Raw genomic sequence first — 112,502 nt, 5'->3', positions numbered from 1 at the left:
GCGGCGCACCCTGCTCCCGTCTTTCTCGCGGGTTGCCACGAGGTGAACGAGCGCGCGGCGCAACGCAAAAGCCCCCGCCGAAGCGGGGGCTTTTCATCTTGCTGGGGTACCTGGACTCGAACCAAGAACAACTGAACCAGAATCAGCCGTGTTGCCAATTACACCATACCCCACCGGCTTCTACCGAAGTAGCGCCAAGAGAAGAGCTTAGCCCACGCCCGCGGCAATCCCAAACCGGCGCACGCTCACGGCGACGCCATCGGTGGCTCATCTGTCATCCTTCACTATCCCCTCTACCGTCCTGCCATGACCGCTGTGTCCGCTCCGCCCCCCGGTTCATGGTGGACCCGTGCCGCGTGGCCTGTGGGACTCGTGCTGATCGTGATCACCGCCGCCGTCCTGACCGGATGGCAGGTGTCCGCATCGATGAGCAACTACTACGGCGCCGTCGCCATGTCGATGAGCAAAAGCTGGTCGAACCTCTTCTTCGGCGCCTTCGACCCCGCCGGCACGGTGTCGCTCGACAAGATCCCGGGCTCCTTCTGGATTCCCGCTCTCGCCGTGCGCCTGTTCGGCTTCTCACCGGCGGCCGTCATCCTTCCGAACGCCATCGCCGCCACCGCGGCGGCCGCCGTGAGCGCGTTCACGGCCGGTCGACTGGTCGGGACGACGGGTGGTCTGCTCGCGGGAGCCGTGGTGGCCACCACACCGATCCTCGTCGCGGTTGCTCGGTCCAATCAGCCGCAGGCGTTCTTCGTCCTCGCGCTCGCGCTGGTGGCGTGGGCCGCGGTTCGGGCGATCCAGCAGCGGAGCCTCGGCTGGTACCTGCTCGCCGGAGCGCTGGTCGGCGTGGCCTTCCAGACCTACATGCTCGAGGCGTGGGCGGTCTGGCCGGCGCTCGCGGCGGCCTACCTGTGCACGCGGCAGCCGTGGCGGCGCCGCATCCGGACAGATCGCGTGGCTGCTTCCCGCGACCGTCGCGGCCGTCGTGATCCTGTTCATCCTGCGGTGGCGCCCCGCGACCGTCGTGTTCCTCGGCGGGTGGTTCGCGACCGAGGTCGCGATGTTCTCGCTGGTCGCGGGAATGCACCAGTTCTACACGTCCGCGCTCGCGATCCCCGTCGCCCTCCTCGTGGCAGCGGCCTTCGCCGTCGCGCGTTCACGACGCCTCCTGTGGCCCCAAATTCTGCTCGTGGCCGTAACAGCACTCACCGCCGTCCTGATCGCGACGATGTACTCCGAGCCGAGCCCGGTCATCGCCTGGGTGCGGGCCGCGATCGCCGCGATCGCGACCCTGCTCCTCGCCCTCGAACGCAAGGCGCAGGCGCTGCGCTGGGTGACCGCCGCGGTCGCGGCGATCGCCCTCCTCCTGACACCGGCGGCCTGGTCGGTGCTGACCATCAGTGCGCCGAGCTCGATCAACCCCACAGCCGCGGGCGTCTCCCAGATGCCCAGTGGCGGCGGTGGCTTCGGTGGCGCCCGGCCCGGCGGCGGTACGACGACCGGCGGATCGGCGAGCGGCGCGAGAGCGCAACCCCCCGTCGGCGGCACGCAGAACGGCGACGCCCAGACCGGTACCCGCGGCGGCATGCGCCCCACGGGCGTGCCGGGCGGCACCACCTCTGACACGGCACTGCTGCTCTATCTCACAGAGCGTCAGGGCGATGCGAAGTACCTCGTCGCCACGTTCGGCGCGCAGTCGGCGGCGCAGCTCATCCTCGCCTCGGACGGCGGCTCCGTGCTGCCCATCGGCGGGTTCGACGGCAGCGACGACGTCCCCACCCTCGCCGCATTCCAGCAGATGGTCGCGGACGGCGAGATCACGTACCTGCTCGGCTCCGGCGCCTCGGGATCTGGAGCAGAGGGCGCCCGCTCGGCGTCGACCTCCACGACGGACATCAGCGCGTGGGTGACATCCACCTGCACCCTCGTCAGCAATGCCCCCGCGGGCGCGACGCTCTACTCCTGCGCCGCAGGATGAGCGACCGCGTCAGCCGATCTTCTGCACGAGGGCGTCGAGCCGGCGGATACTCTCGCTCTTGCCGAGCAGCTCCATCGACTCGAACAACGGCGGCGACACCCGGCGACCGCTGACGGCGACTCGGAGCGGTCCGTACGCGACGCGCGGCTTCAGGCCGAGCTCCTCGATCAGCGCCTTCTGCAGCGCCTCCTGCACGGATGCGGCGGCGAACTCCACGTGCGGCACGAGCTCGAGCGCGTTGACCGAGGCGACGAGCACCTCGCCCGCGTTGGCCGGCAGCGACGCGAGGGCGTCGTCGGCGTACTCCACGTCGTCACGGAAGAGGAAGCCAAGCAGGCCCGGCACATCGCCCAGCAGCTGCACACGCTCCTGCACGAGCGGTGCCGCGGCGGCGATGAGCGCCCGCTCGCGATCGTCGAGCGTCTCGCCGATGATCCCGGCATCGCGCAGGTACGGCAGGATGCGCGTCGCGAAGTCCTCGGGCGCCAGCATCCGGATGTGATCGCCGTTGATGGACTCGGCCTTCTTCTGGTCGAAGCGGGCCGGGTTGGGGTTCACGTCGGCGATGTCGAAGGCCTCGACGAGCTCGTCGAGCGAGAACACATCGCGATCGGGCGCGAGCGACCAGCCGAGCAGCGAGAGGTAGTTGAGCAGACCCTCGTGGATGAAGCCCTTCTCGCGCTGCAAGAAGAGGTCGGCCTTCGGGTCGCGCTTGGAGAGCTTCTTGTTGCCCTCCTCCCCCAGCACCAGCGGCATGTGCCCGAAACGCGGCACGAAGTCCGTCACGCCCGCCTCGATCAGCGCGCGGTAGAGCGAGAGCTGGCGCGCGGTCGAGGGCATGAGGTCCTCGCCGCGGATGACGTGCGTGATACCCATGAGCGCGTCATCGACCGGGTTCACGAAGGTGTACAGCGGCACACCGCCCGCGCGCACGATGACGAAGTCGGGGAAGGAACCCGCAGGGAAGGTCACCTCGCCGCGGATGAGGTCGACGTAGGTGAGGTCCTCGTCCGGCACGCGCAGGCGGTAGGCGGGTTCGCGTCCCTCGGCGCGGAACGCGGCCTTCTGCTCCTCGGTGAGCGTGCGGTCGTAGTTGTCGTAGCCGAGCTGCTTGGCGCGGCCGTTGGCCTCGTTGCGCGCATCGATCTCCTCGGCCGTCGAGTAGCTCTCGTAGGCGACACCCGCAGCGACCAGCTTGTCGAGCACCTCGCGGTAGAGCTCGTGCCGCTGCGACTGCCGGTACGGCGCGTGGGGACCTCCGACCTCGACGCCCTCGTCCCAGTCGATCTCGAGCCAGCGCAGCGCCTCGAGCAGCTGCTGATAGCTCTCCTCGCTGTCGCGGGCCGCATCCGTGTCTTCGATGCGGAAGACGAGCTTGCCGCCGTTGTGCCGGGCGTAGGCCCAGTTGAACAGCGCGGTGCGAATGAGGCCGACGTGCGGCAGGCCCGTGGGCGAGGGGCAGAACCGCACCCGGATGTCGGAGCCGGTTGCGGTCGTGGTGCGGGGATCGGGTGCGGAAACCATAGGCTCCCAGCCTACCCGCGTCGTCCCGCCGTCCCGCGGCCCACTCCCGCAGCCTGCGCGGCCTCGCCGACTGCCGCGAGCGCCAACCGGAGCGCCGGCACGCGGTGCGCGTCCGCCGCCGTCACGACGTGCAGCGTGCGCTGCTCCCCCGGCGGCAGCGGCACCGCCTGCACGCCCGGCAGCAGCGGGAACGAATCGAGAGCTAATCCCGGCAGGGTCGCCACGCCGGTACCGCGGGCCACGAGGTTCTCCACCGCGACGATGTTGTCGGTCTCGAACGCGATCCGCGGCGTGAACCCGGCACGAGCGCAGAGCTCCAGCAGGTGACCACGGCACCGAGGACAGCCCGCGATCCAGGATGCGTCGGCGAGCTCGCCGAGCTGAGCGACGGATGCGCCCACGAGCTCATGACCCTCGGGGAGCACGACGAACATGCGGTCCGCACCGAGCGTGCGTACCACGAGCCCGCGCGCGCTCTCGCCGTGCGGGTCGTTCTCGTCGCCGGGATAGCTGAACGTGAGCGCGATGTCGGCGCGATCCTCGCGCACCGCGACCATCGCCTCCGGCGGTTCCGCCTCGACGTAGGTCACCGCGAGCCCGGGGGCCGTCTCCGAGAGCGCTGCGAGCACCCGCGGCACGAGCGTGGGCGACGCCGAGGGGAATCCTGTGAGCCGCACACGACCCGAGGCCAGCCCGCGCAGCTGCGCCAGCTCGTCGGCGGCGGCGTCGATGGAGCGCGCGACCGCATCCGCGTGGCGGGCGAGCACGGCGCCGGCCTCGGTGAGGCGCACCCGGCGCCCGACGCGCTCGACCACCGGCATCCCGACACGACTCTCGATCCGGCGCACCTGCTGGCTGACGGCGGGCTGGCTGTAGCCGAGCGATGCGGCAGCCGCGGTGATGGAGCCCGTGTCGGCGATGGCACGCATTACGCGGAACGCCTGCACGGCGAGTTCGCCCTCGTCCGGATCGGCCATGCGCCGAATATATAACGTGAGCTTATGAACGCGATGCCCCTTCTGCCGTAGACCCCGACCTCGCGCATCCCGATGCTGGAGGCATGACCGCACCGCTGGATCTCACCGCCGTCCGCGCGGCCTTCGACGGCGGTCGCGGCTATCTCGCCGCCTGCACCGGCGGTCTGCCGCCGCGCGCGAGTCGCGACGCCCTCATCGCCGACATCATGCGCTCGGTCACGCACGGAGCGGATGCGGCGGCCTACTCCGTGGTCGTCGAGCAGACCCGCCAGCACGCCGCACGACTTCTGCAGGTCGCCCCGGCACGCGTGGCGATCGGGTCGCAGACCTCGGTTCTGGTGAGCCTCATCGCCGCCTCCCTGCCCGAAGGCAGCGAGGTGCTCGTGCCGGACGGCGACTTCTCCTCGCTCGTGCTCCCGTTCGTGCACCGTGGTGGCCTCCGGGTGCGCTGCGCACCGCTGGCAGAGCTCGCCGACGCGGTGCGTCCCGACACGGTGCTTGTCGCCTTCTCGCTCGTGCAGTCCGCATCCGGCGAGGTCGCCGATCACGTCGCGATCACCGCCGCCGCCCGTGCGGTCGGCGCCCGCACGCTGTGCGACGGCACGCAGGCGGTCGGTTGGCTCCCTGTCGACGCCACCGCCTTCGACGCGTTCGTCGTGCACGCGTACAAGTGGCTGTGCGCGCCGCGCGGCGTCGCCTTTCTCGCCCTGACCGAGGAGTTCGCAGCCACCCTCACGCCGCTCCACGCCGGCTGGTACGCGGGGGCCGACCCGTGGCAGTCCTGCTACGGCGACGCCGCGACGCTGGCCTCGGACGCCCGCCGGTTCGACGTCTCCCCCGCATGGCAGGCCTTCGTGGGCGCGGAGCCCGCACTCGGAATCTTCGCCAACGCCGACACGGCCGCGATCCACCGATACACGACGGGGCTCGCGGGCCGGTTCCTCACCGAGATGGGCCTGCCCGCCCCCACCAGCCCGAGTGCGATCGTGACGTGGACTGACGCGGACGCCGCCGACCTCGCGCGACTGCAAGCCGCCGGCATCACCGCATCCGGCCGCGCCGGACGCGCGCGCCTCGCCTTCCACGTCTTCAACGACGAGGACGACGTCGACCGCGCGGTGCGAGCGCTGCGTTAGGCCGCGTCTCGCCGCCTGCGCGCGAGCGGCGATGCCGCAACCACGAGCACGACCAGCGCAAGGGTGACGAACGCGAGCCCGCCGAATCCGATCCAGCCGAGGATGACTCCGGCGAGGATCGCGCCGGCGGCCCCTACGAGGTTCATCGCGAGGTCGCTGCGGCCCTGCCGGCGGGTGCGCATCGCCTCGCTGCTGGTCTCCACGAGCAGCGCCGCGCCCGCCACAGTCGAGGCGCTCCACCCGAGCCCCAGCAGCACGAGGCCGACGGTCACCGCGGCGTTCGAGTTCTGCCCCACCCCCGACACGAGGAGCGATGCGGCGAGCAGTCCCTGCCCGACCAACACGGTCGCCACCCGGCCGATCCGGTCGGCGAGGATGCCGAACACCGGCGACAGGGCATACATCCCGGCGATGTGCAGGCTGATGGTGAGCCCCACGATCGTGAGGCTCGCACCGTGATGCACGAGGTGCACAGGTGTCATGGCCATGACGGCGACCATCGTGCCGTGCGAGGCGGCGATCGCGAGGATCGCGTAGCGCGCCGGCACGGGCCGGTCGGCGCGGGCGATCCGAGGGCCCGCGCCCGCCGCATCCCGTGCGACGAGACGTTGCGCCAACAGCAGGGGGTCGGGTCGGAGCGCTGCGACGTACAGGACGACGGCGAGTACCTGGGCGACGATGGTGAACAGGTAGGGCCCCGTCAGCGGGGGCATGCCGACGAGATCGCCGAGCGCTTGCCCCGGGCCTACCAGGTTCGGGCCGAGGACGGCACCGACCGTCGTCGCCCAGACGACGACCGAGATGTCGCGACCGCGCGACGCGTCGGTGGCGAGGTCGGCCGCGGCGAACCGCGACTGCAGGTTCGCCGCCTGCCCCGCACCGATCAGCACGACCGCAACCAGGAGCAGCGGGAAGGATGCGGCCGCGACCGCGCCGATCACGAGCAGCACCCCGATCAGCGCCACCGAGAGCCCGGCCGCGAGCGCGGGACGACGCCCACGGCGCCGCGCGAGGGCCGCGAGCGGGATGGCGAACGCGGCCGCGCCGAGCGTCACGGCCGCCGTCGCCCAGCCCGAGAACGCCTCGTCACCCGACAGCTCGGTAGCGAGGATCGCGCCCAGCGAGATCGTCGCGCCGAACGCGATCCCGCCGAGGATCTGTCCGGACGAGAGCAGCCACAGCGTGCGGCGTCGGATGCGGGTCAGCTCGGCCGCATCCGGCAGCAGGTCAGCGCCCTCAGGCATCGCGCACGGTGTTGCTCAGAACGCCGATCCCCTCGACCTCGACCTCGACCTCGTCACCGGCCACGAGCGGGCCGACGCCGGCGGGGGTTCCCGTCATGATGACATCGCCCGGCAGCAGCGTGAACACCGACGACGCGTACGCGATCAGCTCGGCGATCGGGAACATCAGATCGGTCAGCGGAGCGGACTGTCGCTCGTCGCCGTTGACGCGCGTCACGACGCGCGCGGCGGATGCGGGATCGAACTCCGTCTCGATGACGGGTCCGAGCGGGCAGAAGGTGTCGAAGCCCTTGGCGCGCGACCACTGGCCGTCGCTGCGCTGAAGGTCGCGCGCGGTCACGTCGTTGCCGACCGTGTACCCGAACACGACATCGAGCGCCTTCTCCACCGGCACGTTCTTCGCGATGCGACCGATCACCACGACCAGCTCGCCCTCGAAGTCGACCCGCTCGGACTGCGTGGGACGCACGATGACGTCACCCGGGCCGATCACCGCGGTGTTGGGCTTGAGGAACATCAGAGGCTCGGCGGGGACATCGTTGCCGAGCTCCTCCGCGTGCGCGCGGTAGTTGCGTCCGATCGCCACGACCTTGGATCGCGGGATCACCGGCGCCAGCAGCGCCACATCCGCGATCGGGATGCGCTTGCCCGTGGGCTCGAAGCCGGCGAACATCGGGTCCCCGGCGAGCTGCACCAGCTCGTCGTCGTCGACGATTCCGTAAGCGATGGCGTCCTGGTGGCTGAACCGAGCGATCTTCACCCGTTCAGCCTATCCAGGACGCCCCGCTGCGGGATCAGGCGTCGAGCCGGACGAGCCAGTTGTGCGTGTCTTCGCGGCGCCCGTACTGGATGTCGGTCAGCTCCTCGCGCAGCGACAGCGCGAGCGAGCCGGTCGGCTGCTCGTCGAAGAAGTTCTTGCCCTTGAGCTGACCGATCGGCGTTACCACCGCGGCCGTGCCGCAGGCGAACACCTCGACGATGTCTCCCGAGGCGACGCCGTCGCGCCACTCGGCGAGCGACACGGCGCGGCCCTCGACCTTGTGGCCGCGGTCGATCGCGAGCTGCAGGATCGAGTCGCGGGTGATGCCCTCGAGGATCGAGTCGGACTGCGGGGTCACGAGCGTGCCGTCCTTCTTGACGAACACGATGTTCATGCCGCCGAGCTCTTCGACATTGCCGTCCTGGTCGAGGAACACGACCTGGTCGCACTCGTTCTCGTACGCCTCGGACTGCGGCAGGAGGCTGGCCGCGTAGTTGCCGCCGGTCTTCGCCGCGCCCGTGCCGCCCTTTCCGGCGCGGGAGTAGTCCTCGCTCAGCCAGATCGAGACCGGCTGCACGCCGCCCTTGAAGTAGGCGCCCGCGGGGCTCGCGATGAGGTAGTAGGCGACCTTCTGCGCCGGACGCACGCCCAGGAACGCCTCCTTGGCGAACATGAACGGCCGCAGGTACAGGCTCTGGTCGGCGCCCGCCGGCACCCAGGCCGCATCCATCTTGATCAACTCGCGCAGCGACTGCACGAAGTACGACACCGGCAGCTCCGGAAGCGCGAGCCGCCGCGCTGAGCGCTGCAGACGCCGGCCGTTCTGGTCGGGACGGAAGGTGTGAATCGAGCCGTCGGCGTGACGGTAGGCCTTGATGCCCTCGAAGATCTCCTGGCCGTAGTGCAGGACGGCGGCGGCGGGATCCAGCGAAATGGGGCCGTAGGGCTGCACGCGCGGACGGTGCCAGCCGCCGCGCATCGACCAGCAGATGTCGACCATGTGGTCGGTGAAGGCGGTGCCGAAGCCGGGGTTCTCGAGGATCTGCTCGCGCTCCGCGGCGCCGCGGGCGGCGAGGTTGCGGGTGACGGCGAACTCGAGCGGTGCGAGGCCCTGGTCGGAATCGGTGTCGAGGAGTGTCATGAGGATCTCGCTTCATCTGCGCCTGGCGGCGCGGTCACGGGCGACGGCTGCGGGCTCCAGATTACGCCTGGAGTCGCGCGATGATCGCGTCGCCGATCTGTGCTGTGGTGCGGACCGAATCGGGCCTCTCGGCGATGTCGGCCTCGACCGCGCGGGTGAGGCGGTCGGCGTCATCGCGCAGTCCCAGATGGTTCAGCAGGAGAGCGACCGAGAGGATCGCGGCCGTGGGGTCGGCCTTCTGCTGGCCCGCGATGTCGGGAGCCGAACCGTGAACGGGCTCGAACATCGAGGGGAAGTCGCCGTCGGGATTGATGTTCCCGGATGCGGCGAGGCCGATGCCACCGGTGACGGCACCTGCCAGGTCGGTCAGGATGTCACCGAAGAGGTTGTCGGTGACGATCACGTCGAAGCGGCTGGGGTTCGTGACCAGGAAGATCGTGGCCGCATCGACGTGCAGATAGTCTACGGCGACGTCGGGGTGCGCGGTCGCCACTTCGTCGACGATCCGCTTCCAGATTCCCCCGGCGTGCACGAGCACGTTCGTCTTGTGCACGAGAGTGAGCTTCTTGCGGCGACGCTCCGCCTCGGCGAACGCGAAACGCACGACGCGCTCGACGCCGAACGCCGTGTTCACGGACGTCTCGTTGGCCACCTCGTGCGGGGTTCCCACACGGATCGCGCCTCCGTTGCCGACGTACGGCCCTTCGGTCCCCTCGCGCACCACGACGAAGTCGATCTCGCCCGGGTCGGCGAGTGGCCCGCTCGCACCGGGGTAGAGCTTCGACGGGCGCAGGTTCACGTAGTGATCGAGGGCGAAGCGCAGCTTGAGCAGCAGGCCGCGCTCGATGTTCGCGTTCTTCAGGCGCGGGTCGCCGGGCACTCCCCCGACGGCGCCGAGCAGGATCGCGTCGTGCGAGGCGATAGCCGCCAGGTCATCGTCGGTGAGGGTGTCGCCCGTCTCGAGATAGCGCGCGGCGCCGAGCGAGAACCACGTGCGCTCGAAGGTCACGTCGGTACCCGCGGTGACCGCGTCGAGCACCTTGTCGGCCTCGGCGACGACTTCGGGACCGATTCCGTCACCGGGGATGACGGCGAGCTTCACGACGCGCGACATGGCACTCCTGTCTCAGGATGCCGCGGGCATCACCGCCGCGGCGAGTTACGGGATGATCCCAGCGTAGTGGCGGCGATGACCGCTGCCACGACGACCAACCCCGCGCCGATGAGCGACGTGATGCCGACACCCGCGTCGAAGGCGTGCGCAGCCGCATCCCGGAGCGCGGCACCCGTCTCGGGTGCGAGTCCGTTCGCTGCGCTCACCGCGCCTGCCAGTGTCTCGCGCGCCGCATCCGCCGCATCCGCGGGCACACCCTGCGGCACGACGAGGTTCGCGCGGTACAGCGCCGTGAGCAGTCCACCGAGCAGTGATGTTCCCAGCACTGCACCGACCTCGTACGCGGTCTCGGAGACGGCGCTGGCCGCTCCCGCCTTCGCCGGTGGGGCGCTGGCGAGCACGAGTTCGTTCGAGACCGTCTCGGCCGCGCCGATCCCGATGCCGAGCACCATGAAGGCCACCACGAGCAGTGCCACCGAGCCCGGGTCCGTCGACAGCGCGACCATGACGTAGCCGACGAACGAGAACACCAGTGCGACGGGGATGACGACGCGCGGCGAGACGCGCTTCGCGACGGGCACGACGGCGAGTCCCGAGACGATCATGAGCACCAGACCGGGCACGAGTGCAAGGCCCGCGTTCATGGGCGAGAGACCGACGATGAGCTGCAGATGCTGCGAGACGAAGTAGATGAACCCGACCAGCGCGAGCACGCTCAACAGGTTGATCAGCAGCGCGCCCGTGAACGCGCCGCGGGCGAAGAGGCGGACATCGAGCATCGGCGTCTCGGCGCGACGCTGGCGGCGCACGAACAGCACACCGAACCCGATGCCCGCCACCAACAGGGCGGCGACGAGCGAGCTCGGGCCGTGAGCCGCCGCCTCCTTGATCGCATAGACGATCGGCACCATGGTCGCCATGGAGAGCACGATGCTCACCGGGTCCACACGGCCGGGGTGCGGGTCGCGACTCTCCGGCACGAGGATCGGCGCGAGCACGAGCAGTGGGATGAGCACGGGCACCGCCATCAGGAACACCGATCCCCAGGCGAAGTGCTCGAGAAGGAACCCGCCCACGACCGGGCCGAGAGCCGCGCCGGCCGAGAACATGGCAGCCCACACGGCGATCGCGAGCCGGCGCTGATTGCGGTCGGTGAAGATGCTGCGAAGCAGCGACAGCGTCGAGGGCATGAGCATCGCACCGAAGACACCCATGACGGCGCGGGCGGCGATGAGCAGTTCGGCGTTGGGGGCGAACGCCCCGAGCGCTGAGACGGCGGCGAACCCCGTGGCGCCGATCAGCAGCATCCGACGGCGTCCGAAACGGTCGCCGAGCGTGCCCATCGTCACGAGGGATCCCGCCAGCACGAGCGGATACACGTCGATGATCCAGAGCTGCTGCGTGCTGGTGGGCTGCAGTTGCAGGGCGATCTCCGGCAGCGCGAAGCTCAGCACCGTGTTGTCGACCGCGACCAGCAGCACGGGAAGCATGAGGACGACGAGGGCCGCCCAGCCGCGCCACCCGACGCGGCGCCCCTCGGCTTCGGCGATGGCGATGTCTTGAGTCAGTGTGTTCATGTGTTTCTATACCGTCCGGCTGGTATAGTAACAGAGATGGAGCACCCGTCGTCAGTACCATCGAGACCATGAGCCGACCCCCGCGCGCCCGCGAGCTGGTGCTCGACGCCTTCGAGAGGCTTCTCGTCGCCGAGGGCGAACGCGCGGCGACGATGGATGCGACGGCCCGGGCTGCCGGCGTCTCCAAGGGCGGCCTGCTGTACCACTTCGGCTCGAAGGACGCCTTGGAGGTGGGTCTACTCGAACGTCTCCACGTCCTCGTCGAGGAGGACCTGGATCGAATGTCGGCGTCCGAGGAAGGCCCCGTCGCCTACTTCGTGCGCACATCCGCGATGAGTGACGACGCGCTCGATCGAGCCTTCGTCGCCGTCTCCCGGCTCGCCCAGGGCGGGCACACCGCCGCGGGCGCCGCACTGCGCGCCATCCGCGGCCGCTGGGCCGACGCGTTGCGGGCGCACGTGGCGAGCGAGGCCGCGCTGGATCTCGTGATGCTCGTGAGCGACGGCCTGTACTTCAACAACGCCCTCGGGGGCGATGGTGTGGCCGGCCCCACACCGACGGGTGCCGCCATGGACGCCCTGGTCGAGATCGTCACGCGCGCCGCGCGCGGCTGACGCCGCCGGCCAGACGTTTCGACTCGGCGCTGCGTGCCTCGCTCAACGACCGGCGTCGTCAACGCCGAGTGAGCACCCAATCACCGAGTGAGCACCCCATTGGATGCTCCCTCGATGAACGGATGCTCGCTCGGCGTGAGGGATGCGGGTCGCGGCCGACGCGCCTCAGGACTCGGTGATCTCGATCTGGCGGAACAGGTCGGCCTGGATGGCGGAGCCGACCTCGGCGAGCAGCTCGTCGGGCACGGGCGAGTCGACCGTGAGCACCGAGAGGGCCTGTCCCCCGGCCGCACGGCGCGCGATCTGCATGCCGGCGATGTTGATGCCGGCCTCGCCGAATCGCTGGCCGTAAACGGCCACGATTCCGGGACGGTCGGTGTACTGCATCACGATGTGGTGCTTCTCGATCGGCAGTTCGAGGGCGTGGCCGTTGATGGCGACCAGCTTCTCGATCTGCTTCGTGCCGGTCAGCGTGCCCGACACCGAGAGCTGCGAGCCGTCGGACAGCGCGCCCGCCACGGTGATGACGTTGCGATACTCCTCGCTCACGCCGTCGACGATGAGCCGCACCTCGATGCCGCGCTGGTCTGCCAGCAGCGGGGCATTCACGTAGGACACCGACTCGCTGACGATGTTCGTGAACACGCCCTTGAGGGCTGCGAGCTTCAGCACGCTGACGTCGTAGTCCTTGAGCTCGCCGTGCACCTCGACGTCGATGCTCGTGACGGGCGAGACAGCCAGGGCGGAGAAGATCTGGCCGAGCTTCTCGACGAGCGCGATGCCCGGGCGCACATACGGGTCGATGACGCCGCCGGCGACGTTGACCGCATCCGGGACGAGCTCGCCCGACAGCGCCAGGCGCACGGACTTCGCGACCGAGACACCGGCCTTCTCCTGCGCCTCGTCGGTCGATGCGCCGAGGTGCGGGGTGACGACCACGTTCGGCAGCGACAGCAGGCGGGCAGCATCGCTGTCGGCGGCGGGCGGCTCGCTCGAGAACACGTCGAGACCCGCGCCGGCGATCTCACCCGAAATCAGGGCGTCGGCCAGAGCCGCCTCGTCGATCAGCCCGCCGCGGGCGACGTTCACCACGAACGCGGTCGGCTTCATACGCCGCAGCTGCTCGGTGCTGATCATGCCCGTCGTCTCGGGCGTCTTGGGCATGTGGATGCTGATGAAATCGCTCTGCTCGAGCAGCTCGTCGAGCGTCAGCAGCTCGACGCCCAGCTGCTGGGCTCGCGCGCTCGTGACGTAGGGGTCGTAGGCGACGACACGCATGTCGAAGGCCTGCAGGCGCGCGGCGATCAGCGCGCCGATACGGCCGAGACCGATGATGCCGACCGTCTTCTCGAACAGCTCGGTGCCGGTGAACGAGCTGCGCTTCCATGCGCCGGACGCGAGGGATGCGTGCGCGGCCGGGATGCGACGCGCGAGGCTCAGGATGTGGCCGACGGTGAGCTCTGCGGCGGAGATGATGTTCGAGGTGGGCGCGTTGACGACCATGACGCCGGCGGTCGTCGCGGCCTTGATGTCGACGTTGTCGAGCCCGACACCGGCGCGGGCGATCACCTTCAGCGCGGGTGCGGCGGCGATGGCCTCCGCATCCATCCGCGTCGCCGAGCGCACGAGCACGGCGTGCGCGTCCGCAAGGGCGGGGAGCAGCGCCGCGCGGTCCGCTCCGTCGACGTGGCGCACGTCGAAGTCGGGCCCGAGGGCGTCGATCGTGGCGGGAGAGAGCTCTTCAGCGATGAGGACGACGGGCTTGGTCACAGCGGATGTCCTTTGACACATGCGGGACCGCGTGCAGAGCACGACGGCGCGAGGCGGTTGGAAGCGCGTCGCGGGCGGGCCGGCCGCGCACTTGTCAGCCTACTGCCCCGACCCCGGTGCCCCCGACCGTGTGACGGGACGTTGGGCCTTCGGATGTCAGGCGTTGTAGAGCGAGGGTGTGACCGACGCGTAGGCGAAGATGTCGAGCCAGAAGACGGCGACCAGACACAGGCCGAGCAGGAGCAGGAGCGCGAACGGCCCCGCCTTGCGCCGCCAGCCGAGAGCGAAGCAGCCCGCGAACACGAGGATGGGGAACAGTACGGGAAGCAGCAGCACGAACCAGCCGTACCCGGTGAGCCCTGCGTCTCCCCCGGCCTGCTGCAGCAGGAATCCGAGCGCCGTCCACAGCGCGAACGCGAAGAAGAGGGCGGCGAAGCCGGCGATCGTGACGATGAGCCAGACCGGCATCGCGACCCGTCGCGCAGCTGTCGTGGCGCTCATGCTCCCACTCCCGTCGTGAGGAACGGCCAGGGCAGCAGCACCACGGCGCCGACGACCAGGGCGATGATCCGCAGCCAGATCGGCCGAGAGCGTGTCAGCACGAGCGCGGTGGCGAACCAGACGGCGGGAGCGGCGATCGCCAGGATCCAGGCCGCGATGTGCGCCGCGGGGTTGATGAACAGCTGCGCGACGAACTGCAGGCGCGATCCGCCGAGGAACCACCCGACGGCGAGCAGCAGGTAGATCCCGCCGAAGACACCGAGCGTCACGAGCGCGACGTTGCTCATCGGCGCCGGATCGACGTCGTCGGCGACGGATGCGGGTGCCGCATCCGTCTCGGCGCTCGGCCGGCTCGCGGGAGCGGTCTTCAGATCCGATTCCGAGGGGGATGCGGCCCGTCGAGGCGCCACCTGCGGGGCGAGCGTCGGGTCGTCGTCACCGTCCCAGCTGAGTGCGTCGTCGTCGCGCGAAACCATGCCTCGACCCTACCTCCTGGCACGGCGAAGGCCCCGGGATCACGAGGATCCCGGGGCCCGGACGCCCGGAAGGGGATTCAGGCGTCCTGCGTCGGACGGGCGGGCTCAGTCGCCGCATCCGCCGCAGCTTCGGCGTGCGCACGAGCCGCGCGCACTTCGTCGAACGAGGTGCCGTAGTAGGCGGCCTCCATGAGGGTGCGCATGTCCGCGAGCAGCGGCAGACGCGGGTTGGCCGGAGCGCACTGGTCGCCGTAGGCGGCCATGGCGAGCTCGTCGAGGCGCCCGATGAAGTCGCCCTCGGCGACGCCCTGCGCCTGGAACGAGCGCTCGATGCCGACGGCGTCGCGCAGCTTCTCGACCGCGCGGGCGTAGCTCTCGACGCCCTGCTCCGGGGTGTCCGCCTTCAGCCCCAGGTGCTTGGCGATCTCCTGGTAGCGCTCCGGTGCGATGTAACGCTCGTACTTGGGCCAGCTCGTGACCTTGCTGGGCACGCGTCCGTTGTAGCGGATCGCGTGCGGCAGATAGATCGCGTTGGTGCGGCCGTGCACGAGGTGGAACTTCGAGCCGGTCACGTGCGCCATGGCGTGCACGATTCCGAGGAACGCGTTGCCGAACGCCATGCCGGCGATGGATGCGGCGTTGTGCATCTTCTCGCGAGCCTGCAGGTCGGCGGCGTCCTTCGATCCCGCGGGCGCCTGGGTGGAGCGCACGATGTTCTCGAAGATCAGCTTGATCGCGTGAAGCGCCAGGCCGTCGGTGTAGTCGTTCGCGTAGACCGACACGTACGCCTCGGTCGCGTGGGTGAGGGCGTCGAAGCCCGCATCCGCTACGAGGAAGGCAGGCAGCGCCGCGGTCAGCGTCGGGTCGATGATGGCGACCGACGGGGTGAGCGCGTAGTCCGCGAGCGGGTACTTCATGCCCGTGGTCTCATCGGTGATCACCGCGAAGGGGGTCATCTCGCTGCCGGTTCCCGACGTGGTCGGCACGCAGACGAGCTTCGCCTTGGCGCCGAGCTCGGGGAACTTGAAGGCGCGCTTGCGCACGTCGAAGAACTTCTCGCGCATGTCGGAGAACTGCACGTCGGGGTTCTCGTACAGCAGCCACATGACCTTCGCCGCGTCCATCGGCGACCCGCCGCCGAGGGCGATGATCGTGTCGGGCTGGAACTCGCGCATCTGCGCGGCCCCGGCCTGCACGCTCGCCACGGTGGGCTCGGGCAGCACCCGGTCGATGATCTGCAGGTGCACGGGCGTTGCCCGACGGTGCAGGATGTCGACGACCCGGTCGACGAAACCCATCTTGGTCATCGTGGCGTCGGTGACGATCGTGACGCGGTCGATGTGCTTCATGTCGATCAGGTAGCGCAGGGCGTTCGGCTCGAAGTAGGTCTTCGCGGGGATCTTGAACCACTGCAGGTTGTTGTTGCGCCGACCGACGCGCTTGATGTTCAACAGATTCACCGCCGAGACGTTGTTCGAGACCGAGTTGTGACCGTAGGAGCCGCAGCCGAGGGTCAGCGACGGCATGAACGCGTTGTAGATGTCGCCGATGCCGCCGAGCGCCGAGGGGGCGTTCTCGATGATGCGCACGGCCTTGACGCGATCGGCGAAGTCGGCGATCACCGCAGGGTCGTTGCTGTGGATCGCGCCGGAGTGGCCGAGGCCGTCGAAGGCGACCATCTGTTCGGCGAGGTCGATGCCCTCCTGCGGGTTGCGGGCGTGCAGCACGGCCAGCACGGGGGCGAGCTTCTCGCGCGTCAGCGGCTCGTGCGGTCCGACGCCGGAGACCTCGGCGAGGATGATCGACGTGTCCGCGGGCACCTCGAAGCCGGCCTGCTGAGCGATCCATGCGGGCGACTGTCCGACGACGGATGCGTTGAGCTTTGCGTCGGCGCAGTTGGCACTGTCGGCGGCCACACCGAAGATGAACTCCTCGAGCAGGCGCTTCTCGGCCGGCGTCGCCATGTAGGCGTGCAGGCGGGCGAACTCCGCGAGGGCTTCCTTCGCGATCGGAGCGTCGAGGATCACGGCCTGCTCCGAGGCGCAGACCATGCCGTTGTCGAACGACTTCGAGATCACGATGTCGTTGACCGCGCGACCGACCTTCGCGGTGCGCTCGATGAAGGCGGGCACGTTGCCGGCGCCGACGCCGAGGGCCGGCTTGCCGCAGGAGTACGCCGCGCGGACCATGGCGTTGCCACCGGTGGCGAGGATGAGGGCGACACCGGGGTGGTTCATGAGCTCACCCGACGCCTCCATCGACGGCTCCTCGATCCACTGGATGCAGTCGGCGGGCGCGCCGGCGGCGATGGCTGCATCGCGCACGACCGTCGCAGCAGCCACGGACGAGCGCTGAGCCGACGGGTGGAACCCGAAGACGATGGGGTTGCGCGTCTTCAGCGCGATCAGCGACTTGAAGATCGTGGTGGACGTCGGGTTGGTGACCGGCGTCAGGGCGCACACGACGCCGACCGGATCGGCGATCTCGGTGATGCCGGTGAGCTCGTCGGTGGAGATCACACCGACCGTGCGCTGGTTGATGATCGAGTTCGTGACGTGTTCGCACGCGAACATGTTCTTCACGGCCTTGTCCTCGAACGTGCCGCGCCGCGTCTCTTCGACGGCGAGCACCGCGAGGTCGGCGTGGTGGCTGAGCGCTGCGACCGACGCCTTGCGGACGATCTGGTCGATCTGCTCCTGGGTGAAGGATGCGTACGCGGCCAGAGCTTCTTGGGCCCGGTCGACGAGGGCATCGATGACGACAGACATCGGAACACTCCCACTCTGCGCGGTCATTCGCCGCGCGTCATGGGACCAGATTATGAATTGGTCAGACCACTACCCAGGGTCGAAGGTCCCACGGAAAAGACCCGGCCACCGCATCCTGTGTTCGGGATGCGATGGCCGGGCCAGGTCCGCCGCGTGGTGCACGGCGAGGTGTTCAGGCGCGGATCAACGAGCGGCAGAGCCCTCGGTGTAGTCCGAGTCCTGCTGCTGCCACGAGAAGAGCGAGCGCAGCTTCTTGCCGGTCGCCTCGATCGGGTGACCCTGCTCCTTCTCGCGCAGCGCGAGGAACTCGGGCGCGCCCGCATCCTGGTCGTCGATGAAGCGCTTGGCGAACGCGCCGGACTGGATGTCGGCGAGAACAGCCTGCATGTGCTCCTTGACCGACGGGTCGATGACGCGCGGGCCGGAGACGTAGTCGCCGTACTCGGCCGTGTCGGAGATCGACCAGCGCTGCTTGGCGATGCCGCCCTCCCACATGAGGTCGACGATGAGCTTCAGCTCGTGCAGCACCTCGAAGTAGGCGATCTCGGGCTGGTAGCCGGCCTCGGTCAGCGTCTCGAAGCCGTACTGCACGAGGTGGCTCATGCCACCGCAGAGGACGGCCTGCTCGCCGAACAGGTCGGTCTCGGTCTCCTCGGTGAAGGTCGTCTTGATGACGCCGGCACGGGTGCCGCCGATGGCCTTGGCGTACGAGAGCGCCGTGGCCCACGCGGTGCCGGTCTCGTCGCGCTCGACGGCGATGATGTCCGGGATGCCGCGACCGGCGACGAACTCGCGACGCACGGTGTGGCCCGGCGCCTTGGGGGCGACGAGGATCACGTCGACGCCCTCGGGCGTTTCGATGTAGCCGAAGCGGATGTTGAAGCCGTGCGCGAAGGCGAGGGTCTTACCCGCGGTCAGCTTGTCCTTGATGCTCTCGGCGTAGATGGAGCGCTGGTGCTGGTCGGGCGCGAGGATCATGATCAGATCCGCCCACTCGGCGGCGTCGGCGACCGACTTGACCTCGAAGCCGTCCTCCTGGGCCTTGGCGGCGGACTTGGAGCCGTCCTTGAGCGCGATGACGACCTCGACGCCGGAGTCGCGCAGGTTCTGCGCGTGGGCGTGACCCTGCGAGCCGTAGCCCACGATCGCGACCTTCTTGCTCTGGATGATCGAGAGGTCGGCGTCGGCGTCGTAGAAGATCTCAGCCATGGTGTGTGTTTTCTCCTTCGTGTGTCGGTCGTTGCGTTTCGACTCGCTGCGCTCGCTCAACGACCGGTGAACGGCTTGCGAAAGGGGTTATCCGCGCAGGACGCGCTCGGTGATGCTCTTGCCGCCGCGACCGATCGCGAGCAGCCCGGACTGCGCCATCTCCTTGACGCCGAAGGGCTCGAGGGCGCGCAGGAACGCGTCCACCTTGCCCTTGTCGCCGGTGATCTCGACCACGAGCGCATCGGGCGCGTAGTCGACGACGGAACCGCGGAACAGGTTCACGACCTCGAGCACGTTGGAGCGGCTCGCGTTGTCTGCGCGCACCTTCACCAGCACGTGCTGGCGTTGCACGGAGGCGGCCGGATCCAGTTCGACGATCTTGATGACGTTGATGAGCTTGTTCAGCTGCTTGGTCACCTGCTCGAGCGGGAGCTGGTCGACGTCGACGACGACCGTGATGCGGGACAGCCCCGGCACCTCGGTCACACCCACGGCCAACGACTCGATGTTGAAGCCGCGACGGGCGAACAGACCCGCCACGCGGGTCAGCAGACCCGGCTTGTCCTCGACGAGGAGGCTCAGCACGTGTGAAGTCATGTCAGTCCTCCTTGTCGAACTCGGGCGCGTGGTCGCGGGCGTACTGCACGAAGCTGTTGCTCACGCCCTGCGGGACCATGGGCCACACCATCGCGTCGGCCGACACGACGAAGTCGATCACGACGGGGCGATCGTTCGTCTCGAGGGCGAGCGTGATGGCGGCGTCGATCTCGTCCTCGCGCTCCACGCGGATCGCCAGGCAGCCGTACGCCTCGGCGAGCTTCACGAAGTCCGGGATGCGGGCGGTGCCGTGTCCGGTGTTCAGGTCGGTGTTCGAGTGGCGGCCGTCGAAGAACAGCGTCTGCCACTGGCGCACCATGCCCAGCGACGAGTTGTTGATGATCGCGACCTTGATCGGGATCTCGTTGATCACGCAGGTCGCGAGCTCCTGATTGGTCATCTGGAAGCAGCCGTCGCCGTCGATCGCCCAGACGACCCGGTCGGGTTCGGCGACCTTCGCGCCCATGGCGGCAGGGACGCCGTATCCCATGGTTCCGGCGCCGCCGGAGTTGAGCCACGAGTTGGGGCGCTCGTACTTGATGAACTGGGCGGCCCACATCTGGTGCTGGCCGACGCCCGCGGCGTAGATCGCCTCGGGGCCGCTCAGCTCGCCGATGCGCGAGATGACCTGCTGCGGCGAGAGCAGACCGTCGGTCGTGGGCGCGTAGCCCAGCGGGAACTCGTCGCGGAGGCCGTCGAGGTAGCTCCACCACTCGGTGATGTCGGGCTTCTGATCGCCGACCGTCTGGCGGAAGGCGCCGTCCAGATCGACGAGCACCTCTTTCAGATCGCCCACGATCGGCACATCGGCGAAACGGATCTTGGAGATCTCCGCCGGGTCGATGTCGACGTGCACGACCTTCGCGCCCGGGGCGAACAACGACGCCTTGCCCGTGACACGGTCGTCGAAGCGGGCGCCGAGCGCGACGATGAGGTCCGCCTCCTGCAGCGCGAGCACCGCGGGGACCGTGCCGTGCATGCCGGGCATGCCGAGGTTCTGCGGGTGCGAGTCCGGGAACGCGCCTCGCGCCATGAGCGTCGTCACGACCGGTGCGCCCGTCGCCTCGGCCAGCACACGCAGCTCCTCCGAGGAGTGCGAGCGGATCACGCCGCCGCCGACGTACAGCACGGGCTTGCGGGCCTCGGACAGCAGCTGCGCCGCGGCCTGGATCTGCTTGCCGTGGGCCTTCGTCACCGGGCGGTAGCCGGGCAGCTCGACCTTCGGGGGCCAGATGAAGGGCGCCGTGGCCTGCTGGGCGTCCTTCGTGATGTCCACGAGCACGGGACCGGGGCGTCCGGTGCTGGCGATCTCGAAGGCAGCCGCGATCGCGCCGGGGATCTCCTCGGCCGTCTTCACCAGGAAGGAGTGCTTGGTGATCGGCATCGTGATGCCGACGATGTCGGCCTCCTGGAACGCGTCCGTGCCCATGAGCGTCGAGAAGACCTGACCGGTGATGCACACGAGCGGCACGGAGTCCATGTAGGCGTCGGCGATCGCGGTGACGAGGTTCGTCGCGCCCGGGCCCGACGTCGCGATGGCGACGCCGGTGCGACCGGATGCGGCGGCGTAGCCCTCGGCCGCGTGGCCGGCGCCCTGCTCGTGGCGCACGAGGATGTGACGCACGGCCTCATCGTCCATGAGCGGGTCGTAGACGGGCATGATCGCGCCGCCCGGGAGCCCGAACACGTCGGTGACGCCGACGAGTTCGAGCGAGCGGACGACGGCCTCCGCTCCCGTGATCACGGGTGCGGACTGCGCACGGGCGGGCGGCCGGGGAATGGCCGCAGAGATGTCTGAGGACATGGGAACTACCTCGGGTGGGGATGACGGGATGTCGGAGGCGAAGTTACCCGGTGACGGCGCCTTCGGCAGCCGAACGCACGAGCTTCGAGTACTTGGCCAGGACGCCACGGGTATAGCGCGGGGGAAGCGGCTCCCAGCCAGAGCGGCGGGAGCTCAGCTCGGCCTCATCGACGAGTAGGTCGAGAGAGCGAGCCGCGATATCGACCCGTATCAGATCACCATCGCGCACGAAAGCGATAGGACCTGCGTCCACCGCTTCCGGTGCTACGTGGCCGATGCACAGGCCGGTTGTGCCGCCCGAGAATCGTCCGTCCGTCAAGAGTAGTACATCTTTTCCGAGGCCGGCGCCCTTGATGGCGGCCGTCACCGCGAGCATCTCGCGCATGCCCGGGCCGCCCTTGGGTCCCTCGTAACGGATGACGACGACATCGCCGGCGCGGATCTCCCCCGCCTCCAGCGCGTCCATCGCTGCGCGCTCGCGCTCGAACACGCGGGCGGGTCCTTCGAACACCGCCGCGTCGAAGCCGGCCGTCTTCACGACGGCACCTTCGGGAGCCAGCGAACCGTGCAGGATCGTGATGCCGCCGGTCGCGTGGATCGGGTTGTCGAAGGTGTGGATCACGGTGCCGTCGATGGGATCCGGGTCGAGCTCGCGCAGGTTTTCGGCCAGCGTCTTGCCGGTGACGGTGAGGGCGTCGCCGTGCAGCAGTCCCTCATCGAGCATCGCCTTCATGATGACCGGGATGCCGCCGTGGCGGTCGACGTCGTTCATGACGTACTGACCGAACGGCTTCATGTCGGCGACGTGCGGAACCTTGTCGCCGATGCGGTTGAAGTCGTGGAGCGAGAGCTCGACGTCGGCTTCGCGCGCGATGGCGAGCAGGTGAAGCACGACATTGGTCGAGCCGCCGAGCGCCATGGCCAGGGCGATCGCGTTCTCGAACGCCTCCTTGGTGAGGATGTCGCGCGTCGTGATGCCGAGCTTGAGCAGGTTGACGACGGCCTCGCCCGAGCGGTGCGCGAAGTAGTCGCGGCGGCGGTCGGCGGAGGGCGGCGCGGCGCTGCCCGGGAGGCTGAGACCGAGCGCCTCAGCGACGGAGGCCATGGTGTTGGCGGTGTACATGCCGCCACACGCCCCCTCGCCGGGCGCGATCGCGCACTCGATGCGCTTGAGGTCGGCCTCGCTCATCTTGCCCGCGAGACACGCTCCCACGGCCTCGAACGAATCGATGATGGTGACATCCTTCTCGGTGCCGTCGCTGAGCTTGACCCAGCCGGGCGCGATCGAACCCGCGTAGAGGAAGACGCTCGACAGGTCGAGGCGGGCCGAGGCCATGAGCATGCCGGGGATGGACTTGTCGCAGCCGGCCAGCAGCACGCTGCCGTCCAGGCGCTCGGCCATCATGACCGTCTCGACGGAGTCGGCGATGACCTCGCGGCTGACGAGCGAGAAGTGCATGCCCTCGTGCCCCATCGAGATGCCGTCGGAGACCGAGATCGTGCCGAACTGCAGCGGGTAACCGCCGCCGGCGTGCACGCCCTCCTTCGCGCCCTGCGCGAGGCGATCGAGGCTGAGGTTGCAGGGGGTGATCTCGTTCCAGCTGGAGGCGATGCCGATCTGGGGCTTGTCCCAGTCCTCGTCTCCCATGCCGACGGCACGCAGCATGCCTCGGGAGGTGGTGGCTTCAATGCCGTCCGTCACAGCTCGGCTGCGCGGCTTGATGTCGATCGCTTCGTCGGGGTGGCTCACCTGTGCAGTCTATTGCGGCCCGGCGCCTGTCACGGTCGTGGAACGGTCACCGTTCGGCACGCAGCCCGGCCAGCCGGTCCAGGAGCGCTGCCAGCGCCTCGGGGTCTTCGACCGACACGGATGCGGCGCTGTCGCCCGCGCCGACGTGCACGCCCAGGTCGTCGTCGCCGAGCGCACGCAACGCGTCCTCGTCGGTCACGTCATCGCCCGCGAACAGCACCCCCGTCGCGCCGAGACGCTCGCGCAGCGCCGCGACCGCCTGATCCTTGCCCTCGTGCCGGAACGCGAACTCGAGGATGTCGCGCCCGGTGCGCCGTCGCCAGTCCGGCGCTCGTTCAGCCATGAGGGCGTCGATGTCGTGCTGGGCGGTCTGCGCCGCATCCGCTTGGGCGAGGCGGGTGTGCAGGCCGAGCCCGAAGGCCTTCGGCTCGACCCACGCGCCCTCAATGTCCGCGACGATCCGCTCGGCCTCAGGCACGAGTTCGTCCAGAAGCGCGCGATCCGCGCGATCGGCGGCGTCGTCCGGCATCTCGCGAGCACCCGGATGCCAGGTCTCGGCGCCGTGGGAGCCGGCGAGATGGAACAGCGAGTCGTCGGTGTGCTCGCTGATCACGCGGAGATCCGCCAGCGACCGCCCCGACACCAGTGCCACGTCGGTGGCCGGCAGCGCGGCCAGCGCATCCAGCGCACGGCGTGCCGCGGGAATCATCCGCGCCGACATCGGCTCGTCCACGAGCGGCGAGAGCGTGCCGTCGAAGTCGAGCGCGACGAGAAGCCGCGGGGTGCGCGCGAGGCTCTCCAGATCGCTCACGCCGTGCCGCTCCCCCGGATTCCTGCGAGGGCCGCCAGGAACTCCCGTGACCAGTCCTCGACGTCGTGCTCGCGTACGCGGCGGCGCAGCGCCCGCATCCGTCGCCCCTGCTCGGCCGGCGTCATCTCGATCGCGCGGACGATCGTGTCTTTGAGCCCCTGGATGTCGTGGGGGTTCACCAGCAGAGAACTGCCGAGTTCGTCCGCCGCCCCGGCGAACTCGCTGAGCACGAGCGCGCCGCGGTTGTCGATGCGACTCGCGACGTACTCCTTGGCGACCAGGTTCATGCCGTCTCGGAGCGCCGTGACGAGCATGACGTCGGCGGCCAGGTAGAGCGCGACCATCTCTTCCTTGGGGAAGGCCTGATGCAGGTAGCGGATGGCGGTGTGACCCATCGTGTCGTAGTCGCCGTTGATGCGCCCCACGGTGAGCTCGATCTCGTCCCGCAGCTGTTGATACGTCTCGACCCGTTCGCGGCTCGGGCTCGCGACCTGGACGAGGGTCACGTCCTCGACCGAGAGCCGCTCATCCTGCAGCAGCTCGCCGAACGCCTTCATGCGGTGGCGGATGCCCTTGGTGTAGTCGAGGCGGTCGACGCCGAGCAGGATGTGGCGCGGATTGCCGAGCTCCTCGCGGATCTCGCGGGCGCGCGCCCGGATCTCGGGTCGCCCGGCCAGCTCGACGTAGGAGGCCACGTCGATCGAGATCGGGAACGCCTTGGCGAGAGCCACGCGCACCGAGCCGTCGGCCTGCGGAACCTTGATCCCCGTCGACTTCGTCTCATAGCGCAGCTGGCGGCGCACCGCGCGGGCGAAGTTGCCCGCATCCGCCACGCGCTGGAAACCGATCACGTCGGCGCCGAGGAGTCCTTCGAGCACCTGACGACGCCACGGCAGCTGCGAGAACAGACCGTATGCGGGGAACGGAATGTGATGGAAGTAGCCGATCGTGAGATCGGGGCGCTGCTCGCGCAGGAACTGCGGCACGAGCTGCAGCTGGTAGTCCTGCACCCACACCGTGCCGCCTTCGGCCGCGACCTCTGCGGCGGCCTCCGCGAAACGGCGGTTGACGGCCACGTACGCGTTCCACCACTCGCGACGGTACCGGGGAGCTGCGATCACGTCGTGGTAAAGCGGCCAGATCGTGTCGTTCGAGAAGCCCTCGTAGTACAGCTCGACCTCTTCGGCGCTGAGCGTGATCGGGACGAGGTGCGTGCCATCGGCGTCGAACGGCTCGAGCTCGAGGTCGGGCTTGCCAGCCCAGCCGACCCAGGCGCCGTCGCTCTTTCGCATCACCGGCTCGAGCGCCGTCACCAGCCCGCCGGGGCTGCGGCGCCACCCGCCGTCGGCGTCTCGGTCGACGGGAAGGCGATTGGCGACGACGACGAACTCTGCTTGGGGCACGCGAGCACTCCTGGTCTCTCGGGATGCCACTCAGGCTAACAGCGGCGTGCAGGTCCTCCAGGGGTTCGCGCAAGCCCCGAGCGAGGGGGTATCCTCCCGCGATAGCGTGGGCTCATGCGCTCCTACCTCTTCGGCTCCGGTCTGTTCAGCGCCCTTCTCGGGGGCGCGACGCTCTTTCGAGGGCTGCGCAACAACGAGGAGCCCTTCACGTGGCGGACGGCGCTGGCGTGGGTCAGCTGGGGCATCACACTCGCCCTCGCGATCGGTGCGATCGTCGACACCTTCCGAGCCAAGCGCGGTCACGTGGCCGCCGGCGACTCCCCCGTTTCGGGGGACGAGACGAAGCTGCTCCGCCAGCGCCTGCGTAGCTGAGAGTCGGCGCCGCGCGGTCGTCAGCGCACGAGGATGAGCGCGTCGCCCTGACCACCGCCGCCGCACAGCGCGACCGCAGCAGTGCCGGATCCGCGTCGCACAAGTTCGTGCACGGCGTGGACGACGAGACGGTTGCCCGAGGCGCCGATCGGATGCCCGAGGGCGATGCCGCCGCCCTGCGGGTTCACGACATCATCGGAGAGACCGAGCTCGCGCTGCGAGCGGACGACGACCGCGGCGAAGGCCTCGTTGATCTCCACGAGATCGAGATCGGATGCGGCGAGCCCCTGCCGCTCCAGGGCCCGGGCGATCGCGCGCGCCGGCTGCGCATGCAGCGAGTTGTCGGGGCCGGCGACCTGACCGCTCGCACCGAGCGCGGCCAGCACCTTCCACCCCTGCGCGTCGGCGTGGCTGCGCGTTGTGAGCACCACCGCTGATGCGCCGTCGGAGATCTGCGACGAGTTGCCGGCCGTGATGGTCCCGCCCTCGACGAACGCGGGACGCAGCTTCGCGAGCACCTCTTCGGAGGTCTCGGCGCGGATTCCCTCGTCGCGCGTGACGACGACGGGCTCACCCCGGCGCTGCGGGACCTCGACGGGGACGATCTCGGCGTCGAACAGGCCTGCCTCCACCGCGGCGGCCGCGCGGCGGTGCGAGCGTGCGGCGACCGCATCCTGTTCGGCGCGCGTGACGTCGTAGTCGGCGTTACGACGCTCGGTCGACTCGCCCATGCTCACGCGGTCGAACGCGTCGGTGAGACCGTCGTAGGCCATGTGGTCGAGCACCTCGACACTGCCGTACGCATACCCGTCGCGCGAGCCGGTCAGCAGATGCGGCGCGCGGCTCATCGACTCCATGCCCGCCGCGACGACGACGGATGCATCGCCAAAACGGATCATCCGGGCGGCGTCGATGACGGCGGTGAGTCCGGACAGACAGACCTTGTTGACGCCGGCGGCGTGGACGTCCCATCCGAGGCCCGCGGCGATCGCCGCCTGCCTGGCCGGGTTCTGACCGGTACCGGCCGGAAGCACCTGCCCCACGAGAACGGCGTCGACGGCGGATGCGGGAATCTGTCCCTGCGCCAGAGCGCCGCGGATGGCGATCCCACCCAGCTGGGGAGCGGGAATCGACGCGAGCTGTCCCTTCAGCCTCCCCTGCGGCGTGCGGGCGGCGGCAACGATCACGATGTCGTCGACAGTCATCCCCCCAGCCTACGGCGGTGCCGCGCCGGCCGTCCGCTGCTCCCGCCTGTATTACATACCGCAGGTATATACTTTGATTATGCGAAAAGCCGAAGCCATCGAGAGGATCGTCGTCGCCGCGCACGCATTGACCCGCGTCGCCGCCGTCACGACGCAGAATGATGCCCCCGCCGCCCAGTGGCGCGCGCTCAGCATCCTGCAGAAGGAGGGGCCACAGCGCGTGGGCGACCTGGCGAGGCTGAGCCGCACCACCCAGCCGGGCATGACTCGGCTGGTCGGCCAGCTCGCCGACCTCCACCTGGTCGAACGCGAGCGCGACGCGGAGGATTCGCGCGTGACGATCGTTTCGATCACGCGGGCCGGTTCGGAGGCGATGGATGCGTGGCGCACGCAGCTCGGCGAGGCGCTCGAGCCGCTGTTCACCGATCTCGACGATGCGGAGTGGTCCGCGCTCGAGCACGCATCCCGCATCCTGATGTCGCGCACCGACGCCTTCGCAGGAGCGGCACGATGAGCGGCGCGACAGGATCCGTCTGGCGCCAGCCCGCCCAGGTATGGGCGGTCGCCTTCGCGTGCGTCGTGGCGTTCATGGGCATCGGCCTCGTGGACCCGATCCTTCCCGCGATCGCGCAGTCGCTCGAAGCAACCCCGGTCGAGACCGAGCTGCTGTTCACGAGCTACCTGCTCGTGACGGGCCTCGCGATGCTGGTCACGAGCTGGATCTCGAGCCGCATCGGAGCGAAGGCGACCCTCCTGGCAGGTCTCGCGCTCATCGTCGTCTTCTCGCTCTTCAGCGCACTGTCCGGCAGCGTCGACGCCATCATCGGCTTCCGGGCCGGATGGGGTCTGGGCAACGCCCTGTTCATCTCCACGGCGCTCGCGACGATCGTCGGAGCCGCCAGCGGGGGCAGTTCCGCGGCGATCGTGCTGTACGAGGCCGCACTGGGCGTCGGCATCGCGGTGGGTCCGCTGCTCGGCGGCCTGCTCGGCGAGGTGAGCTGGCGCGGACCGTTCTTCGGCGTCGTCGCGCTCATGGCCATCGCGTTCATCGCGGTCGCCGTGCTGCTGCGCGGACCGAAGGAGAAGCGCTCCCCCGTGCCGCTGTCGGCGCCGTTCCGCGCGCTCGGACAGCCGGCCCTCGCCGTGCTCGCGGTAGCGGCCCTGTTCTACAACATCGGCTTCTTCACCCTCCTCGCCTTCTCGCCGTTCCCGCTCGGGTTCGGGGCGATGGGCATCGGCTTCACGTTCTTCGGATGGGGCGTCGCCCTGGCGATCACGAGCGTGTGGGTCGCGCCGATGCTGCTGCGTCGGTTCACCCGCTCGGGCGTCATGCTCGTCGTTCTGCCACTGCTCGCGATCGATCTCGTCGTGGGCGGCATCCTCGTCGCAAGCTCCGCCGCGCTGGTGACGTGCATCGTCGTGGGCGGCCTTCTTCTGGGCGTGATGAACACGGTGCTGACGGAGGCGGTCATGGAGGCCACGGATCTCCCCCGCGCGGTCGCATCCTCGGCCTACTCGGCCGTCCGCTTCCTCGGCGGGGCCGCCGCCCCGCCGCTGGCCGCATGGCTGTGGCACGCGTCGAACGCGACGGTGCCGTACCTGGTGGCCGCAGCGTCGATCGTGATCGCTGCGCTGACCATCGCCCTCGGGCGCCGCGCTCTGCGTCGCATCGACGAGCGCCCGGCGGATGCGGCCGAAGAGGGAGTCGCCGTCCTCGTCGGCGATGCAGCCTGACACGCGCATACGAGAGAAGGAGGCGGCCCACCATCCGGTGGACACCCCCTTCTCTCGTGTCGGCAGAGTCAGTGCTGCACGGGGTGGGCGCGTTCGAGCGCCGCGCCCTCGACGTCCACATCGGGCAGGATGCGGTCGAGCCAGCGCGGCAGCCACCACGCCGCGCGCCCGAACAGGTGCATGAGCGCCGGAACGATCACCATGCGCACGATGAACGCGTCGAAGAGCACACCGATCGCCATCCCGAAGCCGATCGGACGCACCATCGCGAGGTGGCTGAAGACGAAGCCGCCGAAGACGGAGATCATGATGATCGCCGCGGCCGTGACCACCGCACGCCCGCCCCGCAAGCCCGCAACGACCGCCGCGCGTGCCGGAGCGCCGTGAACGTACGCCTCGCGCATGCCCGAGACGAGGAACAGCTGGTAGTCCATCGCGAGTCCGAAGAGCACACCCATCAGGATGATCGGTCCGAAACTCAGCACCGGTCCGGGATCGTGCACGCCGAACACGTCGCTCAGCCAGCCCCACTGGTAGATCGCGGTGACGGCGCCGAGCGCGGCGAACAGGGACAGCACGTAACCCGCGGTCGCGATGATGGGCACCAGGATCGACCGGAACACCAGCACCATGATGACGAGCGAGAGGCCCACGACCACGGCGAGATAGACGGGCAGCGCGTCGGCGAGCTTCTGCGAGACGTCGATGTTGGCCGACGCCTGGCCCGCCACGCCGAGCTCGATGTCGCCGTCGAGCGGCGAGAGGGCGCGCAGGTCGTGCACGAGCGTCTCAGTCGACTCGCTGGCGGGCCCGTCCTGCGGGACCACCTGGAACGCGAAGGTCTTGCCGTCATCCGATACCGCGATCGGGGCGACCGCATCCACGTCGTCCTGCGCCATGAGCGTGCGGACGATGTCGGCCTGCGTCGCGACGCGATCGCTCTCCTCCACCGTCTGCGGCGTCTCGGCAACGACCAGCAGCGGGCCGTTGACGCCGGCACCGAATGCCTCGGTCGCCGCCGTATAGGCGCGGTACTGGGTCGTGTCGGTGGCCTCCGAGGAGCCATCGGGCAGTCCGAGACGCATCGACAGGGCGGGGATGGCGATGACGAGCAGAGCGATGATCGCGACCGCGCCCGCGGCGACCACGCGTCCGGTGCGCATGGGCCGCAGCTCGGCCGGCGCGTGATCAGGATGCCCGACCTTCGCGCGCAGCCCGCGGCGCAGCACCCGCAGCTTCATGAGCCCGAGCAGGGCGGGCGTGACTGTGATGGCGACGAGGACGGCGACGAACACGCACGCCGCGCCCACGACACCCATCACGCCGAGAAACGGCACACCGGTGACGAGGAGCGCGACCAGGGCGATGATCACGGTAGTGCCGGCGAAGACGACGGCGTTGCCCGCCGTCCCGTTGGCCAGGCCGATCGACTCGCCGATGTCCATGCCGGCGAGCACCTGCTTGCGGTGGCGGTTCACGATGAACAGCGAGTAGTCGATGCCGACGGCGAGACCGAGCATGACACCGAGGATCGGGGTCACGGACGCCATGTCCACCACGTCGGAGAACGCCAGGGATCCGGCGACACCGACGCCGACGCCGATGAGCGAGCCGATCAGGGGCGTGATGGCGGGAAGTAGAGCCCGCATCATGATCGCCAGCACGAGCGCCGCGATGAGCACACCGACGAGCTCGCCGACCCCGATGAGGCCGTCGGTCGACTGGGCGATCGTCGAGGAGTAGTCGACACTGACGCCGGGGATGTCAGCGCTCTTGAGGCGGTCGGCGACCGCTGTCTTCGTCTCCTGCGGCAACGAGAACATGTCTTCGGTGAATGCCACGTTGCCGAGCGCCGTGGCGCCGTCGGTGGAGACGGTGCGGATCCCGGATGCGGCGTCGAGCAGGTCCTGACCCGCTTCGAGCTGCGGCTTCTGCGCCTCCAGCTGAGCGCGCGACGCGTCGATCTGCTCCTGACCCGCGGTGATCTGTGCCTGCTGGGCCGCGAACTGCGCCTCGGCCTGTGCATAGACACCCGCGGCCTGCGCCTGTGCGATGGCGGCGTCCAGCTGCTCCTTGCCCGCATCGAGCTGCTGCTGCGCCGCATCCAACTGGCTCTCGCCCTGGGCGAGCTGGTCGGCGCCGGACGCGAGCTGCGCGGCCTGGTCGGCGCGCTGCGCCTCGGTCTGGAACGGGTCGACCGTGCCCGCGACGCCGTCGATATCGGCGACGTCCTTCAACAGCGAGGAGATGTCCTCCTTCTGCGCGTCGGTGAACGGTTGACCGTCCGTCTGGAACACGACGGGCGCGCTGGCCCCCGTGAGGTCGGGAAGGGCGTCGGCGAGGCGGTCGTTGACGCGCTCCGTCTCGGTGCCGGGAATGCTGAAGGAGGTGGCGAGCGTGCCGCCGAAGGCGACGAACGATCCCGCCGCGACGCCGAGGGCGATCACCCAGGCGACGAGGACGATCCAGGCGCGGCGCGCCGAGAAGCGCCCCAGCCGGTAGAGGAGTTGGGCCACGACGTGCCTTTCCGAGGGGTGGGTGGGAGGCGGCGCACCATCGAGCCTCGTCGAGGATATCCGACACGTGTTGCAAACCCATCACGTGTCGGAGAACTCCCAGCAGCGCTCCGTCACTCTGACAAGATGGCGGGATGGATCCCCGCGTGGCGCGCACGAGAGCGAGTCTGCAGAACGCGCTGCTCGATCTCGCCCGTGAGCGTCCGCTCGACGCGATCACCGTGGCCGACATCGCGGCCGAGGCGGGGGTGAACCGCAGCAGCTTCTACCAGCACTACGCGGACAAGGATCAGCTTCTCGCCGATGCGCTGGAGGCGGCCGTCGATGACGTGTCGAGCCGCATCATCCGTTCGGCCGACCCGCGCGACATCAGCCAGCCGCCCGCCGAGCTCACGACGTACCTGCGACACATCGCCGACAACGCCGACCTCTACCGGCTCGTGCTCGGCGAGCACGGTTCACTCGCCGTCGCGGCGCAGTTGCGCGCGCGCGTGCAGGGCATCGTGGGCGACGCGGTGCGCGAGGGGGCGCCGTCGGTGTTCGACGGGCTCCCGGTCGACGTCGTCGCAGCGAGCGTGACGGGCAGCGCGCTGGGCGTCATCACCGCGTGGCTCGCTCGCGAGCCACTGCCGCCGCTCGAGACGGCGACGCAGTGGCTTTGGCAGGCTCTGTTCGGCCCCCTCGACCGTCCCTCGGCGTAATGCGGCGGCGGTCAGCGGCACCCGCGCGACGCCGTCACGCAGCAGCTACCCGGGGAGGAACGCGCGTCATCGGGCCGACGCGCTCCGATCGCGCGCGACCGTCTCGCCGATCAACTGACTGCCGCTGGTCTGCAGCGCTCCTCGCCACGGAAGCACGCCGTCGATCTCGATCTGGATCGACATCGAGAGCACCGTTCGGATGAGAACGAAAGGCCGAGGATGAGGGCGGGACGGCGGCAGTCCCGAACGAGCGTTGACCCTGCTCACTTCGCGACGATAGGTCAGCAGCCAGTCCTCAGACATGCCGTGCTCAATACAGAGATAGCCGAACAAGTCCCACTGCTCGTTCGACGCCAGGCGCGCGAAGCTCGCGGGAGCAGAGAACCACGCAGCACGTAGCTCCTTCTGTGTCTGGAGGCAGGTGTAGTCCGTCAACCTTGGCCTGGGGAGGCGCTTGACCCCTGGTCAGGGGCGGGGGCGCACGGAGTCTCCGGGCACGAGCCGCCCACGGATCCAGACCTGCTCGATCGCCCGCCCTGGCTCGTCCATCGTCGCCAGCAGCACGCGGGCCGTGCTCTTCGCGATCTCGGCCACGGGCTGGACGATCGTCGTCAGCCGCGGCACGAAGTAGTTCGCGATATCGAGTCCATCAAATCCCACGAGCGAGACGTCACCGGGCACCGAGAGTCCGGCCTCGCTGAGCGCCCGGCTCGCGCCGATCGCCGCCGCGTCGCACACGGCCACGAGCGCCGTGACATCCGTCGGCGCGGTGGTGAGCCATCGCGAGACCGATTCGTAGCCGTTGCGCATCGTGTAGGCCTGCTCCTCGATCGCAGATGCCGCGACGAGGGCCTCGTCCGGCGCGATCCCGGCATCCTTCAGCCCCGCACGATACCCGGCCAGCCGTAGCGCCCAGGCGTGCTCCCGGTCGGGTTCGGCCCCCGCGCCGAGGAACGCGATGCGCCGGTGGCCAAGGGCGATGAGGTGGGCGGTCAGCTCACGCGCCCCGGCATGGTCGTCGACCGAGATCGACGAGTGCAGCGCCGCGGTCCCCGAGTAGTCGGGCGTCGTGCAGAACACCATCGGCACGTCGATCCCGGCCAGGCGCCGACTGAGCTGAGCGGATGCCTCACGGTCGGCGCTGCCGTAGCGGCCGAGGAACACCACGCCGCCGAACTTCCCCTCGCGCACGATGCGTTCGACGGTGCCGGCATTCGCATGCTCAGGATCGGCGACATGCGAGATCGTCGTGTCGTACCCGGCCTGTGCGAATGCGAGCTCGAGCTGCTGCAGAACCTCGACCAGCAGCTGGCCGAACTCGCCCTGGATGAACACCGAGATGGTCTTGGTGGTGCCGATCTTCAGGCGCCTCGCGCTCGAGTTAGGCACATAGCCGTACTGCTCGGCCGCCGCCCGGATCCGCGCGCGAGTCTCGGGATTGACATCGGAGCGGTCGTTCATCGCCCGCGACACCGTCGATACGGCCACTCCGCAGATGCGCGCCAGCTCCTTGATGGTCATCTCGGGCATGGCGCAGCCTCCTCGGTGCGGGCGTTCACCCCTTGACGGCGCCTGCGGCGACACCTCGGATGATGTGCTTCTGGCTGGCGAGGTAGAAGACGATGACCGGAATCAGCGCCAGGACCAGCACACCCATCATCGCACCCATGTCGACCGAACCGTAGCCGCCCTTGAGATACTGCACGGCGATCGGGATCGTCTTGTAGTGCTTGAGGTCGAGAGTGAGGTACGGCAGCAGATAGTCGTTCCACAGCCACATCACCTCGAGGATCGCGACCGTGATCATGGCGGGCTTCAAGATGGGCACGACGATGAGGAAGAAGGTGCGTACGGGGCCGCACCCGTCGATCGTGGCGGCCTCTTCGATCTCGTACGGGATGCCCTTGACGAAGCCCGTGAAGATGAACACCGCGAGTCCGGCTCCAAAGCCCAGGTAGATGATCCACAGGCCGAATGGGTTGTTCAAGCCGAGGTAGTCGGCGAGCCACGACAGGGTGAACATCACCATCTGGAAGGGGACGACGAGATTGAACAGGAAGCTCGTGTAGAGCGTCTTCGCGTATCGGTTGTCCATCCGAACGATCCACCAGGCCGTCATCGACGTGCCCGTGAGGATGAGGGCGGCGGCACCCAGCGTGATCACGAGCGACCAACCGAACGACGAGATGAAGTCGGTCAGTTCGATGCCGCGCAGGTAGTTTTCCCAGCCCACGAACGAGTCAGCAGTGGGCAACGCGAAGGGCTCGGAGGCGATGTAGACCTTGCCCTTGAACGAGTTGATGACGACGAGGGCGATCGGGTACAGGTAGGCCAGTGCGATGACGGCGAAGACCGTCGTCCACAGCCAGGGGCGGCGCGGCTTGTCGTTCATACTGCCGCCTCCTTCGAACGGGCGAAGCGGTTCTGAGCGAGAGCGATGACCGCGACGATGATGAGGAAGACGACCGCCTTGGCCTGGCCGACGCCCTCGAAGCCCGTGCGTCCGTAGAACGTGTTGAAGATGTTGAGCGCGAGCAGCTCGGACAGCCGCGAGGGGGCGCCGTTGGTCAGCGCGAGGTTCTGGTCGAACATCTTGAAGCCGTTGGTGATCGTGAGGAATGTGCACACCGTGATGGAGGGCATCACGAGCGGGATGATTACGCTGCGCAGACGACGGCCGGCCGATGCGCCATCCATCTCCGCCGCCTCGAGCATCTCGGTGGGGATCGACTGGAGCCCGGCGATGTAGATGACCATCATGTAGCCGATCTGCTGCCAGCACATGAGGATGACCATTCCCCAGAAGCCGTAGGTCTCGTTGTAGGTGATCGAGCGGGCCCACATCCCCAGCACGCCGTTGAGCAACAGCAGCCAGATGTAGCCGAGCACGATGCCGCCGATGAGGTTCGGCATGAAGAATACGGAGCGGAAGGTGTTCTTGCCGCGGAACTGCTTGACCAGCAGATAGGCGATCGCGAACGCGAACACGTTGATGAGGATCGTCGTCACGATCGCGAAGGCGGCCGTATACCACAGCGAGTGCGCGAACGTGTCGTCGCCGAACAGCTTGAGGTAATTGTCGAACCCGACCCACGTGCTGCGGGTCACTGTGCGGAACTCGGTGAACGAGAGGTACAGGCCGAGGACGAACGGGACGACGAATCCGATGATGAACGCTGCGACGGTCGGGCCGGTGAACAGCCACCCCCAGCGTGCGAGGGATTTCTTCATGATGAGTGCTCCTTGAATGTGGCGCGCGGCTCGCGCCACCGTGCCGCGGGGCTCGGGACCCCGCGGCACGGTGAGGGGATCAACCGTTGGTGAGGTCGTACTCGGTCGCCCAGCCGTCGACGAACGCGGTCACGACCCCGTCCCAGTCGCCCGTCTCCTGCGCGTACTGCAGCAGGGCCTGGCCGACGCCGTTCTTCCACTCCTCGGAGGGCATGACGGTGAAGTTCCAGGTGACGGCGGTCTTCCCGGCCGCGGTGTACGCAGCATCCGCCTGGATGAAGGGGTTAGCGGGCAGGTAGTCGGCGAATGTATCGAACGGTGTGACGAAGCCCATCGTGTTCGCGAGCGACTCACGACCGGTGTCGGAGGTGATGACCCACTCGAGGAAGTCCTTCGTCGCCTGCTGGTCGGCTTCGGATGCCTCGTTGTTGATGACCCAGTAGTTCTCCGAGCCGGTCGTCAGACCCTGGTTCTCTTCACCGTCGGCGCCGATGTAGATCGGGAGCATGCCGAGGTCCTCGTCGGCGACGGCCTGGCCCTTGATGTCGTTGTACGCCCACGTGCCGTTCTGGTAGAACACGGCCTTGCCCAGTGCGAACTCGGCGTTCGCGTCCTCACCGGTCTTGCTGGAGAGGAGCGTGCGCTCGGTCGTCGAGTTGTCGATGTACAGGTCGAAGATCCGCTGGTAGCCGTCGAGGTACTCATCGGTGATCGTGGCGGGCTGGCCCTTAACGTCGTCGGCCTTGAACTGGTAATAGAGCGGGATGTTCGCGAGGTGCGTCTTGAAGCGCCAGTCGGACGAAGAGTCGAAGCCGGCCGACGTGAAGGCGCCTTCGATCCCGAGCGCGTCCTTATTCGCCTGGATACCCTCGACGACCGCCTTCAGCGTGTCGAAGTTGTCGATCTCGTCGACGTTCGTGATCGCCGCACCCGGCAGCGCGATGTAGTCGTTGACGAGCTTCTTGTTGTAAATGATGCCGTAGGTCTCCTGCACGTACGGGATCGCGACAGGAGCGCCATCGTCGTTCGTCAGCGCCACCGACTGGTCATTGAGGTGCTCGTAGATCGCAGTGTCTGTGAGGTCGGACGCGTAGTCCTTCCAGCTGGCCAGGCCGACCGGACCGTTCACCTGGAACAACGTCGGCGCGTTGCTCTTGGCCATCTCGGACTTCAGCGTCGTCTCGTACGTGCCCGACGCTGCGGTCTGCACGTCGACCTGGACGCCGGTCTCCTTCGTGTACTCGGCCGCGAGGGCGCTCCAGTCCTCCGCCTGCTCGGGCTTGAAGTTGAGGTAGTACACCTTGCCGTCGGCCGAGCTGTCGCCGTCACTGCCTGCGCTGCAACCGGCCAAGGCGCCGGCCAGTGCGGTCACCGCCAGACCTGCGGCAAGCAGCTTCCCCGTTCTGCGCGTGATCATCATTGTGGGCCTTTCCTTCGTTGGATTGATGCCGTTGACGCGGCGTCGCATCGCTGCTCCACCGCTGGGGCCGAATTCCGGAAACGATTTCGCTAGCGAGCAACACAGTACGCGCGGCCGCCGCGGCGCGCAAGCGCGCCAGGGACGACCCGATGGTCACGATCCGATCTCGGTTGGAACGGAGCCCTCAGTCCGCGCGCTCCGGCTCGGGTGCCGGCAGCAACGGAGCCAGCGCACGTTCGATGAGCGGCGCCGATGCCCAGACGGCGAGGGGGTACCCGAGGAGCAGCAGGAGCACGACGGCCTGCGGCACGAAGACCCACGTCGCGATCGTCACCGCAAGCACGACCGCCTGGATCACGAGCACTCCCCCGGCCCACGGCAGCCGCGCGATCGCGAGCGCCGCCGCATTGCGCAGTGTGCGACCGATGGTGTTCTCGAACCGCGCCTGCAGTGCCCACACGAACGGGAAGATCAGCAGATAAACAGCAGTGAACAGGGTTTTCATCACCGCGAGCTCGGGGATCGGCAGAAGGATCCAGCTCGCCAGAAGCGCCGCTCCGATCGATCCGACGACCGCCCAGATCGCAGTGGACTGAGCGAGATTCGCGCGGAACGATCGCCAGAACGTCCTGGCCGCTCCGTCGTCGAGGTCTGCCTGCAGGCGCCGCGCGGCATCGTATGCAGCAGTGAGCCCCGCGCCTAGCGTGACGATCGGGAGGGCTGTGAGCATCAGCAGCACGTTGACGACGATGATGTCGCCGAGCGTCGATGCCGCACGCCACAGCGGTGCGGCGCGATCGAAGAGCCGGCCGAACACGACACCCTCCTCACCCCGCGATCCCGGTCGAGACCCCGTGATCCCGGTCGAGATCGACACCAGCCTATCGCGAGCCGTGCACTTGGCGACGAAGAGGAGTAGCCTCGCTGACCGGATACGTTTCCGGCGTGAACGGCTGCACCCAGACATGCCTGCCGGAGCAGAAGGGTGAGTTCATGGGCGAGCGGATGTTCGACGTCGAGCCGTACGCGATCACGACGACGCGGCTGGACGATGCGGCGATGCGCGTCATCGAATCGATGACGTCGATCGGCAACGGGCACATGGGTATGCGCGGCAACTTCGAAGAGGGCTACGGCGGCGACACGCACCCCGGGACCTACATCGCGGGGATCTGGTTTCCGGACAAGACACGGGTCGGCTGGTGGAAGAACGGCTACCCCGAGTACTTCGGCAAGGTCATCAATGCGGTCGGCATCATCGCCGTCGGCATCACGGTCGATGGCGAGCGCGTCGACCTGCACGACGGAGATCACCACGATGCGTCGATTCGGCTCGATCTGCGCAATGGTCTGCTGACACGCTCCTTCGACTACCGCGTGGGCACCTCCGTCGTGCGACTGCACTTCGAGCGGTTCCTCTCACTCGTCACCCCCGAGCTGTGTCTGCAGCGCATCCGTATCACCGCGCGCGAGGGCACCCCCAAGGTCACCCTCACTCCACGACTGGACGGGAACGTCCACAATCTCGACTCCAACTACGGCGAGAGCTTCTGGGAGGAGGTCGTGCGCATTCCGGCCGGCGATCCGCAGCTGTCGATGCGCACCGTGCCCAACTCGTTCGGCACTCCCCAGTACACGGTCACCGCCGCGATGCGAAACGCAGCAGTGGGCCTCGAGCACGCGGGCATCATCGATCGGCACCTCGAGGTCGGTGAGCGCTACACCGGTACCCTCGCCGTCGGCACCACGGTGGAGCTCGTCAAGACGACCGCCGTCGTCACAACCCGCGACGTCGACGAGAACGCGCACCGCGACACGGTCACGAGCCTTCTGGAGACCGCCGCGGCATCCACTTTCGACCAGCACCTGGCTGCGCACACGGCGGCGTGGGAACAGCGCTGGGCCCGTGCCGAGGTCCGCATCGAGGGCGACGACGAGGCGCAGCAGGGGATCCAGTTCAATCTCTTCCAGCTTTTCTCGACCTACTACGGCGAGGATTCCCGCCTCAACATCGGACCGAAGGGTTTCACCGGCGAGAAGTACGGCGGGGCGACGTACTGGGACACCGAGGCGTACCTGCTGCCGCTGTACCTCGCCGTGTCGGAGCCCGCAGTGTCGCGCGCCCTGCTCACGTATCGTCACGATCAGCTCCCCGAGGCGCAGCACAACGCGCGGCAGCAGGGGCTGGCGGGCGCTCTGTTCCCGATGGTGACCTTCAACGGCGTCGAATGCCACAACGAGTGGGAGATCACGTTCGAGGAGATCCACCGCAACGGCGCGATCGCCTTCGCGATCCGCACCTACACGGAGTACACGGGCGACAGGACATATCTCGAGGGACCGGGGATAGACGTGCTCGTGGAGATCAGCCGCTTCTGGGCCGACCGCGTGCACTTCGCGCAGGCGCGCGGGCAGTACATGCTGCACGGCGTCACCGGTCCCAACGAGTACGAGAACAACGTCAACAACAACTGGTACACCAACTACCTCGCCGCCTGGGTGCTGCGCTACACCGCGCAGACCCTCGGAGAGTTGCCCGTCGAACGGTCCTCGGCCCTCGGTGTGGCACCCGCCGAGCAGCAGCGGTGGCAGACGATCGCCGAGCACATGTATCTGCCGGTTGATGCCGAGCTCGGCATCAACGTCCAGCACGATACGTTTCTGGACAAGGACCTGCGCAGCGTCGAGACGATCCCCGTCACCGAGCGTCCCATCAACCAGAACTGGTCCTGGGACCGGATTCTGCGCTCGTGCTTCATCAAGCAAGCGGATGTTCTGCAGGGCATGTATCTGTTCGAGGACGATTTCACACCCGACGCTCTGCGTCGCAACTTCGACTTCTACGAGCCGATGACCGTTCATGAGTCGTCGCTGTCGGCGTCGATCCACTCGATCGTCGCGTCGTCGATCGGTCGCCCGGACAAGGCGATGGAGCTGTACCGTCGCACGGCGCGTCTCGACCTCGACAACTACAACAACGACACCGAGGACGGCCTGCACATCACGTCGATGAGCGGCGCGTGGCTGTCGATCGTGCAGGGCTTCGCCGGCATGCGCGTGCGCAACGGGGTGCTCTCCTTCCGCCCGTTCTGCCCCGACGACTGGGACGGTTTCTCGTTCACGATCGGATTCCGGGGCCGTGTGCTGGGTGTGCGTGTGACGGCGACGACTCTTACGCTCACATTGCGGTCAGGCGATCAGCTCGATGTCGAGGTCGCGGGTCGGCCGCACCAGGTTCACGGCGAAGTTGAGATCGCGCTCGCACGAGGCTGACCGGGCCGATCCAGATGAACTTGAGTGCGTTCCAGATGAGTAGGAGCACGAGGAGGTTGAGCCAGCCGGGGCCGCCGTCTTCGATGATGCTGGTGCAGATGCTCGCGGCGAGCAGGTAGGGCGCCGCGAGGAGCATGGCGGGGATGCCCCACTTCAGCCCGCGCCGGGTGCGGATCAGGTCGAGCAGGATGTTGGTGGGCATGTAGCGCCGCAGGAAGTAGCGGATGCGGACGCTCGCCGCCCAGAGCAGTCGAAGCATTGTTCTGGCCTCTCATCACACGTAGTTCTCCGTCGAGGAGGCAGTACGTGGATGATCGCCCCGAAGGGCCTTGTCCCGAGGGACCCGCAGAGAGAGGAAACCTGCCTCGCCCTCTACTGTACGACTCAACGGCGACATCCGTCAGAGCTGCACCGACGACAGCCGCGCTGAGGAGGCGGGGTAACCGGCAGCCGCGCGGGCGTCGAGGATGGCAGGGACGTGGGTCTCGGCCCATTCCCGCACGGCCTGCAATGGCCCCCACAGGGAGTGCCCGAGGTCGGTGAGGGCGTATTCGACATGGGGCGGGTTGCCGCCGATGTCGGTGCGGGTCACGAAACCATCGACTTCCAGGGCACGCAGGGTCTCGGTGAGGACCTTCGGGGTGATGCCCTGGATGCGGGTCTTCAGCTCCGTGAAGCGCATCGGTGTCTCGCGCTCGGCCAGTGCGGTGACGACGAAGATCGTCCACCTGGCGCCGATGCGGTGCAGCACGGTCCGGCTGGGGCAGCTCGCCGCCATCACGTCGTATGCCTTGCCCATGTGACGTCACCTTTCGCAGGTTTCGTTGAAGTAACCAGTATCAAAATCATACCGTTGTGCTTGCGGGGCCGAACGGCTGCCGCGCAAGGCTGACCGGGCGGATGGGAGCACAGGATGAGTACAAGACTGGATGGGCAGCGGGTGCTGGTGATCGGCGGGTCGAAGTATCTGGGTGAGGCGATCGCCCGCGCCGCGAACCAGGCTGGTGCGCACATCGTCATCGGAGCGCGTGACCTCGATCGTGCGCAGGCGGTTGCGGCCGAGCTGGGCGGGATCGCGATCCGGGTGGATGTGAGCGATGAGGCGAGCATCGCCGCCGCAGCCGGTGAGCTGGACGCGGTGGATCATGTGGTCATCACTGCCTCGGCCCATCACAACGTGCCGGTGGTGGAGTTGGAGAAGGACAAGCTGACTGCCGCGTTCGACGCGAAGGTGTTCGGGCCGCTGCTGGTGGCCAAGCACTTCGCCCCAATCCTGTCCGCGTCCGGGTCGATCCTGCTGTTCTCTGGGGTCGCGGCGTGGAGCCCAGGTGCGCCGTACACGGTCATGGGCGTCGCCAACGGCGCGGTCGCCTTCCTCGCGGCGCATCTGGCGAAGGAACTCGCCCCGATCCGGGTGAACGCCATCTCGCCGGGCATCATCGACTCCGGCACCTACGACGGCCTCGGCGCCGACGCCAAGCATGGCCTCCTCGACGGCATCGCAGCCGCCAACCCGGTCGGCCGCGCCGGCACCCGGGAGGACATCACGGACGCCGCCCTATGGCTGCTGGGCGCGGGCTTCGTGACCGGCGAGACCATCCACGTCGAGGGCGGAGCGCGCCTCTGATGACCGCGAACGCGTATCCCTTCACCGGCAAGACCGTCCTGATCACCGGCGGCGGCACCGGCATCGGCCGCGCCATCGCGCGGGCCTTCCTCGACAACGGCGCCAACGTCGCCGTCGCCGGGCGCCGGCCCGAGCCCTTGGGCGAGACGGTCGCGGGCTATCCTGCGGAGCGCGCCCTGACGGTCGTCTCCGACATCGCCGAGCCCACGGCTGCGGCAACGCTCGTCGCGGCCGTCATCGAGCGGTTCGGGATGCTGGACGTGGTGGTCAGCAATGCGGCCGGCTATGTCGGCGGTGACCTGACCGCGCTGGCGACGTCGGAGTGGGAGACGCTGCGGGCGACGAACGTCGACGGCCTGTTCCATCTCGCCCAGGCCGCACTCCCGGCACTGGTGGCCTCCCGCGGGAACATGGTGGCCATCGCCTCCGTCTCGGGGCTGGCCGGCGACTGGGGACAGGCGGCGTACAACGCCACCAAGCATGCCGTCCTCGGCTTCGTGCGCTCCCTCGCCCTGGACTACGGAGACCGCGGCGTGCGCGTGAACGCGGTCGCCCCGGCCTTCACCCTCACCGATATGACCGCCGGTTTCGCCGACAGCCCGCAGGCGCTGGCCCCGTTCGTGAACCGCATCGCCCTCGGGCGGCCCGGTATGCCCGAGGACATGGCGCCGGCGGTGCTGTTCCTCGCCTCGCCCGATGCCGCTTACATCACCGGCGCCGTACTGTCCGTCGACGGCGGCACCAGCGCCTCGACCGGGCAGCCCCACATCGTCACGCCGTGAGACGGAAATGACACACAACGACCCGGACGCACCGTGCGGGCTTAGCGTCGATGGCATGACGTCTCTCGCCCCGACAAAGCCGACCCCTCCTCGCTGGAGTTCCTGACTCGCGCCGTGCACGCCGGCAACCACATCGACCAGGGTTCCGGGGCGATCCGCACACCCATCGTGATGGCGAACTCGTACGCGCTGCCCGAAGACCCCTCCGGGCTGGACTGGTCCGGCACTGACGTGCCCCTCTACACCCGTAACTCCGGGGAGAACCAGAAAGCGCTGCAAGCCAAGCTCGCCGCACTGGAGGGCAGCGAGGATGCGGTCGCGTTGGCCTCCGGGGCCGCCGCGCTGCATGCGGTGTTCTTCACCTTCCTGGACAGCGGGGACCACATCGTCGTCGCGGACGTGACCTACGAGGCGACCTGGCGGCTGTTCGCCGAATTGCTGCCGCGGAACTACGGCGTCCAGGCGACCTTCGTGGATGCCGCGGACCTGGATGCCGTGGCCGCAGCGATCCGGCCGAACACGCGCTTGGTGCATGTGGAGACGATCGGCAACCCCACCACGAAGGTGACCGACATCGCCGCCGTCGCCCGACTCGCGCACGCGGTCGGAGCGCTGCTGTCAGTGGATTCCACCTTCACCCCGCCGCCTCTGTACCGACCCTTGGCCGATGGAGCCGACCTGGTGGTCTACTCGCTGACCAAGTACATCAACGGCCACGGCGATGCGATGGGCGGTGCCGTCATCGGACGCCGCGAGCTGATCCAGCAGATCAAGGCCGACGCGATGGTCGATGTCGGCGGGGTCATCTCCCCGTTCAACGCCTGGCTCGTCACCCGCGGGTCCGTGACCCGTCCGCTGCGCATGACCCGGCATCTGGAGTCCGCGCAGATCGTCGCAGAGTTCCTTGACGCCGACCCGCGTGTCGTCTTCGTCGCCTACCCCGGGCTGCCCTCGCATCCCCAGCATGAACTCGCGACCCGGCAGTTCGGCGGACGCGGGTACGGGGCCGTACTCGCTTTCGCTCTGTGAAGCGCCCCGGGTTTCGTGGAGGCTCGGTTAGTTGGTTCCGGCCCCAGCGGTGACGTGTTCTCGAGCGTATTCGATTGGGGGCTGGGATGCCCAGTAGGCGGTCTCGGCTTCGGCGGGTGGGACGAGCCCGATCTCGCCGTGGAGGCGCCGGTGGTTGAACCAGTCGATGTATTCGGCGACGGCGATCTCGACGTCACGGATAGACGCCCAGCCGCCCTTGGGCCGCATGACGGGGTTGCGGATGCACTCGGCCTTGAACAGCGAGTTGAACGCCTCAGCCATCGCGTTGTCATACGAATCGCCCTTCGAACCGACCGAGGCGATGGCATCGGCTTCGGCGAGGCGTTCGGTGTAGCGGATCGCTCGATACTGGACTCCGCGGTCCGAGTGGTGGATCAGTCCGGTGACGTCTTGCCCGGTGCGTTGCCGCTGCCACAGGCCCATGTCGAGGGCGTCCAGGGCAAGGTCGGTGCGCATGTTCGTGGAGGTCTGCCAGCCCACCACGCGACGGGAGAACACGTCGATCACGAACGCGGCGTAGACCCAGCCGGCGTGGGTGCGGATGTAGGTCAGGTCCGCGACCCAGAGCTGGTTCGGCGCCGTGGCCTCGAACCGCCGCTCAACGAGGTCCTCGGGCCGTTCGGTCTCCGCGCCCTCGCCGAACGTGGTGCGGCGGGTCTTGTCGCGGCGAATGCCCTGGATGCCTTCCTCCCGCATCAGCCGCTCGACCGTGCAATGCGCCACGGGCACCCCGCTGCGGTTCAGATCGGCGTGGATCTTCCGCGCCCCGTAGACGCCGAGATTCGCCTTGTATGCGATGCGGATGTCCTCGATCAATGCAGTGTCCCTGATAGTCCTGGCCGACGGTGGACGCGTCTTGGCGGCGTAGTAGGTGCTCGGGGCGATCTGCAGCCCTGCTCCGCGCAGCACCTGGCAGATCGGCTCGACCCCGAACCGGCCGCGGTGCTCGTCGATGTACTCGACGAGCACCGCGGTGGGCACCTCGGCTACTTCAGCTTGCGGTCGAGCTCCGCCGCCGCGAAAAAAGCCGAAGCGGTCTTCAAGATCTCATTCGCCCGACGCAACTCCCGGTTCTCACACTCCAGGTCCGCGATCCGCTGCGCGTCCGCGGTCCTCACCCCCGGCACGATGCCGCCATCGACCTCCGCCTGCCGCACCCACGTGCGCAGAGCCTCAGGGTGGATACCGAGCTGATCCGCGATCCGCTTGATCGCCCCGACCTTGCTCGCCGGGTCGCGACGCGCGTCCAACACCAGCCGCGTCGCCCGCTCCTTCAATTCCTCGCTGTACTTCCTCGGTGCTGCCACGACTCTCATCCTTCACAGGTTCGAGAGCCTCCATCACACCCGGGGCGCTTCACTCACCGCGAACCGCGACCGGCTGGAGCACGAGCAGGACCGGCTCATGCAGGCCCACTACGCCGACGCGATCCGCTCGCCGTCCTCAAACGGGAGCAGGACCGGATCAGCGGCGAGCTCGACCTGGCGAACCGCCGCCTCGACGCCCACCACGGCGAATACACCGACGCCCGCACCCATCTGGACGACGCTCTCAGCCTTCTGTCGAACTGCGCGGACATCTACGCCCGCTGCGACGACGCCAACCGACGCTTGTGCAACCAGGCGTTCTTCACCAAGGTCTACGTCGATGAGGACGACGAGCTGCGCGTCGAGAACGCTCGCCCGTTCGAGATGCTGCTCGACCCCGCCGTCAACGCCGATGCCCTCACCTGGGCCGCAGACGCGAACAAGGCCCGAACCCCGGCCCTTGATTCTTCGGGCCAAGGTTCGAGCCTTGTGCGTTTGGTGCACCCCCAGGGACTTGAACCCTGAACCCACTGATTAAGAGTCAGTTGCTCTGCCGATTGAGCTAGAGGTGCGTGATTCGGGGCGAGAAACTCACTTTCCGAACCGAGGGACAACGCTATCACCCGACGAGGCCGAGCGCCAATCGAGGCGGGACCGGCCCGGTAGGCTGACGATCATGTCCCCCACTTCGTCCTCCGGTGCGCTCGCGGGCAGCTTCTCCGACGACCTTGCGCTCGCCCTCAGAATGGCGGATGCGGCGGATGCCGTCGCGATGTCGCGCTTCGACGCCGCCGACCTCAGCGTCGAGGTCAAGCCCGACGCGTCCTATGTGACCGAGGCCGACCTCGCGACCGAGAAGGCGATTCGCGCCATCCTCTCCAGCGAACGGCCGGATGACGCGGTGCTGGGCGAGGAGTTCGGATCGGTCGGCGACAGCGCACGCCAGTGGATCATCGACCCGATCGACGGCACCCACAACTACCTGAAGGGCATTCCGATCTGGGCGACGCTCATCGCTCTCGCCGTCGACGGCGTACCCCGCGTGGGCGTGGTCAGCCAGCCCTCGATCGGACGCCGGTGGTGGGCCGCCGAGGGTGAGGGCGCGTGGACGAACGGTGCCGCCCAGCCGCGCCGACTCGTCGTGTCCGACGTGAACAGCCTCGACCGCTCCAGCGTCAGCTTCCAGAGCATTGCGCAGTGGGATGATGCGGGTCACCTCGACGGCCTGATCCGGCTCTCGCGCGCCGTCTGGCGCGACCGCGGATACGGTGACGCCTGGCCCTACATGCTCCTCGCCGAAGGCCGGCTCGAGATGGTGGCCGAGTTCGATGTCAAGGAATACGACATCGCCGCCCTCGGACCGATCATCACCGAAGCGGGTGGGCGCATGACGGCTTTCGACGGCACCGACTCACTCTCGACCCGGTCCGTGCTCGCCACCAACGGCACGCTCCACCAGTCCTTCCTCGACTTCTTCTCCCCCGCTACCGACTCGGAGGCCTCGGCATGACACGCCGCATCCGCACCTCACTCGGCTCCGCACTCCTCGTCGTCGGCGCGCTGTCGCTGGCCGCATGCTCGAGCCCGGCTGCTCCCGAACCCATTGCCTCCACTCCCGCGCCTGCGCCCGACGCCGCCACGCCCACGCCCGTCGCCACCAGCGAGCCCACGCCCGGAACGATCGACAAGCCGACGTGCGAGTCGCTCCTGCCCGACGACGTCATAGCCGAGTTCGCGGAGGCGAAGTGGACGGCGAAAGAGGACGTGTTCCGCGTCGGCAGCCTCACCTTCCCCGATGGCATCCAGTGCGTGTGGGGCGACTACTCGGTCGCGAGCGATCACGTGCAGGTGTTCGGCTGGGCGCCGGCGAGCGACACCGAAGCCCAGACGGCCCGGAGCGAACTGCTCGCGAGCGGCTGGACGAGCGTCGGCGACGAATACATCACCGAGAACAAGGCCAACGTTCTCAACCCGGATTCGGACGGTTACGGCATGACGTACCAGTTCGGCGACGGCTGGATCACGCTCGCCGACACCAAGCAGGGGCTGCTGCTCGTCGAACGTCCCGGCTCCTGACGCACGTTCGACAACTCCCCCGCCAGACGGAGGCACTCAGGCGGGAGCATACCTAGCGTAGAAGGGATCCCCACGAAAGGACCCCGCCATGCCCCGCCGGCTGAGCCCGCTCTCGTCCCTCGCCCTCGCCGCCGCCGCGGCGCTCGCCCTGACGGCGTGCGCGCCGGCCGCGCAGACCCCTGACTCCGAGACGACGCCCCCGTCACCGTCCGCCGAGATCGCCGACACTCCCGTCGGCGCGAAGACCGCCTGGATCATCGACGTCCTCGGCGCAGAGGAGGACACCACCGCAGCCGAGTGGGAGACCCACCTCGACACGACCTTCACCACCCAGGTGTCCGCGGCCGAGGTCGCGGACCTGCTCAACACGCAGATCCGGCCCGCCGCGCCGTTCACCGTCACCGCGTACCAGGGAGACGAACGCTCGGCGGTGACGACACTCAAGGGCACGATCGGCGAACCGTTCGACATGACCGTCGCCATCAACGGCGACGACAAGATCGTCACCTTCCTCCTCGGGCCCGCGTCCGAGCCATGAAGAGCATCCTCCTCGCTCGACGAGGTCGCTGATCGCCTCGATCAACTGCCCGGAGAGCTCGGAGTCCTCATCAGCCGCGGCGACGACGAGCTCATCGAACGCCGGGCGGACGACGCTGCCCCGCTCGGCTCGGTGTTCAAGCTCTTCGTGCTTCTCGCCACCGCCGAGGCCGTCCGTTCGTCGGAGCTCACGTGGGACGAGACGCTCGTGCTCACCGACGCGGACCGGAGCCTGCCCTCCGGGCGCCTCCAGGATCAGCCCACCGGCACCGATGTCTCCGTGCGCGATGCGGCCCAGGAGATGATCGCGATCAGCGACAACACCGCGACCGATCTGCTCATCCGGAGACTCGGACGGGAGCGTGTCGAGACCGCATTCGCGAGCGTCGGCGGCGAAGGCAATGCACCCTGGCTGACGACCAAGGACTTCTTCACTCTCGGCTGGGGCGACTCGGCGCTGTCCACTCAGTGGCATGACGCCGATGAGGTGGAGCGTCGACGCCTTCTGGACGGCATCGACGCCGCGCCGTTGTCGGTGGATGCGGCGACGGTCACTCACCCGGCCTGGAACAACGGCGTCGACTGGTTCGCCACCCCCGCGACCGTGGCGGCGGTGCACCGGGCGCTGCTCGACACGGGCGATGAGACCGTGCGCGCCATCCTCTCGAAGAACCGGGGAATCGGCGCAGACCTCGACCGGACACTCCTGCCCTACCTAGGTTTCAAGGGTGGCTCCGCGCCGGGAGTACTCGCCGCATCCTGGTCGGGAGAGACGGCGGAGGGCGAACGCGTCACCGTCGTCATCCAGCTGCGAGGCGACGACCCTGCGGTGATCACCGCTGCCCAACGCGAGGTGTTCGGCCTGGGCGCGGATGCGTTGCGTCTGGCGGCGCGGGATCCTGGTCAGCGATAGGGATTCGCGGTGTCGTCGCTGTGTGCAACATGACCGGCGGCGAACCCCTCGTCCCAGGCGTCGCCGCGCCCCTCGCGCTCGCGCGACAGTGCGTCGACCTCGAGTATCCGCTGCGCGAGGCGTACCCAGTGGCCCCAGTTCGCTTCGGGGGCGCCCTCCTCTGTCCCCGCGAGCCGCCAACGCTCCGGAGCCTCGGCGGGCTCCAGCGTCAGCGCTCCGGTACCGAGAGGGCGGCGGCGCGGATCGGGCATGGTGGCTCCTTCGGGTCTGCGACCTCGACATGCTCTCACGGCACCCATGCCCGGGCCCCTACGAGGGGGTGTGTCCCGTCATCAGCTCTTGCACGTCGAGCCCATCGGGGCTGTTGGCCGCATCCATCAGGGCTTCGATCAGCTCTTTCCTGATCGGCACGGGCCCCCTCCGCGAGTACGTGAACGACATCGGCACCGCGGGAGACATCCACAGACTCCGCCGCCCGCCCGTTCCATCGGCGGTGGGCACCGTCAGCATGAAGGCCTCTCCGCGGCGGAGCTTGTTCATCGTGACGACGCGCAGATGCGCGATCAGATCATCCTCGACCACGAAGTACTCCTCGCGCCCGTACCAGAGTCGTCCCATACTGCTTCCGCACTCCTGCCCGTAGCCGCTCGGTCGCGGCCCTGTGTCGATGATCGGTCGCCCGCGCACGCCGATGCCGGTCGTCGTCCGCGATGCGCATGCAAGGCTCCGCAGACGAACGACCGGCACGGGTCGTGAAGGATCAGAGCGGTTTGCCGCCCGTGACCGGCAGCACCGCGGCGCTCACATAGCGCGCCGCATCCGAGGCGAGGTACACGTAAGCTCCGGCGAGCTCGGCAGGCTGGCCGGCGCGCCCCAACGGCGTGTCTGTGCCGAAGGTCTCGATGCGCTCCTCATCCCAGCCGGTGCCGGGGATCAACGGCGTCCACACCGGTCCCGGAGCGACGGCGTTGACGCGGATACCGCGCGGTCCAAGCTCCTCGGCGAGGGCCTTGACGAACGCGACCTGCGCCGCCTTCGTCATGGCGTAGTCGATGAGCGACGGCGACGGCGAGAAGGCCTGCACCGAGCTCGTGACGATGATCGAGGAGCCCTCCTGCAGATGGGGTACCGCGGCACGCGCACCGGCGACCAGGCCGAGGAGGTTGGTGTCGAAGACGCGCTTCACGTCGTCGAGCGGGATGGTGTCGATGCTTTCGCGATCGCGCTGGTAGCCGGCGTTGAGCACCAACAGGTCGAGACCGCCCAACTGCTCACGCGCCTGCTCCACCATCTGCGTGGCGGCGTCGGTGTCGCGGATGTCGGCGGCGAGAGCGACGCCGCGTCGTCCGGCCTCCTCGATCCAGTGCACCGATTCGGCCGCGTCCTCGGCCTCCTCCGGCAGATGGCCGATCGCAACGTCGGCACCTTCACGTGCGAAGGCGATCGCCACTGCACGCCCGATGCCGGAGTCGCCTCCGGTGATGAGCGCGCGACGGCCGGTCAGCTGGCCGGTTCCGCGGTAGCTCTGCTCGCCGTGGTCCGGTTCCGGCTCCATCGCTGCGGTCTTGCCGGGCTGCGACTGCTCCTGTCCGGGGAATCCCTCGGCTCCTTCACCCTCGCGCGGGTCGGCGGTCGTGTTCATGATCGTCCTCTCGTCGTGGTCGGGTACCTGCGGGACATGCTGCGCGACACACGCCGGGGCACCGAGGGCCTTGACATCCGGCGGGTGAGCGTCAAGGGATGCACCCGCGGACGACACACGAACGACGAAGCCCCGAGCCGCAGCGACGACGGTTCGGGGCTTCGTGACAGGTCGGTTCAGGCGACCGATGCGAGCTTGCGTTCGGTGGTGTTCTTCTGGATACCGAAGTCTTCCTTGGTCAAGTCCACGTGCATGCCCGCGCTCGAGGCGGCCTGGTCCGCGAGCGTCCGCAGCATCGACGGGTCGAGCTGCTCGGGCTCGACGGAGTCGAAGACGAAACGCATCGGGATCGAGGGCTGCAGCCAGAGCGTGGAGCGGCCCACAGGCTCACCCGGCGCATGCACCCAGGAGAGCGTGAACGACTCGTTGCGGCGCAGCTTCGTGGCGGCCACGACCTTGATGTGGCTCAACAGACGGTCGGGGATGACGACGGCATCCGTGTCAGCCCCGTAGTACAGCTTTCCCATGGTGTCCCTTCCCCTGAGTCGGTATGTCAGACGAGCGCGAGCGCGCCCAGCGCGACGGACGCCGACGCGGCGACCACGCACGACGCGATGAACGCGACCTGCGATGCCGAACGCAAGCCTCCGCGCTGAAGCGGCACGAATGTCGAGCGTCGGCGCGAGGCTTCGGAAGCCCACGCGGATGATGTAACAGTCATGTCTCCCCCAAGCCGAAATCTGCGACGATCCGGACTTTCGTCCGGACCCCGGCGTCCATGTCTCTCTGAAGAAAAAGCTATCAGGTAGTTCGCAATTTTAGCTAGCGAGATGAGATATCCCTCATATTAGCTATAGAACTGAAGAATCCGAGGAGGCTATAAGTGCCTTGGATATGCTGTCGATCGGCACTACCCGAACCACGGAGGACTATGCGGATGTCCAGCGAAGCCGCGCCGACCTCGAAACTCTCGCGAGCTCTGACTGAGTACTCGGCAGCCCGGAACGACGCGCTCGTCGCCGCGCGCAAAGAGCTGCGTATCAGCGAGGTCGACGCTCGCGCCCTCCTGTTCGTCGTCGACAACCCCGGCGTCCGTCCCACAGCCCTTCGCGATCATCTGGGAATCACCTCGGCCGGTGTGACGTCGCTCGTCGACCGGCTCGTCGAGCGAGGGCTCGTGCGTCGGGATTCGGATGCGGAAGACCGCCGAGGCAACCACATCACGGCGATCGTCGACCTCGCAGAGGAGCCGTGGTCCGCATTGACGGCGTTCGACCGTCGGTTCGAGAGCGTGGTGGAGGCTCAGCTCGGCTCGCGCTCGGACGAGCTCGCCGCGCTGCTGACCCGCCTCACCGAGGAGAGCGTCGCGCAGAGCGCGTGAGTCAGCGCGCGAGCTCAGCCATGTACGCCTTCGACTTCGTCTGAAGGAAGGTGCAGAGCGCCGAGACCATGGCGAGCTCCATCGACAGTCGGAAGGCACCGGCCGCATCCAGCTGGAGATCCGTATCGCGCGCCTCGAATGTCACGACCCATGTCGTCGACCCGGCCTCGACGGGCTGAATGTAGGTCACCGTCTGCGCGTTCATCAGGCGCACGCCCACGAGGCCCGTGTCGCTGCCGAACTCGCTGTCCTGCGGAATGACCTTGACCGTTCCGGCGATCGGGTACCCGAGTTCGCGGAACTCGACCAGCCAGGACTCAAGCATCTCGAGGCTTCGAAACGGCATGGCACCTTCCTCCCGCGCATCCTCATGCACCTTGTGCGTCATCGGGCATGGCCCGGTGCCCATGCTCTCACGATTCCCGAACGCCGGCCGCAAACGGAAGGGCCCCCGCAGCGTGTGCTGCGAAGGCCCTTCTGAGACGACGAATCGTCAGAGTGCGCGGATGTTCGCGGCCTGCATGCCCTTGGGGCCCTGCTCGGCGTCGAACTCGACCTTCTGGTCTTCGCGGAGCTCCTTGAAGCCGTTGCCAGCGATCGCGCTGAAGTGTGCGAAGAGATCGGCGGAGCCGTCATCGGGAGCGATGAAGCCGTAGCCCTTCTCGGAGTTGAACCATTTCACGGTGCCAGTGGCCATCGTGTCTTTCCTTCTGTTGTTTTGGCCGCCGGGGCGACCGGGTGTGCCGTTCCTATGTCTACGGAACGGACGATGTGGGACGCGGAACTTGTCCGCGTGTTCGCGAGCGTATGCGGAAAACGTCCGTGCCGCTACCACGGCGACGAATGCATCCTGCTGTTCGGCGAAGACGCCGAGCGGCTCGCCGAGCGCGCTGTGGGCGATATGGATGTCGTCGATCGACTCCACGAAACCGGCGTACTCGCCGGCGATGGTCGCCACGAAGACACCGTGGTCGGCTTGTCGCCACACGGGCGCCGACGCGGTCTCAGGACCGGTGGGAATGGGGATAAACACAAGAACTTTCAGGACTCGCGGATGCTACACGCGAGAAGGATCAGAGGCACCTGGGGTGCGATTGCTTCGGCGGAGAAGAACATCGCTCTTCCATGAGCTGATTTCTGTGACTCACCTGCTGCCCCGGTTGCGGGGTGTCTTCATCCTAGCATCCGCCTCGGTTGTGCGCATCGGCGGGCGATGCACCGGCTACATACAGCTGGCGGCATGTGGGCGCGTTTAGCGTGGGCAACAGGCTTCGGCATTCGTCGGAGACTCGCACCGACGGCCGAGGACGGCCGCCACACAGGACGGGCATCTCTCATCTCCGCCACGCTTGCATCCCCCCACGCAACACTCGGACCGATCCGCCAGACCTACGCTCGAAAAGAAGACTTCCCCCCGGTCACCCGCGCGTACAGCCAGGTCTCGGAGGTGGTGCGCGAAACGGGACTCCTGCGACGCGCGCCCTGGTTCTATGCCCTCGCCGGCGCCGCCCTCGCCCTCGCGTTCGGCGGTGCCGTCGCCGGATTCATCCTCCTCGGCGACAGCTGGTTGCAGCTGCTCATCGCAGCGGCACTCGGGGTGATCTTCACCCAGGTGGCTTTCCTCGGCCACGAGGCAGCGCACCGTCAGATCCTCGCGACCGGTCCCGCGAACGACAGGCTCGCCCGTGTCCTCATCGGGCTCGTCGGCACCAGCTATTCGTGGTGGGATTCCAAGCACAGCCGCCACCACGCGAACCCGAACCGGGTCGGCAAGGACCCCGACATCGAGGTCGACACGATCTCGTTCCTCGACGAGGATGCGGCCTCCGCGCGCGGTCTTCGACGACTCCTCACACGCAAGCAGGGGTGGTTGTTCTTCCCGCTTCTGACGCTCGAGGGCCTGAACCTGCACTTCCTGAGCGTGAAGCACCTGCTCTCGGGTGGCCCCGTAAAGGGCCGTGGCACCGAGCTCGCCCTGATCGGCGCGCGCTTCGCCGTCATCTTCACGGCCGTCTTCCTGATGCTCCCCCTGGGTATGGCGTTCGCCTTCTTGGGCGTGATGTTCGCCGTGTTCGGCGTGTACATGGGCGCCTCCTTCGCTCCCAACCACAAGGGCATGCCCGTGATCGCTCCGGACGCGAAGCTCGACTTCTTCTCGAAGCAGGTGCGCACCTCGCGCAACATCCGCGGCGGATGGTGGGCGACCGCCCTCATGGGCGGGCTCAACTACCAGGTCGAGCACCACCTGTTCCCGAGCATGGCGCGCCCGCACCTGGCGAAGACGCGCGAGATCGTGCGGGACTTCTGCAGCGCAAACGGCGTCCCCTACACCGAGACCTCGCTCGTGCGCTCGTACGCGATCGTGATTGAGTACCTCAATCGGGTTGGCCTCGCAGCCAGTGACCCCTTCGATTGCCCCGTGACGGCGCAGTACCGGCGGGTCTGACCTCCGCCGACCGGGAGCCCCGCCCCGTCAGAGACGATCCGGAAGAGCTTCAGCGAGGGCCTGCATCGCCGCGCTCGGGTTCTCCCCCACGGGAATGAACACGACCGTGGTTGCGCCGGCGTCGTGACGCCGCTGGACGCCGGCGCGCACCTCATCGACCGTGCCCGCCAGCGTCAGCTCCGCCACCCATTCCCTGGGCAATGTGTGGGTGAAGGTGTCGACGGGCAGCTCCGCGGCGTGCTGCAAGAGTTCTTCCGCGTACGGTAGGGGCAGAAGGTGCGGTCGCCAGTCGGTCTCGGCCAGGACGGACAGGGCCGGCCGCACGATCGCCTGTGCCTCATCCGTCGAATCCGCAACGACCGCCAGATCGTACGTGATGACCCGGGTGTCGACATCGCCGATCTGTTCCAGAGCGTGAGCGATGTACTCGGGCGCGGCCGGTTCGGCGAGCACCACACCGTCCGCGATCTCACCGACCGCCGCGAGCGACTTCGGCCCGCGAACGCCCAGCACGATGGGCGGGATGACAGCGGGGATCTCCTTCAGCTGCACTCCCTCGGCGTTGACATAGACCCCGCGGCCAGGCCCGGGCTCGCCTTCGAGGAGCGCTCGAAGCGCGGCCACGTACTCGCGGAGGAACGTCAGAGGCTTTTGGGGCCAGGCTCCGACCGACGCCAGCCAGTCCGGCATGCCGTGACCGATGCCGACGACGAGGCGGCCCGGGTACAGCTGTGCGAGCGTCGCGATCTCCATCGCTGCGAAGGCGACGTTTCGCACGGCGGCGGGCAGGATCCCCACGCCGACAGTGACGTGAGAGGTCACCGCGAGCACCGATGCCGCCTGCGCGATCCCGCCGCGATAGCCGAGGTCTTCGACGACCCACACCTCGTCGAAGCCCGCCTCCTCCGCGCGTCGCGCGAAGTCCAGGACTTCCGCGACCGGGAGGTCGCGAGGCAGCATGATCCCGACGTTCTTCGTCGCTGACGGCATGAATCTCTCCAGTCAGACCGCCATTACCCCAGCGGCGCGGTCTCCTCCACCATAGGCCTCCTCAGCCGAGCTCCCGGAGGCTCCGTGCGGCTTCGGGTGCCGACGTCAATGGCAGGAAGGCAACGCTCAGGCTGCGAGATCGGCGGCGGAGGTAATTCTCTAGGCCCCTGCGATCTCGTTCGCCTCCGTAATCGCCACCCCACGGGAGGTTCGCGAGGAGCGACGTCGCGTAGAGGATGAGAAAGGATGCCGCGACCCCGACGATCGCACCGGTGTCCACTTTCCCGGCATGGAACTTCGGCCCGCGAGAGGACGTCTGCGTCGCGGTCATAGAACACGCTCCCTTGAGTGCCGGGATCAGCCAGTCGGCGTCACACTCGCGCTCAGGAGCAGTGCTGCGAAAGAAAGAGGCCGCCCCGAAGGACGGCCTCTCGCACTCGCATGAGCGACAACGGTTGGTGGAGATGGGGGGAATCGAACCCCCGTCCATCGCTGTGATACGGCGGCTTCTCCGGGCGCAGTCTGTGGAGACGTTCTGCTCGGCTCCGACTTTTAGCACAGACACATAAGTCGACGAGCCCAGTCTGGGAAGAGTCCCACGCACCGTCCAGACGCCGGTACGTAGCAAGATCCCTAGATGACGCCAGGGTCCGTGGCGGGATCACACACGGTCTGACGGACTATCGGGCTCGCTTAGGCAGCGAGGGCGAAGTCAGTGCGCTTGGATTCGGCACTTGTTGGTTTACAGGGAGCGTTAACGAGATAACCCTGCATCCTCGGCCCGCTTCTCGGCGATTCGCAGGCGATGTCGAAACCGATCATCCCCGTGAACCCTTCGGTGAAGGAACCATTGTCGCTCTGTGGAGTTGTCACCTCGCGAGGCGAACCCGCGAGCATTACAGATTACAACGGATGCGGCGGCGCCGCCATTCCCGCCAGCCTTCGCCACAGCGTCCGCGGATACGATCGAAGGATGACCGCTCCCCGCCGCCCTCCCCGCCCTCAGGTCACGCTCGAGGTCGTCCGGACGACGGCTCTCAGCCCCGGGATGGTGCGCGTCACCCTCGGCGGGGACGGGTTCGCGGCATTCACCGACCGCGAGGAGACCGACAAGTACGTCAAGCTCCACATCCCGCCGGACGGGAGCACGCTCGCCCCGCCGTACGACCTGGCCGAGCTGCGTGAGCGTCTTCCGTTCGACGAGTTGCCGAGCGTGCGCACGTACACCGTGCGCCGGGTGGACCACACCGCGCACACGCTCGACATCGACATCGTGACCCACGGCGACACGGGCGTCGCGGGACGATGGGCGACAACGGCGCGCCCCGGCGACCTGCTGACCCTCGCCGGGCCCGGGGGCGGATACCGGCCCGATGTCACCGCAGACCACCGGCTGCTCGTCGGCGACGAGTCCGCGCTCCCCGCGATCGCTGCGGCACTCGAGACGCTGCCCGAAGGGGTGCGCGCCACCGTCGTCGCCGAGGCGCGTTCCGCGGCCCACCGCATCCCCCTGCCCGCATCCGCAGACGTCACCTGGGTCGACGAAGACCACGGCGCGCCGGGCTCGCGCCTCGTGGATGCCGTCGCAGGTGCTTCTTGGCCGTCCGGCCGTGTGCAGGTCTTCGCGCACGGAGAACGGGAGGCGATGAAGAGACTGCGCGCGGTCTTCGCAGAACGCGGCGTCGCGCGCCAGGACCTCTCGCTGTCCGCCTACTGGGCGTACGGGCGCGGCGAAGACACCTTCCAGGCCGAGAAACGACTCCCCGTCGGCCAGATCTTCCCCGACTGATCGTCCGTAGGCTGTCGGGCATGAGCGAGGACGTCACGATCACGGTCCGCGGCTCCCACGAGGAGCGCATCTCCGCCGAGGAGGGCGTCGCGCGGATCGGCGTGCGCGTCGAGCATCCCGACCGCGACGAGGCGATGGCCCGACTCGCGGCATCCGGCCAGCGCGTGCGCGACGACCTCGAAAGGCGTGCGGCCTCCGACGGGCTCGTGTCGTGGACCAGCTCCCGCGCTCAGATCTTCACCGATCGCCCGTGGGGACCCGACGGCGCCCGCTTGGACCCCGTACACCACGCCTCGCTCGAACTCCGAGCCGTGTTCGACGATGCGGATGCGTTGTCCGCGTGGATCGACGCTGTCACGGCCGACCCCGCCGTCCAGTTGGACGGCATCGACTGGCGACTGCGAGAAGCCACGGCGCTGGATGCACGCGACCGGGTCGCCCGCGCAGCCGTGCAGGATGCGGTCAGTCGCGCTCGTTCCTACGCGGCGTCGCTCGGCCTGCACCATGTCACGGCCGTCGAGGTCGCGGATGCGGGTCTCCTGTCGTCCGAGGTCGGACCCGCCGGAGCGATGATGATGAAGTCCGCCGCTGCCGACGCTGCCGTGGTCGTCCGTCCGGACGCGGTCGTCGTCGCGGTGGGGGTCGAGGCGCGCTTCAGCGCTCGCTGAGAGGCTCTTCCGACAGCGGCAGCCGCAAGGTGGCCAGGGTTCCACCCGCTTCCCCCTCCGACAGGAGGATCGCGCCGCCCATGGCCCCCGCCAGCGCCTGGGCGACCGACAGACCGATGCCCGAGCCGGGCACCCCGTCGCTCACCGCCTGCGCACTGCGGTAGAACCGCTCGAAGACGCGCGCCCTGTCCTGTTCGCTGATACCGGGGCCGTGGTCTTCGATCTCCACGAGCGCGGCATGACCGATCGGACCCGCCGTCACGCGGATCACCCCCTGCTCGGGCGAGAACTTGATCGCGTTGGTGAGCAGGTTCGTGACGATCTGTCCGAGCTCGGCCTCGTTGGCCCGCACGGGCACCGGCCCCTGAACATCGCTCTCCACCCGAAGGCAGCGCTCGTCGAGCCGGTAACGCAGGTCATCGAGGGAGTCCGTGACGATCCGCGCCAGATCCACGATGCGCGTGCCGTGCACGCCCACCGACGGCTGGGTGATGGTCGCGGCCCGCAGCGAGTTGGACACCAGGGTCGCCAGCCGATCGGCGTTGCGACTGATGACCTCGACGTACGCCTTCTGATCCGGATCCGTGACGCTGTCTTCGAGCTCCTCCGCGTACCCCACGATCGCCGTGATGGGTGTGCGCAGCTCGTGGGAGACGCTGGCGACGAAGGCGTCCTGCTTGTGGTTGAGCTCTCTGAGCGCCTCACTGACGTGCCGCTCGCGGTCCAGCTGCGTCGTCATGGCCCGTTCCACCGCGCGCACGGGACGGAGATCCTCGATCGTCACGAGCAGGATGCGGCCCAGCTCGGGACGGGTGATCGGATCGACCCAGAAGCGCGCAGGCACCGCATCCTCACCGAGCTCGTCACTCTCGTGCGAGCGTTCCTCGTCGCCGGTTTCGCTCAGGATGCGACGAAGCGGGGTGTCGTCGAGCACCCGCCAGGCGCCGTCGGCATGCGCCAGCTGCCCGTTGAACAGCTCCGCCGCCACATCGTTCGCCTCCAGCACGCGGAGCCTGCGCGACTCCCGCACCTGCGCGACGAGGAAGCCGGTGCGCGAGCGCGCGAACGCATCGCGCAGCAGACGCAACAGGGCGTCCTGCCTGTCGTCCAGCTCCCGCCGTTCCGCGCGCTGCGTCGCGATCACCAGACACGTGATCGCGATGGCCACGGCGTAGACCTGCAGCAGCGTGCTGGTCGGCAGCAGTCCCTCCGTGTTGGCGAACGGCCCGAATCCGGCGAGCGTTAGGCCGCTCGCCAGCGACACCGCCACCAGCACCTGCCCCATGGCTACGAACATCGTCTGCGAGAACGCCGCCCATGCCAGCAGCGGCACCGGCAGGAATGACAGCGGTGCCGAGGCGAAAGGACCGAAGGCGACGGCGACCAGAAGCGCGATGGCCGCGGTGAGAGTGACGGAGTGCCACCACGGCGCCACGCGCTGACTCGAACGGTCGATGAGCACGAGCGGCACGATGAGCAGCAGGGCAGAGAGGTGGGAGGCACCGGTGCCGACGAACCGTGCGATGAAGTCGCCGCCGGCCGCTGCCGCCGCGCCCGCGACGATCAGTGCCAGCGCGGCCGCGGCAGCGAGGGAGGTCAGCACGAACCGACCCACATCCCGCGTGGTCGACAACCGCGGCGGCGCACCCTTCGGCGTAAGCCCCGCCACCATGACGGCGATCTCGGCGGCGGTTCCCACCAAGCTCGCCGTGACCACGAGGGGCGGACGCCCCGCGAGAGCGGATGCGGTCGCCGTCAGCAGCGACGCGACGAGGATGACCAGGGGCACGTAGCGCGGTGCGGCGCTCAGCGCTGCGGCGGCACCGGCGCCGGCGGCCGGCCACCACCAGGAGGTCGGCTGCTCCCCCGCCTGCACGAGGGCGAACGCTGATGCGAGCACGAACCCCAGCAGCAGAAGCGCTGCCACCACGGTGCTGCGGCGCCAGGGAGGCAGCGTCGTGATCTGGAAGAGGAGGTTCGGACGGGTCATCGAGCGACGCCGCCTACCTGCGTACGGCGCGGACCCATGGTGCGATCACTCCCCGACGCGGTTGCGCAGGCGCATCGCGCGCTCGGCCTCGCGGGTGTCCTGTCGTTCTCGCAGGGTCTGACGCTTGTCATACTCTCGCTTGCCCTTGGCGACGCCGAGTTCGATCTTCGCGCGCCCGTCGGAGAAGTACAGACGCAGGGGCACGAGCGTGTAGCCGCCGGCGGAGACGGCGTGCGACAGTTTCACGATCTCGTCCTTGTGCAGCAGGAGCTTGCGCGTGCGCTTGGCCGCATGATTGGTCCAGTGCCCCTGCGAGTACTCGGGGATGTGCACGGCGTCGAGGAACGCCTCGCCGCCCTGGATGTAGGCGTAGCCGTCGGTCAGGTTGGCCCGCCCCTGGCGCAGCGACTTCACCTCGGTTCCGGTCAGCACGAGGCCGGCCTCGTACGTCTTCTCGACGGTGTAGTCGTGGCGCGCGCGGCGGTTGGTCGCGACGACCTTCTCTCCGCGTTCCCTGGGCATGCTCTCTCCTTCGTGCGACCGCACGGCGCGCGGCAGCCCGTCAGTCTAGCAAGCCCAGCGCCCTTCGTATCAGGCGCGCAACCACCGACGTATCGCGAATCCCGCCGACAGCGCGGCGAGCAGGACACCGATGACCACGATGACCGGAATCACCAGCGCGAGGTCGGAGTAGCCCACCCACGTCGTGACGAAGCCGATGCGCTCACGCAGATACCCGTTGATGCCGAACTCGACGGTCGCCCAGACTCCGACGCTCGCCAACGCCGAACCGATCAGCGCGGCGAACACGCCCTCCAGGATGAAGGGTGTTTGGATGAATCGGTTCGAAGCGCCCACGAGACGCATGATCCCGAGTTCCTTCCGCCGGGCGAACGCGGACAGCCGGATGGTGGTCGCGATCAGCAGCACGGCGGCGACGAGCATGAGACCGGCGATCCCGACCGCGATGTACGTCGCGATCGTGAGGGCGGAGAACAGCGGCTCGAGGTACTGCATCTGGTCCTTGACCTCCTCGACACCCTTCCTTCCGCCGAACGCCTCCGCGATCACATCCGATTGGCTCTGATCGTTGAGCTGGATGGAGAACGTCGCGGGCAGCTGGTCAGGCGTGACGATGTTCTTGTAGTCGTCGCCCAACTGCTGGATGGCCTTGTCGTAGACCTCGTCGTTCGTCTCGAACGTGTACTTCTTGATGAGCGGCGACAGCGCGGGACCTTCGAGCTCCGCCTTCACCTGATCGATCTCGTCCTGGGTGGCGACGCCGTCCGAGCAGGTGCTCGCGGTCGACACGCTGGCACACATGTAGACCGCGACTTGGGCGCGATCCACCCAGAAGTCCTTCATCTTGCCGATCTGCATCTGCATGAGAACGGCTGCGCCCACGAAGGTGAGCGACACGAAGGTCACGAGCACGACGGAGATCACCATCGATGCGTTCCGGCGGAGGCCGCTGAGGGCCTCCCCCATGATCAGTCCGAATCTCATCGTGTGGGTCCCACCTCGTCGTCGGACGCGCCGAGGCCCAGGCGGTCGGCGAGTCCCAGTTCTGCGGGCAGGTCGGCGCCGGCGCGCTTCGCGCGCTCCTCCTCGGCCAGACGTGCCGCCAGTGCTTCCGCGGCCTTCGCCTCGGCCACCGCCGCCGCGTGCGCCGGTTCGGTGCGGGCTGCCTGCTCGGTGGCTGCGACAGCCGCATCCAGCGTCAAGGGAGCGATCTGACCGGTCTCGGCGATCTCGCGATGCACGTCGAGGACGGCCGTGAGAGCGGCGACGGCCGCCGCGCCCTTCTCGACCTCCGGCGCAAGACGCGGGATGGCGGACGTGTCGCCGTAGCCGCCGTGTCGCTCATCGCGCACGATCTCGCCGCCGCGCAGCTCGATGACGCGGCGCTGCATCTGGTCGACAAATCCCGCCTCGTGCGTCGCCATGACGACCGTGGTGCCGCCGGCATTGATGCGCGCGAGCAGCTGCATGATGTCGACGGATGTGGCCGGGTCCAGGTTTCCGGTGGGCTCGTCGGCCAGGAGGATCTGCGGACGGTTGACCAGTGCGCGGGCGATCGCGACGCGCTGCTGCTCGCCACCGGACAGCTCGTGCGGCAGTCGCTTCTCCTTGCCGTCGAGACCGACGAGCGCGAGCGCCTCGGGGACGGCCTGCTGGATGAATCCGCGGGACGACCCGATCACCTGCAGTGTGAACGCGACATTCTGGAACACCGTCTTGGTCGGCAGGAGCCGGAAGTCCTGGAAGACGGCACCGATCTGACGGCGGAAGTACGGCACCTTGCGGTTGGGCACCGAACGCAGGTCTCGACCGAGCACGACCACACGCCCCTCGCTGGGCGAGTCCTCGCGCAGGATGAGGCGTAGACAGGACGACTTGCCGGAGCCGGACGCCCCCACAAGAAAGACGAACTCTCCGCGTTGCACCTCGAAGTCCACGCTCTGCAGCGCAGGTCGGGAGGTGCCGCGATACCGCTTGGTGACGTTCTCGAACCGGATCATGGCTGTGACAGCCTAAGCGCGCTCGCTATGGATGCCGGGCGCGACACCCGGCGCGCCGGATCAGTCCTCGTCTTTGCGCTTGCGCCAGCGGATGCCGGCCGCGATGAAGCCGTCGAGGTCGCCGTCGAACACCGTGGCGGGGTTGCCCACCTCGTGTCCGGTCCGCAGGTCCTTCACGAGCTGCTGCCCGTAGAGGAAATAGGAGCGCATCTGGTCGCCCCAGCTCGCGGTGATGGTGCCGGCGAGCTCCTTCTTCTTCGCGGCCTCCTCTTCGCGCTGCAGCAGCATGAGGCGCGTCTGCAGCACGCGCATGGCGGCGGCGCGGTTCTGGATCTGGGACTTCTCGTTCTGCATCGAGACCACGATGCCGGTGGGGATGTGCGTGATGCGCACCGCGGAGTCGGTCGTGTTGACCGACTGACCGCCGGGGCCCGAGGAGCGGAAGACGTCCACGCGGATGTCGTTCTCGGGAACCTCGACCTCCTGCGCCTCCTCCATGACCGGGATGACCTCGACGGCGGCGAAGCTCGTCTGCCGCTTGTCGGCCGAGCCGAACGGGCTGATGCGGGCGAGGCGGTGGGTGCCGGCCTCGACCGAGAGGGTGCCGTAGGCGTACGGGGCGTCGACCTCGAAGGTCGCGGACTTGATGCCCGCACCCTCGGCGTAGGAGGTGTCCATGACCTTCACGGGGTACTTGTGACGCTCGGCCCAGCGCAGGTACATGCGCATGAGCATCTCGGCGAAGTCGGTGGCGTCGTCGCCGCCGGCACCGGAGCGGATCGTGACGACGGCCGACCGCGAGTCGTACTCGCCGTCGAGGAGGGTCTGCACCTCGAGCTGGCCGACGACGTCCTCGAGCTCGGCGATCTCGCGCCGAGCCTCTTCGGCGGAGTCCTCGTCGTCCATCTCGTTGGCGAGCTCGACGAGCACATCGAGATCGTCGAGACGCTGCTCGACCTCGGTGACGCGCTTGAGCTCGGCCTGGCGGTGGCTGAGGGCGCTGGTGACCTTCTGCGCCTTCTCGACGTCGTCCCAGAGGTCGGGGGCGCCGGCCTCTTCGGAGAGCCGATCGATCTCTGCCCGGAGGGCGTCGACGTCGACGACGGCTTTGATGTCGCTGAAGGTGGAGCGGAGGGCCTGGATGTCGGCAGACGGATCGAATTCGAGCATGGCACTCCAGAGTATCGTGGATGCACGTGTCCGACCGCGTCAGCTCTGTGCTCTGGCGGTTCGCGCCGATGATCTACGGCCCCACGATCCTCTTCGCCCTCGGCGAGGGGGCTGTGATCCCCCTCATCCCGATCCTCGCGGCAGAGCGCGGAGCGGATGTGGCGCAGGCCGCGTTCATCGCCTCCTTCCTCGTCGTGGGTCAGCTCTGCGGCAACATCCCGGCGGGCTGGTCGGTGGCGCGGCTCGGCGAGCGCCTCACGATGGCGATCGGCGGCGTGCTCGCGATCGCCGGTTCCGTGACCATGCTGCTCTCTCCCAATGCGGCCGTCCTGGCCGTCGCGGTGTTCGTGATCGGGTTCTGCGCGGCGGCGTTCGGTCTCGCCCGACATTCGTTCATGACGACGCGCGTTCCGCTCGCGTTCCGGGCACGCTCCCTCTCGCTGCTCGGCGGCTCGTTCCGCTTCGGCACGTTCGTCGGTCCCTTCATCGCGGCGGGCCTCTTGGTCGCGGTCGGCGACGAGTTGTCGGCGGTCTGGTTCTTCATCGTCTGCCTCGTGGCGACCGTGCTGCTGGTGCTTCTCGGGCCCGCCCCGAGAAGACCCCCGAGGCGCCCGACCGGACATCCGCATCCGAGGACGACAGCGGAGAACCGGTCACGGGATCGATCCCGGTCGACGAGCGCGCGGGCGTGTTCCGCACGATGTGGCAGCACCGGCGGGTGCTCTCGCGTCTCGGAGTCGCCGCGGCATCCCTGTCGGCCGTCCGATCGGCGCGCCAGGTCGTGCTGCCGCTGTGGGGTCTCTCCCTGGGCCTCGACGCCCCCACCATCGCCCTCGTCGTCGGGGTCTCGGGGGCGATCGACTTCGCGCTGTTCTACGCGAGCGGACAGGTCATGGATCGCTTCGGCAGGTTGTGGGCTGCCCTTCCGGCCATGATTCTCATGGGCACCGGCTTCCTGGCCCTGTCGCTCACGCACGATCTCAGCTCGGCGAACATGTGGTTCGCCATGTTCGCCGCGGTGCTCGGCGTCGGAAACGGTCTCTCCAGCGGCATTCTGCTCACCCTCGGCGCGGACGTCGCGCCGAAGAGCGAGCCCGCGGCGTTCCTCGGCTCGTGGCGCACCCTGACCGATGCCGGCGGCGCCCTCGCTCCGCTTCTGCTCACCGCCCTCACGGCTGTCGCGTCGCTGTCGGTGGCGACCGGCGCGATGGGCGTGGTGGGATTGCTGGGCGCGGCGGCCTTCATCAGGTGGGTGCCGCGCTTCGTTCCGCGACGACGCGAGGAGAGCTGATGGCGCTGCAGAACTGGGCGGGCAACCTGACGTACACCGGCGAGCTCGTGTCGCCGACCACCCGCGAAGAGGCCGCGCGCGTCGTGCAGGATGCGGATGCGGTGCGCGCACTCGGCACCCGTCACTCGTTCTCGGCGATCGCCGACACCCCCGGCATCCTGCTGTCTACCGCGGCGCTGCCGGCAACGGTCGAGATCGATCCGGCTGCCCGCATCGCGCGGGTCTCCGGCGGTCTGCGCTACGGCGACGTCGCCGAGCGTCTGCAGGCCGAGGGCTGGGCGCTCGCAAACCTCGCGTCGCTGCCGCACATCTCGATCGCCGGCGCCATCGCGACGGGAACGCACGGGTCCGGCGACCGCAACCGGTCGCTCGCGGGCTCGGTCGCGGGCGTCGAGCTGCTGATGGCCGACGGCACGATCCGGTGGTTCCGCCGCGGGGAGCCGGACTTCGTCGGTGTCGTGGTGTCACTGGGAGCGCTCGGCGTGGTGCTGGAGGTCGAACTCGACATCGAGCCGACCTACGACATCGCGCAGACCGTCTACGAGCGCGTGCCCTGGGACGCTGCCCTGGAGGACCTCTCGGCGGTGACCTCGCTCGGTCACAGCGTGAGCCTGTTCAGCACCTGGACGGACCCCGATGTCGCGGACCAGCTCTGGCTCAAGGCACGCGTGGACGAGGCTCCGGCACCCGCGAACGTGCTCGGCTCCCTGCCCGCATCCGAGCCCCGTCATCCGCTGCCGGGTGTCTCCGCCGAGAACTGCACCGTGCAGGGAGGGGTCGCGGGCCCGTGGCTCGAGCGCCTGCCCCACTTCCGCCTCGGCTTCACCCCGTCGCAGGGCGACGAGCTGCAGAGCGAGTACTTCGTCGACCGCCGGGACGCCCCCGCGGCCATTCGGGCCCTGCGCGAGCTGTCGCCGCGGTTCGCCCCGCTGCTGCTCGTGAACGAAGTGCGCACCATCGCGGCCGACGACCTATGGCTGAGCGGCGCCTACGCTCGCGAATCGGTCGGGCTGCACTTCACCTGGCGTCGGGATGAGGAGGGGGTGCGCGCCGTGCTCCCGCACATCGAAGACGCTCTGGGCCCGTACGCCGCCCGGCCGCACTGGGGCAAGGTGTTCACGATGACGGCCGCCGACATCCGCGCGCGCTACCCGCGCTTCGACGACGCGGTCACGCTGCGCGAGAGGCTGGATCCGACCGGAACCTTCCGGAACGCGTTTCTGGCCGCACTGGGACTCTGATCCCGTTTATGCACGGCTGACCGAGCGCGGCACGCCCCCGCATCCGGAGGACGATCGACGCAGGAGGCGGACGCGCCCACCACTCGCGCCCGATCGGACATGCTGACTATCGAACGCGCGCTCATCGACGTGCAGGCACCGGCCGCGCAGCACAAGGTGCACGGCCTGCGGCATCCCGGACGCTTTCTCGCGTCGGGAATGATGGCGGGCGCGTACATCGGCGTCGGCGTGGTGCTGATGGTCAGCGCGGCGGGGCCGCTGACCGCCGCCGGAAGCGGATGGGGCAAGTTCGTCAGCGGGCTCGTGTTCGGTGTGGCACTGACGCTCGTCGTGTTCGCGGGCGGGGAGCTCGTGACGTCGTCGATGATGACGCTCGCGCAGGGCACCTACCTGCGTGCCATAAAGCCGGGTCCGGCGGTCGGAGCGCTGTTCGCCACGTTCGGCGCCAACCTCGCGGGCTCGATCGTGTTCGGCGTGCTGGTCGCGACGTCGGGGGTGCTGCACAGCAACGCGGCGGCGGGCACGATGCTCGCCGACATGCTCGCCGCGAAGGCGCACGAGGGGCCGGTCGAGCTCTTCGTCCGTGGCGCACTGTGCAATCTGCTCGTCTGCCTCGCGATCTGGATGTGCGCGCGACTCAGCTCCGACGGAGCGAAGCTCGCCGTCATCTTCTGCGCGATCCTCGCCTTCATCACGTCCGGCTTCGAGCACGTCGTCGCGAACATGACCACGTACACGATCGGCCTTGCCACCGGCGTTCCGGATGCCACCTGGGGGCACTTCGGCACGAATCTGCTGTGGGTCGGACTCGGCAACCTCTTCGGCGGCGCCGTGCTCGTAGGTCTTGTGTACTGGTTCGTCGGCGGATCCCCCCGGCTCACCGAGGCCGCCGTCGCTCCGGAGCCCGCGCTCACCGAGCACTGAGCGCGCGGCCGGGTCACACGGGCTCGGAGTGGGTGTGGATGCGGTCGCCGTCGCCGTGGAAGATGCTGATGAGCTGCACGGGCTTGCCGCCCGCGGCCGACATCGCGTGGGGCGTGCGCGTATCGAACTCGGCCGCTTCCCCGCGCACGAGCACCAGGTCCTGCTCTCCGAGCCGCAGTCGCAGCCGCCCGGAGAGCACGTAGAACCAGGCGAAGCCGTCGTGCACCCGCTGCTCGGGTTCCGGACCCGGGAGGTAGGTGATCTTGAACGCGTTCGTCGGTGATCCTTCCGGCGCGAGCGGCAGCACGAGGTGCCCCTCCCGATGGATGAGGGTACGCCGCACCCGGGGATCCTGGTCGCGCGGCTGCAGGAGGTCGTCGATGCGAATGCCGAGCTCGCGCACCAGCGGCAGCAGCAGCTCGAGGCTCGCCTGACGCTTGCCCGACTCCAGCCGCGACAGGGTGCTCGAGGAGAGGCCCGCGCGCGCGGCGAGGTCATCGAGCGTCCATCCCTTCGCGCGTCGCACGGTACGCAGCCGCATCCCGAGGTCTTCGAGCTCCGCGCGGATGGAAGGGTTTGCTGTTTCCGCAAGATCGCTTGCCATAGTTGCAGAGTAGCCGTGTGATGGGCTCGTGCAGAACTCCACGGACGTCCTCGTCGTCGGCGCCGGCCCAGCCGGTCTCTCCGCAGCCCTCATGCTCGTGCGCGCCCGCCGCGCCGTCACGATCGTCGACGCGGGGGCGGGCCGCAACCGCTTCGCCGAGCACATGCACGGCGTGCTCGGCCACGAAGGGCTGGCGCCGGGAGAGCTGCGCTCCCGCGGTCGTGCCGAGGTGGAGGCGTACGGCGGCCGCTTCGTCGATGGATCCGTCTCGCGTGTCGAGGCGGACGACGAGAGCGTCACGGTGACCCTCGACGATGGTTCCGTCGTGCACGCTCGCGCACTCGTCGTCGCGACAGGACTGAGCGACGAGCTTCCCGACATCCCCGGTCTCGCCGAGCGGTGGGGGCGGACGGTGCTCCACTGCCCCTACTGCCACGGCTGGGAGGTGCGCGGGCAGACCATCGGCGTGCTGACGACGTCGCCGCTCGGTGCGCACCAAGCGCAGCTGCTGACGAAGTGGAGCGACGACGTGGTGGTCTTCACCGCGGGCCTCGGCGAGCTCGATCCCGCGCCTCGCCACCGCCTCCTCGCCCGCGGAGTCCGACTGGTGAGTTCGCCGGTGATCGAGGTGCGCGGAGACGGCGATCGGATCGACGCGGTGCGCACCGCCGACGGGCGCGAGGTCGCCGTGTCGGCGATCTTCACCGCGGGGCGCCCTGTGCCGCACGACGGGTTCCTCGACGGGCTCGACCTCGTGCGCACCGAAGGCCCCATGGGTGCGATGATCCAGGTCGACCGGCTTGGACGCACGAGCCACCCGCGCGTCTGGGCAGCCGGCAACGTCGTCGACCCGAGCGCCAACGTCCCCCTGTCGATGGGGACCGCATCCTTCGTTGGGGCGGGCGTGAATGCCGCGCTCGTCGAGGAGGATCTCGACCGCATGGCCGCGCCGGCCGCCTACTGGGAAGGCCGGTACGCCGGAGGCGAGCGGATGTGGTCGGGACGCGTGAACCGCACGGTGGCCGACGTGGCTGCGTCCTTGGCGTCTGGCACGGCGCTCGATCTCGGCTGCGGCGAGGGAGGCGACGCCCTGTGGCTCGCAGAGCAGGGCTGGGAGGTCACGGGCGTGGACATCAGCGCCACGGCGATCGCTCGGGCCACCACGGCGGCGGCGAGCGCCGACCTCGCGGGGCGCGCGCGTTTCGTGCAGGCGGAGCTTCCCGACGGGATGCCGGAGGGCTCCTTCGATCTCGCGACGGCATCGTTCCTGCACTCCCCCGTGACGCTGAACCGCCTCGACATCCTGCGTGCCGCCGCATCCCGCGTCGCCGTGGGCGGGCACCTGCTCGTGGTGTCGCACGCCTCGATGCCGCCGTGGTCGCACGCCGACGCTCAGCACGCCGACTTTCCCGACATCCACGAAGAGCTGGCCGCCCTCGCGCTGGATCCGTCCGCGTGGGAGACCGTCGTCGCCGAGACCCGCCCGCGCGCCGTGACCGCCCCCGACGGCACCGAGTCCACGATCGACGACGCCGTGCTCCTCCTCCGCCGGCGGTGAGCCCGGGCGTGCCCGCTCGGGGGCCCTCCCCTTCCCCTCCCCCTTCCCCGCGAGACTGCAATTTCGTCACGAGATCACGGGTGAACACAGTGATCTCGTGCTCGAAATGCAGTCTCGCGGGAGGGGAAGTGCGATCCTCGGAGGATGACGCCCGAGCCCTCCTCCCGCGCCGAGTACTGGCGACGCACCCTGCGCCTCGAACCGCTGCCCGTGGAGTCCGGCTGGTGGGCGCCGCGCTCGCGTTCCGAGCTGCCGGTCACCGAGGGTGAGGACACGCTGGCCGCGCACAACTCGATCTACTACCTGCTCGACGCCGAGCGTCCCGTCAACTACTGGCACAGGCTCGCATCCGACGACATCCACGTGCTCATCGAGGGCGGCCCGGTCGAGTACCTGCTCGCCACCGACGCGGGAACCGTCGAACGGCACGTGCTCGGCACGGATGTGGATGCGGGTGAGCAGCCGATGGTGGTGTGCCCTGCCGGCACCACGAAGGCACTCCGGCTCGTCGATCCGCAGGGCTATGCGCTGATCGGCAGCGTCGTCACACCGGGGTGGGCCCCGGATCGCGTGAGTTTCGCCGCACCCGTCATCCCGGATGAGAAGCACCCGACCTGGCTTGAGCCCGGCACCATCGCCGCACTCACCTCCCCCGACGCCGGCTGACCCACTAACGCAGCGCCGTACGACTGGTCGCGGTCGCCTCGAGCGCGACACCCTCAGGGACGAACATCGACACGAGTGGCGGATGCCACACCCCCGCCACCGTCACCTGCGCGGAGACACCGTCGGGCGTCGTCGCCGAGACCAGCATCGCGTCACCGGAGAACGCCACCAGCGCCTCGGCCTGCTCGCGCACGCCGTCCGCGCTCAGCTCCGCGCGCGGCGCACCATCGACCACCGTCAGCGTGAAGCCGTCCGCGCCGGCGAGGGCCGCCGCATCCGCCACCCCGTCCAGGCGCTTCTGCGCGAGGTACAGACTCGTCGCCGACACGCACACGAAGATCGCGGCGAGCGCGAGCACGGCGTAGCCGATCACGAGGGGCAGGATGCTGCCCTCGTCGTCGAGCACGGTGCGCCTCACGGCGTCGTCCCCCACAGCCGTGACACCTTCTGCGCGGCACTCGCCTCGACCGGAACGGACGCGATCTCGTCCAGGCCCAGCACCGGCGGCACCAAGGGCAGCGGGACATCCGTACCCACGCTGAGGAGCAGGGTCGCCCCGGCGGACGGGCACTCGACACCCGCGGGCGCGCATTTCCATCGCAGCGCGACCGCATCGGGATCGATGCCGTACTCCTCCGCCACGGCCGCCAGAACCAGGTCGGCGCGGGCGGCCGCATCCTCCGCGTTCGCCGCGGTGGAGACAGCGCGGGCGACGTGACGGGCCGCCGCCTCCACGCCGAGCGCCTGCGACTGGATCGCTCCGAGCGCGACGATCAGGTAGACGAGCGGTGCGAGCAGGATGAGGCCTGCCACGATGAACTCGAGCGATGCGTTGCCGTCGTCGTCCTCCAGCAGTGCCGCGCGCTCAGTCGAGGGTCTCGTTCGGCGCATGAGCGGTCACCTCCAACGCCTCGGGCACGCCCCACAGGCCGGCGACCGGCAACGTCGCCCGCACTGTGATCTCGGTCGCGGGATAGCCGAAGCGGTCGGTCTCGGCGGCCTGCACCTCCACCGGGTAGGCATCCCCCACGACGCGGGCGACGACATCCGCTGTGCGCGCAGCGCCATCCGCCAGGCTCGTGTCCGCGAGGGCAGCGTGATACGCCCCCTCGACTGCCGCGTCGTGCACGACGTTTCGGATGTAGACGGCGAATCCCAACTGCAGCACGGCGAGGGTGAGGAAGGTCAACACAGCGCCGACCAGCACGAACTCAACGGGGGCTGCCCCTTCGTCGTCGAGCAGCGGATGCCGGTCGGCCATCGCTCAGAACCCGCTGACGCGGTCGATCGCCTGGGTGAACAGATCCGCGAGCGCGGGACCGGCGAGCGCCCAGATCACCACGACGAGACCCGCGGTCATCAGGGTGATCAAGACCCAGCCGGGAACGTCGCCGCGTTCGTCGGCGAGGAGATTGCCCCACGCTGTGCGCAGGCGGCGTATGGGGGAACGGTCGAACATGGTGCTTTCCTTCACGAGCACGAGGGGCCGGACAGGGGTCATGACAACCCCAGCCGCAGCAGGACGATGCCGGGAAACACAGCGATGAGCACGCTGAGCGGCAGGATGAGAAAAACGAGCGGCAGCAGCGTTCCGCTTCGGATGGCTTGCGTTCTGCCGCATCCGCCGGGAGGAACATCGACGGGTCGAGCACCCCGTGAATGGTGATCGCCTGGGGCCGTCCCTGCACGATGTCCGACACGATCACGCGCACGTCGAGCAGGTCCACCACCTCACGGCGCATCGCCGCCGAGGCGTTCTCCAGACGGCCACGAGCCCGCTCCGCGAGTGCCGCCACGTCGGTGATCCGCTGGGCCTGTTCGGCGCGGAGCGACTGCATCGACGCCATAGCCTCGATCCGGTCGCGCACCTCCACCAGCTCCCCGCGCAGGCGCGCCATCGTGGCCCGGTGCTCCTCGGGGTCGTCGGCCATCAGGTACAGGTCCTTCGCCCGAGTCAGCGCGCGCTCCAGGGTGGCCTCCTGCTTGCGGAGCGCCGCGACCATCGGGGCCTCGTCGTTCAGGTCGGCGTCGTCGTCCAGTTCGAGCCATTGACGCGCGAGCCGCTCCAACCGCTCCGGGTCGGCCAGCATCGCGGCCAGTTCGGTCCACACGGCTTCGTCGATGCCGGGGCCCTTGATCTGCGGGCACGAGCACCGGGGCTGTTCCTTCGAGCGGTAGCGCTTGCCCGCGCACAGGTAGTGGTGGTTGGGGCGGCTCTTCGTGGCCACCCCGTCGTAGTGCTTTCCGAAGTCGCACGGGCCGAAGAGCCGCCCGCTCAGCATCTGCCGCTGAGGCGCTGAGGGGGTCCACCCGGCGCGGCGGTTCACCGCCCGCTGTAGTGCCTGCCACTCCTGCCGAGTGAACACCGGGTCCCCGAGCGAGACCGTCACAGTGTCCCCGTACTTCGGGGAGCCGTCGCGGTTCATCTTCGTGACCTTGCGGTGCGGGCGGTAGTTGCCCGTGGTCGCCGCGCCCCAGGTGGTCTCGCCTGTCCACAGGGTCGGGTTAGTCGCCGTCTGCCGGACGGTCTGGTACTGCCACGTTGCGGCCTGGCGCGGGCGGAGCCCCATCAGGTTGAGCCGCTCGGCCACTTCGGCGGTGCTCAGGCGTTCCTTCACGAACAGCTGGTGCATCGCGCGGAGCACCTCGCGTTCGCGCTCGTCGGGCACGGGGCGGGCGTCCTTCTTGAGCCCTTCGAGCCGCCAGCCGAACGGCGGCTTGGACCCGGCCCATCCCCCGGCGCGGCCTTTGGCCCGCTGACCGGCGGCGGTGCGGGCGACGATGGTGTCGCGTTCGAACTCCGCGAACCCGGCGAGCATGGTTCGCATGGCGCGGCCAGCCGGGGTGCTCATGTCGATCTGCTCCTTGACGACCACGAGGTCCACGCCCATGTCCGAGAGTCGGTCGGTCTCGCGGATGGCGTCACCGGCTTTGCGGGCGAAGCGGTCGAGCTTGGCGACGACCACGGCATCCACCTTGCCGTCGCGGGCGTCCTGGAGCATCTGCCGCCAGGCGGGGCGGTTCGAGTCGGTACCCGACAGGCCCTCGTCCACGTACGCGCCGACGAGCTCCCAGCCGCGCGCCTTGATCGTGGCTTCGCAGATCTCGCGCTGCTCGGGTAGTGAGGTGTTGTCCACCTGCATGTCGGTCGAGACTCGGGCGTAGTAGGCGGCGCGGGTCTTGTTGATGCTCATGCGGTCCTCCCGTGGGCTCGGGCGTACGCCTCGCGGCGGGTCTGGTTGATACAGTCGCGGCACCACGCCTGGCGGGTCTCGGCTCCTCGCCTGCGGCGGGCGAACGCCGACAGCGGCAGGTCTCGGGTGCAGTGGGAACACGTCTTGGTGTGCTCGGCGGTCATGGTCATCACTTGACCTCCTCCATCGGGGTCGGGAGCCAGCGCGGGTGGATGCGTCGCCAGTGGTCCACTCCGGGGATGAGCCCGAGCGTCGAGCCGTCGTCCCAGGCGACGTGAACGGTCCCGGCGTCATCGACGGACTCGACCACGCCGGTCGCGTCGGGCTCCAGCCGGGTGTACGGGTCCGCCACGGACACGAGCGCGATGTGCGCGCCCGCATCCGTGGGGTTCAGGTTCTCGGGGAGGTTGGCCCAGTCCTCGTACTGCGCGGCCTGCCTGGCCAGGATGCGCTGGCCGATCTCGCCCGCGATCTCGGCGGATCGGGCCTGGTCGTCGTGGACGTTCACGCGGCCTTCGCCTCCTTCGCGGCGTCGGCCTTCGCCTTCGCGGCCTCGGTCTCCTTCGCGACCAGGCGGTCGGCGGCACGGAGGAACTTGGCGCGGAGCGGCTCGCTCGGAAGCTCCTTTGCCATGCCGTTGATGAGCGCCTTGGTGACGGGCTGGCCGTCCGCGTAGCTGTTGACGAGCCCCTGGAGCAGGTAGCTGACGTGGCGGGCGTCGTGGCCCGGGCGGTACATCGCCTTGGCGCGGACGGCCTCGTGGCAGGTGCCGCACGCGCAGGCGCGGGCTTCGGCGGTCTTGGTGGTGGCGGTGGCCTTGGTGTTCATGGGGTATCTCCTGGATTTGGCTTCTGACCGGGGCTTTCTTGCCCCACTTTCAATGAAAACATGCCCGTGTTTTCGGCACAATTGGCTGCTGATCGGGGCTATTTCCCGAGCCAGGCGCGGAGCTTGCTGCCCAGCCGCTCGGAGTGCGCCACCTCGCCCAGCGCGTCATCCAGCGACCGCCCGCCGCGAACCTCCTTGGTGAGCCGCGCGAGGTGCTGGCTGTCGTGGCCCGGGAGATAGTTGCCGCCCTTAGTCACCCCTGCGCACCCGCACCGGCATGCACGCGTCCCCGGATTCCAGCGACGTCCCGTGCGCGGCGGGCGCTGCCGCTCCGCGCGGCTGGTCCCCCGCTGCTGACGAGCGTTGCGGCACTCCAGACATTCCTTGCGGCCACGCGGCGAGGTGTAGATCGCATCAGGGCGTGTCACGTCGTGCAGGCCACGGATGCAGATGCCGGGTTTACGCTGCCTCAGCCTGCCGAGCTGATCCTTCACGGGGTCGCGCGTCACGCCTGCCCACGTCCCCGCTTCGGGCTGGGCCTCGTCGGCGTAGCGCTGGCAATGCGCAAACACCGGACACAGCAGGCAAAGGTCGGCGGCGAGCTCCTGGTCGGTCTCGTCGTCCGAAGTCCACGCCTCCGCGCCTGGGCCGAGGCAGGGCACCTCCTGACGCTTCTCGCGAGCGAGCAGCAGGTCGTGGCTCAGGTCCTCGAAGGCGTCGAGTGCTTCGAAGCTCTGAGTGTGCCGCGCGAGCACGTCCTCGATCAGCTTGTCGGTCTGCGCCGTGGTGAGCGTGGGCCGGGAGCAGGTCTCCCCCGCCTCCGGAGGTATCTCCGGCGAACTCGCGGTGTCAGTGAGGCCCGGGAGGAGGGTCACGGGTTGCGAGTTCGCCGGAGAAGCGTGGAGAGCGGAAGCCACCGCCGGGACGGACGTACCTGCTGTAAGCCTGTGAACACGTCTGCCCATCGCGTTACTCCGATCTTGCGCACCCGCGCCCGGCGAGAAAGTCCACCAGGCGCGGGGCAGCCAGAGAATCAGCCACGTCGACTCGATCCGAGGCTCATTCGTCGTCGTCAGCCGGGATGAACCGCCCGAGCTTGGCGATGGCGTACGACACCTGCTCGTCGTAGAGCCACTCCATGACGGCCAGCTTGTGGTCGTCGTTGAAGTAGAACAGGCCCTGGTCGTACTCGACGGGCCCGCCGAGACCGGCGATCCGTCCGAGGTCGTACATCACGCTCATCTGCGCGTAGTCGAGGGTGCAGTCGAGGCGGCTGCGCCGGAGTTCGACGAGCTGCCCGAGGCTGACGGGTCCGAGCACCAGGATCCAGACGGCCAGTTCGGGGGCCCGCTTGGCGTCGGCGGCCTCGCTATAGAGCGCATCGAGCCGCTTCGCGTCGGCTTCGGTCATGATGCGGACGGGGGCGTCGGTGGTGGTGGTGTGCATGTTGGTTGCCTCCTAAGGCGTTGGATTGGTGCCGGGGGCCGGGTCGCGCCGACCCCCGGCGGGATTGAGTCAGAGCGCGTACGAGATGGCGTCGAGCATCTCGGAGCCGACCCGTTCGAGCGCCGCGCGGTAGCCCTTGCGGAACTGCTTGGACTCCGAGCCGTCCAGCGGCCACGCATCGACGTTGATCGACTCCAAGATGTCTGCCGTGTAGGCGAGGACACCCGCGACGAGGTACGCGGCCTGGTCGGCGTGCTGGGCGGCGTCGAAGTCCGCGTCGTGGAACACGTACGACAGCGCGTCGGTGGTGTCTCGATGCGCGTAGAACCGGCGCGACACGTCGCGTGCGAGTTCGCGAAGGCGTTGCAGTTGCTCATCCTGCGAGGTGCCCATGATGCTAGGCGGGGTCACAGGCTGAACGATCTGCGTCGGGTTGAGAATGGTCATGATGTTGCCCTCCTTGGGCGATTGCGATTGGTGTCGTGTGGTCGGAAGCAGGGCCGCACGGTGGCGATCGCGCCCTACTGCGCACGGCGCTCATGACCCGGCTTCCAGCGAGGACGTGCGCCCCGGCTTGGGCTGGCCCTGTTCGAGAGCGGCCAGCAACTTCTCCTTGGCGGCGAGTTCACGCAGGCGCTTCTTCGCCGTCCGAAGCCGACGCACGGCCTCAGTGGCCGACGCCCCGGCGGACAGGAGCCCCGGCAAGCCAGCCGCCACGTCCGCCTCCCAGCGGCGGCGGTTCGCCGCCTGCACACCCCCGCTGATCCGGCCACGGACACCAGGCGCGGTCCCTCGCGCGGGCGCGCGCAAAGGGTCGATTACAACCAGGTCGTCGTGGTTCTGGTGTTGCTCCTCGCGCGCGTGCGGGCGCGAGGGCTCGATGACCTCCTCGGGCTCGGTCATGACTCGCCGCCCTTCCACGTGGGTCGGTCAGAGGGGGCCGGGTTCCACTGCCGCCTGGCGCGCATGAAGTGCGGCTTGCAGAGGCCGTGCAGGTGGGCGTCCCGTTCGCAGTCGGCCACCCAGCACTCATGTGCCGTGGTCGTGGTTCCCCACTCGGCCACCTCTTCGACATGCGGGGTGAGCCACTCCGGCAGTGTGCCGGGGATCTCCTTGCGATCGTTCATCGGTGCGCCTCCTTCGCGCGCGTGAGCCTCGGAAGGCAGGGAAGGTTGTTGTGTTTCTGGGCGGACCCGCCGCACCTCGCCGGACTCCTCACCCCTTTCAGGGGTGAGAGGAGGTTCCGGCGAATTGCGTCGGAGGGGGTCGTGAAGTTCGCCGGGCGAATTCGCCGGGCGAGGTATCCGGCGACGTCTTCTGCCGCGTCACGACGGGCCAGAAGTTCGCCGGGCGACTGGTGCCGGCTGACTTCGTGACAAGTTCGCCGAAGGTTCGCCGGACAGCACCCCCTCCGGCGAGGTGTCCGGCGAACTTCTGAGCGCTCATTCGTCGGCCTCCCCGAGGTTGAGAGCGGCACCCGCTCTGTACTTCGCGCCGTCGTGGTGGATGAGCCCATCGACCACGGCCTGCTCTGCCAGCGCGCGGGCCTTCTCGCGACCGAGTGCACGCTTGCCGTCGCGGGCGATGGGAGTCCTCCCGTCCTTGCGGATGCTCTTGAAGGCTTCTTCAAGCGCGTTCTTGGTCATCCCTCCGCTGTCCTCGACGAACGCGAGCACCCGCTTGGTGTCCATACCTTCGGTGAATCGTGCGCGGTCGGCCGCGACCTTCTCGTGGAGCGCCTCGGCCTCCTCGGCAGTCACATTGGACGGGGTGGACGGCTTGACCAGTTCGGTGAGCACCGAGCCCAGGAGGTTCCCGTGGCCGTGGCCCGTCATCGGAGTGACCTGGAGGTGTGCGACCACCTGCCCCTTGTAGTAGGTGCCGGGGCGGTCCTTCGCACATTTCAGCTCTGCGCGGCCTGACTTCGCCTCCGAGAACCCGTCACCATTCGGAACCTTCTGGATGTACTGGGCTCCGCTGATCGCGGCGCGCTTGCGCTGTGACCCGGCAGGCCAGAGCCCTCCATCCGGCGACTTGACGAGGTGGTCGAGCAGGACGACCGCCGGTCCGAGCTTCGCCACCGCACGGGCAACCCGCTGGAACCACTTGGCCACTTCCTCGTCGGCGTTCGGGTTGACGCCCTCGGCGGCGAGCGCCTCGCCGGTCGAGTCCACGACCACCACCACGGGTCCGACCTGTTCGACGTGGGCTAGTAGCTCCTCCAGCGCCGCGTTGCCGAGTCCCACGTCCGGGTTGCGGTACACGAACCGGTCGATGATCGACTGGGGCTCCACGCCGAGCTGGAGCAGTCGGGTGACGATACCGTCCTCGGAGTCCTCGTAGTCGATATAGAACGCGGCGTCGCCTGCGGCGAGCACCTGAGCGCATGTGTGGAGCGCGGTCCACGACTTGCCGTCGCCGGACGCTCCGGCCACGCCGTTGACCCGGCCTGCATAGAACAGCGCCTCGCCCGTGGTGGTCTGCCCGACCGTGGGGCGGAGCCGAACTCGCGTGCCACTGACGAGCCCGGACACCACGTCTGTGAGGTCGCGCGGTTCCCATGAGCTTGGGTCGCCGTTGAACTCATCGGGCTTCGACTGCTCCGCGTCCCAGACCGAGTTGAGCACTTTGTTCGTGTCTTCGTAATCCGGATCCACCCTCGCTGCGGCGGCACGCACGTGAAACTCGTACATCGCCCGGTCGCCTCGGTACTGGAGGGCGTAGTGTCCGGCGACCTTGGTCAGCCAGTCGTTGGTGCCACCCGCCCCACGCTCAGGAGGGCTCTGGAGCCGTTCTAGCGTTCGAGACCCACCGAACCACGCTCCACCATCCGGGAGGTCACGAGAGATGCCATCGAGACCCGCGCCGGGTGCCTTCCGCTCCCCCGGCACGGCCACGCCATACGCGGCGAAGATGGCGCGCACGTCGTCATCGGTGAGGACGTGCTCGGGCACCTCGGGGTTGGCGACCGTGTACGCGCCGCCCTCGGGGTGAATCGACGGCGGCAGGACGACATAAGAGCCTTCCCCGGCGCGAATGTCGATCCCGGGGCCGAGGACGTTCGCGCCGGGCTTGATCTGCCGTGCGAGGTCGCCACCAGGGCGGTAGACCAGGTGGACGTTGCCGTTCCCGCGTCCGGAGAGATGTGCGCGCGTCGCCGGGAACACGTCGAGGCGTTCGGCACCGTGCTGGATGTCGAAGTCGAAGATGACTCGATCCGTCGCCGCACCGCCGATGTTCGCGTTCGCGTGTCCGGCGAACAGGCGGGCGAGCTTGGCCGGGTCCCGGTCGGCGTCGTGGACTCCGTGGCCAAGCTTGCCGCATCGCCCGTCGCACTTCGGTCCGCTCTCGCGCTTGTGGGCGCTTGGGATCGCGGGCGTCTTGTCGTGGTGGCGGAGCGGGAACGTCGGCCATCCCTGCGTTGCCCAGTGGGTCGCCATTGCGAGCGCCGGGTTCGTGACTAGCTGTTCTGCATCGCTGATCGCGTAGTCGGGTGCCTTCACCATCAGGCCACCTCACGAATGCGAGCGTCAGCGTCGAACCATGCCAGGTGCCGGTCGATCCGCTCGAACGCGGCATCGAGCCCACACGTCGGCGGCTCAGGCTGACGCGGCTCCTGCGGAAGGTCAGACTCTGGGGCGAACAGCCAGGCCAGCAATCTGCGGGTGTCCTCTGGCGGGAGCGGTCGAGGATCCCAGTGTGTGGTGGTCGGGTGCGACATCCGTAACCTCCTGGGTTACGGGGCGATTGCATGACAAACGCCCGTGGTTCCGTTACTCACCGCATCTGTTGACACGCGGTAAGCAACCCGATCCACGGGCGTGGGTATCGGCTATCGGTGTTACCACCGACTCACTAGAGCATGGTGTCTTCTTGCCAGCCCAGCGAAACGAGCCCTGGAGCCCGTCAGCCTCTGTTCAGTTGATCTAGAAAAATCTCATCATGGCGAGTACTCAGCCCGCAATTCTCTTAGCTGTGAAGCCGCCCAATGACTCTGAGTCAAGGTGTCCCGCACATTCCGAGGGCGAGTTCAGCACGGTAAAATTGGTCCTGATCGGGTGGTTCCGTTCAGGTTGTTGTTGATCTCGGCTTGGGCCTCGCTTCGGCGGGGCCCTTGTCGTATCTACCGGCTGACTCGGCGGTCTACAGCAGGAACGCCCCCGCCTGCGGGAAGACGCCCGATCAGAGCCCATCGTCATCGGAGTAGCGCCAACTCGCATACGGAAGCGTCACGCCACTCCCCCGTCGCATGAAGGTGTCCTCGCCCAGCACCCAATGGTGCAGGTTATTGACGGAATCTGGGTAGATCTTCAAACCGGTACCTCCGATGTAGCTCCAGTAGTTGATGCACATCATTGGCTTGATCAGCGGTACCAGCGCGAGACCGTAACGGTTGCCCGCCACCGCCGCCGTCACGCTCCCCGCGATGAGATCGGCCAGCTGCAAGTGCGGGTGCAGGTGCGACGGCGCGGTGAGGATCTGGGTCACGATCGCGTTGGGTTTCACGTACTCGGTGCCCAGCCGCACCATGTCGGCGCGGCCAGTGAGCCAGTTAGCCTCGTCCCTGTGGTCGCCCCCGGGCTTGTCGAACACGATGATTCCGCGCTGATGGGCATTCTCCAACTGCGCAGAGATGCGCTCGAACAGGAACTTGATCACGCCGTCCTCGGGCCCATCGCCACCCGCAGTTGAGACTCCACCGCCCTCGTCCCAGACCACGACGATGACGCGCACGTCGTGTGCTTGTGCTAGTTGAAGCACACGCTCACGCATCGGCGTCTGTTTCGCCCTGTTCTCTTCCGACTCAGCCCACCAGTTCCGAGCCTGAGGGTTCGACCACTTCAGCTCCACGTCGTGTGGTACCTCGAACTCGTCGTAGAGCGCGCGGAAGGCTTGCGCGAACGGCTGGATCTGCTCCTCATCGAAGATCGCGGCCCCAAGCGCAACAAGCTGGCCCATGTCGCGGCGACGCCCGCGCTGCTTGGTGTCGTCTACGTACGCAACTCGCATCTTGCCCTCCGCCTCAAGGTTACGAACGGAGGGCGACAATCACCGTCGCCACGCACCCGCTCTGAGCGGGTTCTAAGCAGTCGCAGCAGCCACGAAGTCGACCAGCGGCTGGAGGTCGTGTTCCCAGAAGATGACGACGCCCTGGTCGCGCGCCGACGTGAGCGCCGAGAGGTCGAAGACACCCGCCACGACGACACCTGTGATGAGGCTGCTCCCGAACGTCTGACGCCAGTTCGTGGCCTTCCCGCCGACCTCGCGGTTGATGCGTTTCCAGCCGTTCTTAGGCCCGTTGCTGACCTTGCACTCAAGTGCGAATAGCCGGCCATCGCGGAGTCGCACCGGCACATCGCATTTTGAAGAGCTCACGACGCGCTCGCGAGAGTAGGTACCACGCGCCATGTCGTCAAGCAGTTGAACCTTCGACCGTGACGGGTCGAAGGTGAGACCAGCTGAAGCAAGCGCCTCCCCAGTCACGCGCTCTTGGCGGGTTGAAGAATCCAACCGGCGCTCAGTGCCAAGTCGCTCGCGAGCCCACAGCAGGGTGGTCGACTGCAACGCTCGCTCGCGCTCCTCCACGCTTGGGTCGCGCCGCTGCTCGATCCATGAGAACCGCACCGGATCAATCACGACGCGCACGGCGTCGGCGGTGTCGTCCGCCAGACGCGGCGGCACCTTCTTGAACTTTGACCCGCCAACCAGAGTCCAGAGATCCTCCTGACTGATCGGAGGACCACAAACATAGCGAGCGGGTTGCCATGCGAACGGGTCGTCGAGGAAAACTTGGCCAGTCACCTGTCGAAGGTTGTTCGTAGCGACGAACAGGTTCTCGACCTCGGGACGGAGCCGGTGGTACATCCGCTCGAAGGTAAGCGGGCCCTCCTCACGCCTGAGCTCTGTGAAGAGCTGCTCGGCGCGATCGCGCCCAGCTTTCAGTTCTGCGTCGGTCCATTGAGGCGGGTCGAGGAAGGGCACGTCCATAGCATTGCACCCGATCCGCGGAAACCTACGATGCGACGGCCTCCGACGCGCTGCTATGTCCTGCCCGGCGACGGAGGTGACCGTTCGTCTTGTGCTCAGCGATCGTGTAGCGAATCCGCTCTTCGAGTTCCGCCGGGAGCATGGGGGTGAGCTTGGTCTCTGCGAACTCACCCTTGCGGAGAGCGCCAAGAAGGCTCCGACCGACCGCCTCGGCAACGTCAGCTTGAACCGCGTTCCCGATCTGCAGAAACCTCTGCGAGACCGTCCCCGCGAACTGCCACTCGGCAGGGAAGCCCTGCAGGGCGGCGCACTCGCGCCAGGTTAGACGCCGAATGTCGGTGTCATCACCGACGCGCACCCAATCCGGGGTCGATGCCGCGCGAATGGTCCGCGACGGCAGATCGAGGTCTGCGCGGAACGCGTCCTGACGGTAGCCCCACTGCCCCGAGGGACGATTCGCCATCACCCGTCCGTTGGTCTTGATGCCCGTGCCCGGCGCGAGCGCACGGAGGGCCTCGGCACGGGCGCCTGTCGGACGAACGATATCGGCCGGATCGGGCGCGGGTAGAGAGGCCAGCAGTTCGCGCAGGCTCACCCACGGCGCGAGGCCGTCCTCGGGATGCCGGGAGTGCGTGGGGGCCGGGAAGAGCGGAAGCACATGCTCCGCCGCCGCGATGAGGATGACACGGACTCGACGCTGGGCAGCTCCGTAGTCAGCCGCGTTCAGCGTGGCGACACGGCTGGAGTAGCCGAGGTCATAGAGGTCATCCTGGATGCTCCGGAGGACTTCGCCGGGCGTGCCGGTCGCACCACGAGCCGTGAGAAGGCCACGGACGTTCTCGAAGATCACGAACTTGGGGTGAAGTTCCCCGATGAGGCGCAGGTAATGGGCGATCAGCTGACCCCTTGGGTCGCCGAGGCCCTTCTGAAGCCCCGCCGACGACCACGGCTGGCACGGTGGGCCACCGACCACGAGGTCCGGTCGCCACGTCGAGCGAACGCCCTTTGGCCGCAGATCAGCAGCGGTGAGGTCTTGGACGTCCGCCTCAATCAGGCGCGTGCGATGAAGGTGCGTCGCGGACCGTCCACGGACTGGAACCTGCGCCTCCTGCGTGGCGCGGAGAGTCGACATCGCGTAAGGAGCGAAATCCGTCGCGACCGACACGTTCCAACCCGCTCGTTCGAGCCCGACATCAAGCCCCCCAGCCCCACTGAACAGGCTCACAACGTTGGGTTTGGTCGCGGACAATCGACAGCCTCTTTCTATATAGCGGGAGTAGCTACCGGTGATTCAACCACGGGGGTACGACGTGGTGGCGTAGACCATGCCGCGCCAGCCTGATCGCGCAGCAGGCGGGCCGCCTACGGTGCAGATCGTCCAACCGTCCACTCAGACCAGGGCAGGCTTTGACACATCCTGAGCGCGCGCCTCCGAGGCGAAAAAGTACAGGAGCTGAGCCGGCTGGGTCTCTATGAACTCCTCGAAGAACGGTCCGTAGGGCCCCGCCAGTGCGTCAAGCAGTTCGACCGGTTGGTAGCGCGTGAGGCTTCCAAGCCAAAACAGCAATCCGTAAACGCTCATCCACTGCGGGACGCGAACCTCCGTGAGTGGCGATAGGCAGAGGTAGAACCGCCGGAATGGTGACGTGGCAGTGATGGTCTGCCAGATGTCGCGCCGAATGGTTCCAACGCTTTCCATCACGACATCGGAGGCGCGACCCGTGGCGTAGGGGGTCGCAGTTATCTGTTCAAACGCGTGGAGGTCGTTGGCAGCCGCGTAGGCGTCACTTACGGCGCGAAAGGTTGTGTCGATCCTCGCCTCGCGCAATGTCTCTGTGACACCTCGGCCATGCGACCGCAAGGTATCCCGCCGAAGGTAAAGCTTGAGCCAGATTTCGCGCGCCACGGGATCTTCCAGCCATTGGATCTGCTCCAGTGCGAAGAAGCGCTCCTTACGCATCGATCCGGTTGCGGCGCGCCACATGCGATGGCCCACGACCGACTGAGGCATGAGATCCGCGATCTTGATCTGTCCTGCCGGTGCGGTGCTTCCTTCGAGCGCCCAGTGGAGTTCATCGATCGCGCTCAAGTCCCCGGGGCCCGACCGTTGAACGGCGATCTCGGCTGACGTCGGCGAATAGCCGGAGGTGTGCACAGCCGCTACACCGTGCTTCACCTTGCCAACCATACCTGTGCGTCCGCGCGCGATTGACAGGGCCTTGCCGAGGTTCAGGAACGAGTAGTAGTACAGCAACGGTCGCGTTTCGAGAGCGCCCGCCCTCTCGGCGGCGATGAAGTATTCCTTCGCCTGCCGCACAAACGACAGGGCGCTCTTGGCTTCGTTGTCTGGGAGGGAACGAGTGATCGCTGCGTCACGAACCGCCCCGCTGATCACCGCCCACGGCTCCGCCGCGTAGAGCATGGAGTTAAGCCCCCAGCGCCTGCTCGTTCGAACCATCGGGAAGAACGAGAAGGGCAAGTCACGGCTCTTGATCTGGAGGAGCGTTCCGGCGCGTTCCGGAGGCAATGTCATGTCATCAGCATGGCGCAGACCGGTAGCTAAACCTCGAAAGCCAGCATCGGGACGTGCGTCCGAGCTGTAAACCCTCGGGTTCGTTCGCCTAAGCGCGGTCCCCGAGCTCGTGGATAAGAGCCTCCGCCGCCGCCACCCCAGGCGGGATCAACTGCACCGTTCCCGCTTCCTGGTCGTACTCGATCAGGCGTTCTTTGTGCATCGGCTTGAGCACCTTGTTCCGGTAGTCCGCCGCGCGCTTCTGTTCCAGCCAGGAAGCCAGGTCTGACTCTCGCGCCTCGGCTACACCCGACAGAAGCAACAGGGTGCCCTTGCGCAGGGTCAAGCCGGTCGCCAGCACGCGCCGCTTGTCGCCGCTTCGCCAGACGAGTGCGACTTCCCGCTCCACGAGAGCGTCGACTAGATCGGTGGCTTTGTCGGTCGTAAGTCCGTGGAGTAGTCGAACGAGTTCGGCCACCACCCACTTACTCATGTACACGACGGCGGTGGCGTCCATGTGGTTCGGGTCAACGTCACCGCCCGCGTGACCCACGCCACGGTTGTTCCGAATCTCGTAAAGCGCCACGATCATGCGCGGGATCTGGATCCGTGCCGCTCGCGGCCCCTGCTCCTTCTCCAGGTTTCGGCAGGCGCTCACCATGTCCTTAGGCTTGTGTGCGCGCTGCTCGTAGGTACCCGCGAAGTAGCCGGTCAAGATCGTGTACGCCGCCTCGCAGAGCTTGCCACCGTTCAGCTCGGACGGCTCCCATCGATGCTCGGCGTAGTTCTTGACGACCTGCTGGAAGGCGTCGAGCAGGTCCGCGACGAGCGTCGGTGGGAGCGCGTTGAACGCGTCCTTCGGATCAAGCGCCATTCGCGATCATCTGCTCGACGGCCTTCTTACCAGCGTCGGTGAGCCGGTAGGTCTTCCGCGCCTGCTGGCTCTTACCGGACTTCTTGAGCTGAAGGATGAGCGCAGGCTTCTTCGCGATGAGGTTCGACATCACCTTTGCCGTGCCAGTGACACCGTGACCGAGGTCTTTGAGGAGCTTGTTCAGCTCCAAGGAGCCGAACGAACCCTGTCCCTTGAGCACCTGGACCCAGTACGCGGCGACGAGCATGCCTTCAGGATGCGTGGATGCACCGGTAGCGTCGTAAAGCTCCGCGAAGTGCTCCCACTCCGGTGACTCTTCGTGGGCTTCTTCTTCGATCTCGTCATCGACGTCCTCGGCGCCCGGATTGTCTCCGCCCCCACCACCGCTCTGCTTGCGCGGCGCGGCTCCGAGGGAAATCCCGTAGCGCTCAGCCGCCCAGCGGATCACCCGCCCGCGCGCCTCTTCTTCGAGGCCTCCGAGCGCCTTCGACACTTTCCCCATCGCCTCGATTTCGAGGTCCATCTCGTCTTCCATCACTACCCCCAGTCATGTTCAAGGTGACATGAGTCTACTAGAAGCATCCAACACGGCGTCTACGGCGTTCAGAAGCACGACTTTCCGGCCTCCCGTGCCGTCTTCCTCGACCTCGTGAGGGTGCGCCGGTATTCGTGGGGGTCCCGGGGCTCTCAGGTCGCCGGACAGGGCTTCCGTGATCGCGTGCCACCCAGACACGACGAGGCCCCCGGTCGCCTGAGCGATACCGGGGGCCTGTCGCGATGTCGAGGACGCGGCGAGCGCGTTACCCCGGCGGGCCTATCACACGGCCTGCGGGCCGACCTTGAACGTCTGGTCGAGCTTCCGCACCGCCTCCGCCGTGTCCGCGTTCACGACCGGCTCGGTGTTCGACGCCATCAGGGCCTCGAACCCTTCGCGGTCCGCCTTGAACAGCGCCGTGAGCCCACCGCCGGTCTGCGCACCTTCGATGGTGTCCTTGATGACCTCGCGCCACGCAGACTGCTCCTCGAACTGCGCCTGAGCGTCGCGAGCGATGACCGCCTGCGGGTGGCCCGCCTCGACCAGCGCGTCGAAAACCCGCTCGTGGATTCCCGCCACGACCGCCGCCGGGTCGTCCGAGCGGAGCACCTCGGGCATCACCTCTGCATTGGCCGCGATGGCCGCGAGGCGCTCCGGGGTCGCCCCGCGCATGACCTCCGCCAGCGTTCGACCCGAAGCCAGGATGCGCTCGACGATGGCGAGTTCGCGCGCCTGCACCGCAATCTGGTCGGCGGTCGTCGGGACGAGCCCAGCGATGACCGACGCACGATTGACCTGAGGCGCCTCCGGCTCGGCGGGCATCGACTTGAGGAGTTCCGCGCGGGCCTCCATCACCCCGAGGTGCTTCCGCTTCGTGTTCGCGGTGTTCGTTCGTTCCGGGTCGTGGAACTTGACCGCCGTGGCCGTATCCGCGCGGAACTTGCTGACTGCGGCGACCAGCGCCGACTTGTTTACTGCCATTGTGTTTCTCGATTCCCTGGACGGAGCTCTCACCCCTGGGCGGGCCGGTCTGACGGTTGACAGACCGGGGTCTGTACCGTCTACGCGGCGCGCCGGAGCGCAACCTCGAACGGGAACTTGGGGAGGGTGACGACAGGGCTAGACGCAAGCCTGCCGAGCAGGGAGGAGCATGTAGATCTCTTTGCGGCCGGCCTTCTCGATGAGCACGCGCTTGGCGTCCTCACGCGCGTCGGTCGCCTGCGCCTGCAGGACCTGCGCGAGGGGCGCACCGCGATCGATGGCCGCGACGATCTGGTCGATACTGCGGGCCACGGCGGGAGTGTCGATCGCCCGCCCGACGGAGGCGAGCGCGTCACTCAGCGACGATCCCGTGCCGACGTCGAGCACCGCCCGACGCAGTTCCGCGACGATCTCACCGGAGCCGACGGATGAGACGCGCCGGATCGCATCGAACGCGCTCTCTCCGGCCGCGAGGCACAGGGCGAGGAACTCCAGGATGGTGGGCAGCTCCTCGGCGGCCCGCGCGGCGCGGGCTCGAACCGCCGCACCGAGGCGCAGGTCGTATCCGATCGCCCCGGCCGCGGCTCCCAGCAGCGGGAGGACGCCGACCGCGGGAGCGAAGGATCCTGCGACGACGAGGGCCACGACCATGACCGCGCCGGCAAAGAGTCCCACGACCGCCCAGGTGAGCTGGCGTGCCCGGAAGGCCGCCGCATCCATCCGCCATCCCGCTCGACGCAGTCGCACCTCGAGATCGGCCGCGCCGCCCACGCGCGCACCCAACCGGCGCAGAAGCTTCTCCCCCGCGTCACGCACGGGCGCGTGCAGCGGCGTCAGTCCGCGCGGGTCGGCGACGTCGCGCAGGTAGGGTGCGATCCGGCGCCCGAGCGAGACCGCGCGCCAGCGGGGCGTCGCCCAGAGGATCAGGGAGATCCCGGCACCCAGCGCTCCACCGAGAAGCACCGCGAGCGCCGCCTGCGTGACGCCGGCAGGGGTCATCCGAACCACCTCCGCGGCTCGGGCAGTCGACCGACCGCCAGCATCATCCGGAACGCGGCGACAGAGACGAGCGCGCCGACGACGATCAGCACCACGCCCTCGGGCCTCGAATAGGCGGCGGAGCCTTCCGGCCGGAGGGCCAACAGCACGAGGATCACCCACGGGGCGACCAGCCCCAGCACCGCGGCGCCCCGCACCCAGGACTGGCGCGCATCCACTTCGGCGCGCACCGCCGCATCGGCCCGTACGGCCCCGGACAGCGACCGCAGTACCGGAACCAGCTCGGTTCCGCCCACCTGTCGGGCCATCCGCAGCGTCTCCAGGATGCGGTCCGCCACCGGATCGGACAGCGCCACCTTCAACCGGTCGAGACTCGTCTCGAAGTGTCCGGATGCGGCGAGGTCGCGCGCGAAGCCGGCGAAGGCGGGTCGCAGGGGCATCGGTGCCGAACTCTGGAGCGACGCAAGCGCATCCGGCAGCGCGAAACCGGCCCGCACGGAGGCGATGAGAAGGTCGCAGACGTCGGGCCAGAGTCCCCGGCGGATCTTGAGGAGCCGACGCGCTCGGCCGCGGAGCCACAGCGCGGGTGCCGCCGCCCCCGCGAGCGCGGCGAGCAGGACGAACGCCGGCACCTGGGTGAGCAGCCAGGCGACCGCTGCTGCGAGAACCGCGCCGGCGGCAGAGGCGAGGATCAGCACGCTGAGGGGCATGTGCGCGAAACCCGCTTCCGCCAGGAGTACCGCGCCCCGAGATCTCCGCGGCGCGGGGCGGTGCGTCCTCGCGCTCGCGGGCCACAAGCGAGGCGCGAGCATCAGGAGGATTCCGGCGCCGAGGAGCGCACCGAGCAAGATCGTCATCGGACCGCCTCGTACACGGGGACGACCTCGACCACACCATCGATGACCTCGCCGGTCGTCTGCATCACCTCCACGACGTGTCGCGCGCCGCGGGCGTCCTGCGCGCAGTGCACGACGAGGTCGATGCTGGAAGCGATGGCCGGCACGACGAAGTCCCGATCGATGTTGCGTCCCGCCAGCAGCGGAAGTGACGCGAGCTTCACGAGTGCGTCGCGGGCGGAGTTCGCGTGGATGGTGGCGGCACCCGGCACGCCCGTGTTCAGCGCGAGCAGCAGATCGAGTGCCTCCGCGTCGCGCACCTCACCGATGATGAGGCGGTCGGGCCGCATCCGGAGCGCTTCCTTCACGAGCCGTCGCAGCGTGACCTCGCCCGTGCCCTCGAGACTCGGCTGGCGGCCCTGGAGCGCCACGATGTCGTGCGCGTCGACGGCGAGCTCGAACGTCTCCTCGACCGTGATGATGCGCTGGTGCGGAGCGCATTCGGCGATCAGCGCCGCGAGCATCGTCGTCTTGCCGGCGTGCGTCGCTCCCGAGACCAGGATGCTGTCGCCCTGGCGCATCGCCCGACTCAGCCGTTCGGCGACCTGGGGCGGCAGCGTGCCGGTGGCGACGAGTTGGGCGAGCCGGCGGTAGCGCGGCAGGAACTTGCGGATGTTGACGGCCCAGTGCTTGCGGGTGATCCCGCCGATCACGACGTGCAGCCGGCTGCCGTCGGGCAACGACGCGTCGACGAACGGCTGACTCAGATCGACACGCCGCCCGGTCGCATGCAGCATCCGCTCGACGAGCTCCCTCACCTGCGCCTCGGTGAGCACCACACCGGTCCGCTCGGAGCGGCCCTCGCGAGCCACGAACACCCGGTCAGGTGCATTGATCCAAACCTCTTCGACCTCAGGGTCGTCGAGCAGCGGCTGCAGGGGCCCGTAACCCGCGACGGTTGCGAGCACACCGCGCACGGATGCGTCCTCGTCGTCGAGCGTCGCCGCACCCCGCGCGAGCGCTGTGTCGTTGTGCCGACGCACCTCGGCGCGAGCCAGCCGCTCCCCTGCTTCCGGGTCCCGCGTCGGGTCGACGCCATCGGCCCGCAGACGCGCCCGCACCCGTTCGGCGAGCGTGGCCTCGGCGGGCATCGCATCACGGAGAGCGGACGACGGTGACATGCGCAGCATCCTGAACGGGACACGCTCCCGCGCGCTGGAGTTATCCACAGCCGCCGCACACGATCGCCTCGCGGACGACTGGAGCGTCGAGTCAGTCAGGCAGACTCAGCCCGTGCCGAGTCGCGACAGTCGCGAACTGCGCGCGAAGGCGAGGCCACCTCTCTTCCTCGCCGAACGTCGCCAACGCCTGCCGGTACTGTGCGGTGCGCTCAGCCTCGTTCGCGGTCACGCACCACCAGGCGAACAGGTCGACGTCGAGCCCGGCGCTCACAGCGAGCTTCGCCGCCGCAAGCGCGTCCGCGGAGCGGATGGCATCAAGGTGGTCTGAGAGGATCTCCATCGCCTCGCGCAGCCGCCCCACCAACTCATCCTGCGGCCACGCTTCGAGATCGATCCACTGCGACGGCCAGTCGACGACGTCCTCGAAACGCTGACGGTACTGCGCCGTGCCAGCCGCCATCGAGGCCGGTACCGACCGGCCGATCGCCTCATCGAACGCGGGCACGTACGCCGCCACCTCGATGTAGATGCGCAGATGATCCCTACCATTGCCATGGCTGCGTTGCAGGGCGATCTCGTGCGCCGCATCCGGCGTCTCACGCATCCAGGTGAGACGTCTCTTGCGATAGCCGCGCGGCTTGAGCACGGGTACGACCGCCTCGGCCACCAGCGCGACCAAACGAGCTTCCAGGTCCATGCCTTCGGTTCTCTTCCGGGTGTTGTCCTCGCCGCAGCGTACCGTCCGGGGCCGCAGTGTGCCGCGGCGCACGGCGAGGGCCGACGCGATATGCCCCGAAAGGCATACCGTGCCAGCCCCGGCCGTTTCAGCGGGCGATCAGACCGTTCGGCAACGCGGGAGGCGCAGGAACCACGCCATCCCTCCGGCCGCGATCAGCAGCGATCCGAGGAGCGCAACACCCAAGGGGCCCTGCGCGGTGACAGCGAGCTGGCCCGCCGGAACCACGGTGATCAGCTGGCGCGCGATCTCCGACCCGTCGGCGCCGAAGACCACGATCGTGTGGACGCCGGCAGGCAACCCGTCGGAACCGATCTGGATGCGGTCGATCGTCGTCTCACGGTGCGTGCCGTCACCGCCCGGGATCGCGAAGCGGTGGTACGCGATGTACCAGACGTCCGTGCCCGGAACGTTGATGATCGAGCTGTGCGCCGGGCCGAGGATGCCCTGCGTGGTGTCCTTCTGCAGCAGACGGCGACGTCGTGCTCGCCGGACACTCCTACGGCGGAGCGGTCATAACCGTCGCCGGTGTGGACCTCGCGCGCACCCAGGTGCTCGCCGTCTCGCAGCGCCCCTCATCGAGACGGCGGTGAGCGAGGTCACCGCGTCCTGACGCGACCTGTGCGTCGCCGTCATGCGCGGCGACGCACAGGAGATCCGAAGCGCGCTGGATAGACTGTCCCCACCCGCGGGAGTGGTGAAATTGGCAGACACGCAGGATTTAGGTTCCTGTGCTTTCGAGCGTGTGGGTTCAAGTCCCACCTTCCGCACGGGGACGGGGGCGTGTCACCCGCGCCCCACATCCTGACATCCGATCGACGGGACGCCCGTGCACTCCATCGCCCTCATCCCCTGGCTCTCGCCCGAGACGATCATCGCGGCGGCCGGTCCGTGGGCTCTCGCCGTGGTCTGCTTCATCGTGTTCGCGGAGACCGGGCTGCTCATCGGCTTCCTGCTGCCCGGTGACACGCTGCTCATCATCTCCGGGCTGCTCTCGCATTCCTCGGATGTGGCACCCAACGGCGTCTTCGGCGTGAACGTGTGGGTCGTGGCCCTGCTGATCGGTCTCGCTGCCTTCGTCGGCGGCGAAGTGGGCTACCTCATCGGCCACAAGGGCGGACCGGCGATCTTCGAGCGCAAAGAGTCGGGCCTGTTCAGCAAGAAGAACGTCGAGCGCACCAATGCGTTCTTCGAGCGCTTCGGCGGGCTGACCGTCATCGTCGCCCGTTTCGTCCCGATCGTGCGGACCTTCGCACCGGTCGCGGCCGGCGTCGGTCACATGCCCTGGCGCAAGTACAGCCTCTACAACCTGATCGGCGCGATCCTCTGGGGCTTCGGGCTCACGATGATCGGTTACCTCGTGGGTTACATCCCCTGGGTCGCGAAGATCGTGACCGAGTACATCGACGTCATCCTCATCGGCGTCGTGGCGCTGACGGCCGCCGTCACGCTCTGGCACTACTTCCGCGAGCGCGCGAAGGTCAAGAAGGAACAACGCGACCAGGCCGCATCGGGCGAGTAACGCCCCCGCGTCCGGTCACGACGCCTTCGAGCTCTTCTTCCGCTTCGCCGCGGGCTTGTCGTCGCTCTTCGATGACGCGTCCTTCTTCGATGCCCGGCTGCGTTCCACGCTGGCACGGAGGGCCGCCATGAGGTCGATGACTTCCCCGCCGTCCTTCTCGTCGCTCTCCTCGCCGAATGTGGCCGAGGTGTCGACGCTCTCGCCCTTCTCGAGCTTGGCCTCGATCAGCGTGCGCAGCTGCTCCTGATACTCGTCGCGGAACTCGGTGGGATCGAAGTCGGACGAGAAGCTGTCGACGAGCGCCGCCGAGAGCTCGAGCTCCTTCGCGGAGATCTTCACGTCCTCGTCGAGCGACGGGAAGGATGCCTCGCGCACCTCGTCGGCCCAGAGCAGCGTCTGCAGCACCAGCACGTCGCCGCGCACGCGCAGCGCGGCCAATCGGGTCTTCTGGCGCAGCGAGAACTGCACGATCGCGGTGCGGTCGGTCTGCTCGAGCGTGCGCCGCAGCAGCACATAGGCCTTCGGCGACGACGAGTCCGGTTCGAGGTAGTAGGCCTTGTCGAGGGTGAGCAGGTCGACCTGGTCGCTCGGCACGAACTCGACGACCGAGATCTCGCGTGACTTCTCCGCGGGCAGCGACTCGAGATCCTCCTTGGTGAGCACGACGGTGCGGTCGCCGTCGTCGTACGCCCGGTCGATGTCGGCGTACGGCACGACCTCGCCGTCGAGTTCACAGACGCGCTGATAACGGATGCGGCCGCCATCCGCCGCGTGCACCTGGTGCAGCGACACGTCATGGTCCTCCGTCGCGGAGTACACCTTCACCGGGACGTTCACGAGCCCGAACGCGACCGCGCCCTTCCATATCGACCTCATAGGCCAAGTAGACAACCGAGTCGTGCCTCGCGGCTAGGGGTTGCGAGGCGCTTGCATCCGACTCGCGGGGGCGCAACGGGTGCGCGTCCGACGCACCGGGCGGCAGGATGGGCGCATGTCCGCACGCGAGCAGACCGTCGAGGTGGAGGGCCGCCGCATCCGCGTCAGCCATCTCGACAAGGTGCTCTATCCCGCCACCGGCACGACCAAGGCCGAGGTCATCGACTACTACGCGCGGATCGCCCCGGTGCTGCTCCCCCACCTCGACGGCCGTCCCGTGACTCGCAAACGCTGGCCCGACGGCGTCGACTCCGAACCGTTCTTCGCGAAGAACCTCGAGCGGGGCGCCCCCGAGTGGCTGCGCCGTCAGAGCATCGAGCACTCCACGGGCACCAAGGACTACGTGCTCGTCGACGACGTTCCGACCCTGGTCTGGCTCGCACAGACCGCCAGCCTCGAGCTGCACACCCCGCAGTGGCGCTTCGACGCCGACGGGCGCCCCGCAGGCCCCGACCGGCTCGTCCTGGACCTCGACCCGGGCGACGACATCGACCTGCCCACCGTCGCCGAGGTCGCGCGATGGGCGCGCGCGATCCTCACGGATGCGGGCCTCGAGCCCTTCCCCGTCACGAGCGGGAGCAAAGGCATCCACCTGTACTGCGCGCTCCCCGCCGGCCAGACGAGCGAGGCGGCCTCCGCGCTCGCGAAGGAGCTCGCGCGGTCGCTCGAGGCCGATCACCCCGACCTCGTCGTCAGCAGCATGTCGCGGGCCCTGCGCCCGGGCAAGGTCTTCGTCGACTGGTCGCAGAACAACGGCAAGAAGACGACCATCGCCCCATACTCGCTGCGCGGCCGGGCGCGGCCTACCGTGGCCGCGCCGCGAACCTGGGAGGAGCTGGACGAACCCGACCTCGCGCAGCTCGACCTGACGCAGGTGCTCGCACGTGCCGAGACGGACGGCGACCTCCTCGCGCCGCTGCGCCCTCGACGCGGCGCCGCGGAGCCGCTGCGCACCTACATCTCGAAGCGATCCGCAGACCGCACCCCCGAGCCGGTGCCATCGGACCCCGCCGCCGATCCGGCATCTACGGGTGCGCTGCGCTTCGTCATCCAGGAGCACCACGCTCGGCGTCTGCACTACGACCTGCGCCTCGAACACGACGGAGTGTTCGTGAGCTGGGCCGTACCCAAGGGCGTACCGGAGACGACGAAACGCAACCACCTCGCCGTGATGACCGAAGACCATCCGCTCTCCTACGGCTCCTTCGAGGGCAAGATCCCGGCGGGCGAATACGGCGCGGGCGAGGTGACGATCTGGGACACCGGCACCTACGCGGCGGAGAAATGGCGACCGGACGAGGTCATCTTCACCGTGACAGGTCGGGAGGGCGGCCCCCTCGGTACCGTGCGGCTCGCCCTGATCCGCACCGACGGCGAGGGCGAGAAGTCTACGTGGCTCCTGCATCGGATGAAGGACGACCAGCCACCGGCCGCCGCATCCGACGCTCCGTGGCCGGACGAGCTCTCGCCGACGCGGCTGCGTCCGATGCTCGCCGAGAACTCCACCGCCGGATTGGCGGCCGCTGCGGCACGGCGGTGGGGTGAGCCGTGGGCGGAGATGAAGTGGGACGGCGTGCGTGCCCTCGCCTTCTGGGATGGCGAGCGGATGCTGTTGCGCGCCCGCAGCGGGACCGACATCACCGACCGCTACCCGGAGCTCACCGCCGACCCCGGTCTCGGACGCGCGGCCTGCATCCTCGACGGGGAGATCATCGCGCTGGACGAGCGCGGGCGGCCGAGCTTCCCGTTGCTGCAGTCCCGCATGCATCTCACGAAGCCAGCGGACATCCGACGCGAGGCGGAGCGGGTCCCCGTGCATCTGCATGTGTTCGACGTCCTCGCTCTGGACGGACAGGATCTGACCGCGCTCCCGCTGCGCGAGCGACGCACGCACCTCGAGGGCCTGGCCCGTGATCTGAATCCCCCCTGGGTCGTGCCGCCCGTCTTCGAGGACCTGGATGCGGCGCTGGAGACCAGCACCGCGTTCTCCCTCGAGGGCGTCATGGTCAAGAATCCGGCGTCCGTGTATCGTCCGGGCCGGCGCAGCGACCAGTGGTTGAAGATCAAGCACATCGCCGCGCAGGAGGTCGTGATCGGCGCGATCCGGCCGGGTCGCAACGGTCGCGGCGGTATCGGATCGCTGCTCATGGGAGTGCCCTCCCCCGACGGACTTCGTTATGTCGGCCGGGTGGGGACGGGCTTCAGCGAGCGGGAGCTGCGCCGGCTCGACGAGGTGCTGCGGCCGCTGCGGACCGACGCATCCCCCTTTCTCGATGTGCCGCACGCCGACGCCTCGGACGCACTGTGGGTGCGCCCGGAGATCGTCGCGGAGGTCGGCTACGCCGAGGTCACGCCCGACGGCAGGCTGCGACAGGCACGCTGGCGCGGACTCCGCCCGGACAAGAGCCCCGACGAGGTCCGAGACGAGACGTGATCAGGCGTGCGCCTCGTGCTCGACGTGATCGGCGGGCTCGAGCTGGAAGGTCGAGTGCTCCACGTCGAAGTGCGTGGCCAGGCAGCCCTGCAGATCGCTGAGGATGCGGGCCGCGCCTCCGGTGGCATAGGCCTCTTCGTCGACCACGACGTGCGCCGTGAACACGGGAGCGCCGCGGGTGAGCTGCCAGACGTGCAGGTCATGGACGGCGACGACGCCGGGCGTCCCGAGGATGTGGGCACGGATCGTGTCGACCTCGACGCCCTTCGGGGTCGCCTCGCTCAGCACCGAGACCACTTCGCGGAGCAGGCCGATGGCGCGCGGCACGATCATGGCGGCGATCAGCAGCGACGCGATCGCGTCGGCCGGCAGCCAGCCGGTGAGCAGGATGACGACGGCGGCGACGATCACCGCGACCGAGCCGAGCAGGTCGCCGAGCACCTCGAGGTACGCGCCGCGCACGTTGATGCTCGTGCGCTGCGCCGCGCCCAGCAGCCACATCGCAACGGCATTGGCGATGAGGCCGACCGCGGCGACCCCGAGCATCAGCCCGCCGGCCACCTCCGCCTCGGCAGGGTTGATGAGCCGCGTGATCGCTTCGACACCGACCCACAGCGAGAGCCCGAGAAGGATCACGCCGTTCGCGAGCGCACCGAACACCTCGGCGCGCTGGTATCCGAACGTGCGGCGGTCGTTGGCGGGGCGCGCGGCGACGGCGCTGGCGATCAGCGCGATGACCAGCGCTGCCGCATCCGTCAGCATGTGGGCGGCGTCCGCGAGCAGCGCCAGCGACCCGGACAGGATCGCGCCGACGACCTGCACGACGAACACCGTCGAGGTGATCCCGAGCGAGATCGCGAGCAGGCGGCGGTTGCTGCCGCCGCGGACTCCGGATGCGGGCGCGTGATCGTGCATGGCACCAGGCTAGGCGCCGCGTCCGGCCCTCAGACGGTTTGCGCGCAATCGGGAACGAGAGTGATTCTCGCTCCCGCGCTCAGAGCTCGCTGAGCAGCGGTCCGAGCTCGGCGAAGGCGCGAGCGCGGTGCGAGGCTGCGTTCTTCTCGGCCGCCGAGAACTGACCCACCGTGCGCTCCGTGCCGGACTGGCCGTCAGGGATGAAGATCGGGTCGTACCCGAATCCACCGGCACCGTCGGCGGCGAGTGCGAGCCGGCCCGGCCAGACGCCCTCGACGACGTGCTCGGCACCGCCGGGCATCACGAGCGCGATCGTGGAGACGAACTGCGCGGTGCGGTGCGGGTCGGCGATGTCGGACAGCTGATCGAGCAGCAGCTCCAGGTTGGCTGCGGCATCCTTGCGGTGTCCGGCCCAGTACGCGGAGAACACGCCCGGCGCTCCCCCGAGCACATCGACGCAGATGCCCGAGTCGTCGGCCAGCGCGGGAAGCCCGGTGTACGCCGCGGCGGCGCGGGCCTTGATCAGCGCGTTGGCCGCGAAGGTCACGCCGTCCTCGACCGGCTCCGGCCCGTCGTAGCCGATGACCGTCAGGTCGGGACGGGTCGCCTGCACGATCTGGCGGAACTCCTCCACCTTGTGTGGGTTGTGCGTGGCGAGCACCACGCGGTCGGTCACGCCTCGTCCCCCGCCGCGAGTGCCGCCGCCTGCGCCTGGCCCAGCTCGCCACATCCGGCGAGCGCGAGCTCCAGCAGGGCGTCGAGCTCGCGCTTGTCGAACGGCGCCCCCTCGGCGGTCCCCTGCACCTCGACGAAGAGGCCCCGTCCGGTGACGACGACGTTCATGTCGGTCTCTGCGCGCACGTCCTCGACGTACGCGAGGTCGAGCATCGGCTCGCCGTCGATGATGCCGACCGAGACGGCCGAGACGGAGTCGAAGAGCACCTGCGCCTTCTGCCCGATGAACTTCTTGCGACGGCCCCACTCGATCGCGTCCGCGAGGGCGACGTAGGCGCCGGTGATGGCCGCGGTCCGTGTGCCGCCGTCGGCCTGCAGCACGTCGCAGTCGATGACGATGGTGTTCTCACCCAGCGCCTTCGTGTCGACGACCGCACGCAGCGCCCGGCCGATAAGGCGCGAAATCTCGTGCGTGCGTCCGCCAATCTTGCCCTTGACGCTCTCGCGGTCGTTGCGGTCGTTCGTGGCGCGCGGCAGCATCGCGTACTCCGCGGTGATCCAGCCCTTGCCCCTGCCGGTGAGCCAGCGCGGCACGCCGTTCGTGAACGATGCCGTGCACAGCACCTTCGTGTTGCCGAACGAGATGAGCGCGGACCCCTCGGCCTGGCTCGACCAGCCCCGCTCGATCGTCACGGGACGCAGCTGCGAGACGGTGCGCCCATCGGCGCGGGTGATGTCGGTCATCGTTCTCCTCGGGTAGGGCGGATGCGGGAAAGTCGGGAATGGGTCGTCAGAGCGCGGTGGTGCGCGGCAGATCGATCGTGCCGGTCTGCACGAGCTGCACCTGACGCACCTCACGCCCCATGAGGCGGTGCGCGAGCTGGATGAAGTCGTCGGCCGACGAGCCCGTCGCCTCGTAGACGTGCTGGGCCACGGCGTCGGGGCCCGCCAGCAGATCACGGGAGACGAGCTGACGGTAGACGTCCTTCGCCGTCTCGGTGTCGCTCGAGACGAGACTCACACCCTCACCCATGACGTAGCTGATAGCGCCTTCGAGGAACGGGTAGTGCGTGCAGCCGAGCACGAGCGTGTCGACGCCCGCGTGGCGCAGCGGCTCTAGGTATTGCTCGGCGACCTGCAGCACCTCGGGCGAGCCGGTCACACCCGCCTCCACGAAGTCGACGAAGCGGGGGCAGGCCTGCGCGAACACGGTGACGTTCGGGTTCACCTCGAGCATGTCCTGGTAGGCGCCGGATCCGATCGTCCCGGTCGTGCCGATGACGCCGATGCGGCTGTTTCGGGTCGTCGCGAGTGCGGTGCGCACGGCGGGACCGATGACCTCGACCACGGGCACGTCGTAGCGCTCCCGCGCGTCGCGGAGCACCGCCGCCGACGCGGTGTTGCACGCGATCACGAGCATCTTCACGCCCTGCTCGACCAGCGTGTCGAGGATCTCGAGCGAATACCGGCGCACATCCGCGATCGGCTTGGGGCCGTAGGGCGACCGCGCGGTGTCACCGATGTAGAGCAGCGATTCCCGCGGAAGAAGCTGGGAGATCGCGCGGGCGACGGTCAGACCACCCACTCCGGAGTCGAAGATCCCGATCGGCGCGTCGTCCACCACGATCACTCAGCCTACCCGCGCTCGATAGAGTGACCGCCATGCCCGAGACGACGTCGCTGCTCACCGACCGCTACGAGCTGACCATGATCGAGGCGGCGCTGCGTGACGGCACCGCCTCACGTCGCACGGTCTTCGAGCTCTTCGCCCGGCGCCTCGCGGGCGGACGACGGTTCGGCGTGGTTGCGGGAACGGGTCGGCTGCTGTCCCTGTTGCGCGAGTTCCGCTTCGGCGACGACGAGCTGCGGTATCTGCGCGACAACCGCGTGGTGGATGCAAACACCCTCGCCACCCTCGCGGACTTCCGCTTCACCGGGTCGATCACCGGCTATCGCGAGGGGGAGCTGTACTTCCCCGGCTCCCCCGTGCTGACCGTCGAAGGCAGCTTCCTCGAGGCGGTCATCCTGGAGACCCTCGCCCTCAGCGTGCTCAACCACGACTCGGCCGTCGCCACAGCGGCCGCGCGGATGTCGCTGGCTGCCGGCGACCGGCCGCTGGCCGAGATGGGCTCGCGACGAGCGGGCGAGCGTTCGGCTGTCGCCGCCGCGCGAGCCGCCTACATCGCGGGATTCGGGGCGACGAGCAACCTGGAGGCGGGTCGCACCTGGGGCATCCCCACGATGGGCACCGCCGCGCACGCCTGGACGCTGCTCCACGAGCGCGAAGAGGACGCCTTCCGCGCGCAGATCGCCACCCAGGGACTCGGCACGACGCTGCTCGTGGACACCTACGACATCGAGCGGGGCGTCGAGACGGCGATCCGCGTCGCGGGCACGGGTCTCGGCGGGGTGCGCATCGACTCGGGCGACCTACCCGTCGTCGCCGCGCGCGTGCGAGCGCAGCTCGACGCGCTCGGTGCCACCGACACACGCATCACCGTGACGAGCGATCTCGATGAGTACGCGCTGGCGGCACTGGCCGCATCCCCCGTCGACGCGTACGGCGTCGGCACCTCCGTCGTCACGGGTTCGGGCACGCCCACCGCCGGGATGGTCTACAAACTGGTCGCGCGCCAGGATGCCCACGGCACGTGGGTCAGCGTCGCCAAGGCATCCGCAGAGAAGACCTCGACGGGCGGACGGAAGACCGCATTCCGACGCCTGCGCGACGGAATCGCCGAGGCGGAGCTCATCCGCATCGACGCGGCGGACTCACGGGTCGATCTCGCGGAAGCACGAGCCCTACAGGTGCCGCTCGTGGCGCACGGCGAGATCGACGCCTCCCACGAAGGACCGGAGGGCGTGCGCGCCGCGCGCGCCCACCACCTCGAGGTCCGCGGCGAGCTCCCCCTCGCGGCGCACGGTCTCAGCCGGTCGGATCCGGCGATTCCCACCCGCTACGTGTGAGCGCGGCGAGTCACTGCTGCAGCGACTCGTAGATCTCCTTGCACGACGGGCAGACCGGGAACTTCTCCGGATCGCGACCCGGAGTCCACTTCTTGCCGCACAGTGCACGCACGGGCTTGCCCGTGATGGCCGACTCGAGGATCTTCTCCTTCTTCACGTAGTGCGAGAAGCGCTCGTGATCGCCGGGCTCGATGCTCTCTTCGCGGATGAGCTCTTCGAGCTCACGGTCGAGGGTGGCGAGGCCGCCCTGGTCGGGGCTGTCGGCAGGGGTGCTCATGGTCAGCAAGTGTAGCCGCGAGGGCTGCGCGCGGCTCTGGTCATGAGCTGGTCGCCGCGAACTCCATGAGCTCGCTCTCTCGCCGCTCGAACACCCGCGAGCCGACAGCGAGACCCACACCGAGCACGACCACCCCCGTCGCCGCTCCGCCCACGAGTGCGGCGAGGCCGAAGGACGGGTCGCCCGAGACCGCGAGCCATGCCCACCACAGCGTCGGCACGCTGACCGCGAGCGCACCCAGCATCACGAGCGCCTGCGAAAGGATGCCGGCAGATCCCGTGCGCTGAGGCTGCTGGAACGGGCTGTCGCCCGGACGCGAGACGGCGTACGGAGCGGCTGCCGAGGCGATCGAGGAGAGTCCGAGACCGGACAGGAACAGGCTGATCGTCACTCCCGCGAGCGCCGGCAGGTGTGCCCAACGCCCGTGAATCGCGACCGCCACCGGAACGGCGACGGCGAACGTCGGCACCGCGATGAGCAGGATCGGCACGAGACGTCCGACGCGGTCGGAGATGCCGCGCACGCCGGAGGCGACGTGCATCCACACCGCCGTGGAGTCGTAGGCCACATCGTTGTGGGGCAACCATCCGAAGAAGAGCGCGATGATCGGCACGGGTATGAGGGCGACGTACTCGGCGGGTACACCGGCGACCAGCAGCGGGATGGTCGTCAGCAGCGCCGCAACCGGCACCACGAGCACGTTCACGCCGTAGCGGCGGTCGCGCAGCCAGTACGTGAGGCTGCGCGCGGCGATGGCGCCTCCGGCAGTGCCGGGAAGCACCGAGAACCATCCCATGCCGCCGCGCTCTCGCGCGGCGAGGGGACGCTCGATCGTCGTGAGCGCACGACGCACGATGGCGTACCACGCCCAGCCGAGCAGGGCGATCGTGACCACCGCGACCATCACGGCCAGCCAGAGCCCGCCGACATCGCCGATCGCTGCCAGTCCCGGCAGTGCCCAGGCAGCTCCGATCGGGGTGAACGCGAGCACGTGAGCCGCCACGTCGAGCTGACTGGGAACCGCATCGCCCCAGTCGAGTGACGCGAAGAACACCCCCACCGGCACGAAGACGACCAGCAGCGCGAGGATGAACAGCCCCGTGAGCTCTCGCGACCGCCGCGGGAGTGTCCACATCGAGGCCAGTCCCGCGGCCACCCGGGTGAGCAGTATCGCCGTGACCACGCCCAACAGAGGTCCGATCACAGCCGGCGCGCCGGCATCCTGCGACAGCCACATCACCGCCGTCGCCACGGCCACCGCCGCCAGCGCCAGCACGGGCACGCTGATGACGCTCGCGAGCAGGATCGCCCCGGCCAGGGGTCGGGGTTCGAGTCCGAAGGCCTGGAACCGCCGCGGGTCGAGCTGGTCCGGACTGCCGGAGATCGGCGGCGCGAGCGCATACCCCACCGCGACCGCGCTGCCGCCGAGGATCGTGACCACGAAGGCGGACTGTGCGGTGACCGCTTGGAGCGCGATCTGGGCGATGCAGGCGGCGACGACGCCGCCCACGACCAGCACGCTCGCGATGATGGCCCGCCAGCGCTCTGCGGCGTCGCCGCGCAGCGCCCCGATCAGCAGAGCCGCCCTCAGTCGGAGAACGTGTGCAGCCATTCGAGGCCCTCCACCTCGTTCGAGCCGCCGACGAGCTCGAGGAACCGCGCCTCGAGCGTCTGCTCGCCGCGGACCTCGGCTACCGTGCCGTCGACCAGCACCTGACCGGAGACGATTACCGCCACGCGATCACACACGCGCTCGACCAGATCCATCCCGTGGCTGGAGAGCAAAACGGTCCCGCCGTGCGACACATACGTGCCCAGGATGTCGAGGATCACCGAGCTCGAGACCGGGTCGACGGCCTCGAAGGGCTCATCGAGGACGAGCAGACGCGGCGAGTGGATCAGGGCTGCGGCAAGCATGATCTTCTTGGTCATGCCCGCGGAGTAGTCGGAAACGGACCGGCCCAGCGCGGAGGTCAGGTCGAAGGCTCGACCGAGGTCGGAGGCGCGGCGCTCCACGGTGTTCGCGTCGAGCCCGCGCAACAGCCCGGCGTAGGACAGCAGCTGGCGACCGGTCAGGCGATCGAAGGTGCGCAGCCGGTCCGGCAGCACACCGATCAGCTTCTTGGCCTCACGTGACCGTGTGCGCGCGTCGACGCCGGCGACGCGGATGGTTCCCGCATCCGGTTTCAGGAGTCCGGCGATCATCGACAGGGTCGTGGTCTTGCCCGCACCGTTCGGCCCGACGAGGCCGTAGAACGTGCCGGCGGGTACGACGAGGTCGATGCCGGAGACCGCGACGGTCGCGCCGTAGGACTTGGTCAGTCCGCTCACCTCGAGTGCCAGAGCGGGCTCGTTCGCAGGCGCCGTCGTCTCGGCGACGTCGGCGAACAGCCGCTCGCCCTCCTCATCGTCGGCACGCTCGGTCACGACGACGGTCTCGGCTCGTGCCAGTGTGCCGTCGGGAGTCTCATCGTCCGCTTCATCGACGGGAGAACCCTCCCCGATCGGCTCGGGTTCCCCCTCCACGATCTCGACGGCCACCTCCTCTTCGACCGTCTCGACCGGATCGACCGAGGGCACTTCCGCGGGCCCGGCATCGCTCTCCTCGGTCGCCGCGTCCGCCGTGGGGACGACGGGCACCGCGTCGAGCACCTCGGGCGAAGCGGCCTCGACGGGCGCCTCGACCGGCACGATCATGTCATCGGCGGTCGCGGACTGTTCCCCATCCGACGGCGCGGGGCGCGGCGGCAGGGGCGGTTTGGGCGGGATGACGAAGTCCACCGGCACCGGCGCGTCGATCGGGGCCACCGGCGGCGTCTTGGCGGCTGTCGAGCGCGGCGTCTTCGCTCCCGACGGCGCTGCCTTCGTCCGCGGCGCCGCGGTGCGCGGCGTGGGCGCGGTCTCGCCGGCACGCGCTGTCGTCGCACGTGCCGCGGGCTTTCGAGGGGCCGCGGGCTTCTTCGCCACGGTCGGCTTCTTCGCCGCGGCAGGGGCGGCCGCATCCTCTCCCGACGGCGTCGCGCTGCGCTTCGCCGCGGTCGGGCGCTTCGCCGCCGGCTTCTTCGGAGCGACCGGTGCCGCGGCCCCTCCCTCGGCGGGCGCTGCCGCGGACGCGGCGGCTGACGTGGCCGGCTTCTTCACCGCGGGCTTGCGCGCCGCAGCCGGGCGGGCGGTTGTAGAACGCGGAGACCGCGGCGCCGACGGACGCGCGGATGCCGGCTTCTTGGGGGCTTCGGAGACCTCCTCGGCGGAGCCGTCGTCGGGCGTGGGCGCGTCGGAACCGGAAGGAGTGGAGGTCACTTCACCAACGTACCAACCGCCCCTGACGATCCCATCGGTGGGATACGGCCGCGTCTCCGATTGTCACGAATCCACAACGGCAGGGGGCAGATCTGCGGCCTTCCAGGTGGCCCGGATACCATGGGCACGGCACAAAGGAGTGTTTCGTCGGTGAACCGACCGTGAACTTCGACTCCAGGAGCGATGAACCTTATGAGACTTCAGACTGTGATCCTTGCCGCAGGCATGGGCTCGCGCCTCGGCCGCAGCCTGCCGAAGCCGCTGACCCAGCTGAACGACGGGCGCAGCATCATGCGCCAGCAGCACGACAACATCCGCGCCGCTTTCGGCACGGACGCCAAGATCACGACTGTCGTCGGGTATCGCGCTGAGACCATCGTCGAGGCCTTCCCGGAGGCCGACTACGTCTACAACGAGCGCTACGACCAGACCAACACCTCGAAGAGCCTGCTGCGCGCACTGTCCGCGACGGGCAAGGCCGGCGTGCTCTGGATGAACGGCGATGTGGTCTTCGATCCCCGCGTGCTGGGTCGTGCCGTGGCGCTCATCGAGCGGGAGCAGTCCTTCGTCACCGTCAACACCGCGAAGGTGAGTGACGAGGAGGTCAAGTACACCGTCACGAGCGAGGGCTTCATCAAGGAGCTGTCCAAGACCGTTCGCGGCGGAATCGGCGAAGCCGTGGGAATCAACTACATCTCGCGCGCCGACAAGCGCTCGTTCATGCACCACCTCACGCGCGTCGACGACCAGGACTACTTCGAGCGCGGTCTCGAGCTCGCCATCCAGCACGACGGTCTCCTGCTCGAGCCGATGGACATCTCCGACCTGTACGCCGTCGAGGTCGACTTCGCCGAAGACCTCGAGCGCGCGAACCAGTTCGTCTGATCCGCAATCCCCCGCCGCCGTTCAGCCGGGCCGCTTAGCATCGCAGGATGCCGGAGAAGGTCCACCGCATCCACAGCCTGCCGGACGAATCGCCGTGGCAGGGCGGGATCCCACCAGTCGGGTCGAGTGAGCACCCGTTCACCGTGCGCGCCCTCGACCGTGTGCTCGCCGTCCAGCGGCCCGTGGTGCTGGCGCATCTGCACAGCATCCGGGTGCGTCACCCGCACGCCACGACGGTCGAGATCGTACGGATGCTGGAGCGCCGATATCTCGCGGCGGTGACCACCGGCGGGGCCGCCGTCGGCGCGACCGCCGTAGTGCCCGGCATCGGGACGGGCGTCACATTGGCGCTGAGCGGCGTGGAGACTCTCGGCTTCCTGGAGACGACGACACTGTTCGCGCAGTCGGTCGCCGAGGTGCACGGACTCCCGGTCGAGAATCCCGACCGGGCACGCGCGCTCGTTCTGACGCTGCTGCTCGGTCAGGAGGGGATCGACCTGGTCACCCAGCTCGCGCGTCAGGCCGGCGGCAAGGGTCCCTCGCGCAGCAGCTACTGGGGCGAGCTGATCACCACGACCCTCCCCCGCGCGGCGCTCGGTCCGCTCGTGGACCGACTGAAGACCTCGTTCCTGCACCGGTTCGCCGCGCGCGGCGGCGCCTCGTTCGTCGGCAAGGCGCTGCCGTTCGGCGTGGGCGCGGCGGTCGGCGGCGCCGGCAATCATCTGCTCGGGCGCCGCGTGATCACCACTTCTCGACGCGCGTTCGGGATGCCGCCCATCGATCTGCCCGGGGAACTCGAGCCCCGCCCGGGCGCGGCCCCGATCGAGCGGCTCGCGGGGCGGGGCCTTGCGCGCGCCGGCGGACTCGTGGCCCACGCCGCGGGATCCGCCACGCGCCGCACGCGCGACGCCGCAAAGGCGCTCGGCTCCGCGCGACGCAAGTAGCCGCGTTTCGGGTCAGGACGCCTCTTCGCGGCCGGCGTTCGCGTCGAGCTCCGCCTGTGCCGCGGCGTCGTCCGCGTCGCCGCCGGCTCGCGCGTGCCACTCGTCCCACTCGTCCATGAGGCGTTGGATCGCGGCGTGAAAGCGTGCGGTCGGAGCCCCCTGCGAGGTGTCGCCGAAGTAGTGGTCCACCCAGTAGGCCAGGCGGGCGACGGCGTCCGGGTCACCGACCAGACGATCGACCTCGTCGAGGATGCGGGGGGCGTCGGCGGCATCCAGCCACTCGCACGCCGAGAGATAACCGCTCGTGTCGACAGCGGCGCGCTCGTCGACCGGACGCGTGATGAGCAGCGGCTTGTCGGCGGCGAGGCGGTCGTAGACCATGGCGGAGATGTCGACCACGGCGACGTCGGAGGCGGCCAGCTGCCAGCCGAGTTCTGGCCCGTCGTCGTAGACGTGCTGAGCGGAGGGGTCCGCGGCGTTCGCCGCCGCGATCGCCGCGACGATGCGTCGATGCGCGGCCAGGTACTGGTGATCCACCACGCCACTACGCGGATGCGGCCGGTAGACGAGGCGGTGTCGCGCGGAGCCGAGCACGGCCGCAGCCAGCGCCTCTCCGTGACTGGCGATGGATCCGTAGAACGCCGATGGTCGATCACCCTCCCACGTCGGCGCGTAGAGCACGACCGTCCGATCGTCCGGCGTGTAGGGCAGCACCCCGGAATAGTGGTCGGCTTGCGGGCGTCCGATCTCGATCGTGCGAGCGTCGAGGTCGTAGTTCCAGAGCACGCGTCCCAGACGCTGTCGAGCCGCATCCCCCGCGATCAGGGCGTAGTCGTACGCCTTGAACTGGTTCGTGGTCATGTACATCTTGTCGGACTCGCCGTGGTTGATGAACACGTGCCAGCGGTGCCCGTAGCGGAACATCTGGAAGTTCCGGGTGTTCTGGTTCACGTACAGCACGATGCGCAGCCCCTGCGCGGCCACGACCTTTTCGAGGTCGCGCACGGTCGGCACGAAGGCGACCGGCAGCTCGCTCTCTGCCATGATCGCGGCGGCCGATGTCGCGTTGCGGCTGAGCACCAGGACCGGCCAGGTCTCGGCGAGCTTCTGGAGCGGCTTGTACCACTGACGCATCTGGTAGAGGTTGACGGCACCGTCGGCGAAGTAGACGCCGACGCGGAAGTGGCCGACGGGCAACGGGGTGCGCATCGCCCGCACCTCGCGGACGGCGGAGCGGTTGTCGAGGACCTTCCGGAGAAGTCCCCGCGCCTTGCGGATGTCTGATGCCAGGCCCATCCATCCAGCCTAACCAGCGCACGCATGGGATGATCGTCGGATGCATGTCGACGCGGGGGGCCATCGTGACGCCCCGGTTCCCGGCGCCGAGGCAGGAGTGTCGTTCGTCATGCCCGTGCTTAACGAGGCGCGATATCTGGAACGCGCCGTGCAGAGTGTGCTCGCCCAGCAGACCCCCGGACCCATGGAGCTCGTGCTGGCGCTCGGCCCCTCGTCCGACGGCACCGACGAGATCGCCGAGCGTCTCGCTGCCGAAGACGACCGCATCCTGCTCGTCCGCAACCCCGACGCCGACATCCCGACAGGTCTGAATCTCGCGATCGCCCGCAGCACCCTCCCGACCATCGTGCGCGTCGACGCGCATTCCGAGCTGGCCCCGGGTTACACGACGAGGGCGCTCGAGACGCTCGCGCGCGTGCGCGCCGCGAACGTCGGAGGTGTGATGCAGGCCGACGGCCGCACGCCCTTCCAGCGCGCCGTCGCCCGCGCCTACAACTCCCCCTTCGGTCTCGGCGGCGGGGCGTATCACGGCGGGCGGCGCGAGAGTGCGGCCGAGTCCGCGTATCTCGGCGTCATGCGCCGCGTCGTCGTCGACGAGGTCGGCGGATTCGACGAGTCGCTGCGCCGCGGCGAGGACTGGGAGCTGAATCTCCGCATCCGTCGCGCGGGGTACCGCGTCTGGTTCGATCCCGCTCTGCGGGTGACCTACTGGCCCCGCGAGAGCTGGCAACGACTCGTGCGCCAGTTCCGGGCCACCGGCGCCTGGCGCGGCGAGTTGGTGCGTCGCTACGGCCGCCGCAACTCGCTCCGCTTCTTCGCGCCGCCCGTACTCGTCGCCTGCGCGGCCCTCGCCGTCGTGACCGGTGTGCTGCAGCTCACCGGTGTCCTCTCGGGCGTCATCGCCCTCGTCGCGAGCGCCGTCTACCTGCCGGTGGTCGCCTATGCCGTCCTCGTGGTCGGCGTCGCGCTCGGCCCCGGGGGCGGCAAGGGGTGGCGTGACAAGCTCTGGACGATGGGCGTCCTCCCCTCGATGCATCTCGCGTGGGGCGCCGGGTTCATCCAGGGACTCGTGCGCGGTGCGCGCGACACCGTCGACACCTCGCGGCTCGGATCACGCAACACACCGCTGCCGTGACTCAGCCGCCGATCAGCCCCTGATCCAGGATGCGGGCGACGACGCGCTCTGCCGCGTGGCCGTCGTCCCGTGCGTTGAACGCGCGCTGCCACGCGGCGTACCGGTCGGCGTAGGCCGCCGAGTCCTGCGTCAGGGCCGCGGTCAACTCCTCCTGCGTGCGCACGAGCGGCCCGGGGGCGCGCTCGGCGAGATCGAAGTAGAACCCTCGGAGGCGTCCCCGGTAGTCCTCGAGGTCGGGCACGAAGAAGAACACCGGCTTGCCGGTGACGGTGAAGTCGAACATCACCGACGAGTAGTCCGTCACCAGCGCGTCGGCGGCCAGCAGCAACTGCGCGGTGTCGGGGAAGCCCGTCACGTCGACGACCCGTGCGCCCCGGGCGTCCGTGCCGGGCAACAGCGTGCGCGAGTGACCGCGCACCAGCACCACCGCGCCGGTGTCGGCAGCGAGCCTCTCGGCGTCCAGGAAGTCCACGATCTGCTCGCGGTCGTCGCGCCAGGTCGGCGCGTAGAGGATGACACGTTCGTCCTCGCCGATGCCGAGTCGCGCGCGCACCGCCGCCGCATCCCCCGTGCGCAGCACGTCGTTGCGCGGGTAGCCCTCGACCCAGATGGGTCGGCGCCCAAACGCGTAGGCGCGGCGGAGGATCGATGCCGCATACGGGTTCTGCGCCAGCAGCACATTCCACCGGAGCGATTCGCGCACCACGGCGACCGCCCTCCGCGGGTCGAAGCCGGGGCGATGAAGCGCCAGCCGCTTCAGGGGGGTCCCGTGCCAGGTCTGGACGACGTGCTGTCCCGTTCTGCGCACGTATCGGCGACGCAGCCAGTCGTTGACCACCAGCAGGCGCGAGACCGCGCGTGCGCGCCACCAGTCCGGGCTCCCCTCCACGACGGCGATCGCCCCCTCAGGCACCTCGACGGAGAGGTCCACGACGCTCCAGTACCGTACGAGGCCCGGCACGCGTTCGCGCAGCTCGCGGTCGATCGCGAGCGGATTGCAACTGGCGTTTCGTCCGTAGAAGCTCTCGAAGAAGACGGCTTCTTCCAACCGCTCGCGCCCCGTCACGTAGCGCCGCTCGAGGGCTTCCTGCGCCTCGCCGGCATCGTATGCAGGGTCCACGGGCGGCCCGATCTCGAGCTCCCATCCGGTCAGCGCCGCGCGCACCGGCCCCAGCTGCGAGAGGGTGAGAGGCTCGGGAGCATCGGTCTGCTCCGCGGGGTCTGCGCGCTCCACGTGCACCCGGTAACGTCCGCTCGGCAGCGGAAGCACCGGCCCGCCCCAGCGGGAGGCGGAGAGCGTGAGTGTCGCCGTCCACGTCTTCCCTCGGCCCGTCAGCGCAGCTGCCACCCGCGCGCGGGCGCCGATCAACTCGACGCGTTCGGGCCGCGCGCCCGTTCCCCGCACGACGAGCGCAGCGGCGCTCCCGGTGATCCACTCCGCCGTGGTCATGCGATCTCCTCCCGAGGGTCGTTGCCACCGATCGCCGCCATGATCGCCCGGTAGACCCGCTCAGCGTTGCGGCCGTCGCGGTGCGCGTGCACCGCCGCATCCAATCGCCGGGCGCGCTCCAGCCGCGCCCGGTGCTCGTCGTCGTCCGAGAACACGGCCGCGATCTGCGCGAGCGTCTCCTTCCAGTCGACGGCGACATCCGCTCCCGCGACGTCGGCATACGTGCCGTAGAAGCCGCGACGACGGGCGTAGTCATCGACGTCCGGGGCGAAGTAGACGACCGGCAACGGCACGAGCGAGGAGTCATAGGCCAGCGAGGAGTAGTCGGTGACGAGCAGATCCATGCCCGCAAGCACCGGCGTCACATCGGCCAGACGGTCACTGCCGAGCAGGTGGACACGCTGCGCCCCCGCGGGCGGCGCGTACTCTCCGGCGCCCAGCGGATGCGGGCGGACGATCAGTCGCGCGCTGTACTCGTCGAGCAGAGAGGTGATCCGCTCCCAGTCGGCGGCCGTGGGGATCGCAGGGTCGTCGTCGCCGTCGCGCCAGGTGGGGGCGTAGAGCACCAGCCGGTCGTCGGCGAGCGGACCCAGCAGTGCGTCGAGCTGTCGGCGAGCGCTCTCCCGACGTTCGGCCGCAGTCCCCCGCGACAGCACGTCGACGCGCGGCTCTCCGACGACGGGCACGCGGGAGTCGTCGAGCGAGAACGCCGACTCGAGGCGGCCGCGCACGAGGTGGGAGGCGGCCGGCAGGAGGCGGATCCGACGTGTCGCACCGCGGTACATGAGCGCGAGCAGACACCGTACCAGTCGGGATGACGGGAGGAAGGAGCTGCGCAGGGTCTCGGGAGAGTCGATGCCGATGCGCTTGAGCGGGATGCCGTGCCACAGCTGAACGAGGTATGACCCGGACACGGCGTAGCGGTTGACGTCGCCGAAGCCGTGCGTGACGACGACGACCTCGGCGCGCGCCGTGAGCCAGAGTCCGCGCAGCGAATCGGCCCGGACGTGCGGGATGCCTCGAGCTGCCGCATCCCGCGCCTGCGCATCCGTGCGGATCAGCCAGACGGCGCGGTGACCGCGCGCGACCGTCTCGTTCCAGAGAGCGAGGCCGCCGTCGGCGATTCCCGCCGCCGATCCGAACACCCACCTCCCACGCGCCCGCGGCACGAGCAGCGTGAGGGCGCGTCCGGCCGCATAGAAAGGGATGGCGAGGAGCTTCTTCGCATTGCCGTCGCCGAACGAGAAGGACGCCACCTCGCGAGCCTATCGCGAGGTGGCGTCCGAACCGTCGGAGCGGTGTGGTTACTGCAGCGTGCCCAACGTGAGCTTGGCCGTCTCGGTCTTGCCGTCGCGGACGTAGCTCAGCGTGGCCTCGGAGCCGCCCGCGGCCGCACGCACCTGAGCGGTGAGGTCGATCGCATCGGTGACGGGAACCCCGTTGAACTCCGTGACGATGTCGCCGGAGCGAAGCCCCGCACCGGCGGCCGCGCCGCCCGAGGACACGTCCTGGATGTACGCGCCCTGGATGGTGGCGTTCTTCTGCGAGGCGGCGTCGGCGACGGTCGCACCGAGCAGTCCGTGCGTTGCGCTGCCGGATTCGATGATCTCGTTCGCGACGCGCTGAGCGATGTTGGCCGGGATGGAGAAGCCCACGCCGATGTTGCCCGACTGACCGCTCGACGAGCTGCCGCCGGAGGAGGCGATGGCCACGTTGATACCGATCAGGTTGCCGTCGGAGTCCACGAGGGCTCCGCCGGAGTTACCGGGGTTGATCGCCGCATCCGTCTGGATGACGGCGATCTTGATCGTCGTGCTCGAGGACGTGGACTGCTGCTGCCCCTGGCCGAAGTCGAACTGGAACGGGCTCTCCTGCTGGCCCTGGCCGCTGTCGCCCTCGGTGGACGAATCCTCCGGGGCCGCCGAGGAGGCGATCTCGATCGAGCGGTTCAAAGCGCTGACGATGCCGGTCGTGACCGTGTTGTCCAGTCCGAGCGGCGCTCCGAGTGCGATCGCCTGGTCGCCTACGTTGAGCTTGCTCGAGTCGGCGAACTCCACGGGCGTGAGGCCCGACGCATCCGTCAGCTTGATGACCGCGAGATCGTAGGTCGGGTCGGTGCCGACGACGGTCGCCTTGTAGACCTTGCCGTCGGATGTCGTCACCGAGAGCGTGGGGTCGGCCGTTGCGCCGTCTAGCGTGACGACGTGGGTGTTGGTCAGCACGTAGCCGTCCGCGGAGAGGATCACACCGCTGCCCGTGCCGCCACTGCTTCCGGCGGTGGCCGAGATCGTGACCACACTGGGCAGGACCTTCGCGGCCACGGCGGTGACGTTGTTGACCTTCTCGGTGTCGTTGACGGTCACGACGGTGGGGCTGCTGGCCGCCGTCGTCTGGGTCTGACCCCACATGCTGATGCCGGCGTAGGTTCCGCCCACGCCCGCGGCGCCTCCGACGAGGGCAGCGGCCACGAGCAGACCCACGGTGCGACCGGCGGTCGACTTCTTGCGTACCGGGGCGGACGGCGTCGGGCCGCTCAGCGGAAGCGTCGGCGCGGTCTGAGCGCCGGGGCCGAACGCCTGACCCGTCGCGGTCGCACCGCCTGCGGGGGCGTAACCCGCGGGGGCCTTCGGGTAGGTGGCGGGGTAGGGCGGGCGCGGCGGCATGGCGGGAGCCGCGGGGGCGGCCGCGGCCGGCGGGGTCGTCGGCACGTCGGACGCGGGGGCCGGCTGCGGCGATGCGGCGGGCGCGACGGGTTCGGACACAGAGTCTTCGGATTCGGGGCGGGAGCCCTGGTTGTCACTCATGGTTGCTCCTTCTGACAGGCGATCTTCACTGTGACCGTCATCTCTGTGCTTTTCCTATGCCAGTCGTGGGACAGCCCTATGGGACTAACGTGTGCTGAATGCGAAACCAGAACGCGCCCTGGCGGCGGGTGGCCGCGGGCGCCGGACTCCTCGCGGAGGACGGCACCCCCGCCCCTACGATCTTCGCAGAGATGAGCGCACTGGCGGCCGAGACGGGCGCCATCAACCTGGGCCAGGGTTTCCCCGATGAGGATGGCCCCGCCGAACTGCTCGACATCGCCCGTGAGGCGATCGCGACGGGCGCCAACCAGTACTCGCCCGGTCGCGGTACGGCGGATCTTCGCCTCGCGATCGCCGAGCACCAGACGCGGTTCTATGGATTGCAGGTCGATCCCGATCGCGAGGTGCTCGTCACCGCCGGGGCCACCGAAGCACTCGCCGCGACCCTCCTCGCACTCGTAGGCCCCGGCGACGAAGTCGTCGTCTTCGAGCCCCATTACGACGCGTATGCGGCGGATGTGGCGCTGGCCGGTGCCGCACTCGTGACCGTGCCCCTGCGCTGGCCCGACTTCCAGCCCGACCTCGGTCGGCTCGCCACCGCTGTCACGGACCGCACCCGTGTCATCCTGCTCAACGATCCCCACAATCCCACCGGTGTCGTGTTCGCCGACGATGTGCGTGCCGAGATCGTGCGGCTCGCGCACCGCCACAATGCGATCATCGTGACCGACGAGGTGTACGAGCACCTGGTCTTCGATGGCCGCCGCCACGTGCCAATCGCGACGCTGCCGGGCGCTGCCGAACGCACCATCTCGATCTCGTCCGCGGGCAAGACGTTCTCTGTGACGGGCTGGAAGATCGGGTGGGCGACGGGCCCCGCATCCCTCATCGACGCCGTGCTCACGGTCAAACAATTCCTCACGTATGTCAACGGTGCGCCGTTCCAGCCGGCCGTGGCCGCGGGTTTGCGCCTGAGCGACGCCTTCTTCGCGGGCGTCGGTGCGGCGCTGCAGCGCAAGCGCGACACACTGCGCGACGGGCTCAGCGCTGCCGGGTTCGCCCCGTTCCGCGCCGGGGGGTCCTACTTCACGGTGGCGGATGCAGCGCCGCTCGGCGTGAGCGACGCCCATGAGTTCTGCCGCCGCCTCCCGGAGGTGGCCGGGGTGGTCGCGATCCCGCTGACAGCGTTCGCCGCGCACGAGCGGCGGCACGAGTACGCGAGCCTCGTGCGCTTCGCAGCCTGCAAGCGCCCGGAGGTCATCGCCGAGGCCGTGCACCGGCTGACGGCGCTGGCGTGACTCAGCGAGGAACCACGCGGTAGCGCCGCAGCTGCAGCGCCGGATTGACGGTGCGGATGCGCGCCAGCTCATCAAGGTCGATCGGCGCGATCGCGAGCCCGTCTCCCGCCGCGAGCCCGGCCAGCACGACGCCCTGCGGGTCGATGATGGCGGAATGGCCGACACCGACGGGCGCGGGGTGATCGGCCGCCGCGACGAACGCCGTGCTCTCGATCGCCCGCGCCGCCAGCAGGGTCTGCCACTGCTGCTCCTTCAGCGGACCGCGCACCCATTCGGCCGGCACGAGGATGACGTGCGCGCCGGCATCGACGATGCAGCGCGCGGCCTCGGGGAAACGCAGGTCGTAGCAGGTCATGATGCCGAAGACGACGCCGTCGACGGTGAAGGTCTGCGGCGCATCGAGGTCTCCGGGAGCCACCCAGTCCGACTCCTGCTGCCCGAAGGCGTCGTAGAGGTGCTGCTTGCGGTAGCTCGCGACGACGCCCGAGGCGTCGACCGCGACGACGGTGTTGTGCACGCGGTCCGCATCTGCCGCCTCGACCAGACCCGCCACGAGGGTGAGGTCCTCCCGCTGCGCGATGTCGCGCAGACCCCGCACGAACGGCCCGTCGAGCCCGGGCTCCGCGTTCTGACGCAGTGATGCGTCGAACGGGTCGACGAAGAAGCTGCTGTACTCCGGAAGCACCAGGACTCGGGCGCCGCGGGCGGCGCCCTGCGCCGCGAGGAGGCGGATCCGATCCAGGTTGGCGGTGCGATCGGCGGTGGGGGCGA

General features: G+C 68.7%; 109 protein-coding genes, 3 tRNA genes, 1 other RNA gene, 4 pseudogenes and 1 other annotated feature (1 of these 118 only partly in view). Of the genes and pseudogenes, 33 read left to right on the top strand and 84 right to left on the bottom strand.

The genetic code is table 11. The annotated features are described in order from the left end of the window. Nucleotides 1-101 precede the first annotated feature (101 nt). A tRNA-Gln gene (locus KYX17_RS14230) sits at nucleotides 102-173 on the bottom strand. A gap of 133 nt (nucleotides 174-306) precedes the next feature. Here KYX17_RS14230 and KYX17_RS14225 point away from each other — a divergent pair. Together KYX17_RS14225 and KYX17_RS14220 are read left to right on the top strand one after the other, a co-directional pair. After that, nucleotides 307-891 (top strand): annotated as a pseudogene (locus tag KYX17_RS14225) (ArnT family glycosyltransferase); the annotation flags it as partial. Nucleotides 892-988: 97 nt separating this feature from the next. Continuing rightward, nucleotides 989-1,981, top strand: coding sequence for a hypothetical protein (locus tag KYX17_RS14220; RefSeq protein WP_243228226.1), 993 nt, complete (start codon nucleotides 989-991; stop codon nucleotides 1,979-1,981). 9 nt (nucleotides 1,982-1,990) lie between these two features. Here the strand turns inward: KYX17_RS14220 and gltX are convergent, their stop codons facing one another. After that, the gene (gltX, locus tag KYX17_RS14215; RefSeq protein WP_243227631.1) at nucleotides 1,991-3,505 is read right to left on the bottom strand and encodes a glutamate--tRNA ligase; all 1,515 of its coding nucleotides are present in this window, start codon (nucleotides 3,503-3,505) and stop codon (nucleotides 1,991-1,993) included. An 11-nt stretch (nucleotides 3,506-3,516) separates the two neighbouring features. After that, entirely contained in the window at nucleotides 3,517-4,482 is a 966-nt protein-coding gene (locus KYX17_RS14210) for a LysR family transcriptional regulator (RefSeq protein WP_243227630.1), read from the bottom strand. 83 nt (nucleotides 4,483-4,565) lie between these two features. On the opposite strand from KYX17_RS14210, the gene KYX17_RS14205 reads away from it, so the two are divergent. After that, complete coding sequence (locus KYX17_RS14205; protein WP_243227629.1) at nucleotides 4,566-5,618, top strand: aminotransferase class V-fold PLP-dependent enzyme; 1,053 nt, start codon at nucleotides 4,566-4,568, stop codon at nucleotides 5,616-5,618. Here the strand turns inward: KYX17_RS14205 and KYX17_RS14200 are convergent. From KYX17_RS14200 to KYX17_RS14180, 5 genes are all read right to left on the bottom strand, one after another. Beyond that, the gene (locus KYX17_RS14200) at nucleotides 5,615-6,862 is read right to left on the bottom strand and encodes an MFS transporter (protein WP_243227628.1); all 1,248 of its coding nucleotides are present in this window, start codon (nucleotides 6,860-6,862) and stop codon (nucleotides 5,615-5,617) included. The genes KYX17_RS14205 and KYX17_RS14200 overlap by 4 nt on opposite strands. Then, nucleotides 6,855-7,622: a fumarylacetoacetate hydrolase family protein gene (locus KYX17_RS14195; RefSeq protein ID WP_243227627.1), complete on the bottom strand. Its 768-nt coding sequence runs from the start codon at nucleotides 7,620-7,622 to the stop codon at nucleotides 6,855-6,857. The genes KYX17_RS14200 and KYX17_RS14195 overlap by 8 nt, the downstream gene beginning before the upstream one ends. 34 nt (nucleotides 7,623-7,656) lie before the next feature. Further along, complete coding sequence (locus KYX17_RS14190; protein ID WP_243227626.1) at nucleotides 7,657-8,763, bottom strand: branched-chain amino acid aminotransferase; 1,107 nt, start codon at nucleotides 8,761-8,763, stop codon at nucleotides 7,657-7,659. A gap of 61 nt (nucleotides 8,764-8,824) precedes the next feature. Further along, on the bottom strand, nucleotides 8,825-9,877 hold the full coding sequence (locus KYX17_RS14185; protein ID WP_243227625.1) for a 3-isopropylmalate dehydrogenase: 1,053 nt from the start codon (nucleotides 9,875-9,877) through the stop codon (nucleotides 8,825-8,827). 29 nt (nucleotides 9,878-9,906) lie between these two features. Then, nucleotides 9,907-11,454, bottom strand: a complete 1,548-nt coding sequence (locus KYX17_RS14180) for an MFS transporter (protein WP_243227624.1) — start codon at nucleotides 11,452-11,454, stop codon at nucleotides 9,907-9,909. A gap of 68 nt (nucleotides 11,455-11,522) precedes the next feature. Between KYX17_RS14180 and KYX17_RS14175 the strand changes: the two genes are divergently transcribed. Continuing rightward, complete coding sequence (locus KYX17_RS14175) at nucleotides 11,523-12,068, top strand: TetR/AcrR family transcriptional regulator (protein ID WP_243227623.1); 546 nt, start codon at nucleotides 11,523-11,525, stop codon at nucleotides 12,066-12,068. Between the two features lie 165 nt (nucleotides 12,069-12,233). Here the strand turns inward: KYX17_RS14175 and serA are convergent, their stop codons facing one another. From serA to KYX17_RS14125, 10 genes are all read right to left on the bottom strand, one after another. Beyond that, nucleotides 12,234-13,838, bottom strand: a complete 1,605-nt coding sequence (serA, locus tag KYX17_RS14170; RefSeq protein WP_243227622.1) for a phosphoglycerate dehydrogenase — start codon at nucleotides 13,836-13,838, stop codon at nucleotides 12,234-12,236. 156 nt (nucleotides 13,839-13,994) lie between these two features. Next, complete coding sequence (locus tag KYX17_RS14165) at nucleotides 13,995-14,339, bottom strand: bacitracin resistance protein (protein WP_243227621.1); 345 nt, start codon at nucleotides 14,337-14,339, stop codon at nucleotides 13,995-13,997. Then, nucleotides 14,336-14,815, bottom strand: coding sequence for a DNA polymerase III subunit gamma/tau (locus KYX17_RS14160; RefSeq protein ID WP_243227620.1), 480 nt, complete (start codon nucleotides 14,813-14,815; stop codon nucleotides 14,336-14,338). The genes KYX17_RS14165 and KYX17_RS14160 overlap by 4 nt, the downstream gene beginning before the upstream one ends. Before the next feature lie 77 nt (nucleotides 14,816-14,892). Further along, nucleotides 14,893-17,583: a bifunctional acetaldehyde-CoA/alcohol dehydrogenase gene (gene adhE, locus KYX17_RS14155; protein WP_243227619.1), complete on the bottom strand. Its 2,691-nt coding sequence runs from the start codon at nucleotides 17,581-17,583 to the stop codon at nucleotides 14,893-14,895. Nucleotides 17,584-17,766: 183 nt separating this feature from the next. Next, entirely contained in the window at nucleotides 17,767-18,792 is a 1,026-nt protein-coding gene (gene ilvC / locus KYX17_RS14150) for a ketol-acid reductoisomerase (protein WP_234075232.1), read from the bottom strand. An 87-nt stretch (nucleotides 18,793-18,879) separates the two neighbouring features. Then, the gene (gene ilvN, locus KYX17_RS14145) at nucleotides 18,880-19,389 is read right to left on the bottom strand and encodes an acetolactate synthase small subunit (protein ID WP_243227618.1); all 510 of its coding nucleotides are present in this window, start codon (nucleotides 19,387-19,389) and stop codon (nucleotides 18,880-18,882) included. Between the two features lies 1 nt (nucleotide 19,390). Next, entirely contained in the window at nucleotides 19,391-21,193 is a 1,803-nt protein-coding gene (locus KYX17_RS14140) for an acetolactate synthase large subunit (RefSeq protein WP_243227617.1), read from the bottom strand. Nucleotides 21,194-21,236: 43 nt separating this feature from the next. Then, on the bottom strand, nucleotides 21,237-22,943 hold the full coding sequence (gene ilvD / locus KYX17_RS14135; protein ID WP_234075230.1) for a dihydroxy-acid dehydratase: 1,707 nt from the start codon (nucleotides 22,941-22,943) through the stop codon (nucleotides 21,237-21,239). Nucleotides 22,944-22,989: 46 nt separating this feature from the next. Further along, complete coding sequence (gene otsB / locus KYX17_RS14130) at nucleotides 22,990-23,754, bottom strand: trehalose-phosphatase (RefSeq protein WP_243227616.1); 765 nt, start codon at nucleotides 23,752-23,754, stop codon at nucleotides 22,990-22,992. Continuing rightward, entirely contained in the window at nucleotides 23,751-25,157 is a 1,407-nt protein-coding gene (locus KYX17_RS14125; protein WP_243227615.1) for a trehalose-6-phosphate synthase, read from the bottom strand. The genes otsB and KYX17_RS14125 overlap by 4 nt, the downstream gene beginning before the upstream one ends. Before the next feature lie 114 nt (nucleotides 25,158-25,271). Between KYX17_RS14125 and KYX17_RS14120 the strand changes: the two genes are divergently transcribed. Continuing rightward, nucleotides 25,272-25,529, top strand: coding sequence for a hypothetical protein (locus KYX17_RS14120; RefSeq protein ID WP_243227614.1), 258 nt, complete (start codon nucleotides 25,272-25,274; stop codon nucleotides 25,527-25,529). A 20-nt stretch (nucleotides 25,530-25,549) separates the two neighbouring features. On the opposite strand, the gene KYX17_RS14115 is transcribed toward KYX17_RS14120, so the two are convergent. After that, nucleotides 25,550-26,734, bottom strand: a complete 1,185-nt coding sequence (locus tag KYX17_RS14115) for an acetyl-CoA C-acetyltransferase (RefSeq protein ID WP_243227613.1) — start codon at nucleotides 26,732-26,734, stop codon at nucleotides 25,550-25,552. 79 nt (nucleotides 26,735-26,813) lie between these two features. Between KYX17_RS14115 and KYX17_RS14110 the strand changes: the two genes are divergently transcribed. Then, nucleotides 26,814-27,248, top strand: a complete 435-nt coding sequence (locus KYX17_RS14110) for a MarR family winged helix-turn-helix transcriptional regulator (RefSeq protein ID WP_243227612.1) — start codon at nucleotides 26,814-26,816, stop codon at nucleotides 27,246-27,248. Beyond that, nucleotides 27,245-28,468 carry an MFS transporter gene (locus KYX17_RS14105; protein ID WP_243227611.1) on the top strand — a complete coding sequence of 408 codons (1,224 nt, stop codon included), beginning with the start codon at nucleotides 27,245-27,247 and terminating at the stop codon, nucleotides 28,466-28,468. Before KYX17_RS14110 ends, KYX17_RS14105 begins: the two co-directional genes overlap by 4 nt. A gap of 68 nt (nucleotides 28,469-28,536) precedes the next feature. Here KYX17_RS14105 and KYX17_RS14100 read toward each other — a convergent pair whose 3' ends face one another. Next, nucleotides 28,537-30,984: an MMPL family transporter gene (locus KYX17_RS14100; protein WP_243227610.1), complete on the bottom strand. Its 2,448-nt coding sequence runs from the start codon at nucleotides 30,982-30,984 to the stop codon at nucleotides 28,537-28,539. 146 nt (nucleotides 30,985-31,130) lie between these two features. On the opposite strand from KYX17_RS14100, the gene KYX17_RS14095 reads away from it, so the two are divergent. Continuing rightward, nucleotides 31,131-31,685 (top strand): TetR/AcrR family transcriptional regulator, encoded by a 555-nt coding sequence (locus tag KYX17_RS14095; RefSeq protein WP_243227609.1) that lies wholly within the window; start codon nucleotides 31,131-31,133, stop codon nucleotides 31,683-31,685. A 66-nt stretch (nucleotides 31,686-31,751) separates the two neighbouring features. Here KYX17_RS14095 and KYX17_RS14090 read toward each other — a convergent pair whose 3' ends face one another. From KYX17_RS14090 to KYX17_RS14065, 6 genes are all read right to left on the bottom strand, one after another. Then, nucleotides 31,752-32,120, bottom strand: coding sequence for a hypothetical protein (locus tag KYX17_RS14090; protein ID WP_243227608.1), 369 nt, complete (start codon nucleotides 32,118-32,120; stop codon nucleotides 31,752-31,754). Between the two features lie 30 nt (nucleotides 32,121-32,150). Next, a complete protein-coding gene (locus KYX17_RS14085) occupies nucleotides 32,151-33,215 on the bottom strand; it encodes a LacI family DNA-binding transcriptional regulator (RefSeq protein ID WP_243227607.1) in 1,065 nt (354 codons plus the stop codon). A 25-nt stretch (nucleotides 33,216-33,240) separates the two neighbouring features. Beyond that, a complete protein-coding gene (locus KYX17_RS14080; protein ID WP_243227606.1) occupies nucleotides 33,241-34,077 on the bottom strand; it encodes a carbohydrate ABC transporter permease in 837 nt (278 codons plus the stop codon). After that, the gene (locus KYX17_RS14075) at nucleotides 34,074-34,916 is read right to left on the bottom strand and encodes a carbohydrate ABC transporter permease (protein WP_243227605.1); all 843 of its coding nucleotides are present in this window, start codon (nucleotides 34,914-34,916) and stop codon (nucleotides 34,074-34,076) included. The genes KYX17_RS14080 and KYX17_RS14075 overlap by 4 nt, the downstream gene beginning before the upstream one ends. 79 nt (nucleotides 34,917-34,995) lie before the next feature. After that, on the bottom strand, nucleotides 34,996-36,333 hold the full coding sequence (locus KYX17_RS14070) for an ABC transporter substrate-binding protein (protein ID WP_243227604.1): 1,338 nt from the start codon (nucleotides 36,331-36,333) through the stop codon (nucleotides 34,996-34,998). 187 nt (nucleotides 36,334-36,520) lie between these two features. Then, the gene (locus KYX17_RS14065; RefSeq protein WP_243227603.1) at nucleotides 36,521-37,153 is read right to left on the bottom strand and encodes a YesL family protein; all 633 of its coding nucleotides are present in this window, start codon (nucleotides 37,151-37,153) and stop codon (nucleotides 36,521-36,523) included. Between the two features lie 128 nt (nucleotides 37,154-37,281). On the opposite strand from KYX17_RS14065, the gene KYX17_RS14060 reads away from it, so the two are divergent. Further along, nucleotides 37,282-39,609 (top strand): family 65 glycosyl hydrolase domain-containing protein, encoded by a 2,328-nt coding sequence (locus tag KYX17_RS14060; protein ID WP_243227602.1) that lies wholly within the window; start codon nucleotides 37,282-37,284, stop codon nucleotides 39,607-39,609. Here KYX17_RS14060 and KYX17_RS14055 read toward each other — a convergent pair. Next, nucleotides 39,515-39,868, bottom strand: coding sequence for a sulfate permease (locus tag KYX17_RS14055; protein ID WP_243227601.1), 354 nt, complete (start codon nucleotides 39,866-39,868; stop codon nucleotides 39,515-39,517). The genes KYX17_RS14060 and KYX17_RS14055 overlap by 95 nt on opposite strands. A gap of 141 nt (nucleotides 39,869-40,009) precedes the next feature. After that, nucleotides 40,010-40,408, bottom strand: a complete 399-nt coding sequence (locus KYX17_RS14050) for a helix-turn-helix domain-containing protein (RefSeq protein WP_243227600.1) — start codon at nucleotides 40,406-40,408, stop codon at nucleotides 40,010-40,012. Nucleotides 40,409-40,522: 114 nt separating this feature from the next. Between KYX17_RS14050 and KYX17_RS14045 the strand changes: the two genes are divergently transcribed. The 3 genes from KYX17_RS14045 (at nucleotide 40,523) to KYX17_RS14035 (ending at nucleotide 43,047) form a co-directional block, all read left to right on the top strand. Beyond that, nucleotides 40,523-41,236, top strand: a complete 714-nt coding sequence (locus KYX17_RS14045) for an SDR family oxidoreductase (RefSeq protein ID WP_243227599.1) — start codon at nucleotides 40,523-40,525, stop codon at nucleotides 41,234-41,236. Further along, a complete protein-coding gene (locus KYX17_RS14040) occupies nucleotides 41,236-42,018 on the top strand; it encodes an SDR family NAD(P)-dependent oxidoreductase (protein ID WP_243227598.1) in 783 nt (260 codons plus the stop codon). Before KYX17_RS14045 ends, KYX17_RS14040 begins: the two co-directional genes overlap by 1 nt. Nucleotides 42,019-42,132: 114 nt before the next feature. Beyond that, entirely contained in the window at nucleotides 42,133-43,047 is a 915-nt protein-coding gene (locus KYX17_RS14035; protein WP_243227597.1) for an aminotransferase class I/II-fold pyridoxal phosphate-dependent enzyme, read from the top strand. 27 nt (nucleotides 43,048-43,074) lie between these two features. Here KYX17_RS14035 and KYX17_RS14030 read toward each other — a convergent pair. The 3 genes from KYX17_RS14030 to KYX17_RS14020 form a co-directional block, all read right to left on the bottom strand. Further along, nucleotides 43,075-44,384, bottom strand: a protein-coding gene (locus KYX17_RS14030) for an IS3 family transposase (RefSeq protein WP_374208949.1) whose coding sequence is annotated in 2 segments (ribosomal slippage) — nucleotides 43,075-44,084 and nucleotides 44,084-44,384 — 1,311 coding nt in all. Because the reading frame shifts where the segments join, the coding sequence is not laid out codon by codon here. After that, nucleotides 43,945-44,097, bottom strand: a sequence feature (AL1L pseudoknot). (Overlaps the previous gene by 153 nt.) A gap of 99 nt (nucleotides 44,385-44,483) precedes the next feature. Next, entirely contained in the window at nucleotides 44,484-44,852 is a 369-nt protein-coding gene (locus KYX17_RS14025; RefSeq protein WP_243227595.1) for a hypothetical protein, read from the bottom strand. 19 nt (nucleotides 44,853-44,871) lie between these two features. Then, a tRNA-Lys gene (locus tag KYX17_RS14020) sits at nucleotides 44,872-44,947 on the bottom strand. Nucleotides 44,948-45,051: 104 nt separating this feature from the next. Here KYX17_RS14020 and KYX17_RS14015 point away from each other — a divergent pair. The 4 genes from KYX17_RS14015 (at nucleotide 45,052) to KYX17_RS14000 (ending at nucleotide 47,901) form a co-directional block, all read left to right on the top strand. Then, nucleotides 45,052-45,885: an inositol monophosphatase family protein gene (locus KYX17_RS14015; RefSeq protein ID WP_243227594.1), complete on the top strand. Its 834-nt coding sequence runs from the start codon at nucleotides 45,052-45,054 to the stop codon at nucleotides 45,883-45,885. Further along, nucleotides 45,882-46,451: a hypothetical protein gene (locus KYX17_RS14010; protein ID WP_243227593.1), complete on the top strand. Its 570-nt coding sequence runs from the start codon at nucleotides 45,882-45,884 to the stop codon at nucleotides 46,449-46,451. Before KYX17_RS14015 ends, KYX17_RS14010 begins: the two co-directional genes overlap by 4 nt. 88 nt (nucleotides 46,452-46,539) lie before the next feature. Further along, nucleotides 46,540-46,989 carry a Cpe/LpqF family protein gene (locus KYX17_RS14005; protein ID WP_243227592.1) on the top strand — a complete coding sequence of 150 codons (450 nt, stop codon included), beginning with the start codon at nucleotides 46,540-46,542 and terminating at the stop codon, nucleotides 46,987-46,989. Nucleotides 46,990-47,034: 45 nt separating this feature from the next. Then, nucleotides 47,035-47,901, top strand: a complete 867-nt coding sequence (locus tag KYX17_RS14000; protein ID WP_249223677.1) for a serine hydrolase — start codon at nucleotides 47,035-47,037, stop codon at nucleotides 47,899-47,901. Here the strand turns inward: KYX17_RS14000 and KYX17_RS13995 are convergent. From KYX17_RS13995 to KYX17_RS13980, 4 genes are all read right to left on the bottom strand, one after another. After that, nucleotides 47,892-48,152 (bottom strand): hypothetical protein, encoded by a 261-nt coding sequence (locus KYX17_RS13995; protein WP_243227590.1) that lies wholly within the window; start codon nucleotides 48,150-48,152, stop codon nucleotides 47,892-47,894. The genes KYX17_RS14000 and KYX17_RS13995 overlap by 10 nt on opposite strands. Before the next feature lie 58 nt (nucleotides 48,153-48,210). After that, entirely contained in the window at nucleotides 48,211-48,519 is a 309-nt protein-coding gene (locus tag KYX17_RS13990; protein WP_243227589.1) for a hypothetical protein, read from the bottom strand. Nucleotides 48,520-48,661: 142 nt separating this feature from the next. Further along, a complete protein-coding gene (locus tag KYX17_RS13985) occupies nucleotides 48,662-49,543 on the bottom strand; it encodes an SDR family oxidoreductase (RefSeq protein WP_243227588.1) in 882 nt (293 codons plus the stop codon). 176 nt (nucleotides 49,544-49,719) lie between these two features. Next, entirely contained in the window at nucleotides 49,720-50,070 is a 351-nt protein-coding gene (locus KYX17_RS13980; RefSeq protein WP_243227587.1) for a hypothetical protein, read from the bottom strand. 410 nt (nucleotides 50,071-50,480) lie between these two features. On the opposite strand from KYX17_RS13980, the gene KYX17_RS13975 reads away from it, so the two are divergent. Then, on the top strand, nucleotides 50,481-50,924 hold the full coding sequence (locus KYX17_RS13975) for a MarR family winged helix-turn-helix transcriptional regulator (protein ID WP_243227586.1): 444 nt from the start codon (nucleotides 50,481-50,483) through the stop codon (nucleotides 50,922-50,924). A 1-nt stretch (nucleotide 50,925) separates the two neighbouring features. On the opposite strand, the gene KYX17_RS13970 is transcribed toward KYX17_RS13975, so the two are convergent. After that, a complete protein-coding gene (locus tag KYX17_RS13970; RefSeq protein WP_243227585.1) occupies nucleotides 50,926-51,270 on the bottom strand; it encodes a hypothetical protein in 345 nt (114 codons plus the stop codon). Between the two features lie 147 nt (nucleotides 51,271-51,417). Then, nucleotides 51,418-51,621, bottom strand: coding sequence for a cold-shock protein (locus KYX17_RS13965; protein WP_137417306.1), 204 nt, complete (start codon nucleotides 51,619-51,621; stop codon nucleotides 51,418-51,420). A 750-nt stretch (nucleotides 51,622-52,371) separates the two neighbouring features. On the opposite strand from KYX17_RS13965, the gene KYX17_RS13960 reads away from it, so the two are divergent. Further along, nucleotides 52,372-53,370: a fatty acid desaturase gene (locus KYX17_RS13960; RefSeq protein WP_374208948.1), complete on the top strand. Its 999-nt coding sequence runs from the start codon at nucleotides 52,372-52,374 to the stop codon at nucleotides 53,368-53,370. Between the two features lie 27 nt (nucleotides 53,371-53,397). Here the strand turns inward: KYX17_RS13960 and KYX17_RS13955 are convergent, their stop codons facing one another. Beyond that, entirely contained in the window at nucleotides 53,398-54,360 is a 963-nt protein-coding gene (locus KYX17_RS13955; protein WP_243227584.1) for an LLM class flavin-dependent oxidoreductase, read from the bottom strand. 456 nt (nucleotides 54,361-54,816) lie between these two features. Continuing rightward, nucleotides 54,817-55,186: a transfer-messenger RNA gene (ssrA, locus tag KYX17_RS13950) on the bottom strand. Between the two features lie 147 nt (nucleotides 55,187-55,333). On the opposite strand from ssrA, the gene KYX17_RS13945 reads away from it, so the two are divergent. Both KYX17_RS13945 and KYX17_RS13940 read left to right on the top strand, forming a co-directional pair. After that, nucleotides 55,334-56,149 (top strand): siderophore-interacting protein, encoded by an 816-nt coding sequence (locus KYX17_RS13945; RefSeq protein ID WP_243227583.1) that lies wholly within the window; start codon nucleotides 55,334-55,336, stop codon nucleotides 56,147-56,149. A 20-nt stretch (nucleotides 56,150-56,169) separates the two neighbouring features. Then, a complete protein-coding gene (locus tag KYX17_RS13940; RefSeq protein ID WP_243227582.1) occupies nucleotides 56,170-56,817 on the top strand; it encodes an SIMPL domain-containing protein in 648 nt (215 codons plus the stop codon). Here KYX17_RS13940 and KYX17_RS13935 read toward each other — a convergent pair. The 5 genes from KYX17_RS13935 to prfB all read right to left on the bottom strand — a co-directional run bounded on the left by KYX17_RS13935 (nucleotide 56,804) and on the right by prfB (nucleotide 62,499). Beyond that, nucleotides 56,804-58,807 carry a HAMP domain-containing sensor histidine kinase gene (locus tag KYX17_RS13935; protein WP_243227581.1) on the bottom strand — a complete coding sequence of 668 codons (2,004 nt, stop codon included), beginning with the start codon at nucleotides 58,805-58,807 and terminating at the stop codon, nucleotides 56,804-56,806. The genes KYX17_RS13940 and KYX17_RS13935 overlap by 14 nt on opposite strands. A 45-nt stretch (nucleotides 58,808-58,852) precedes the next feature. Then, a complete protein-coding gene (smpB, locus tag KYX17_RS13930; RefSeq protein WP_243227580.1) occupies nucleotides 58,853-59,329 on the bottom strand; it encodes an SsrA-binding protein SmpB in 477 nt (158 codons plus the stop codon). A 69-nt stretch (nucleotides 59,330-59,398) separates the two neighbouring features. Further along, nucleotides 59,399-60,313, bottom strand: coding sequence for a permease-like cell division protein FtsX (gene ftsX, locus KYX17_RS13925; RefSeq protein ID WP_243227579.1), 915 nt, complete (start codon nucleotides 60,311-60,313; stop codon nucleotides 59,399-59,401). Further along, nucleotides 60,310-61,329 carry a cell division ATP-binding protein FtsE gene (gene ftsE, locus KYX17_RS13920; RefSeq protein ID WP_243227578.1) on the bottom strand — a complete coding sequence of 340 codons (1,020 nt, stop codon included), beginning with the start codon at nucleotides 61,327-61,329 and terminating at the stop codon, nucleotides 60,310-60,312. The genes ftsX and ftsE overlap by 4 nt, the downstream gene beginning before the upstream one ends. A gap of 60 nt (nucleotides 61,330-61,389) precedes the next feature. Next, nucleotides 61,390-62,499: a peptide chain release factor 2 gene (gene prfB / locus KYX17_RS13915; protein WP_234075202.1), complete on the bottom strand. Its 1,110-nt coding sequence runs from the start codon at nucleotides 62,497-62,499 to the stop codon at nucleotides 61,390-61,392. A 20-nt stretch (nucleotides 62,500-62,519) separates the two neighbouring features. Between prfB and KYX17_RS13910 the strand changes: the two are divergent. The 3 genes and pseudogenes from KYX17_RS13910 (at nucleotide 62,520) to KYX17_RS13900 (ending at nucleotide 65,955) form a co-directional block, all read left to right on the top strand. Continuing rightward, nucleotides 62,520-63,790, top strand: a pseudogene (locus tag KYX17_RS13910) (MFS transporter). Further along, on the top strand, nucleotides 63,790-65,031 hold the full coding sequence (locus tag KYX17_RS13905; protein ID WP_243227577.1) for an FAD-binding protein: 1,242 nt from the start codon (nucleotides 63,790-63,792) through the stop codon (nucleotides 65,029-65,031). The pseudogene KYX17_RS13910 and the gene KYX17_RS13905 overlap by 1 nt, the downstream one beginning before the upstream one ends. A 99-nt stretch (nucleotides 65,032-65,130) precedes the next feature. After that, nucleotides 65,131-65,955, top strand: coding sequence for a formate/nitrite transporter family protein (locus KYX17_RS13900; RefSeq protein ID WP_243227576.1), 825 nt, complete (start codon nucleotides 65,131-65,133; stop codon nucleotides 65,953-65,955). A gap of 13 nt (nucleotides 65,956-65,968) precedes the next feature. Here KYX17_RS13900 and KYX17_RS13895 read toward each other — a convergent pair whose 3' ends face one another. Then, the gene (locus KYX17_RS13895; RefSeq protein WP_243227575.1) at nucleotides 65,969-66,559 is read right to left on the bottom strand and encodes a helix-turn-helix domain-containing protein; all 591 of its coding nucleotides are present in this window, start codon (nucleotides 66,557-66,559) and stop codon (nucleotides 65,969-65,971) included. Nucleotides 66,560-66,587: 28 nt separating this feature from the next. Here KYX17_RS13895 and KYX17_RS32315 point away from each other — a divergent pair, with 28 nt between their 5' ends. Beyond that, nucleotides 66,588-68,117 carry an FAD-dependent oxidoreductase gene (locus tag KYX17_RS32315; protein WP_243227574.1) on the top strand — a complete coding sequence of 510 codons (1,530 nt, stop codon included), beginning with the start codon at nucleotides 66,588-66,590 and terminating at the stop codon, nucleotides 68,115-68,117. Between the two features lie 144 nt (nucleotides 68,118-68,261). After that, the gene (locus KYX17_RS13885; RefSeq protein WP_243227573.1) at nucleotides 68,262-68,783 is read left to right on the top strand and encodes a cupin domain-containing protein; all 522 of its coding nucleotides are present in this window, start codon (nucleotides 68,262-68,264) and stop codon (nucleotides 68,781-68,783) included. Between the two features lie 4 nt (nucleotides 68,784-68,787). Here KYX17_RS13885 and KYX17_RS13880 read toward each other — a convergent pair whose 3' ends face one another. From KYX17_RS13880 to KYX17_RS32445, 26 genes and pseudogenes are all read right to left on the bottom strand, one after another. Then, nucleotides 68,788-69,201, bottom strand: coding sequence for a pilus assembly protein TadG-related protein (locus KYX17_RS13880; protein WP_243227572.1), 414 nt, complete (start codon nucleotides 69,199-69,201; stop codon nucleotides 68,788-68,790). Continuing rightward, a complete protein-coding gene (locus KYX17_RS13875; protein WP_243227571.1) occupies nucleotides 69,198-69,674 on the bottom strand; it encodes a TadE family protein in 477 nt (158 codons plus the stop codon). Before KYX17_RS13875 ends, KYX17_RS13880 begins: the two co-directional genes overlap by 4 nt. Then, on the bottom strand, nucleotides 69,649-70,044 hold the full coding sequence (locus KYX17_RS13870; RefSeq protein ID WP_243227570.1) for a TadE/TadG family type IV pilus assembly protein: 396 nt from the start codon (nucleotides 70,042-70,044) through the stop codon (nucleotides 69,649-69,651). Before KYX17_RS13870 ends, KYX17_RS13875 begins: the two co-directional genes overlap by 26 nt. Before the next feature lie 3 nt (nucleotides 70,045-70,047). Next, a complete protein-coding gene (locus KYX17_RS13865; RefSeq protein ID WP_137417346.1) occupies nucleotides 70,048-70,242 on the bottom strand; it encodes a hypothetical protein in 195 nt (64 codons plus the stop codon). Nucleotides 70,243-71,110: 868 nt separating this feature from the next. Further along, nucleotides 71,111-71,977, bottom strand: a pseudogene (locus tag KYX17_RS13860) (recombinase family protein); the annotation flags it as partial. Nucleotides 71,978-72,146: 169 nt separating this feature from the next. Continuing rightward, the gene (locus KYX17_RS31815; protein ID WP_243227569.1) at nucleotides 72,147-72,485 is read right to left on the bottom strand and encodes a DUF4314 domain-containing protein; all 339 of its coding nucleotides are present in this window, start codon (nucleotides 72,483-72,485) and stop codon (nucleotides 72,147-72,149) included. Next, entirely contained in the window at nucleotides 72,482-72,805 is a 324-nt protein-coding gene (locus tag KYX17_RS13850; protein WP_243227568.1) for a hypothetical protein, read from the bottom strand. Before KYX17_RS13850 ends, KYX17_RS31815 begins: the two co-directional genes overlap by 4 nt. Nucleotides 72,806-72,903: 98 nt before the next feature. Next, on the bottom strand, nucleotides 72,904-73,680 hold the full coding sequence (locus tag KYX17_RS13845) for a WhiB family transcriptional regulator (protein WP_243227567.1): 777 nt from the start codon (nucleotides 73,678-73,680) through the stop codon (nucleotides 72,904-72,906). 184 nt (nucleotides 73,681-73,864) lie between these two features. Continuing rightward, nucleotides 73,865-74,251 carry a hypothetical protein gene (locus tag KYX17_RS13840; RefSeq protein WP_243227566.1) on the bottom strand — a complete coding sequence of 129 codons (387 nt, stop codon included), beginning with the start codon at nucleotides 74,249-74,251 and terminating at the stop codon, nucleotides 73,865-73,867. A 69-nt stretch (nucleotides 74,252-74,320) separates the two neighbouring features. Further along, on the bottom strand, nucleotides 74,321-74,698 hold the full coding sequence (locus KYX17_RS13835) for a hypothetical protein (RefSeq protein ID WP_243227565.1): 378 nt from the start codon (nucleotides 74,696-74,698) through the stop codon (nucleotides 74,321-74,323). Nucleotides 74,699-74,788: 90 nt separating this feature from the next. Continuing rightward, entirely contained in the window at nucleotides 74,789-75,154 is a 366-nt protein-coding gene (locus tag KYX17_RS13830) for a hypothetical protein (RefSeq protein ID WP_243227564.1), read from the bottom strand. After that, complete coding sequence (locus KYX17_RS13825) at nucleotides 75,151-75,378, bottom strand: hypothetical protein (protein ID WP_243227563.1); 228 nt, start codon at nucleotides 75,376-75,378, stop codon at nucleotides 75,151-75,153. The genes KYX17_RS13830 and KYX17_RS13825 overlap by 4 nt, the downstream gene beginning before the upstream one ends. A gap of 315 nt (nucleotides 75,379-75,693) precedes the next feature. Then, entirely contained in the window at nucleotides 75,694-77,757 is a 2,064-nt protein-coding gene (locus KYX17_RS13820) for a bifunctional DNA primase/polymerase (RefSeq protein ID WP_243227562.1), read from the bottom strand. A gap of 676 nt (nucleotides 77,758-78,433) precedes the next feature. Further along, a complete protein-coding gene (locus KYX17_RS13815; RefSeq protein WP_243227561.1) occupies nucleotides 78,434-79,261 on the bottom strand; it encodes a DUF3800 domain-containing protein in 828 nt (275 codons plus the stop codon). Between the two features lie 72 nt (nucleotides 79,262-79,333). After that, nucleotides 79,334-80,233: a XamI family restriction endonuclease gene (locus KYX17_RS13810; protein ID WP_243227560.1), complete on the bottom strand. Its 900-nt coding sequence runs from the start codon at nucleotides 80,231-80,233 to the stop codon at nucleotides 79,334-79,336. 31 nt (nucleotides 80,234-80,264) lie between these two features. Further along, nucleotides 80,265-81,464, bottom strand: coding sequence for a DNA cytosine methyltransferase (locus KYX17_RS13805; protein WP_243227559.1), 1,200 nt, complete (start codon nucleotides 81,462-81,464; stop codon nucleotides 80,265-80,267). Between the two features lie 165 nt (nucleotides 81,465-81,629). Beyond that, on the bottom strand, nucleotides 81,630-82,772 hold the full coding sequence (locus tag KYX17_RS13800; RefSeq protein ID WP_243227558.1) for a YaaC family protein: 1,143 nt from the start codon (nucleotides 82,770-82,772) through the stop codon (nucleotides 81,630-81,632). An 88-nt stretch (nucleotides 82,773-82,860) separates the two neighbouring features. Continuing rightward, nucleotides 82,861-83,625, bottom strand: coding sequence for a hypothetical protein (locus tag KYX17_RS13795; RefSeq protein WP_243227557.1), 765 nt, complete (start codon nucleotides 83,623-83,625; stop codon nucleotides 82,861-82,863). Continuing rightward, nucleotides 83,615-84,160 carry a hypothetical protein gene (locus KYX17_RS13790; RefSeq protein ID WP_243227556.1) on the bottom strand — a complete coding sequence of 182 codons (546 nt, stop codon included), beginning with the start codon at nucleotides 84,158-84,160 and terminating at the stop codon, nucleotides 83,615-83,617. Before KYX17_RS13790 ends, KYX17_RS13795 begins: the two co-directional genes overlap by 11 nt. A gap of 282 nt (nucleotides 84,161-84,442) precedes the next feature. Next, a complete protein-coding gene (locus tag KYX17_RS13785; protein ID WP_243227555.1) occupies nucleotides 84,443-85,141 on the bottom strand; it encodes a hypothetical protein in 699 nt (232 codons plus the stop codon). A 138-nt stretch (nucleotides 85,142-85,279) separates the two neighbouring features. Next, on the bottom strand, nucleotides 85,280-86,140 hold the full coding sequence (locus tag KYX17_RS13780; protein WP_243227554.1) for a type II secretion system F family protein: 861 nt from the start codon (nucleotides 86,138-86,140) through the stop codon (nucleotides 85,280-85,282). Next, a complete protein-coding gene (locus tag KYX17_RS13775; RefSeq protein WP_243227553.1) occupies nucleotides 86,137-86,997 on the bottom strand; it encodes a type II secretion system F family protein in 861 nt (286 codons plus the stop codon). The genes KYX17_RS13780 and KYX17_RS13775 overlap by 4 nt, the downstream gene beginning before the upstream one ends. Further along, on the bottom strand, nucleotides 86,994-88,157 hold the full coding sequence (locus KYX17_RS13770; RefSeq protein WP_243227552.1) for a CpaF family protein: 1,164 nt from the start codon (nucleotides 88,155-88,157) through the stop codon (nucleotides 86,994-86,996). Before KYX17_RS13770 ends, KYX17_RS13775 begins: the two co-directional genes overlap by 4 nt. Nucleotides 88,158-88,248: 91 nt before the next feature. Continuing rightward, the gene (locus KYX17_RS13765) at nucleotides 88,249-88,926 is read right to left on the bottom strand and encodes a DUF4304 domain-containing protein (protein WP_243227551.1); all 678 of its coding nucleotides are present in this window, start codon (nucleotides 88,924-88,926) and stop codon (nucleotides 88,249-88,251) included. Between the two features lie 66 nt (nucleotides 88,927-88,992). After that, on the bottom strand, nucleotides 88,993-89,193 hold the full coding sequence (locus KYX17_RS13760) for a hypothetical protein (protein WP_243227550.1): 201 nt from the start codon (nucleotides 89,191-89,193) through the stop codon (nucleotides 88,993-88,995). 6 nt (nucleotides 89,194-89,199) lie between these two features. Next, a pseudogene (locus KYX17_RS32445) lies at nucleotides 89,200-89,361 on the bottom strand (family 43 glycosylhydrolase); the annotation flags it as partial. A 220-nt stretch (nucleotides 89,362-89,581) separates the two neighbouring features. Here KYX17_RS32445 and KYX17_RS13750 point away from each other — a divergent pair. Next, nucleotides 89,582-89,663 (top strand) — tRNA-Leu (locus tag KYX17_RS13750). A 59-nt stretch (nucleotides 89,664-89,722) separates the two neighbouring features. Further along, nucleotides 89,723-90,415, top strand: coding sequence for a DedA family protein (locus tag KYX17_RS13745; protein ID WP_243227549.1), 693 nt, complete (start codon nucleotides 89,723-89,725; stop codon nucleotides 90,413-90,415). Nucleotides 90,416-90,430: 15 nt separating this feature from the next. On the opposite strand, the gene KYX17_RS13740 is transcribed toward KYX17_RS13745, so the two are convergent. Then, nucleotides 90,431-91,291 (bottom strand): Ku protein, encoded by an 861-nt coding sequence (locus tag KYX17_RS13740; RefSeq protein WP_243227548.1) that lies wholly within the window; start codon nucleotides 91,289-91,291, stop codon nucleotides 90,431-90,433. Nucleotides 91,292-91,406: 115 nt separating this feature from the next. On the opposite strand from KYX17_RS13740, the gene KYX17_RS13735 reads away from it, so the two are divergent. Further along, a complete protein-coding gene (locus KYX17_RS13735) occupies nucleotides 91,407-93,785 on the top strand; it encodes an ATP-dependent DNA ligase (protein WP_243227547.1) in 2,379 nt (792 codons plus the stop codon). Here KYX17_RS13735 and KYX17_RS13730 read toward each other — a convergent pair whose 3' ends face one another. The 4 genes from KYX17_RS13730 to murI all read right to left on the bottom strand — a co-directional run bounded on the left by KYX17_RS13730 (nucleotide 93,786) and on the right by murI (nucleotide 96,996). After that, on the bottom strand, nucleotides 93,786-94,700 hold the full coding sequence (locus KYX17_RS13730) for a cation diffusion facilitator family transporter (protein WP_243227546.1): 915 nt from the start codon (nucleotides 94,698-94,700) through the stop codon (nucleotides 93,786-93,788). Nucleotides 94,701-94,779: 79 nt separating this feature from the next. Beyond that, nucleotides 94,780-95,376, bottom strand: a complete 597-nt coding sequence (gene rdgB / locus KYX17_RS13725) for an RdgB/HAM1 family non-canonical purine NTP pyrophosphatase (RefSeq protein ID WP_243227545.1) — start codon at nucleotides 95,374-95,376, stop codon at nucleotides 94,780-94,782. Then, entirely contained in the window at nucleotides 95,373-96,119 is a 747-nt protein-coding gene (gene rph, locus KYX17_RS13720; RefSeq protein WP_243227544.1) for a ribonuclease PH, read from the bottom strand. The genes rdgB and rph overlap by 4 nt, the downstream gene beginning before the upstream one ends. A gap of 46 nt (nucleotides 96,120-96,165) precedes the next feature. Further along, nucleotides 96,166-96,996, bottom strand: a complete 831-nt coding sequence (gene murI / locus KYX17_RS13715) for a glutamate racemase (RefSeq protein WP_243228189.1) — start codon at nucleotides 96,994-96,996, stop codon at nucleotides 96,166-96,168. A gap of 41 nt (nucleotides 96,997-97,037) precedes the next feature. Between murI and KYX17_RS13710 the strand changes: the two genes are divergently transcribed. Beyond that, nucleotides 97,038-98,342, top strand: coding sequence for a nicotinate phosphoribosyltransferase (locus KYX17_RS13710; RefSeq protein ID WP_243227543.1), 1,305 nt, complete (start codon nucleotides 97,038-97,040; stop codon nucleotides 98,340-98,342). Nucleotides 98,343-98,352: 10 nt separating this feature from the next. On the opposite strand, the gene KYX17_RS13705 is transcribed toward KYX17_RS13710, so the two are convergent. From KYX17_RS13705 to KYX17_RS32305, 3 genes are read right to left on the bottom strand one after another with little or no spacing between them, the layout of a single operon-like run. After that, nucleotides 98,353-98,619, bottom strand: coding sequence for a DUF3039 domain-containing protein (locus KYX17_RS13705; RefSeq protein WP_243227542.1), 267 nt, complete (start codon nucleotides 98,617-98,619; stop codon nucleotides 98,353-98,355). A gap of 40 nt (nucleotides 98,620-98,659) precedes the next feature. Further along, on the bottom strand, nucleotides 98,660-100,231 hold the full coding sequence (locus tag KYX17_RS13700; protein WP_243227541.1) for a hypothetical protein: 1,572 nt from the start codon (nucleotides 100,229-100,231) through the stop codon (nucleotides 98,660-98,662). Beyond that, the gene (locus tag KYX17_RS32305; RefSeq protein ID WP_243227540.1) at nucleotides 100,207-101,919 is read right to left on the bottom strand and encodes an ABC transporter ATP-binding protein; all 1,713 of its coding nucleotides are present in this window, start codon (nucleotides 101,917-101,919) and stop codon (nucleotides 100,207-100,209) included. The genes KYX17_RS13700 and KYX17_RS32305 overlap by 25 nt, the downstream gene beginning before the upstream one ends. A gap of 192 nt (nucleotides 101,920-102,111) precedes the next feature. On the opposite strand from KYX17_RS32305, the gene KYX17_RS13690 reads away from it, so the two are divergent. Together KYX17_RS13690 and KYX17_RS13685 are read left to right on the top strand one after the other, a co-directional pair. Then, nucleotides 102,112-102,804 (top strand): NTP transferase domain-containing protein, encoded by a 693-nt coding sequence (locus KYX17_RS13690; RefSeq protein WP_243227539.1) that lies wholly within the window; start codon nucleotides 102,112-102,114, stop codon nucleotides 102,802-102,804. A 47-nt stretch (nucleotides 102,805-102,851) separates the two neighbouring features. Then, the gene (locus KYX17_RS13685; RefSeq protein ID WP_243227538.1) at nucleotides 102,852-103,748 is read left to right on the top strand and encodes a hypothetical protein; all 897 of its coding nucleotides are present in this window, start codon (nucleotides 102,852-102,854) and stop codon (nucleotides 103,746-103,748) included. Nucleotides 103,749-103,760: 12 nt separating this feature from the next. Here KYX17_RS13685 and KYX17_RS13680 read toward each other — a convergent pair whose 3' ends face one another. Then, nucleotides 103,761-105,044: a CDP-glycerol glycerophosphotransferase family protein gene (locus tag KYX17_RS13680; RefSeq protein ID WP_243227537.1), complete on the bottom strand. Its 1,284-nt coding sequence runs from the start codon at nucleotides 105,042-105,044 to the stop codon at nucleotides 103,761-103,763. A gap of 40 nt (nucleotides 105,045-105,084) precedes the next feature. Here KYX17_RS13680 and KYX17_RS13675 point away from each other — a divergent pair, with 40 nt between their 5' ends. Beyond that, nucleotides 105,085-106,179 carry a glycosyltransferase family 2 protein gene (locus KYX17_RS13675; RefSeq protein WP_243227536.1) on the top strand — a complete coding sequence of 365 codons (1,095 nt, stop codon included), beginning with the start codon at nucleotides 105,085-105,087 and terminating at the stop codon, nucleotides 106,177-106,179. A 1-nt stretch (nucleotide 106,180) separates the two neighbouring features. Here the strand turns inward: KYX17_RS13675 and KYX17_RS13670 are convergent, their stop codons facing one another. Genes KYX17_RS13670 through KYX17_RS13660 form a run of 3 tightly spaced genes read right to left on the bottom strand, consistent with a single transcriptional unit; the run spans nucleotide 106,181 to nucleotide 110,433 of the window. Then, nucleotides 106,181-107,629 carry a CDP-glycerol glycerophosphotransferase family protein gene (locus KYX17_RS13670; protein ID WP_243227535.1) on the bottom strand — a complete coding sequence of 483 codons (1,449 nt, stop codon included), beginning with the start codon at nucleotides 107,627-107,629 and terminating at the stop codon, nucleotides 106,181-106,183. Continuing rightward, nucleotides 107,626-108,885: a CDP-glycerol glycerophosphotransferase family protein gene (locus KYX17_RS13665; protein ID WP_243227534.1), complete on the bottom strand. Its 1,260-nt coding sequence runs from the start codon at nucleotides 108,883-108,885 to the stop codon at nucleotides 107,626-107,628. The genes KYX17_RS13670 and KYX17_RS13665 overlap by 4 nt, the downstream gene beginning before the upstream one ends. A gap of 48 nt (nucleotides 108,886-108,933) precedes the next feature. After that, entirely contained in the window at nucleotides 108,934-110,433 is a 1,500-nt protein-coding gene (locus KYX17_RS13660; RefSeq protein ID WP_243227533.1) for a S1C family serine protease, read from the bottom strand. Between the two features lie 98 nt (nucleotides 110,434-110,531). Here KYX17_RS13660 and KYX17_RS13655 point away from each other — a divergent pair, with 98 nt between their 5' ends. Continuing rightward, complete coding sequence (locus KYX17_RS13655) at nucleotides 110,532-111,731, top strand: aminotransferase class I/II-fold pyridoxal phosphate-dependent enzyme (RefSeq protein ID WP_243227532.1); 1,200 nt, start codon at nucleotides 110,532-110,534, stop codon at nucleotides 111,729-111,731. A 1-nt stretch (nucleotide 111,732) separates the two neighbouring features. Here the strand turns inward: KYX17_RS13655 and KYX17_RS13650 are convergent, their stop codons facing one another. Then, on the bottom strand, nucleotides 111,733-112,502 hold the 3' portion of the coding sequence (locus KYX17_RS13650; protein WP_243227531.1) for a carbon-nitrogen hydrolase family protein. Its footprint extends 34 nt past the window's final position; only the last 770 of its 804 coding nucleotides appear in the window; its start codon lies beyond the right edge, outside the window; its stop codon occupies nucleotides 111,733-111,735.

It is taken from the genome of Microbacterium sp. CIAB417, from assembly GCF_022788845.1.
The sequence above is the reverse complement of the archived record's forward strand: the minus strand, read 5'-3'. Positions and strand labels throughout refer to the sequence as shown.

Coding starts and splice junctions, on each gene's coding strand:
- gltX (WP_243227631.1), bottom strand. CDS start 3,505: ATGGTTTCCGCACCCGATCCCCGCACCACGACCGCAACCGGCTCCGAC.
- KYX17_RS14210 (WP_243227630.1), bottom strand. CDS start 4,482: ATGGCCGATCCGGACGAGGGCGAACTCGCCGTGCAGGCGTTCCGCGTA.
- KYX17_RS14205 (WP_243227629.1), top strand. CDS start 4,566: ATGACCGCACCGCTGGATCTCACCGCCGTCCGCGCGGCCTTCGACGGC.
- KYX17_RS14200 (WP_243227628.1), bottom strand. CDS start 6,862: ATGCCTGAGGGCGCTGACCTGCTGCCGGATGCGGCCGAGCTGACCCGC.
- KYX17_RS14190 (WP_243227626.1), bottom strand. CDS start 8,763: ATGACACTCCTCGACACCGATTCCGACCAGGGCCTCGCACCGCTCGAG.
- KYX17_RS14185 (WP_243227625.1), bottom strand. CDS start 9,877: ATGTCGCGCGTCGTGAAGCTCGCCGTCATCCCCGGTGACGGAATCGGT.
- KYX17_RS14180 (WP_243227624.1), bottom strand. CDS start 11,454: ATGAACACACTGACTCAAGACATCGCCATCGCCGAAGCCGAGGGGCGC.
- KYX17_RS14175 (WP_243227623.1), top strand. CDS start 11,523: ATGAGCCGACCCCCGCGCGCCCGCGAGCTGGTGCTCGACGCCTTCGAG.
- KYX17_RS14165 (WP_243227621.1), bottom strand. CDS start 14,339: ATGAGCGCCACGACAGCTGCGCGACGGGTCGCGATGCCGGTCTGGCTC.
- KYX17_RS14160 (WP_243227620.1), bottom strand. CDS start 14,815: ATGGTTTCGCGCGACGACGACGCACTCAGCTGGGACGGTGACGACGAC.
- adhE (WP_243227619.1), bottom strand. CDS start 17,583: ATGTCTGTCGTCATCGATGCCCTCGTCGACCGGGCCCAAGAAGCTCTG.
- ilvC (WP_234075232.1), bottom strand. CDS start 18,792: ATGGCTGAGATCTTCTACGACGCCGACGCCGACCTCTCGATCATCCAG.
- ilvN (WP_243227618.1), bottom strand. CDS start 19,389: ATGACTTCACACGTGCTGAGCCTCCTCGTCGAGGACAAGCCGGGTCTG.
- KYX17_RS14140 (WP_243227617.1), bottom strand. CDS start 21,193: ATGTCCTCAGACATCTCTGCGGCCATTCCCCGGCCGCCCGCCCGTGCG.
- KYX17_RS14120 (WP_243227614.1), top strand. CDS start 25,272: ATGCGCTCCTACCTCTTCGGCTCCGGTCTGTTCAGCGCCCTTCTCGGG.
- KYX17_RS14115 (WP_243227613.1), bottom strand. CDS start 26,734: ATGACTGTCGACGACATCGTGATCGTTGCCGCCGCCCGCACGCCGCAG.
- KYX17_RS14110 (WP_243227612.1), top strand. CDS start 26,814: ATGCGAAAAGCCGAAGCCATCGAGAGGATCGTCGTCGCCGCGCACGCA.
- KYX17_RS14105 (WP_243227611.1), top strand. CDS start 27,245: ATGAGCGGCGCGACAGGATCCGTCTGGCGCCAGCCCGCCCAGGTATGG.
- KYX17_RS14085 (WP_243227607.1), bottom strand. CDS start 33,215: ATGCCCGAGATGACCATCAAGGAGCTGGCGCGCATCTGCGGAGTGGCC.
- KYX17_RS14080 (WP_243227606.1), bottom strand. CDS start 34,077: ATGAACGACAAGCCGCGCCGCCCCTGGCTGTGGACGACGGTCTTCGCC.
- KYX17_RS14075 (WP_243227605.1), bottom strand. CDS start 34,916: ATGAAGAAATCCCTCGCACGCTGGGGGTGGCTGTTCACCGGCCCGACC.
- KYX17_RS14070 (WP_243227604.1), bottom strand. CDS start 36,333: ATGATCACGCGCAGAACGGGGAAGCTGCTTGCCGCAGGTCTGGCGGTG.
- KYX17_RS14055 (WP_243227601.1), bottom strand. CDS start 39,868: ATGCTTCGACTGCTCTGGGCGGCGAGCGTCCGCATCCGCTACTTCCTG.
- KYX17_RS14050 (WP_243227600.1), bottom strand. CDS start 40,408: ATGGGCAAGGCATACGACGTGATGGCGGCGAGCTGCCCCAGCCGGACC.
- KYX17_RS14045 (WP_243227599.1), top strand. CDS start 40,523: ATGAGTACAAGACTGGATGGGCAGCGGGTGCTGGTGATCGGCGGGTCG.
- KYX17_RS14040 (WP_243227598.1), top strand. CDS start 41,236: ATGACCGCGAACGCGTATCCCTTCACCGGCAAGACCGTCCTGATCACC.
- KYX17_RS14015 (WP_243227594.1), top strand. CDS start 45,052: ATGTCCCCCACTTCGTCCTCCGGTGCGCTCGCGGGCAGCTTCTCCGAC.
- KYX17_RS14010 (WP_243227593.1), top strand. CDS start 45,882: ATGACACGCCGCATCCGCACCTCACTCGGCTCCGCACTCCTCGTCGTC.
- KYX17_RS14005 (WP_243227592.1), top strand. CDS start 46,540: ATGCCCCGCCGGCTGAGCCCGCTCTCGTCCCTCGCCCTCGCCGCCGCC.
- KYX17_RS13995 (WP_243227590.1), bottom strand. CDS start 48,152: ATGCCCGATCCGCGCCGCCGCCCTCTCGGTACCGGAGCGCTGACGCTG.
- KYX17_RS13990 (WP_243227589.1), bottom strand. CDS start 48,519: ATGGGACGACTCTGGTACGGGCGCGAGGAGTACTTCGTGGTCGAGGAT.
- KYX17_RS13985 (WP_243227588.1), bottom strand. CDS start 49,543: ATGAACACGACCGCCGACCCGCGCGAGGGTGAAGGAGCCGAGGGATTC.
- KYX17_RS13980 (WP_243227587.1), bottom strand. CDS start 50,070: ATGGGAAAGCTGTACTACGGGGCTGACACGGATGCCGTCGTCATCCCC.
- KYX17_RS13975 (WP_243227586.1), top strand. CDS start 50,481: ATGTCCAGCGAAGCCGCGCCGACCTCGAAACTCTCGCGAGCTCTGACT.
- KYX17_RS13970 (WP_243227585.1), bottom strand. CDS start 51,270: ATGCCGTTTCGAAGCCTCGAGATGCTTGAGTCCTGGCTGGTCGAGTTC.
- KYX17_RS13965 (WP_137417306.1), bottom strand. CDS start 51,621: ATGGCCACTGGCACCGTGAAATGGTTCAACTCCGAGAAGGGCTACGGC.
- KYX17_RS13955 (WP_243227584.1), bottom strand. CDS start 54,360: ATGCCGTCAGCGACGAAGAACGTCGGGATCATGCTGCCTCGCGACCTC.
- KYX17_RS13945 (WP_243227583.1), top strand. CDS start 55,334: ATGACCGCTCCCCGCCGCCCTCCCCGCCCTCAGGTCACGCTCGAGGTC.
- KYX17_RS13940 (WP_243227582.1), top strand. CDS start 56,170: ATGAGCGAGGACGTCACGATCACGGTCCGCGGCTCCCACGAGGAGCGC.
- KYX17_RS13935 (WP_243227581.1), bottom strand. CDS start 58,807: ATGACCCGTCCGAACCTCCTCTTCCAGATCACGACGCTGCCTCCCTGG.
- smpB (WP_243227580.1), bottom strand. CDS start 59,329: ATGCCCAGGGAACGCGGAGAGAAGGTCGTCGCGACCAACCGCCGCGCG.
- ftsX (WP_243227579.1), bottom strand. CDS start 60,313: ATGAGATTCGGACTGATCATGGGGGAGGCCCTCAGCGGCCTCCGCCGG.
- ftsE (WP_243227578.1), bottom strand. CDS start 61,329: ATGATCCGGTTCGAGAACGTCACCAAGCGGTATCGCGGCACCTCCCGA.
- prfB (WP_234075202.1), bottom strand. CDS start 62,499: ATGCTCGAATTCGATCCGTCTGCCGACATCCAGGCCCTCCGCTCCACC.
- KYX17_RS13905 (WP_243227577.1), top strand. CDS start 63,790: ATGGCGCTGCAGAACTGGGCGGGCAACCTGACGTACACCGGCGAGCTC.
- KYX17_RS13900 (WP_243227576.1), top strand. CDS start 65,131: ATGCTGACTATCGAACGCGCGCTCATCGACGTGCAGGCACCGGCCGCG.
- KYX17_RS13895 (WP_243227575.1), bottom strand. CDS start 66,559: ATGGCAAGCGATCTTGCGGAAACAGCAAACCCTTCCATCCGCGCGGAG.
- KYX17_RS13885 (WP_243227573.1), top strand. CDS start 68,262: ATGACGCCCGAGCCCTCCTCCCGCGCCGAGTACTGGCGACGCACCCTG.
- KYX17_RS13875 (WP_243227571.1), bottom strand. CDS start 69,674: ATGCGCCGAACGAGACCCTCGACTGAGCGCGCGGCACTGCTGGAGGAC.
- KYX17_RS13870 (WP_243227570.1), bottom strand. CDS start 70,044: ATGGCCGACCGGCATCCGCTGCTCGACGACGAAGGGGCAGCCCCCGTT.
- KYX17_RS13865 (WP_137417346.1), bottom strand. CDS start 70,242: ATGTTCGACCGTTCCCCCATACGCCGCCTGCGCACAGCGTGGGGCAAT.
- KYX17_RS13850 (WP_243227568.1), bottom strand. CDS start 72,805: ATGAACACCAAGGCCACCGCCACCACCAAGACCGCCGAAGCCCGCGCC.
- KYX17_RS13840 (WP_243227566.1), bottom strand. CDS start 74,251: ATGCACACCACCACCACCGACGCCCCCGTCCGCATCATGACCGAAGCC.
- KYX17_RS13835 (WP_243227565.1), bottom strand. CDS start 74,698: ATGACCATTCTCAACCCGACGCAGATCGTTCAGCCTGTGACCCCGCCT.
- KYX17_RS13830 (WP_243227564.1), bottom strand. CDS start 75,154: ATGACCGAGCCCGAGGAGGTCATCGAGCCCTCGCGCCCGCACGCGCGC.
- KYX17_RS13825 (WP_243227563.1), bottom strand. CDS start 75,378: ATGAACGATCGCAAGGAGATCCCCGGCACACTGCCGGAGTGGCTCACC.
- KYX17_RS13820 (WP_243227562.1), bottom strand. CDS start 77,757: ATGGTGAAGGCACCCGACTACGCGATCAGCGATGCAGAACAGCTAGTC.
- KYX17_RS13815 (WP_243227561.1), bottom strand. CDS start 79,261: ATGCGAGTTGCGTACGTAGACGACACCAAGCAGCGCGGGCGTCGCCGC.
- KYX17_RS13800 (WP_243227558.1), bottom strand. CDS start 82,772: ATGACATTGCCTCCGGAACGCGCCGGAACGCTCCTCCAGATCAAGAGC.
- KYX17_RS13795 (WP_243227557.1), bottom strand. CDS start 83,625: ATGGCGCTTGATCCGAAGGACGCGTTCAACGCGCTCCCACCGACGCTC.
- KYX17_RS13790 (WP_243227556.1), bottom strand. CDS start 84,160: ATGGAAGACGAGATGGACCTCGAAATCGAGGCGATGGGGAAAGTGTCG.
- KYX17_RS13785 (WP_243227555.1), bottom strand. CDS start 85,141: ATGGCAGTAAACAAGTCGGCGCTGGTCGCCGCAGTCAGCAAGTTCCGC.
- KYX17_RS13780 (WP_243227554.1), bottom strand. CDS start 86,140: ATGACCCCTGCCGGCGTCACGCAGGCGGCGCTCGCGGTGCTTCTCGGT.
- KYX17_RS13775 (WP_243227553.1), bottom strand. CDS start 86,997: ATGACGATCTTGCTCGGTGCGCTCCTCGGCGCCGGAATCCTCCTGATG.
- KYX17_RS13770 (WP_243227552.1), bottom strand. CDS start 88,157: ATGTCACCGTCGTCCGCTCTCCGTGATGCGATGCCCGCCGAGGCCACG.
- KYX17_RS13740 (WP_243227548.1), bottom strand. CDS start 91,291: ATGAGGTCGATATGGAAGGGCGCGGTCGCGTTCGGGCTCGTGAACGTC.
- KYX17_RS13735 (WP_243227547.1), top strand. CDS start 91,407: ATGTCCGCACGCGAGCAGACCGTCGAGGTGGAGGGCCGCCGCATCCGC.
- KYX17_RS13730 (WP_243227546.1), bottom strand. CDS start 94,700: ATGCACGATCACGCGCCCGCATCCGGAGTCCGCGGCGGCAGCAACCGC.
- rph (WP_243227544.1), bottom strand. CDS start 96,119: ATGACCGACATCACCCGCGCCGATGGGCGCACCGTCTCGCAGCTGCGT.
- KYX17_RS13710 (WP_243227543.1), top strand. CDS start 97,038: ATGCCCGAGACGACGTCGCTGCTCACCGACCGCTACGAGCTGACCATG.
- KYX17_RS13705 (WP_243227542.1), bottom strand. CDS start 98,619: ATGAGCACCCCTGCCGACAGCCCCGACCAGGGCGGCCTCGCCACCCTC.
- KYX17_RS13700 (WP_243227541.1), bottom strand. CDS start 100,231: ATGGCTGCACACGTTCTCCGACTGAGGGCGGCTCTGCTGATCGGGGCG.
- KYX17_RS13690 (WP_243227539.1), top strand. CDS start 102,112: ATGAGACTTCAGACTGTGATCCTTGCCGCAGGCATGGGCTCGCGCCTC.
- KYX17_RS13685 (WP_243227538.1), top strand. CDS start 102,852: ATGCCGGAGAAGGTCCACCGCATCCACAGCCTGCCGGACGAATCGCCG.
- KYX17_RS13680 (WP_243227537.1), bottom strand. CDS start 105,044: ATGGGCCTGGCATCAGACATCCGCAAGGCGCGGGGACTTCTCCGGAAG.
- KYX17_RS13675 (WP_243227536.1), top strand. CDS start 105,085: ATGCATGTCGACGCGGGGGGCCATCGTGACGCCCCGGTTCCCGGCGCC.
- KYX17_RS13670 (WP_243227535.1), bottom strand. CDS start 107,629: ATGACCACGGCGGAGTGGATCACCGGGAGCGCCGCTGCGCTCGTCGTG.
- KYX17_RS13660 (WP_243227533.1), bottom strand. CDS start 110,433: ATGAGTGACAACCAGGGCTCCCGCCCCGAATCCGAAGACTCTGTGTCC.
- KYX17_RS13655 (WP_243227532.1), top strand. CDS start 110,532: ATGCGAAACCAGAACGCGCCCTGGCGGCGGGTGGCCGCGGGCGCCGGA.